Annotated in this window: 121 protein-coding genes, 1 pseudogene and 1 riboswitch (1 of these 123 only partly in view); of the genes and pseudogenes, 72 read left to right on the forward strand and 50 right to left on the reverse strand. The window is 67.1% G+C overall.

The window, feature by feature from the left end:
- Positions 1–54: 54 nt before the first annotated feature.
- Positions 55–1,395 carry a HAMP domain-containing sensor histidine kinase gene (locus RMCB_RS03210; protein WP_062827595.1) on the forward strand — a complete coding sequence of 447 codons (1,341 nt, stop codon included), beginning with the start codon at positions 55–57 and terminating at the stop codon, positions 1,393–1,395.
- 99 nt (positions 1,396–1,494) lie between these two features.
- Here RMCB_RS03210 and RMCB_RS03215 read toward each other — a convergent pair whose 3' ends face one another.
- Complete coding sequence (locus tag RMCB_RS03215) at positions 1,495–1,857, reverse strand: FKBP-type peptidyl-prolyl cis-trans isomerase (RefSeq protein ID WP_062827596.1); 363 nt, start codon at positions 1,855–1,857, stop codon at positions 1,495–1,497.
- 31 nt (positions 1,858–1,888) lie between these two features.
- On the opposite strand from RMCB_RS03215, the gene RMCB_RS03220 reads away from it, so the two are divergent.
- Complete coding sequence (locus RMCB_RS03220; protein ID WP_029369696.1) at positions 1,889–2,137, forward strand: DUF2630 family protein; 249 nt, start codon at positions 1,889–1,891, stop codon at positions 2,135–2,137.
- Between the two features lie 13 nt (positions 2,138–2,150).
- Positions 2,151–3,707 carry a phytoene desaturase family protein gene (locus tag RMCB_RS03225; protein ID WP_062827597.1) on the forward strand — a complete coding sequence of 519 codons (1,557 nt, stop codon included), beginning with the start codon at positions 2,151–2,153 and terminating at the stop codon, positions 3,705–3,707.
- Positions 3,708–4,130: 423 nt separating this feature from the next.
- Here the strand turns inward: RMCB_RS03225 and RMCB_RS03230 are convergent, their stop codons facing one another.
- Entirely contained in the window at positions 4,131–4,706 is a 576-nt protein-coding gene (locus RMCB_RS03230; RefSeq protein ID WP_062827598.1) for a GrpB family protein, read from the reverse strand.
- Between the two features lie 168 nt (positions 4,707–4,874).
- Here RMCB_RS03230 and RMCB_RS35775 point away from each other — a divergent pair, with 168 nt between their 5' ends.
- Together RMCB_RS35775 and RMCB_RS03235 are read left to right on the forward strand one after the other, a co-directional pair.
- Positions 4,875–5,087, forward strand: a complete 213-nt coding sequence (locus RMCB_RS35775; RefSeq protein WP_131805480.1) for a hypothetical protein — start codon at positions 4,875–4,877, stop codon at positions 5,085–5,087.
- Between the two features lie 2 nt (positions 5,088–5,089).
- Positions 5,090–5,299 (forward strand): hypothetical protein, encoded by a 210-nt coding sequence (locus RMCB_RS03235; RefSeq protein ID WP_062827599.1) that lies wholly within the window; start codon positions 5,090–5,092, stop codon positions 5,297–5,299.
- Here the strand turns inward: RMCB_RS03235 and RMCB_RS35965 are convergent.
- The 7 genes from RMCB_RS35965 to RMCB_RS03265 all read right to left on the reverse strand — a co-directional run bounded on the left by RMCB_RS35965 (position 5,296) and on the right by RMCB_RS03265 (position 10,677).
- Positions 5,296–5,445 (reverse strand): hypothetical protein, encoded by a 150-nt coding sequence (locus tag RMCB_RS35965; protein WP_165606245.1) that lies wholly within the window; start codon positions 5,443–5,445, stop codon positions 5,296–5,298. The genes RMCB_RS03235 and RMCB_RS35965 overlap by 4 nt on opposite strands.
- A 408-nt stretch (positions 5,446–5,853) precedes the next feature.
- On the reverse strand, positions 5,854–6,324 hold the full coding sequence (locus RMCB_RS03240) for a MarR family winged helix-turn-helix transcriptional regulator (RefSeq protein WP_063979573.1): 471 nt from the start codon (positions 6,322–6,324) through the stop codon (positions 5,854–5,856).
- 128 nt (positions 6,325–6,452) lie between these two features.
- Positions 6,453–7,337 carry an LLM class F420-dependent oxidoreductase gene (locus RMCB_RS03245; RefSeq protein WP_072278399.1) on the reverse strand — a complete coding sequence of 295 codons (885 nt, stop codon included), beginning with the start codon at positions 7,335–7,337 and terminating at the stop codon, positions 6,453–6,455.
- A gap of 266 nt (positions 7,338–7,603) precedes the next feature.
- Positions 7,604–8,260, reverse strand: a complete 657-nt coding sequence (locus tag RMCB_RS03250; protein WP_062827601.1) for an NADPH-dependent F420 reductase — start codon at positions 8,258–8,260, stop codon at positions 7,604–7,606.
- Positions 8,261–8,328: 68 nt separating this feature from the next.
- Positions 8,329–8,976, reverse strand: a complete 648-nt coding sequence (locus RMCB_RS03255; RefSeq protein WP_062827602.1) for an FMN-dependent NADH-azoreductase — start codon at positions 8,974–8,976, stop codon at positions 8,329–8,331.
- Positions 8,977–9,155: 179 nt separating this feature from the next.
- On the reverse strand, positions 9,156–10,037 hold the full coding sequence (locus RMCB_RS03260) for an alpha/beta fold hydrolase (protein WP_062827736.1): 882 nt from the start codon (positions 10,035–10,037) through the stop codon (positions 9,156–9,158).
- A gap of 148 nt (positions 10,038–10,185) precedes the next feature.
- Positions 10,186–10,677, reverse strand: a complete 492-nt coding sequence (locus RMCB_RS03265; protein ID WP_063979567.1) for a MarR family winged helix-turn-helix transcriptional regulator — start codon at positions 10,675–10,677, stop codon at positions 10,186–10,188.
- Positions 10,678–10,840: 163 nt separating this feature from the next.
- On the opposite strand from RMCB_RS03265, the gene RMCB_RS03270 reads away from it, so the two are divergent.
- From RMCB_RS03270 to RMCB_RS03280, 3 genes are read left to right on the forward strand one after another with little or no spacing between them, the layout of a single operon-like run.
- Positions 10,841–11,557, forward strand: a complete 717-nt coding sequence (locus tag RMCB_RS03270) for a cutinase family protein (RefSeq protein WP_084388349.1) — start codon at positions 10,841–10,843, stop codon at positions 11,555–11,557.
- The gene (locus tag RMCB_RS36945) at positions 11,455–12,201 is read left to right on the forward strand and encodes an NADPH-dependent F420 reductase (protein ID WP_072278400.1); all 747 of its coding nucleotides are present in this window, start codon (positions 11,455–11,457) and stop codon (positions 12,199–12,201) included. The genes RMCB_RS03270 and RMCB_RS36945 overlap by 103 nt, the downstream gene beginning before the upstream one ends.
- A complete protein-coding gene (locus RMCB_RS03280) occupies positions 12,153–13,640 on the forward strand; it encodes an APC family permease (RefSeq protein WP_062827605.1) in 1,488 nt (495 codons plus the stop codon). Before RMCB_RS36945 ends, RMCB_RS03280 begins: the two co-directional genes overlap by 49 nt.
- On the opposite strand, the gene RMCB_RS03285 is transcribed toward RMCB_RS03280, so the two are convergent.
- Positions 13,637–14,374: a FadR/GntR family transcriptional regulator gene (locus RMCB_RS03285; RefSeq protein WP_062827606.1), complete on the reverse strand. Its 738-nt coding sequence runs from the start codon at positions 14,372–14,374 to the stop codon at positions 13,637–13,639. The genes RMCB_RS03280 and RMCB_RS03285 overlap by 4 nt on opposite strands.
- A 67-nt stretch (positions 14,375–14,441) precedes the next feature.
- Between RMCB_RS03285 and RMCB_RS03290 the strand changes: the two genes are divergently transcribed.
- The 6 genes from RMCB_RS03290 to RMCB_RS03315 all read left to right on the forward strand — a co-directional run bounded on the left by RMCB_RS03290 (position 14,442) and on the right by RMCB_RS03315 (position 20,297).
- Positions 14,442–15,221, forward strand: a complete 780-nt coding sequence (locus RMCB_RS03290; protein WP_063979568.1) for a gamma-glutamyl-gamma-aminobutyrate hydrolase family protein — start codon at positions 14,442–14,444, stop codon at positions 15,219–15,221.
- Positions 15,205–15,975 (forward strand): SDR family NAD(P)-dependent oxidoreductase, encoded by a 771-nt coding sequence (locus RMCB_RS03295; protein WP_062827607.1) that lies wholly within the window; start codon positions 15,205–15,207, stop codon positions 15,973–15,975. The genes RMCB_RS03290 and RMCB_RS03295 overlap by 17 nt, the downstream gene beginning before the upstream one ends.
- A complete protein-coding gene (locus RMCB_RS03300; RefSeq protein WP_234791977.1) occupies positions 15,960–17,327 on the forward strand; it encodes a glutamine synthetase family protein in 1,368 nt (455 codons plus the stop codon). The genes RMCB_RS03295 and RMCB_RS03300 overlap by 16 nt, the downstream gene beginning before the upstream one ends.
- Before the next feature lie 73 nt (positions 17,328–17,400).
- Entirely contained in the window at positions 17,401–18,885 is a 1,485-nt protein-coding gene (locus tag RMCB_RS03305) for an aldehyde dehydrogenase family protein (RefSeq protein WP_063979569.1), read from the forward strand.
- A 70-nt stretch (positions 18,886–18,955) separates the two neighbouring features.
- Complete coding sequence (locus RMCB_RS03310; protein ID WP_062827610.1) at positions 18,956–20,026, forward strand: Leu/Phe/Val dehydrogenase; 1,071 nt, start codon at positions 18,956–18,958, stop codon at positions 20,024–20,026.
- A 1-nt stretch (position 20,027) separates the two neighbouring features.
- Positions 20,028–20,297 (forward strand): hypothetical protein, encoded by a 270-nt coding sequence (locus tag RMCB_RS03315; RefSeq protein WP_062827611.1) that lies wholly within the window; start codon positions 20,028–20,030, stop codon positions 20,295–20,297.
- Here the strand turns inward: RMCB_RS03315 and RMCB_RS03320 are convergent.
- Together RMCB_RS03320 and RMCB_RS03325 are read right to left on the reverse strand one after the other, a co-directional pair.
- On the reverse strand, positions 20,284–20,727 hold the full coding sequence (locus RMCB_RS03320) for a MarR family winged helix-turn-helix transcriptional regulator (RefSeq protein WP_109784158.1): 444 nt from the start codon (positions 20,725–20,727) through the stop codon (positions 20,284–20,286). The two genes, RMCB_RS03315 and RMCB_RS03320, sit on opposite strands and share 14 nt — an antisense overlap.
- On the reverse strand, positions 20,717–22,186 hold the full coding sequence (locus RMCB_RS03325) for an MFS transporter (protein ID WP_062827612.1): 1,470 nt from the start codon (positions 22,184–22,186) through the stop codon (positions 20,717–20,719). The genes RMCB_RS03320 and RMCB_RS03325 overlap by 11 nt, the downstream gene beginning before the upstream one ends.
- 62 nt (positions 22,187–22,248) lie before the next feature.
- Between RMCB_RS03325 and RMCB_RS03330 the strand changes: the two genes are divergently transcribed.
- A complete protein-coding gene (locus RMCB_RS03330; protein WP_201028223.1) occupies positions 22,249–22,713 on the forward strand; it encodes a YbaK/EbsC family protein in 465 nt (154 codons plus the stop codon).
- Between the two features lie 105 nt (positions 22,714–22,818).
- Here the strand turns inward: RMCB_RS03330 and RMCB_RS03335 are convergent, their stop codons facing one another.
- The 4 genes from RMCB_RS03335 to pdxH all read right to left on the reverse strand — a co-directional run bounded on the left by RMCB_RS03335 (position 22,819) and on the right by pdxH (position 26,880).
- Complete coding sequence (locus RMCB_RS03335; protein WP_062827614.1) at positions 22,819–24,123, reverse strand: citrate synthase; 1,305 nt, start codon at positions 24,121–24,123, stop codon at positions 22,819–22,821.
- A 105-nt stretch (positions 24,124–24,228) separates the two neighbouring features.
- Entirely contained in the window at positions 24,229–24,876 is a 648-nt protein-coding gene (locus tag RMCB_RS03340) for a TetR family transcriptional regulator (RefSeq protein ID WP_407662102.1), read from the reverse strand.
- A 64-nt stretch (positions 24,877–24,940) separates the two neighbouring features.
- Positions 24,941–26,245: an MFS transporter gene (locus RMCB_RS03345; RefSeq protein WP_062827616.1), complete on the reverse strand. Its 1,305-nt coding sequence runs from the start codon at positions 26,243–26,245 to the stop codon at positions 24,941–24,943.
- Positions 26,245–26,880, reverse strand: coding sequence for a pyridoxamine 5'-phosphate oxidase (pdxH, locus tag RMCB_RS03350; protein ID WP_062827740.1), 636 nt, complete (start codon positions 26,878–26,880; stop codon positions 26,245–26,247). The genes RMCB_RS03345 and pdxH overlap by 1 nt, the downstream gene beginning before the upstream one ends.
- A 110-nt stretch (positions 26,881–26,990) precedes the next feature.
- Between pdxH and RMCB_RS03355 the strand changes: the two genes are divergently transcribed.
- The 5 genes from RMCB_RS03355 to RMCB_RS03375 all read left to right on the forward strand — a co-directional run bounded on the left by RMCB_RS03355 (position 26,991) and on the right by RMCB_RS03375 (position 31,068).
- Entirely contained in the window at positions 26,991–28,124 is a 1,134-nt protein-coding gene (locus RMCB_RS03355; protein ID WP_062827617.1) for a citrate synthase 2, read from the forward strand.
- Entirely contained in the window at positions 28,121–28,729 is a 609-nt protein-coding gene (locus tag RMCB_RS03360; protein WP_062827618.1) for a maleylpyruvate isomerase N-terminal domain-containing protein, read from the forward strand. The genes RMCB_RS03355 and RMCB_RS03360 overlap by 4 nt, the downstream gene beginning before the upstream one ends.
- Before the next feature lie 101 nt (positions 28,730–28,830).
- Positions 28,831–29,283, forward strand: coding sequence for a VOC family protein (locus RMCB_RS03365; RefSeq protein ID WP_062827619.1), 453 nt, complete (start codon positions 28,831–28,833; stop codon positions 29,281–29,283).
- A gap of 76 nt (positions 29,284–29,359) precedes the next feature.
- The gene (gene pnuC, locus RMCB_RS03370; protein ID WP_062827620.1) at positions 29,360–29,983 is read left to right on the forward strand and encodes a nicotinamide riboside transporter PnuC; all 624 of its coding nucleotides are present in this window, start codon (positions 29,360–29,362) and stop codon (positions 29,981–29,983) included.
- The gene (locus RMCB_RS03375) at positions 29,980–31,068 is read left to right on the forward strand and encodes an AAA family ATPase (protein WP_062827621.1); all 1,089 of its coding nucleotides are present in this window, start codon (positions 29,980–29,982) and stop codon (positions 31,066–31,068) included. Before pnuC ends, RMCB_RS03375 begins: the two co-directional genes overlap by 4 nt.
- A gap of 14 nt (positions 31,069–31,082) precedes the next feature.
- Here RMCB_RS03375 and RMCB_RS03380 read toward each other — a convergent pair whose 3' ends face one another.
- Positions 31,083–32,747 carry a 4Fe-4S binding protein gene (locus RMCB_RS03380; protein WP_062827622.1) on the reverse strand — a complete coding sequence of 555 codons (1,665 nt, stop codon included), beginning with the start codon at positions 32,745–32,747 and terminating at the stop codon, positions 31,083–31,085.
- An 18-nt stretch (positions 32,748–32,765) separates the two neighbouring features.
- Positions 32,766–33,782 (reverse strand): AurF N-oxygenase family protein, encoded by a 1,017-nt coding sequence (locus tag RMCB_RS03385; RefSeq protein WP_062827623.1) that lies wholly within the window; start codon positions 33,780–33,782, stop codon positions 32,766–32,768.
- 120 nt (positions 33,783–33,902) lie between these two features.
- Between RMCB_RS03385 and map the strand changes: the two genes are divergently transcribed.
- From map to RMCB_RS03410, 5 genes are all read left to right on the forward strand, one after another.
- On the forward strand, positions 33,903–34,667 hold the full coding sequence (gene map, locus RMCB_RS03390; protein ID WP_029369720.1) for a type I methionyl aminopeptidase: 765 nt from the start codon (positions 33,903–33,905) through the stop codon (positions 34,665–34,667).
- A 9-nt stretch (positions 34,668–34,676) separates the two neighbouring features.
- Positions 34,677–35,783, forward strand: a complete 1,107-nt coding sequence (serC, locus tag RMCB_RS03395) for a phosphoserine transaminase (protein WP_062827624.1) — start codon at positions 34,677–34,679, stop codon at positions 35,781–35,783.
- A 67-nt stretch (positions 35,784–35,850) separates the two neighbouring features.
- Positions 35,851–36,645, forward strand: coding sequence for a septation protein SepH (sepH, locus tag RMCB_RS03400; protein ID WP_029369722.1), 795 nt, complete (start codon positions 35,851–35,853; stop codon positions 36,643–36,645).
- Positions 36,646–36,684: 39 nt separating this feature from the next.
- Positions 36,685–37,476: a TIGR03620 family F420-dependent LLM class oxidoreductase gene (locus RMCB_RS03405; RefSeq protein WP_062827625.1), complete on the forward strand. Its 792-nt coding sequence runs from the start codon at positions 36,685–36,687 to the stop codon at positions 37,474–37,476.
- A 44-nt stretch (positions 37,477–37,520) separates the two neighbouring features.
- Complete coding sequence (locus tag RMCB_RS03410; RefSeq protein ID WP_062827626.1) at positions 37,521–38,438, forward strand: class I SAM-dependent methyltransferase; 918 nt, start codon at positions 37,521–37,523, stop codon at positions 38,436–38,438.
- A gap of 4 nt (positions 38,439–38,442) precedes the next feature.
- Here the strand turns inward: RMCB_RS03410 and RMCB_RS03415 are convergent, their stop codons facing one another.
- Genes RMCB_RS03415 through RMCB_RS03425 form a run of 3 tightly spaced genes read right to left on the reverse strand, consistent with a single transcriptional unit; the run spans position 38,443 to position 39,983 of the window.
- A complete protein-coding gene (locus tag RMCB_RS03415) occupies positions 38,443–38,718 on the reverse strand; it encodes a DUF2537 domain-containing protein (protein ID WP_062827627.1) in 276 nt (91 codons plus the stop codon).
- A gap of 9 nt (positions 38,719–38,727) precedes the next feature.
- On the reverse strand, positions 38,728–39,555 hold the full coding sequence (locus RMCB_RS03420; RefSeq protein WP_029369726.1) for a TrmH family RNA methyltransferase: 828 nt from the start codon (positions 39,553–39,555) through the stop codon (positions 38,728–38,730).
- On the reverse strand, positions 39,552–39,983 hold the full coding sequence (locus RMCB_RS03425; protein ID WP_062827628.1) for an Rv0880 family HTH-type transcriptional regulator: 432 nt from the start codon (positions 39,981–39,983) through the stop codon (positions 39,552–39,554). The genes RMCB_RS03420 and RMCB_RS03425 overlap by 4 nt, the downstream gene beginning before the upstream one ends.
- 55 nt (positions 39,984–40,038) lie before the next feature.
- Here RMCB_RS03425 and RMCB_RS03430 point away from each other — a divergent pair, with 55 nt between their 5' ends.
- A complete protein-coding gene (locus tag RMCB_RS03430) occupies positions 40,039–40,284 on the forward strand; it encodes a DUF2530 domain-containing protein (RefSeq protein ID WP_029369728.1) in 246 nt (81 codons plus the stop codon).
- Positions 40,285–40,292: 8 nt separating this feature from the next.
- Entirely contained in the window at positions 40,293–40,745 is a 453-nt protein-coding gene (locus RMCB_RS03435) for an SRPBCC family protein (protein WP_062827629.1), read from the forward strand.
- Here the strand turns inward: RMCB_RS03435 and RMCB_RS03440 are convergent.
- Positions 40,742–41,443 carry a DUF3027 domain-containing protein gene (locus RMCB_RS03440; RefSeq protein WP_109784164.1) on the reverse strand — a complete coding sequence of 234 codons (702 nt, stop codon included), beginning with the start codon at positions 41,441–41,443 and terminating at the stop codon, positions 40,742–40,744. The genes RMCB_RS03435 and RMCB_RS03440 overlap by 4 nt on opposite strands.
- A gap of 328 nt (positions 41,444–41,771) precedes the next feature.
- Here RMCB_RS03440 and RMCB_RS03445 point away from each other — a divergent pair, with 328 nt between their 5' ends.
- Both RMCB_RS03445 and RMCB_RS03450 read left to right on the forward strand, forming a co-directional pair.
- Positions 41,772–43,358, forward strand: a complete 1,587-nt coding sequence (locus RMCB_RS03445) for an MFS transporter (RefSeq protein WP_109784163.1) — start codon at positions 41,772–41,774, stop codon at positions 43,356–43,358.
- Positions 43,355–43,861 carry a DUF2771 domain-containing protein gene (locus RMCB_RS03450; protein ID WP_062827631.1) on the forward strand — a complete coding sequence of 169 codons (507 nt, stop codon included), beginning with the start codon at positions 43,355–43,357 and terminating at the stop codon, positions 43,859–43,861. Before RMCB_RS03445 ends, RMCB_RS03450 begins: the two co-directional genes overlap by 4 nt.
- Here RMCB_RS03450 and RMCB_RS03455 read toward each other — a convergent pair.
- Positions 43,846–44,883, reverse strand: coding sequence for a glutathione S-transferase family protein (locus RMCB_RS03455; RefSeq protein WP_062827632.1), 1,038 nt, complete (start codon positions 44,881–44,883; stop codon positions 43,846–43,848). The two genes, RMCB_RS03450 and RMCB_RS03455, sit on opposite strands and share 16 nt — an antisense overlap.
- Positions 44,884–44,910: 27 nt before the next feature.
- The gene (locus tag RMCB_RS03460; RefSeq protein WP_029369734.1) at positions 44,911–45,321 is read right to left on the reverse strand and encodes a cold-shock protein; all 411 of its coding nucleotides are present in this window, start codon (positions 45,319–45,321) and stop codon (positions 44,911–44,913) included.
- Positions 45,322–45,483: 162 nt separating this feature from the next.
- Between RMCB_RS03460 and RMCB_RS03465 the strand changes: the two genes are divergently transcribed.
- The 4 genes from RMCB_RS03465 to RMCB_RS03480 all read left to right on the forward strand — a co-directional run bounded on the left by RMCB_RS03465 (position 45,484) and on the right by RMCB_RS03480 (position 48,369).
- Complete coding sequence (locus RMCB_RS03465; RefSeq protein WP_029369735.1) at positions 45,484–45,876, forward strand: YccF domain-containing protein; 393 nt, start codon at positions 45,484–45,486, stop codon at positions 45,874–45,876.
- Complete coding sequence (moaA, locus tag RMCB_RS03470) at positions 45,873–46,946, forward strand: GTP 3',8-cyclase MoaA (RefSeq protein ID WP_062827633.1); 1,074 nt, start codon at positions 45,873–45,875, stop codon at positions 46,944–46,946. The genes RMCB_RS03465 and moaA overlap by 4 nt, the downstream gene beginning before the upstream one ends.
- A 2-nt stretch (positions 46,947–46,948) precedes the next feature.
- Positions 46,949–47,209 carry a MoaD/ThiS family protein gene (locus RMCB_RS03475; RefSeq protein WP_062827634.1) on the forward strand — a complete coding sequence of 87 codons (261 nt, stop codon included), beginning with the start codon at positions 46,949–46,951 and terminating at the stop codon, positions 47,207–47,209.
- A gap of 248 nt (positions 47,210–47,457) precedes the next feature.
- Positions 47,458–47,641: riboswitch (cyclic di-AMP (ydaO/yuaA leader) on the forward strand.
- An 8-nt stretch (positions 47,642–47,649) separates the two neighbouring features.
- Positions 47,650–48,369: a transglycosylase family protein gene (locus RMCB_RS03480; RefSeq protein WP_062827635.1), complete on the forward strand. Its 720-nt coding sequence runs from the start codon at positions 47,650–47,652 to the stop codon at positions 48,367–48,369.
- Positions 48,370–48,375: 6 nt separating this feature from the next.
- On the opposite strand, the gene RMCB_RS03485 is transcribed toward RMCB_RS03480, so the two are convergent.
- From RMCB_RS03485 to RMCB_RS03500, 4 genes are read right to left on the reverse strand one after another with little or no spacing between them, the layout of a single operon-like run.
- Positions 48,376–48,804 carry a molybdenum cofactor biosynthesis protein MoaE gene (locus RMCB_RS03485; RefSeq protein ID WP_062827742.1) on the reverse strand — a complete coding sequence of 143 codons (429 nt, stop codon included), beginning with the start codon at positions 48,802–48,804 and terminating at the stop codon, positions 48,376–48,378.
- 24 nt (positions 48,805–48,828) lie between these two features.
- A complete protein-coding gene (locus RMCB_RS03490) occupies positions 48,829–49,332 on the reverse strand; it encodes a MogA/MoaB family molybdenum cofactor biosynthesis protein (RefSeq protein ID WP_062827636.1) in 504 nt (167 codons plus the stop codon).
- Positions 49,305–49,784 (reverse strand): cyclic pyranopterin monophosphate synthase MoaC, encoded by a 480-nt coding sequence (gene moaC / locus RMCB_RS03495; protein WP_062827637.1) that lies wholly within the window; start codon positions 49,782–49,784, stop codon positions 49,305–49,307. Before moaC ends, RMCB_RS03490 begins: the two co-directional genes overlap by 28 nt.
- Before the next feature lie 2 nt (positions 49,785–49,786).
- On the reverse strand, positions 49,787–49,984 hold the full coding sequence (locus RMCB_RS03500) for a hypothetical protein (protein ID WP_029369742.1): 198 nt from the start codon (positions 49,982–49,984) through the stop codon (positions 49,787–49,789).
- A gap of 69 nt (positions 49,985–50,053) precedes the next feature.
- Between RMCB_RS03500 and RMCB_RS03505 the strand changes: the two genes are divergently transcribed.
- The 4 genes from RMCB_RS03505 (at position 50,054) to RMCB_RS03520 (ending at position 56,155) form a co-directional block, all read left to right on the forward strand.
- Positions 50,054–52,345: a helicase-associated domain-containing protein gene (locus RMCB_RS03505; protein ID WP_062827638.1), complete on the forward strand. Its 2,292-nt coding sequence runs from the start codon at positions 50,054–50,056 to the stop codon at positions 52,343–52,345.
- Positions 52,346–52,393: 48 nt separating this feature from the next.
- Positions 52,394–53,842, forward strand: a complete 1,449-nt coding sequence (locus RMCB_RS03510; RefSeq protein WP_234791979.1) for an alpha/beta hydrolase — start codon at positions 52,394–52,396, stop codon at positions 53,840–53,842.
- Between the two features lie 170 nt (positions 53,843–54,012).
- Positions 54,013–55,662, forward strand: coding sequence for a DNA repair helicase XPB (locus RMCB_RS03515; RefSeq protein WP_029369745.1), 1,650 nt, complete (start codon positions 54,013–54,015; stop codon positions 55,660–55,662).
- A 25-nt stretch (positions 55,663–55,687) separates the two neighbouring features.
- A complete protein-coding gene (locus tag RMCB_RS03520) occupies positions 55,688–56,155 on the forward strand; it encodes a GNAT family N-acetyltransferase (protein ID WP_234791980.1) in 468 nt (155 codons plus the stop codon).
- On the opposite strand, the gene RMCB_RS03525 is transcribed toward RMCB_RS03520, so the two are convergent.
- The 3 genes from RMCB_RS03525 to RMCB_RS03535 all read right to left on the reverse strand — a co-directional run bounded on the left by RMCB_RS03525 (position 56,133) and on the right by RMCB_RS03535 (position 58,560).
- Positions 56,133–57,656 (reverse strand): cytochrome P450, encoded by a 1,524-nt coding sequence (locus RMCB_RS03525; protein ID WP_084388352.1) that lies wholly within the window; start codon positions 57,654–57,656, stop codon positions 56,133–56,135. The two genes, RMCB_RS03520 and RMCB_RS03525, sit on opposite strands and share 23 nt — an antisense overlap.
- Before the next feature lie 88 nt (positions 57,657–57,744).
- Positions 57,745–58,089 carry a cupin domain-containing protein gene (locus RMCB_RS03530; protein WP_029369748.1) on the reverse strand — a complete coding sequence of 115 codons (345 nt, stop codon included), beginning with the start codon at positions 58,087–58,089 and terminating at the stop codon, positions 57,745–57,747.
- Between the two features lie 147 nt (positions 58,090–58,236).
- Positions 58,237–58,560: a hypothetical protein gene (locus tag RMCB_RS03535; RefSeq protein WP_131805481.1), complete on the reverse strand. Its 324-nt coding sequence runs from the start codon at positions 58,558–58,560 to the stop codon at positions 58,237–58,239.
- A 221-nt stretch (positions 58,561–58,781) separates the two neighbouring features.
- Here RMCB_RS03535 and RMCB_RS03540 point away from each other — a divergent pair, with 221 nt between their 5' ends.
- Positions 58,782–59,060 carry a hypothetical protein gene (locus tag RMCB_RS03540; RefSeq protein ID WP_029369750.1) on the forward strand — a complete coding sequence of 93 codons (279 nt, stop codon included), beginning with the start codon at positions 58,782–58,784 and terminating at the stop codon, positions 59,058–59,060.
- Positions 59,057–59,425: a hypothetical protein gene (locus RMCB_RS03545; protein WP_062827641.1), complete on the forward strand. Its 369-nt coding sequence runs from the start codon at positions 59,057–59,059 to the stop codon at positions 59,423–59,425. The genes RMCB_RS03540 and RMCB_RS03545 overlap by 4 nt, the downstream gene beginning before the upstream one ends.
- Positions 59,426–59,432: 7 nt before the next feature.
- On the opposite strand, the gene RMCB_RS03550 is transcribed toward RMCB_RS03545, so the two are convergent.
- Positions 59,433–60,236 (reverse strand): helix-turn-helix domain-containing protein, encoded by an 804-nt coding sequence (locus RMCB_RS03550; protein WP_062827642.1) that lies wholly within the window; start codon positions 60,234–60,236, stop codon positions 59,433–59,435.
- 1 nt (position 60,237) lies between these two features.
- Positions 60,238–60,531, reverse strand: a complete 294-nt coding sequence (locus RMCB_RS03555) for a CDGP domain-containing protein (protein WP_029369753.1) — start codon at positions 60,529–60,531, stop codon at positions 60,238–60,240.
- A 169-nt stretch (positions 60,532–60,700) separates the two neighbouring features.
- On the opposite strand from RMCB_RS03555, the gene RMCB_RS03560 reads away from it, so the two are divergent.
- The 6 genes from RMCB_RS03560 to RMCB_RS03585 are packed head-to-tail and all read left to right on the forward strand — an operon-like array spanning position 60,701 to position 65,864.
- Entirely contained in the window at positions 60,701–61,606 is a 906-nt protein-coding gene (locus RMCB_RS03560) for an alpha/beta hydrolase (protein ID WP_062827643.1), read from the forward strand.
- An 11-nt stretch (positions 61,607–61,617) separates the two neighbouring features.
- Positions 61,618–62,457, forward strand: coding sequence for an MBL fold metallo-hydrolase (locus RMCB_RS03565; RefSeq protein WP_062827644.1), 840 nt, complete (start codon positions 61,618–61,620; stop codon positions 62,455–62,457).
- Positions 62,458–62,469: 12 nt separating this feature from the next.
- Positions 62,470–63,192 (forward strand): flavin reductase family protein, encoded by a 723-nt coding sequence (locus tag RMCB_RS03570; RefSeq protein WP_029369756.1) that lies wholly within the window; start codon positions 62,470–62,472, stop codon positions 63,190–63,192.
- Complete coding sequence (locus tag RMCB_RS36420) at positions 63,189–64,283, forward strand: alpha/beta fold hydrolase (RefSeq protein ID WP_234791981.1); 1,095 nt, start codon at positions 63,189–63,191, stop codon at positions 64,281–64,283. The genes RMCB_RS03570 and RMCB_RS36420 overlap by 4 nt, the downstream gene beginning before the upstream one ends.
- Positions 64,280–65,143 (forward strand): MBL fold metallo-hydrolase, encoded by an 864-nt coding sequence (locus tag RMCB_RS03580; protein WP_062827645.1) that lies wholly within the window; start codon positions 64,280–64,282, stop codon positions 65,141–65,143. The genes RMCB_RS36420 and RMCB_RS03580 overlap by 4 nt, the downstream gene beginning before the upstream one ends.
- Position 65,144: 1 nt before the next feature.
- Positions 65,145–65,864: a hypothetical protein gene (locus tag RMCB_RS03585; protein WP_062827646.1), complete on the forward strand. Its 720-nt coding sequence runs from the start codon at positions 65,145–65,147 to the stop codon at positions 65,862–65,864.
- 3 nt (positions 65,865–65,867) lie between these two features.
- On the opposite strand, the gene RMCB_RS03590 is transcribed toward RMCB_RS03585, so the two are convergent.
- Positions 65,868–67,106 carry a thiolase family protein gene (locus tag RMCB_RS03590; protein ID WP_062827647.1) on the reverse strand — a complete coding sequence of 413 codons (1,239 nt, stop codon included), beginning with the start codon at positions 67,104–67,106 and terminating at the stop codon, positions 65,868–65,870.
- A gap of 176 nt (positions 67,107–67,282) precedes the next feature.
- Between RMCB_RS03590 and RMCB_RS03595 the strand changes: the two genes are divergently transcribed.
- From RMCB_RS03595 to RMCB_RS03615, 5 genes and pseudogenes are all read left to right on the forward strand, one after another.
- Positions 67,283–67,894 carry a muconolactone Delta-isomerase family protein gene (locus RMCB_RS03595; protein WP_062827648.1) on the forward strand — a complete coding sequence of 204 codons (612 nt, stop codon included), beginning with the start codon at positions 67,283–67,285 and terminating at the stop codon, positions 67,892–67,894.
- The gene (locus tag RMCB_RS03600; protein ID WP_062827649.1) at positions 67,891–69,267 is read left to right on the forward strand and encodes an MmgE/PrpD family protein; all 1,377 of its coding nucleotides are present in this window, start codon (positions 67,891–67,893) and stop codon (positions 69,265–69,267) included. The genes RMCB_RS03595 and RMCB_RS03600 overlap by 4 nt, the downstream gene beginning before the upstream one ends.
- Positions 69,264–70,286, forward strand: coding sequence for an NAD(P)H-dependent flavin oxidoreductase (locus RMCB_RS03605; RefSeq protein ID WP_062827650.1), 1,023 nt, complete (start codon positions 69,264–69,266; stop codon positions 70,284–70,286). Before RMCB_RS03600 ends, RMCB_RS03605 begins: the two co-directional genes overlap by 4 nt.
- 159 nt (positions 70,287–70,445) lie before the next feature.
- On the forward strand, positions 70,446–71,459 hold the full coding sequence (locus tag RMCB_RS03610) for an alcohol dehydrogenase catalytic domain-containing protein (protein WP_062827651.1): 1,014 nt from the start codon (positions 70,446–70,448) through the stop codon (positions 71,457–71,459).
- Positions 71,460–71,538: 79 nt separating this feature from the next.
- Positions 71,539–72,576, forward strand: a pseudogene (locus RMCB_RS03615) (YbfB/YjiJ family MFS transporter); the annotation flags it as partial.
- Here the strand turns inward: RMCB_RS03615 and RMCB_RS36795 are convergent.
- Positions 72,562–73,551 carry a LysR family transcriptional regulator gene (locus RMCB_RS36795; RefSeq protein WP_305802435.1) on the reverse strand — a complete coding sequence of 330 codons (990 nt, stop codon included), beginning with the start codon at positions 73,549–73,551 and terminating at the stop codon, positions 72,562–72,564. The pseudogene RMCB_RS03615 and the gene RMCB_RS36795 sit on opposite strands and share 15 nt — an antisense overlap.
- Positions 73,552–73,669: 118 nt before the next feature.
- Between RMCB_RS36795 and RMCB_RS03625 the strand changes: the two genes are divergently transcribed.
- Together RMCB_RS03625 and RMCB_RS03630 are read left to right on the forward strand one after the other, a co-directional pair.
- The gene (locus RMCB_RS03625) at positions 73,670–74,383 is read left to right on the forward strand and encodes an SDR family NAD(P)-dependent oxidoreductase (RefSeq protein ID WP_062827652.1); all 714 of its coding nucleotides are present in this window, start codon (positions 73,670–73,672) and stop codon (positions 74,381–74,383) included.
- The gene (locus RMCB_RS03630) at positions 74,370–74,735 is read left to right on the forward strand and encodes a YybH family protein (RefSeq protein ID WP_062827653.1); all 366 of its coding nucleotides are present in this window, start codon (positions 74,370–74,372) and stop codon (positions 74,733–74,735) included. The genes RMCB_RS03625 and RMCB_RS03630 overlap by 14 nt, the downstream gene beginning before the upstream one ends.
- On the opposite strand, the gene RMCB_RS03635 is transcribed toward RMCB_RS03630, so the two are convergent.
- From RMCB_RS03635 to RMCB_RS03650, 4 genes are read right to left on the reverse strand one after another with little or no spacing between them, the layout of a single operon-like run.
- Positions 74,716–75,705 (reverse strand): LLM class F420-dependent oxidoreductase, encoded by a 990-nt coding sequence (locus tag RMCB_RS03635; RefSeq protein WP_062827654.1) that lies wholly within the window; start codon positions 75,703–75,705, stop codon positions 74,716–74,718. The genes RMCB_RS03630 and RMCB_RS03635 overlap by 20 nt on opposite strands.
- A 59-nt stretch (positions 75,706–75,764) precedes the next feature.
- Entirely contained in the window at positions 75,765–76,046 is a 282-nt protein-coding gene (locus RMCB_RS03640; RefSeq protein ID WP_062827655.1) for a non-oxidative hydroxyarylic acid decarboxylases subunit D, read from the reverse strand.
- An 11-nt stretch (positions 76,047–76,057) separates the two neighbouring features.
- Positions 76,058–77,482, reverse strand: coding sequence for a non-oxidative hydroxyarylic acid decarboxylases subunit C (locus tag RMCB_RS03645; RefSeq protein WP_062827656.1), 1,425 nt, complete (start codon positions 77,480–77,482; stop codon positions 76,058–76,060).
- Positions 77,483–77,502: 20 nt separating this feature from the next.
- A complete protein-coding gene (locus RMCB_RS03650; protein WP_062827657.1) occupies positions 77,503–78,093 on the reverse strand; it encodes a non-oxidative hydroxyarylic acid decarboxylases subunit B in 591 nt (196 codons plus the stop codon).
- Between the two features lie 114 nt (positions 78,094–78,207).
- On the opposite strand from RMCB_RS03650, the gene RMCB_RS03655 reads away from it, so the two are divergent.
- The 9 genes from RMCB_RS03655 (at position 78,208) to RMCB_RS03695 (ending at position 86,323) form a co-directional block, all read left to right on the forward strand.
- Positions 78,208–79,062, forward strand: coding sequence for a helix-turn-helix transcriptional regulator (locus RMCB_RS03655; RefSeq protein ID WP_201028225.1), 855 nt, complete (start codon positions 78,208–78,210; stop codon positions 79,060–79,062).
- A 48-nt stretch (positions 79,063–79,110) separates the two neighbouring features.
- The gene (locus RMCB_RS03660; RefSeq protein ID WP_062827658.1) at positions 79,111–79,536 is read left to right on the forward strand and encodes a pyridoxamine 5'-phosphate oxidase family protein; all 426 of its coding nucleotides are present in this window, start codon (positions 79,111–79,113) and stop codon (positions 79,534–79,536) included.
- A 101-nt stretch (positions 79,537–79,637) separates the two neighbouring features.
- A complete protein-coding gene (locus RMCB_RS03665; RefSeq protein WP_062827659.1) occupies positions 79,638–80,471 on the forward strand; it encodes a type VII secretion target in 834 nt (277 codons plus the stop codon).
- Between the two features lie 308 nt (positions 80,472–80,779).
- Positions 80,780–81,265: a hypothetical protein gene (locus RMCB_RS03670; RefSeq protein WP_062827660.1), complete on the forward strand. Its 486-nt coding sequence runs from the start codon at positions 80,780–80,782 to the stop codon at positions 81,263–81,265.
- A gap of 13 nt (positions 81,266–81,278) precedes the next feature.
- Complete coding sequence (locus RMCB_RS03675) at positions 81,279–82,490, forward strand: WXG100 family type VII secretion target (RefSeq protein ID WP_062827661.1); 1,212 nt, start codon at positions 81,279–81,281, stop codon at positions 82,488–82,490.
- A 44-nt stretch (positions 82,491–82,534) separates the two neighbouring features.
- Entirely contained in the window at positions 82,535–83,131 is a 597-nt protein-coding gene (locus RMCB_RS03680) for a class I SAM-dependent methyltransferase (protein WP_062827662.1), read from the forward strand.
- Between the two features lie 23 nt (positions 83,132–83,154).
- The gene (locus tag RMCB_RS03685; RefSeq protein ID WP_062827663.1) at positions 83,155–83,913 is read left to right on the forward strand and encodes a hypothetical protein; all 759 of its coding nucleotides are present in this window, start codon (positions 83,155–83,157) and stop codon (positions 83,911–83,913) included.
- Positions 83,914–84,240: 327 nt separating this feature from the next.
- Complete coding sequence (locus RMCB_RS03690) at positions 84,241–85,539, forward strand: HNH endonuclease signature motif containing protein (RefSeq protein WP_062827664.1); 1,299 nt, start codon at positions 84,241–84,243, stop codon at positions 85,537–85,539.
- 361 nt (positions 85,540–85,900) lie between these two features.
- The gene (locus tag RMCB_RS03695) at positions 85,901–86,323 is read left to right on the forward strand and encodes a PPOX class F420-dependent oxidoreductase (protein ID WP_062827665.1); all 423 of its coding nucleotides are present in this window, start codon (positions 85,901–85,903) and stop codon (positions 86,321–86,323) included.
- 98 nt (positions 86,324–86,421) lie between these two features.
- Here the strand turns inward: RMCB_RS03695 and RMCB_RS03700 are convergent, their stop codons facing one another.
- The 3 genes from RMCB_RS03700 to RMCB_RS03710 form a co-directional block, all read right to left on the reverse strand.
- Positions 86,422–88,245: a S9 family peptidase gene (locus RMCB_RS03700; RefSeq protein WP_062827666.1), complete on the reverse strand. Its 1,824-nt coding sequence runs from the start codon at positions 88,243–88,245 to the stop codon at positions 86,422–86,424.
- A 119-nt stretch (positions 88,246–88,364) separates the two neighbouring features.
- Positions 88,365–90,512, reverse strand: coding sequence for a 3-hydroxyacyl-CoA dehydrogenase NAD-binding domain-containing protein (locus RMCB_RS03705; RefSeq protein WP_062827667.1), 2,148 nt, complete (start codon positions 90,510–90,512; stop codon positions 88,365–88,367).
- 15 nt (positions 90,513–90,527) lie between these two features.
- Positions 90,528–91,739 (reverse strand): acetyl-CoA C-acetyltransferase, encoded by a 1,212-nt coding sequence (locus RMCB_RS03710; protein ID WP_029369774.1) that lies wholly within the window; start codon positions 91,737–91,739, stop codon positions 90,528–90,530.
- Positions 91,740–92,034: 295 nt separating this feature from the next.
- Here RMCB_RS03710 and RMCB_RS03715 point away from each other — a divergent pair, with 295 nt between their 5' ends.
- Positions 92,035–92,487, forward strand: coding sequence for a DUF1931 family protein (locus RMCB_RS03715; protein WP_063979572.1), 453 nt, complete (start codon positions 92,035–92,037; stop codon positions 92,485–92,487).
- A 16-nt stretch (positions 92,488–92,503) separates the two neighbouring features.
- Here the strand turns inward: RMCB_RS03715 and RMCB_RS03720 are convergent, their stop codons facing one another.
- Complete coding sequence (locus RMCB_RS03720; RefSeq protein WP_062827669.1) at positions 92,504–94,186, reverse strand: PucR family transcriptional regulator; 1,683 nt, start codon at positions 94,184–94,186, stop codon at positions 92,504–92,506.
- A 455-nt stretch (positions 94,187–94,641) separates the two neighbouring features.
- On the opposite strand from RMCB_RS03720, the gene dnaK reads away from it, so the two are divergent.
- The 9 genes from dnaK (at position 94,642) to RMCB_RS03765 (ending at position 104,422) form a co-directional block, all read left to right on the forward strand.
- Positions 94,642–96,525 (forward strand): molecular chaperone DnaK, encoded by a 1,884-nt coding sequence (gene dnaK / locus RMCB_RS03725; protein ID WP_062827670.1) that lies wholly within the window; start codon positions 94,642–94,644, stop codon positions 96,523–96,525.
- A 6-nt stretch (positions 96,526–96,531) separates the two neighbouring features.
- Positions 96,532–97,056 carry a nucleotide exchange factor GrpE gene (locus RMCB_RS03730; RefSeq protein ID WP_062827671.1) on the forward strand — a complete coding sequence of 175 codons (525 nt, stop codon included), beginning with the start codon at positions 96,532–96,534 and terminating at the stop codon, positions 97,054–97,056.
- A 6-nt stretch (positions 97,057–97,062) separates the two neighbouring features.
- A complete protein-coding gene (locus tag RMCB_RS03735; protein ID WP_062827672.1) occupies positions 97,063–97,977 on the forward strand; it encodes a DnaJ C-terminal domain-containing protein in 915 nt (304 codons plus the stop codon).
- Positions 97,974–98,291 (forward strand): chaperone modulator CbpM, encoded by a 318-nt coding sequence (locus RMCB_RS03740; RefSeq protein ID WP_062827673.1) that lies wholly within the window; start codon positions 97,974–97,976, stop codon positions 98,289–98,291. Before RMCB_RS03735 ends, RMCB_RS03740 begins: the two co-directional genes overlap by 4 nt.
- Positions 98,273–100,897 carry an ATP-dependent chaperone ClpB gene (gene clpB, locus RMCB_RS03745; RefSeq protein WP_062827674.1) on the forward strand — a complete coding sequence of 875 codons (2,625 nt, stop codon included), beginning with the start codon at positions 98,273–98,275 and terminating at the stop codon, positions 100,895–100,897. Before RMCB_RS03740 ends, clpB begins: the two co-directional genes overlap by 19 nt.
- A 13-nt stretch (positions 100,898–100,910) precedes the next feature.
- Positions 100,911–101,363 carry a thioredoxin gene (gene trxA / locus RMCB_RS03750; protein ID WP_062827675.1) on the forward strand — a complete coding sequence of 151 codons (453 nt, stop codon included), beginning with the start codon at positions 100,911–100,913 and terminating at the stop codon, positions 101,361–101,363.
- Entirely contained in the window at positions 101,360–101,623 is a 264-nt protein-coding gene (locus RMCB_RS03755; RefSeq protein WP_062827676.1) for a UBP-type zinc finger domain-containing protein, read from the forward strand. Before trxA ends, RMCB_RS03755 begins: the two co-directional genes overlap by 4 nt.
- Positions 101,616–103,304, forward strand: coding sequence for an FAD-dependent oxidoreductase (locus RMCB_RS03760; protein WP_062827677.1), 1,689 nt, complete (start codon positions 101,616–101,618; stop codon positions 103,302–103,304). The genes RMCB_RS03755 and RMCB_RS03760 overlap by 8 nt, the downstream gene beginning before the upstream one ends.
- Before the next feature lie 89 nt (positions 103,305–103,393).
- Positions 103,394–104,422, forward strand: coding sequence for a hypothetical protein (locus RMCB_RS03765; protein ID WP_062827678.1), 1,029 nt, complete (start codon positions 103,394–103,396; stop codon positions 104,420–104,422).
- 86 nt (positions 104,423–104,508) lie between these two features.
- Here the strand turns inward: RMCB_RS03765 and RMCB_RS03770 are convergent, their stop codons facing one another.
- Positions 104,509–105,612 (reverse strand): alkene reductase, encoded by a 1,104-nt coding sequence (locus RMCB_RS03770; protein WP_062827679.1) that lies wholly within the window; start codon positions 105,610–105,612, stop codon positions 104,509–104,511.
- 55 nt (positions 105,613–105,667) lie between these two features.
- On the opposite strand from RMCB_RS03770, the gene RMCB_RS03775 reads away from it, so the two are divergent.
- The gene (locus tag RMCB_RS03775; protein ID WP_062827680.1) at positions 105,668–106,837 is read left to right on the forward strand and encodes a pyridoxal phosphate-dependent aminotransferase; all 1,170 of its coding nucleotides are present in this window, start codon (positions 105,668–105,670) and stop codon (positions 106,835–106,837) included.
- Between the two features lie 7 nt (positions 106,838–106,844).
- On the opposite strand, the gene RMCB_RS03780 is transcribed toward RMCB_RS03775, so the two are convergent.
- From RMCB_RS03780 to RMCB_RS03805, 6 genes are all read right to left on the reverse strand, one after another.
- Positions 106,845–107,186: a WhiB family transcriptional regulator gene (locus RMCB_RS03780; RefSeq protein ID WP_234791982.1), complete on the reverse strand. Its 342-nt coding sequence runs from the start codon at positions 107,184–107,186 to the stop codon at positions 106,845–106,847.
- A gap of 165 nt (positions 107,187–107,351) precedes the next feature.
- Positions 107,352–108,266, reverse strand: a complete 915-nt coding sequence (locus RMCB_RS03785) for an LLM class F420-dependent oxidoreductase (RefSeq protein WP_062827682.1) — start codon at positions 108,264–108,266, stop codon at positions 107,352–107,354.
- Between the two features lie 39 nt (positions 108,267–108,305).
- Positions 108,306–108,749 carry an SRPBCC family protein gene (locus RMCB_RS03790; RefSeq protein ID WP_062827747.1) on the reverse strand — a complete coding sequence of 148 codons (444 nt, stop codon included), beginning with the start codon at positions 108,747–108,749 and terminating at the stop codon, positions 108,306–108,308.
- Positions 108,750–108,763: 14 nt separating this feature from the next.
- Positions 108,764–109,672: a universal stress protein gene (locus RMCB_RS03795; RefSeq protein ID WP_029369780.1), complete on the reverse strand. Its 909-nt coding sequence runs from the start codon at positions 109,670–109,672 to the stop codon at positions 108,764–108,766.
- Positions 109,673–109,697: 25 nt separating this feature from the next.
- Positions 109,698–110,588, reverse strand: a complete 891-nt coding sequence (locus RMCB_RS03800) for a universal stress protein (RefSeq protein WP_062827683.1) — start codon at positions 110,586–110,588, stop codon at positions 109,698–109,700.
- A gap of 57 nt (positions 110,589–110,645) precedes the next feature.
- A protein-coding gene (locus RMCB_RS03805; RefSeq protein ID WP_062827684.1) for a CaiB/BaiF CoA transferase family protein crosses the window boundary here: on the reverse strand, positions 110,646–110,746 show its 3' portion. 982 nt of this gene lie beyond the right edge of the window; 101 of the gene's 1,083 nt are visible here — the last part of the coding sequence; its start codon lies off the right edge, out of view; the stop codon is at positions 110,646–110,648.

The following is a 110,746-nucleotide window of genomic DNA, read 5'->3' on the forward strand; positions in this document are numbered from 1 at the left end:
TTGCGCGAGGAATCAACGACACATGACGAGCGCTTGCGCGAGGAATCGATAGCCATGAGCGTGCTCACCCGGATCTTCCGCCGCACCCCGTCGCTGCGGACCCGGGTGGCGTTCGCGACGGCCATCGGCGCGGCCATCGTCGTCATCATCGTCGGCACCATCGTGTGGGTCGGCATCACCAACGACCGCAAGGAGCGGCTGGACCGCCGCCTCGATGAGGCAGCCGGATTCGCCATTCCGTTCCTCCCGCGCGGCCTGCACGAAATCCCGCGCTCCCCCAGCGAACAGGACGCCGTCATCACGGTCCGGCAGGCCGGCGACGTCACCTCTAATTCGACGGTCATCCTGCCCGAGCTGCCTGCGGGCTACGCCGACACCGACATCGACGGGGTGCGCTGGCGCGTGCGCACGGTGCAGATCCCCGCGCCCGGGCCCATGTGGGTCGCGGTCGGAGCGACGTATGACGCCACCATCGCCGACACCAACAACCTGCACCGGCGGGTCATCGTGATCTGCGTGTTCGCCATCAGCGCGGCGACCGTACTGGGTTGGGTGCTGGCCGCATTCGCGGTGCGCCCGCTCAAACGGCTGGCCCAGCAGACCCGGCAGATCGACGCAGGTGACGAGGCACCCGACGTCGAAGTCCGAGGAGCCACCGAAGCCGTCGAGATCGCCGACGCCGTCAACGGCATGCTGCAGCGCATCTGGTCCGAGCAGGACCGCACCAAGGCCGCGCTGGCCTCGGCACGCGACTTCGCGGCTGTGTCGGCACATGAGTTGCGCACGCCGCTCACCGCAATGCGCACCAATCTCGAAGTGCTGGCCACCCTCGACCTGCCCGACGAACAGCGCAAAGAAGTGGTCAACGACGTCATCCGCACCCAGTCGCGGATCGAGGCGACGCTGGGCGCACTGGAACGGTTGGCGCAGGGCGAGCTCACCACCACCGACGACCACGTCACGGTCGACATCACCGAGCTGCTCGACAGGGCCGCCCACGACGCCAGGCGCGTGTATCCGGATCTCGATGTGTCCCAAGCCCCCACACCGACCGTGATCATCGTGGGCCTGCCGACCGGTCTGCGGCTCGCCGTGGACAACGCCATCGCCAACGCGGTCAAACACGGCGGGGCGACCCGGGTGCAGCTCTCCGCCGTCAGCTCACGCGCCGGAGTGGAGATCGCCGTCGACGACGACGGGGTCGGGGTGCCCGAGGAAGAGCGGACCGTGGTGTTCGACCGGTTCTCGCGAGGTTCGACGGCGTCGCGCTCCGGCTCAGGCCTCGGCCTGGCGCTCGTGGCTCAGCAGGCTGAACTGCACGGCGGGACAGCGGCTTTGGAGTCGAGCCCGCTGGGCGGCGCCCGGCTGGTGCTGCGACTGCCCGGGCCGCATTAGCCCGGCGCGACGGAGTCCCGGTATCGAGATTCGCGTCAGGGACACTTCCGTCGCCGGATGTGTCCCTGACGCGAATGTCGGTGGAAAGTTGGCGGGGCGTCAGCGAACGGCGAGCAGATCGATGACGAAGATCAGTGTCTTGCCCGAGAGCCGGTGGCCAGAGCCGGCCGGGCCGTATGCCTGCGCAGGCGGGATCACCAGCTTGCGACGTCCGCCGACCCGCATGCCCGGGATGCCGTCCTGCCAGCCCTGGATCAGCCCGCGCAGCGGGAACTCGATGGACTCCCCCCGATTCCACGAGCTGTCGAATTCGTCGCCGGTGTCGTACTCGACGCCGACGTAGTGCACCTCGACGTTTCCGCCGGGCACGGCCTCGGCCCCGTCGCCGACCACCAAGTCGGTGATCTCAAGTTCGGCGGGGGCCGGGCCGTCCGGAAATTCGATCTCAGGTTTTGTACTCACCGGACCAACCGTAGTCGGGCAGACTGGCCAGGTGGCCAAAGATCAAGACATCCTCGCCGAAGTTCACCGACTCGTCGCCGAGGAGCAGGAGCTGCGGGGAAAACTGCAGCGCAGGGAGATCGACGAGACCGAAGAGCGCCAGCGCCTGCAGTCGCTGGAGGTAGCCCTCGACCAGTGCTGGGATCTGCTGCGGCAGCGCAGGGCGTTGCGGGAGACTGGGCAGGACCCGCGGGAGGCCAGAGTGCGTCCGGCCGACGAGGTCGAAGGCTACCGAGGCTGACAAGGCGAGGGCGATGAGTGAGAAACGGTTCGACGTAGTCGTCGTCGGCGGTGGGCACAACGGCTTGGTGGCCGCAGCGTATCTGGCCCGTGCCGGACGCCGTGTCCAGGTGCTCGAACGCCTCGACCATGTGGGCGGCGCGGCGGTGTCCGCACACGCCTTCGACGGGGTCGACGCCCGGTTGTCGCGGTATTCGTATCTGGTCAGCCTGTTGCCGCAGCGCATCATCGACGATCTGGGCGCCCGCATCCGGCTGGCCCGGCGCAGTTACTCGTCGTACACCCCCGATCCGGCCACCGGCGGTCGCACAGGCCTGCTCATCGGTCCCAACTCGACCTTCGCCGCGGTCGGCGCCCAGGCCGACGCCGCAGGCTTCGACGACTTCTACCGCCGCGCATCACTCATCACCAAGCGGATCTGGCCGACCCTGCTGCAGCCCCTGTGCACCCGGACCGAGCTGCGCAGCCAGGTGCTGGCCGGCCAGGACGGCGACGCCGCGGCGGCCTGGGAGGCACTGGTCGACCGGCCGATCGGCGCCGCCATCACCGACGCCGTCGACAACGATCTGGTGCGCGGGGTGCTGGCCACCGACGCTCTGATCGGCACGTTCGCCGACGTGGACGATCCGTCTCTCATCCAGAACATCTGCTTCCTCTACCACCTGGTCGGCGGCGGCACCGGCGACTGGGACGTGCCGATCGGTGGCATGGGTGCGGTGACCGGGGCGCTGGCTGCCGCCGCGGCCGGATTCGGCGCCGAGATCATCACCGGCGCAGACGTTTACGCGGTCAACCCGGATGGCGAGGTGCGCTACCGCAAAGACGGGGCCGCGCAGCGGGTAGAGGGCGATGTGGTGCTGGCGAACGTGACGCCCACCGTGCTGGCGGGCCTACTCGGCGAACCGGCGCCCGAGACCGCGCCGGGAGCTCAGGTGAAGGTGAACCTGATGCTGCACCGACTGCCCCGGCTGCGCGACGAGAGCGTGACGCCGCAGCAGGCGTTCGGCGGCACCTTCCACATCAACGAGACCTACAGCCAGCTGGGCAACGCGTACAAGACGGCGGCCGACGGCTCGGTGCCCGATCCCCTGCCGTGTGAGATCTACTGTCATTCGCTGACCGACCCCACGATCCTGTCCGAGCAGCTGCGTGCGGCCGGTGCTCAGACGTTGACTGTATTCGGCCTGCACACCCCGCACGCGCTGGCCTCCGGTGATCCCGACCGGATGCGGGACAGGCTCACCTCCGCTGTCTTGAATTCACTGAATTCCGTTCTGGCCGAACCGATTCAGGATGTCCTGATGGAGGACTCCGCGGGCCGGTTGTGCATCGAGGCCAAGACCACGGCGGATCTGGACGCGGCGCTGGGCATGACGGCGGGCAACATCTTCCACGGCGCATTGCGCTGGCCGTTCGCCGAGGACGACGAGCCGTTGGACACCCCGGCACGGCGCTGGGGCGTGGCCACCGCCCACGATCGAATCCTGCTGTGCGGCTCCGGATCCCACCGCGGCGGCGCGGTATCGGGCATCGGCGGGCACAACGCGGCGATGGCGGTGCTGGAGGCCTGACGCGGCAGCGTCGGTCCGACCCCTGACGCGGCACGGCGGTCGCGCTGCCGTGCGACTTTGCTGTGCGCATCAGCCGGTCGGGCCGCGATCGGAAAGATCTGTGTCCGATCTCGTTAAATGTTGCAGTCAGGCCTGGTGTCGTTGTCGAGTTTGCAAGGCCTTTCGGGACATTCCGCCGCGGTCTTTCCCGAAGTACTTTGCATTTTCGCTGTGAGCGACGGTCGTTTCTCTGTGCGCGGATGCTGAACCGCCGCGGCATGTCCGGAGTCACGTTGTTCAGTGATTGTCTGCGGCCACGTGGCGTCGCAGTCAGAGATCTGCACGACCATATTCACCACAATCGCCTGGATACGTGCGTGACAGCTGTTGTCTCGCTTCTAAAGATTCGAGAATGATCAGTTCCTGTTTCGGACATTGTTTCGGTCAAACGGTCCATCCTGAGCGCGCCGCCCATTTCTCCGCCCGGGCTGTGATTTCGGTGATAAGTGGACTCTTGGCGGCGGCGTAGGCGTTCATGTCGGGCCAGTCCCGCTGCGCGAGCTGCGTTTTGAGTGAGTTGTACGTTGCGCGATCGGATTCGTCGTAGCGCAGCCCGTCACGAAAGAGTAGCTGGCGGCGTTCCCAATCGCTGCCCGCGGTACAGACGTGTACGTGCACCCCTAAATCTGGCGTGCGCACCATGCGATGCCCAGGCTCGCGGACCCTGAGCTGGTAGCCGGCCGTGATGAGGTCAGTCAGGTAGTCCTCTTCGCGGTCGACATCTCCAACACTCAGGGCAATGTCGATAATGGGTTTCGCGGCAAGTCCAGGTACGGAGGTGGAGCCGATGTGATCCACCCGCACGGCCTTGACCCCGAGAGCGGTCGCGATCGTTTCACGCTCGACTGCGAACTTGGCGGACCATGCCGGATCTGGCGGTACCACCTTGATGACGCGTTTCTCCACCCCGCCGATCAGTTCAACGGGTTCTGAAGGTTCAGTCTGACTGATATCACCCACGCTCGGGTTACACCATCGGGATCGCGTCGTCTCGTTTCTAGAGAATCTAGATCGATCACTGTCACGTGATCGTGCAGCAGACAGGAGCTTGTCGGTGGTGCATGTTGGACTTACTTCCGAAACCGACTGCGGACTGGCCGCGCCGGGGCTGAAGCAAGGAGACGCCAGATGAGTAGTTCCGGGAAGTTCGTCCCCAACAAGGCAGGCATGGCCAAGCTGCAACGTGACCTCGAGAAGCAATTCTCGGCGGGGATCCAGATCCCCTTGGGCGGCACCGAGTCGGACGCCATCGACGAGGTCAAGAAGCAGATGAAGGGCATGGGAATCACGCCCAACGACGCCGAGGTCCGCAAGCTCGTTCAGAAGCACCGAGGCAGCTGACGGTGGGCAACGCCGACCCGGTTCAGCTGGGTATCGAGACAGCAGAAGCGCTGCAACAGGCACTCGCTGAGCTTCTCTCCGACGCGATGAACGTGCAGATAGCCGCGATCAACGCGAGTCCCGATCAGTTTGAGGTCCTCGGGCTCCGCGCCGACGTGCCCGATGGGTCCACGGTGCGGCGATCCCGAATCGTGATTCCCTGCAGGCGTTAGCCTCCGCTAATCGTCGAGTAGGCCGTGAGGCCAACCTGGTCGGCGCCCTGCTGCCAGCTGTCGCCCTGGTTGTGGATGTCGTCGTTGGTGTGCACCGCCATGTTGGGGTCACGCTGAGCTTTCCGGACGTTCGCTTCGGACGACATCTCGGTGGCGGCATCGAAACCGAAGCCTGGCCAGAAGCCTCTCGGGCGCCGACCCGGAAAGCAACGCCGCAAGCGTCGCCGTTAGTGATGCAGCGCCGCGGTCCGGGCATCGCAGCGCAGCCTTTGGCGGATATCTACAAGGCGCTTGACCGTCTCGTATGTAGAGAAACGAGGCGACTCAGATCCTGTCTCATGGACTGGCGACCTTGCAGGCCGAAGTGCGATCGGCGGCGTGCCGAGACGAGCGAGGCGACGCGAACAATCAGCGCGCCGCGCTGTTTCGATTCTAGAGATCCGGGAAATCATCAGCTCTGGCCTCACGAGGAATGGGAGTGGGAGCGGCCCAAGGCTTTCCCGTGGGGCTTGGGTGTAGCCGGCGACGTGGACGCGCCGCTGGCTGCTCACGGCTCAACGAGGAGAGAGTTGGGGGCCGTTGGCGAGGTTGGTCATAGCTTTGGTGAGCAGGGCGTGCAGGGTGTGGAGTTCGGCGGGGTCGAGGCCGAGCATGCGGTGTTCGAGGTCGGCGGCGACTTGTTCGATGTCGGCGAGGCGGCGGCGTCCGGCTTTGGTGATGAGCACGTTGTGTTTGCGGCGGTCTTCGGAGGATCGGCGGCGTTCGATGAGCCCTTCGTCTTCGAGGCCGTTGAGCAGGGCCACCACGCCGGTGGCGTCGATGCCGAGCGCTTGAGGGAGTTCGGATTGGGGTTGTTCGCCCAGGTCGCGGAGCAGGGTGAGGACGACGGCGTGACGCGTCTTCATGCCATGCGGCAGCAGGTCGCCGTCTGCTTCGGCCTGCATGCGCCGCAGGATGTAGTTCATCATCACGCCCACCATGTTTTCCGGTGATTTCAAGTCGTTGCCGTCACCTGAACCGCTCATGCGGTCGAGAGTACCGGCGCGATTCGACAATCCCATCCCTCCTTCGATTCGCGTTGTGCAAATCGTTGTACGGCTGCTCCGGCGGTCGGCGGCAGCGGCGCGTTGACCGCCGCCGCCCCCCAGTGCGGTTATACGGTCGGTGTGTCAGCCGGCGTGGTCAGCCCGAGCGGGCCGGCGAGAGCGGTGAGGGCGGGCACCAGGCCCTCGGGCTCGGTCAGGACCTGGATGGCGACGTGGTTGGCGCCGGCGGTGATGTGTTCATTGAGTCGTGCGGCGATCTGTTCGGTGGTGCCGTAGGCGATCATCGCGTCGACGAGGGCGTCGCTGCCGGGTGCGTCCATGTCGGCCTCGGTGAACCCGAGCCGAGTCCAGGTGGCGCGGTAGTTGGCCAGCGGCAGATAGACGGCCAACGCGTCGCGTCCCAGGGCGCGGGCCTGCTCGACGTCGGTGGTCATGATGACCTTGTGCTCGGGGGCCAGGCCCGCGTCGGGGCCGATCAATTCACGGGCGTCGGCGGTGTGCTGCGGGGTGGTCAGGTACGGAAGCGCTCCCCCGGTGCGATCGGCGGAGAGCTTGAGCACCCGCGGACCCAGGGCGGCCAGGACGCGGCGTTCGCGGGGAACGCCTTGGCGGTCGAGTTCGTCGAGGTAGTCGTTGAGCGCGTCGTAGGGCTTGCGGTAGGCGCTGATGGCCTCGGGGTGCCCGGCCCCGATACCCAGGACGAACCGGCCGGGATAGGCGTCGGCGATGCGGTGGTAGGACCGGGCCACCTCGGTGGCGTCGGCGGTCCAGATGTTCACGATGCCGGTACCCACGTGCAGGGTGTCGGTGGCGGCCAGGATCGGGTCGACCCAGGACAAGTCGGCCGGCGGTGGGCCGCCGGCCCACAGGCCGATGTAGCCCAGCGCCTCGATCTCGCGCCACTTCTGCGGCCCGAGATCGCGGAACATCTCGTAACTGCCGAACACGCCGTAGCCGGCTTGGTGGTTCTTGGTCTCAGCTGTATCACTCACGAAATCAGATTACGGGCTGTTTGTTACGATGTACAACAAAATAATAGTTTGTATCGTGCAAATGATATGTGGGCGGCATGGCCACCGGCGATGTTGCCGTCCGTCCGCCCGCCCACAGATGGGTGAGGTCGGCCGCGTTGGTCGCGCTTCCGGCGCGGCGGCGTTGGACGTGTTACCGGCTGGGGTTGCGGAGCCCGAATGCCCGTCAACCACCACCGGTTTGATGCCGGTGGTGGCTGACGGGGAACCTGCGGTGGGGTCTGTTGTTACTTGGCTGCGGCGGGTTCGACGAAGACGCGGCCGGCTAGCGCGCCGGGGGATTCGTGCAGCACGCCGCCGGTGACGAGGCCGCCGAGGTTGATCGCCACGTAGCCGACGTCTTCGATGAGTTGTGCGGCGACGGCGTGGGCGTCGTCGTGGTCACTGGAGTGGAACAGCACCTTGGGGGCGCCGTCGACGGTGGGGCCTTCGTCGTAGCTGGTGGACAGCATGTGGTTGAACGCCTTGACGACCTTCGCGCCCGGCGCCAGGTCTTCGATGACCTCGCTGGAGGTTTTGCCGCCGGTGTCGGCGCGGGTAAAGCCGGGCATGATGATCGGGTTGTTGGTGTCGACGAGGATCTTGCCCGACAGATCCACCCCAGCCAGTGCGGCGGGGATGTCGCGCCAGGCGACGGCGACGAAGACGACGTCGCGGGCCGCGGCCTCGGCGGGGGTGCCGACGCTGATGCCGAGCGGTTCGAATGTCTCGGTGAGGGTTTCGGGGTCGCGGCTGTTGCTGATCAGGACGTCGTGGCCGGCCTTGGCCAACTGGGTGCTGACGGCTTTGCCGATCATGCCGGCGCCGATGAAGCCGATGTTCATGGTGGTCTCCTTCTGTGTGTGCTGCCCGATCCACCCGGCGCCGATGAGGCCGATCTTCACGGTGGTCTCCTCTGTACGCGCGGGTCGCGGGCGGAATGTCGTTGTCTCGGGCGGTGTGGGGGTGGTGGTTAGGCGGTGGCTTCGGTTGCCGGCCAGAGGGTGTCGATCTCGGCCAGGGCGGCGGCGTAGCTCTTTTCGTGCAGCGGGATTAGGTCGGCCATGGCGGGGTTGACCGGGGCCATGGTGAGTTCGGCCGTGATGACGCGCGGCGCCAGTCCGGTCGGGGACACGCCGGACACGATCCACTTGCCGGCGTGGTCCCAGCCCGCACGCGGGGTGCCTTCGCCGTAGCCGCCGCCCTGGCTTTCCAGCACGATGAACTCGGTGTCGCCGAGCAGGCCGGCGCCGGTGGTCGGGTCGAAGGACAGTCCGGCGGCGATGAGGTGGTCCACCCAGGCCTTCACGATGCTGGGGGCGCCGTAGTTGTAGAGCGGCAGGCCCAGGATCACGGTGTCGGCAGCCTTGATCTCGTCGATCAGACGCTGGGACAGGGCGAAGGACTCGGCTTGGGCGGGGGTGTGCTGCTCGGCGGGGATGTTTCGGGCCAGGCCGCTGGCGGCGTCGAAGTGGGGGATCGGCTCGGCGGCCAGGTCGCGGTAGGTCACCGTGCCGCCGGGATGGGCTTGCGCCCAGCGTTGGGCGGCGTGGGCGCTGAGTTTGCGGCTGATGGACGCGTCGCCCTGGATGGAGGAGTCGATGTGCAGGAGGTGGCTCACGGGTCGTGCCTTCCAGTCGATGGATCAAGAAGAATTCGTTTGTGTCATGCAAACTATAACAATCATATGCATCGTCAAGAAATTCCCGTCGTCATTGGTTTGCAAGGTAGCGACCCGGTGAACAGATGGCGACAGGCGCCGACCCGAGGTGGGTCGACGCCTGCCGCTCAGTTCTCGAGTCAAGGTCGGGTGGTCTGCAGACGCCCCAGGAAGGTGCGGATGAGACCGCTGATCTCCTCGCCGTGTGTTTCCAGGGCGAAGTGGCCGGCGTCGAGGAGGTGGAATTCGCCGTGAGGTAGGTCGCGCCTGAATGCCTCGGCGCCTGCGGCGCCGAAGATTTCGTCGTTCCTGCCCCAGGTCACCAGCAGCGGTGGTTGGTGGCTGCGGAAGTACTCCTGGAATGTGGGGTAGCCGTCCAGGTTGAACTGGTAGTCCCAGAACAGTTGCAGTTGGGTCGCCGCGTTGCCCTCGCGGTCCAACCCGGCTTGGTCGAGCAGCCAGGTTTCGGGGGCGATCCGGTCGAGCCGGTCGGCCGGCACACCGTGGGTGTACTGCCAGTGGGTTTTCTCGGCGGTGAGGTATTCGCGCACTGCTCCTTCGTTGGCGGCCCGGTCTTTGGCGTGGGCGAACAGGATGTCCCAGAACGGTGTGAAGCCCTCCAGGTAGGCGTTTCCGCTCTGGGTGATGATCGCGGTGATCCGTTCGGGGCGGGCGCTGGCGATGCGCAGGCCGATGGGTGCGCCGTAGTCGTGGATGTAGATCGCGAACCGGTCCAATCCCAGGTGGGTGATGAGCTTTTCGGTGATGTCGGTCAGCCGGTCGAAGCTGTATGTGAACTCGTCGACCGTGGGCATCGACGACCGCCCGAATCCGATATGGTCGGGCGCGATCAGGTGGAAGCTGTCCGACAGGGAGTCGATCAGGTTGCGGAACATGTGCGAGCTGGACGGGAAGCCGTGCAGCAGAAGCAGGGTGGGGTTCGCTCTGTCCCCGGCCTCGCGATAGAAGACGTCGAGCCCGTCGATCGTCACGGTGTGGTAGCGGGTGCTGAAGGCAGCCACGAGGAGCCTCTCTTCCTTGTTGTGGTGGGTGATCCAACTTCGATGCGGAAAAGCGGCTTTCAACCAGAACGATTGCCGCACACAGTGATCGCCGATGGCGATCGACTGACCTGACGCCCGACCGTCGAGCGCCAGAAGAACCGAACTGTTAGTTCGGTGTCCCCGCCAGCGGGGTGACCATGGGGGCCTGCGGTCCGTCCGCCGCGCCTGCGGCGCACTGCACCGACAGTGCGCGCAGCTGGCTGCGCTGCCCGGTGTCGATGTCGAACATCCGACACTCCAGGGACGCGACGATCGCCTCGCAGTCCTGCAGCCGCCGCTCCGCGGCGGTGATCACCACGGTGTGGCGGCGCCGATCCTGCGGGGAGTGGCGACGCTCGACCAACCGGAGCGATTCCAGATCGTTGAGCAGCGCCACGGTGGTCGTCGCGTCCACGCCCAGGGCGTGCCCGAGATCGGACTGTCCGCGTTCCCCGAACTCCCGCAGCACCGTCAACGCGATCATGTGCCGCGCCTTCAACCCCAGCGGCATCAGCTCGGCCTCCAGCTCGGCACGCAGCCGACGAGCCAGGTAATCCAACAGCGGACCCACCACCTCCACCGACGCTCCCAAGTCAAGAACCTCTGGACGATCGTTCATTCCAACAATAATACAGGAATAACTAGACGATATCACTCGTATTGATAGTTTGCATTCTACAAATGAATAGTTGGAACATAGGACCGAGGAAGGGCCCGCCATGACACACACCCCGCTTTCCACCCCGCCGGTCCGACGTTCGGACCCCAGCCTGATTCGCACGATGCTGTACTTGCTGGCGTTGGGCGCGGTGGTCGCCGGCCTGCTGATGACGGTGATGCCGGGCACCGCGCACGCCGAACCGCAGGCCCGAACCAATGCCGTTCCGGCCGCCGTCACCGCCACCGGGTGCGCCGACGTCGAGGTCCTCTTCGCCCGCGGCACCTTCGAGGGCCCCGGCGTCGGCAAGGTCGGCCAACCCTTCGTCGACGCTTTGCAACAGCGCCTGCCCGGTCGCACCGTCAACGTCTACGCGGTGAACTACCCCGCCTCCCTGGACTTCGCCCGCGCCGCTGACGGCGTCCTCGACGCCGCCACCCACATCCGCGACATCGCCGCCGCCTGCCCCAGCACCGACATCGTGGTCGGCGGATACTCCCAGGGAGCCGCGGTCAGCGGCTACGTCACCAGCGACACCGTGCCCGCCAACTACCCACTGCCCGAAGGGCTTACCGCAGCCCTGGCCCCAGCCGTCGCCGATCACGTCGCCGCGGTCGCTCTGTTCGGCAAGCCCTCGGCCGGCATCCTGAATCTGCTGCAGCACGACGCCCCGCCCATCACCATCGGCACAGCCTTCGCCGGCAAGACCATCGACCTGTGCGCCGACCAGGACCCCGTATGCGCCGGCGGACTCAACCGCTCCGCCCACAGCGCCTACACCACCAACGGCATGCCCGCCCAAGCCGCCGACTTCGTGATCACCCGCCTGCACAATCGCTAACCACTCACCGGCCGAATCACGCGGCCACCGGACGGCCCCAGGGCGGCCCACCCCGCCGACGCGCCGAACCCCCACCAGGCGGCCGTCGCCGGGCCGCCCTGGAGGCCCCCCACCCACTACAACGACTCGAGGAGCACCCCCTGAAGATCGGATTCATCGGCGCAGGAGATCTCGCCCAGGCCATCGGCGGCCAACTCGCCGCCGCCGGCCACGACGTCACCCTGTCCAACAGCCGCGGCCCCCACACCCTCACCACCGTCGCCGCCGACCTGGGTGTCACCGCCGACACCGTCGCCCAGGCCGCCGCCCACACCGTGGTCTTCCTCGCCGTGAACTGGACCGCCAACCCCGCCGCCCTCGCCGCGGCCGGCGACCTCACCGGACGCGTCCTCATCGACACCACCAACCCCATCGAAGTCCCGCACTTCCCCAAATACGACCTCGGTGGCCGCACCTCCAGCGAGATCGTCGGCGACCTGGCCCCCAGCCTTCACCCGTACGCGACAATTTGCGATTCACCCCGCCAACCGCTCGCAATGCTCCTATTCTGCAATGGCCCTACCTTAGAACCATGCAGCGTAGAACGGAGTGACCAGTGGCATTACCAGGCAACCAGCGCCCGGACGAAGTCGGCAGCCAGCTGAAGACGGGAGCGATGGGCGTCCGCTCGATTGTGTTCATGGTGGTCGCGACAGCAGCACCGCTGACCGCCATGGCCAGTGCGTTCCCGCTCGCCGTGGCCCTGGGAAACGGTCTCGGCGCACCGGGGACCTACGTCGTCGTGGCCCTCATCCTTGCGCTCTTTGCCGTCGGCTACGCAGCGATGAGCCGGCACGTGACCAACGCGGGAGCGTTCTTCGCCTACGTCACTGTGGGGCTGGGGCGCCGCCTCGGCATGGCCGCCGGGTTCGTCGCCGTCTTGGCGTACAACGTCCTCGTGCTCTATGTCGTCGGGCTGGTCGGCTACTTCGCCGACAACATCTTTGCGACGGAACTCGGGATTCACGTTCCGTGGCAGGTGTTTTCCTTCGGACTGCTGGCGGTGGCGCTGGTGGTCGGAATTCGCGGGGTCGAGGTGAACGCCCGCGTGCTGGGTGTGCTGCTGATTCTCGAGACCGGACTGCTATTGCTCGTCGATATCGCGACGCTGGTCGTGAAAGGACCCGCCGCATATCCCATCAGCTCGCTGAGTCCCACCGAAATCTTCAGCGGCGCAGTCGGAATCGGGTTCATGTTCGTCTTCATCTCGTTCATCGGCTTTGAGGCGACCGCCATTTTCGGCGAAGAAGCGCGCGACCCTCGACGCACCGTGCCGCGTGCGACGAAGCTCGCGATCGCGTTCATCGGCATCGTGTACCTCCTGTCGTCGTGGTCGCTGATCGCGGCGTCCGGTGGCAGCGAAGCACCCGCGGCGGCCGCCGCAGACCCCGGGAACTTCGTGTTCAACGCCGCCCATGCCGTGCTGGGTGGCTGGTCGACGCACGTGATGAGCTGGCTGCTGCTGACCAGCCTGATCGCCGTTCTGTTCGCCTTACACGGCATGGCCACCAGGTACCTGATGGCGTTCGGCCGCGAAGGGGTGCTGCCGCGCCCGCTGGGCCGCACGCATCCCCGTTATCGCACACCGCATATCGCCGCATGCACGCAGGCGCTGGTCGTCGCAATCGCGGTCGTCGGTTACTCACTGGCCGGGGCCGACCCCTACCTCGACCTCGGCAACCAAACCGCCGGGCTCGGTGCGCTCGGGGTGATCGCTCTGATGGGGACAACCTCGATTGCCGTTATCGGTTTCTTCCTGCGGCGATCCGATCGGCATTGGTGGACGCATCTCGTCGCGCCGGCGCTGGCCGCCGGGGGCCTGTTCTGCGGGTGCTACCTGATCATCGACAACTACCCCCTGCTGACCGGCAGTGATTCGGCCATCGTCAATTCGATGCCGTGGCTGCTGGTGGCCGTCGCGCTCATCGGCTACATCGTCGGCGCTGTGCGGCCGCTGCGCACCAACCTCGACGTCTTCGGCACAGGCACGATCAGCGAAGCGCCACAGGAGAACCGCGTCTCGCCATCGCTGGGCGACAGCTAATCGGCACTCGGCAGTGGATGCGGCCCGACCGCATCCACTGCGTTCTTGCCGAAGATCAGCAGCTCCAACTCCTCGCGCGTCTGCTCGAGGTGGTCCTCCATGGCGCGACGAGCCCGATCGGCATCCCCGTCGCGGACGGCCTCGTATACCGCGAGATGACCGGCCCGGCTCGATTCGACGACCTCGGTGTAGACCAGCGCGTCCAGCGGCGCGAACATCTCCCCGCGGGCACTGGCGATGGCCGATTCCAGCCGCGGATTACGAGCGGCCTGGGCCAGGGCCGCATGAAAACGGGCATCGCTGTTGCGGAACGACACTCGCGAATCCGATGTCGACATCTCCTCGATCGCCGCTGCCATCGCCTCGAGTTCCGCGTCGGTGCGTCGAGTGGCCGCAAGCTTTGCCGCCTGGCCTTCCAGACCGATCCGCAAGTCCAGGATGTCCGTGACGTCACCCACGCCGCTGCGTATCTCGCTGAGCCAGTTCCGGTACGGCAGATCGAGTTGCGTCACGAAGGTGCCGCCGGTGGCACCCCGGCGCACCTCGACATAGCCTCCCGCCTGCAGCAGGCGAAGGGCTTCCCGAACGCTGACCCGGCCGACGCCCATCTGCTTGGCGAGATCGCGCTCCGCAGGCAACCGGTCGCCGGGGCTGAGTTCACCCGCGCGGATGCGTGCGCGCAGCCGCCGAGCGATGTCAGTGGTGACGGTCGGGGCTCCGAGGTCAAGGTCCATAGGTATCAAGTTAGAACGTTAGGCGGCGGCATTGACGAAACACGCCAATGGTTCTAACCTCAGTCCAATGACCCATCGAGATGTGGATCACTACCCGCGTCGCCCAGTGATCGGCATTACCGGACGCAGACAGCCCGCAGGCCCACTGGCGGTGCCGGTAGTCCGGGATGCATTGGTCGAGACGTTCTTCGTCGACTATTCGACCGCAGTATCCGCCGCAGGAGGTCTGCCGGTGCTGCTCACCATGGAATGCGATCCCGTCGAGGTGACCGCACGGATCGATGGCCTGGTGCTCTCCGGCGGGGCCGACATCGATCCGCGCCGCTACGGCGCCACCCCCGGTGCACACGCCACGCCGGCTGAGCCCTTGCGCGACGAGTTCGAACACGCCGTGCTCGGCGCCGCATGGCTGCGCGGCATCCCGGTTCTCGGGATCTGCCGCGGCAACCAGGTGATCAATGTCCACCGCGGTGGCACACTCGTCGCGCATCTGCCCGCGGATTCCGGTGAGGCCCATAGCTTCTTGGGCTACCCGCGCAACCATCGCTCGCACCTCGTCGAATTCGTGGACGACTCAGTGCCACACAGCCTCTATGGCAGGCGACTCCGGGTCAACAGCCTGCACCACCAGGCAGTGGACGAGGTGGGCACCGGGTTGGCCGTCACCGGGCGCGCCCCCGACGGTGTCGTCGAATCGATCGAAGCTCTCGACGCACCCGTCGTCGGGGTCCAGTGGCATCCCGAGATGCTCGACGGGACAGACCCGCTGTTCGACTGGTTGGTCGACAGCGCCAGACAGCACAGCACCACCAACAGAAAGCAGGAGGAAGATGTCGTCATCGCATGAGAACCGCGTCGCGCTGGTGACCGGTGCCGGATCCGGTATCGGTAGGGCCATCGCCGAGCGGCTCGCAGGCCACGGCGTAAAGGTTGCGTGTGTCGACGTCGACCACGTCCGAGCGAAGGAAACCGCCGACAGCATCGCCGAATCCGGCGGCCAATCCCTGGCCTTGGCCGCCGACGTGCGCGACCGCGAGGCGATCGCTGCCGCGTTCGAAGCCACCGCCACCGAGTGGCAACGCTTCGACTACCTCGTCAACAACGCCGGGCTGATCACCATGTCGTCGCTGGAGGACCTCACCGACGACGAGTGGGATCTGGTGCTCGACGTCAACCTCAAGGGCGTGTACATCACCACCCAGTTGGCGGTACCGTACTTCCGCAAGGCCAATCGCGGTGCCGTGGTGAATCTTTCGACAGTCGAGGCCGACGTGGTGGTGTCTTCACAGGGGTTCGCCCAAGTGCATTACAACGCCTCCAAAGGCGGTGTGAAGATGCTGACCAAGGCCCTGGCGGTAGAGCTGTCGCGTTATAACGTCCGGGTGAACGCCATCGCCCCGGGCCCCGTACCCACCAATTTCCTGCCCGGCGTGGACTTGAACAGCCCCGAGGTGCTGGCCGTGATGGAGTCCCGGCTGCTGGTCAAGCGCCTCGGCAGGCCCGATGACATGGCCGCGGCGGTGTCCTTCCTGCTCTCCGATGACGCCTCGTACATCAGCGGCGTGCAACTTCCCGTCGACGGCGGGTGGCTGACCCGATGACCGGGCTGCTCGACATCACGGACCTGCGCGGCCAGGGCATCGACACCGTGATCGTCGCCGGCGTCGACATGTACGGGCGGCTCTTCGGAAAACGCCTGCCCGTCCGGTCTTTTCAGCGCGTTCTCGGCGAGGGCCTGCACGTCTGCACGTGCGTGTACGCCTGGGACGTCAACCAGGACATGGACACCCTGAAAGTGGAATTCGCCGGCGCGCACACCGGGTGGCACGACTTCCGGCTGCTACCGGACCTGACCACACTGCGCCGGGCGGCCTGGCTGGAGGGCACGGCGATCTGCCTGGCCGATTCGGTGGACGAGGAGTCCGGCGAGCCATTGCCGGTGGCGCCGCGGAGCATCCTGCGGCGTCAGGTACAGGCCCTTGCCGACCAGCAGCTCACTGCTTATACCGCAACCGAACTCGAGTTCCACCTGTACCGCGGCACACCAGACGAACTGCGACGCAACGGATACCGTGACCTCGACCCGACCACGCTGACCCGATCGGACTACGCGATCGGCGCGGGCAACGCCATGGAGCCGTTCTTCCGCCAGGTCCGCAGCGCCTTGGAGGACAGCGGTGTCCCGGTCGAGGTCGCCCAAGCGGAGTACGGGCTCGGGCAGTGGGAGATCAACCTCGAATACGCCGAGGCGATCGAGACCGCCGACCGCCATGTGCTGTTCAAATGTGCGGTCGCCGATCTGGCCCGGGCACACGGCATGACCGCCACCTTCATGCCGCGACCGTTGACCGACGGCATGGGCTCGTCCTGCCACATCCATGCCTCGGTACGCGGATCGGATGGCAGCAGGCCGTTCTACGACGCCGAAGCCGACCGGACCGCGAGCGCACCGCTTCGGCACGCGGTCGCCGGGGTGCTCGACCGTGCCTGCGACCTCATGCTGTTCTATGCGCCGACAGTGAACTCGATGCGCCGCATCATCAGCCACGACTTCGCAGGCAACGGGTTGACGTGGGGATTCGACAACCGCACAACCACATGTCGGTTGATCACCGGCGGGCCGGACGCCAACCGGCTGGAGTTGCGGTTACCGGGCGCCGACGTCAACCCGTATCTGGCATCCGCGGCGATACTCGGGAGCATGCGCGACGGCATGGCCCGACAGATCGATCCCGGCCCTCCGTGCACGGGTGACGGATACGCCGAAGCGCACGGCGAGCTGCCCCTCACGCTCGATGAAGCAGCCCAGCACCTGGAGCAAAGCCTGTTCGCCGCAACCACATTCGACAAGGAAGTGGTCGGCCACTACGCCACCGTGGCCCGCCACGAGTGGCTGCAGTTCCTCCGCGCGGTCAGCGACTGGGACCGCGACCGGTACTTCGAAACCATCTGATCCGCCCGTATGCGGGTGGCCGAGCCAGCGCCACCGCGTACCGGGCTGCCCGGCTCACGAAAGGTGACCGTACATGACTGGAAATGCCGTGGCCGCACCGGAACTCGCGCCGCAACGCGACTTCGTCTGCGGTAGCTGGTCGATGCCCACACACGACCTCGGCGCCGACCTTGTTGACCCCAATACCGCTGCCGTTCTCCAGCGTCAGCTGCAGACCGATACAGGCGAGGTCGACCGGGCTATTGCCGCGGCCGATGCCCTGCACGTCGCAGGTACCTGGCGGCGCACCCCGGCGACTGAGCGCGCCGCACTACTGCGCCGCACGGCAGACCTGCTGGCCGACCTGTCCGGTGATATCGCCCGCTGCGACGCCATCAACACCGGTGTCGTGGTGTCAGTGACCGAGATGTTCGCCCAAGGCCTTTCGGATGCGTTGTGCGCGGCCGCCGACCACCTTGAGGCAGACCCCGGCACGAACGACCCGGCTGCCGCAGGGCGGCCCGTACAGCTGCGGTACCTACCGTGGGGCCCGGTGGCGGTGATCGCGCCATGGAATGCACCGAGTTTCATCGTCGCCAAGAAGACTGCGTTCGCTCTCGCTGCCGGGGCACCGGTGATCGCGAAGCCGTCGAACTGGGCCCCGGCCAGTTCGGCACTGGTGGCCCAAGCCATCGAGCAGGCCCTCACCGAGGCCGGCCTGCCCCTGGAGATCTTCCAGTTGGTGCACGGCGGCCCTGACGTGGGGCGGCAACTGGCCGCTGACCGTCGTATCCGCGCGTTGTCGTTCACCGGTGGCCGGGCTGCGGGGGTGGCGGTGGCCCAGGACGCCGCCCCGGACTGCAAAGCGCTGCAACTCGAACTCGGCAGCAACAACCCGGCGATCGTGCGCACGGATGCCGACATCGACGCCACCGCCGACGCACTGGTCAGCGGGTTCACCAAACTCAACGGTCAGTGGTGCGAGAGCCCGGGCAGTGTGGCAGTGGTGGGTTCCCGGTGCGACGCGCTGCTCGATGCGCTGCTCGACCGGCTGCGCACCGTGCGCATGGGGCACAGCCTCGACCCGGCCGCCGAGATGGGACCGCAGGCGCATGCCAGCCAGTATCAACAGGTTTCGGCTGCGGTGGCCAGGCTGGTCGCCGCAGGCGGGGTGGCGCACGGTGTCACACCGGTGCCGGATGCGGGCGGCTTCTTCCACGCCCCCGTCGTCGTCGACCACGCGCCTGCCGCGATGACGAAGGACGAGATCTTCGGGCCGGTGCTCACCCTGCATCGGGTGAGCGACGACGCCGCCGCTCTTGCGCTGGCCAACTCCCGCAGCACCGGCCTGGCCGGCTATGTGTTCAGCAGCGATGTCGAGCAGGCAATGGCGCTCGGTGCCGAATTGGACTGCGGGGAGGTCAAGATCAACGGCACCAGCGTCTTGGATCTGGTTCCGGAGTCCACCCAGGGCTTCTGGGGCGCCAGCGGTGTCGGAGCCCACGGTGACGCCGAGCTTCTCCGTTTCTTCCGCGGCGCCCGCATCGTCGGAGTCGAGCGACCCGGGTTGCCGATATGAAACCGGCGCAACGAGTTTCGACGTCCCCCTTCCGACCTGCCCCGGCGGATCACAGCCGAGAGGATTGACCATGCAGACCAGCAGCCATGTCTTCGATCGACCCGATTTTTCCGACGATGTCTCACACGAGCAGGTGATCTTCTGCCGCGACGAGCGCAGCGGCCTGAAGGCCATCATCGCGATCCATTCCACCGCTCTCGGTCCGTCGCTGGGCGGCACCCGGTTCTACCCCTATCCCGACGAGAGCACCGCATTGACCGACGTGCTGCGGCTGTCGCGGGGTATGACCTACAAAGCCGCGATCGCGGGTCTCGGCCTCGGCGGTGGCAAGTCCGTCATCATCGGAGACCCCAAGCGGATCAAGACTCCCGAATTGCTGGAAGCACATGGACGATTCGTCGACAGCCTCGGCGGCCGCTACATCACCGCAGGCGACGTGGGAACCACGTCCGAGGACATGGACATCATCGGCCGCTGCACCCGCCATGTCGCGGCACGAACCACCGCGCACGGCGGGTCGGGTGACAGTGCGCCGCTGACCGCGCTCGGCGTATTCCACTCGATCCTGGCTGCCGCCGAATCCGTTTGGGGCAGCAGCGATCTGAGCGGGCGCCGGGTCGGCGTGGAGGGAACGGGCAAGGTCGGCTACCACCTGGTGCGGCTGCTCACCGGGGCCGGCGCGGACGTGTCGGTCTGCGACGTCGACAGCGCGGCACTGGACCGGATCCGTTCTGAGTTCGATGGCGTTACGGTGCTGGACCGGGTCATCGACGCACCGGTCGACATCTACGCGCCGTGCGCATTGGGGGCAACGCTGAACGATGCGTCCGTGCCGGACCTTTCGGCGCGCATCGTGTGCGGAGCGGCCAACAATCAACTCGCGCATGACGGTATCGAACAACTACTGAACAACCGCGGAATCACCTGGGTGCCGGACTATGTCGCCAACGGCGGCGGTCTCATTCAGGTCGCAGGTGAGATCCGGCGGGTCACCAGAGAACAGGCGGCGGCCCAGGTTGTCGCGATCGGAGACACCGTTCGGGAGATCCTCGGCCGCACTCGTCAGCTCAACATGTCCGCAGGCCAGGCGGCCCGCGACATCGTGCAGGAACGGATGCGCGCGGCCGGGTCCGGGATGTGACATGGAACGTTGTGAGGCACACGCGTTGACCGTGGAGTTCGACTCGAGCGATCACACGCAAACCTTGCTGCGGTTCGCCGCGGATCTGCATCGGCGCCGGATCACCATCACGGCGTTGTCGTTCACTGTGCCCGCCGCCGAGCGCGTGCGGATCGATGCCGAGTTCACCGCGACGGGCCGCCAGGCCCGGACTGCTCAACGCACACTGCAGGGCCGGATCGGCGTGCTGCGCACCGCGTTGCGGGGTGTCGGTCTGATCAGCTCGGCGTGATCTTCGCCAGGATCGTCAGCAGCGCGTCGAGATCGTCGGCACCCAGGCCCGCCAGCACGTCCGGTGCCGGGTCCTCGACCGCGTCGATCTGCTCCAGCACGGCGCGGCCCGCATCGGTCAGCGACACCGTCTTACAGCGCCGGTTGGCCGGGTCGACGGTACGGATCACCAGGCCGCGTTCCTCGAGATCGTTGACCGCCACGGTCGCGGCAGGCGCGTCGACCGTTGCGGCGTGGGCGACCTGCTTGACCGTCATCGGCTGCCGGGCCAACCGGCGCAGGATCCGGATGCGGCTGAACGGCAGGCCGCTGCGCTCGATCACCGCCCGCTTCCAACTGTCGCGGTTGTCGAACACTAGGGTCGTCAGCGCCCGCCACACCTCATCGGCAGCGGTCTGCGTGCCAGGCATCGGCATCTGTTCAGCCGACATGGGCCACCTCCGACGGACGGTGATGTTCACCGATCAGCGGGGCCAGTTTCTCCGCTGACCGCAGCGCCCACGGCGTGGTGGACACGATGCCGAGGCCCACGATCACCAAACCCAGTGCGGCACAGACGAACCACAGCGGCCGGGCGGCGACCGCGAAATCGGCCCCGGTCTTGAGAGATCCAGCCAGTGCCGTTCCCGCCACCGACCCGCACAGCGCCACACCGATGCTGACACCCACCTGGCGGCTGGTGGACGCCACCGCGGATGCCGCGCCGGCCCGGTCCAGCGGCATACCGCTCACGGCGGCGGTGGTGATCGGCGCGTTGACGGTCGCAAAGCCGATCCCGAAGACCGCGAAGATAACCAGCAGCTGCCACACCGGGGTGTGCGCCGTCAGCCGGGTCAGCATGAGCGTCGCCGCGGTGATCATCGTGCCTGCCACCAACAACGACGGCCGGCTGCCGAACCGGCCCACGAGGCGCCCCGACAGCGGCGAAAAGATCAGTGCGCCAACGGCGACCGGTAGATAGATCAGACCGGTGTGCATGGCCGAATAGCCCCGTTCGCCCTGCAGGTACAGCGACATCATGAACAGGAACGCACCGTACGCGGCGAACGCGCACACCGCGACCACTGTGGCTGATGCGAACGGGACACTGCGGAAAAACCGAAGATCGATGAACGGGTCGCGACGGCGGGCCTCGTAGCGCAGGAAGGCTGCGAAGGCGATCAGTGCGACAGCGCCGACACCGAGCGTGCGGGGATCGGTCCAGCCATAGCCCGGGCCCTCGATCAACACGAAGACGACACCGAACAGAAACGCCACGCCCAGAGCCTGGCCGATCGGATCGACGTCGCGCATCGTCGAGGATTTCGACTCCGGCACGAAGATGGCGGTCAGCAGGACGGCCAGCGCGCAGATGGGCAGGTTGATCCAGAACACCGAGCGCCAGTTGACATATTCGATGAGCGCGCCGCCGACGATGGGGCCCAGCGCCATCGAGATGCCGACCACGCCGCCCCACACGCCGACGGCTCGGGCCCGTTCGACGCGGCCGGTGAACACCTGCGTGATGATCGACATGGCGACGGGGTTGAGCATCGAGCCGCCGATGGCCTGCAGGAACCGGGCCGCGATGAGCAATTCGATATTGGGTGCCAGGCTGCACAGCAGGGAGGCCAGCGCGAAGACGGTCAGACCCAACTGGAAGGTGCGCCGACGGCCGAACCGGTCAGCCGTCGCGCCGGACAGCAGCAGCAGCGAGGCGAGCACCAGGGTGTACACGTCGATCACCCATTGCAGCTGTGAAGGCGATGCGTCGAAATCGGACCGGATGCTCGGGATGGCGACGTTGACGATGGTGGCGTCCATCGACACGATCAGCAGACTCAGGCAGCAGGAGACCAGGATGATGGCCTTGCGCCGCGGGCTCAGCGACCGGACGACAGTTTCATTCACACAACTATTGTGAAACTACAACTCTGTCGCGGGCAAGATCGTCGTCAGAGAGAATCGTCACCGTGAACGAACGGAATACCCGGGTTGCCGCGGCCGTCGCCGCCGCGGGCATCGAACCAGCCATCCGAATCCTGGCCGCCGCCGCGAAGACCGCCGCCGCCGCGGCCGAGCAGCTGGGCTGCGAGGTCGGCGCGATCGCCAACAGCCTGGTGTTCGACTGCGACGGCGAGCCGCTGCTGGTCATGGCCAGCGGGGCGGCCCGGGTGGACACCGATGTGCTGGCCCGCCACCTCGGCGCCACGACCATCAGCAAGGCGAACCCGAAGCTGGTGCTGACGGCGACCGGTCAGGTGATCGGCGGCGTCGCGCCCACCGGCCATCCGATGCAGCTGCGGACCGTGGTCGACGAAACACTGGCCGGCTACCCGATGGTGTGGACCGCCGCGGGCACCGCCGACTCGGTGATGCCGCTGACCTATCCGCAGTTGCTGGCGCTCACCGGAGGCGTCGCGCTGCCAGTGCGCTAGCCGCCGTTGCGCGAGCAGACGCCAAGGTCCCCCAAAACCGGCGTTTTGGGGGACCTTGGCTGGGGGCACCTCCCGCTTGCGGGGGACTGGTCGGCGAAAGAAATGTCAGCGGGTGCCGATGTCGAGGTAGTCGCGCTCGGTGTAGCCCGTGTAGACCTGCCGCGGACGGCCGATCTTGCCCGGCTCCGAATGCATCTCCCGCCAGTGCGCGATCCAGCCCGGCAGTCGGCCCAGCGCGAACAGCACGGTGAACATCCGCGTCGGGAAACCCATCGCCCGGTAGATCACGCCGGTGTAGAAGTCGACGTTCGGGTACAGCTTGCGCTCGACGAAGAAATCGTCGGTCAGCGCGACCTCTTCGAGCGACTTGGCGATGGCCAGCAGTTCGTCGTCGCCACCGAGCTTGCCGAGGATCTTGTCGGCCTGCTCCTTGACGATGCGCGCCCGCGGATCGTAGTTCTTGTACACGCGGTGCCCGAAGCCCATCAGCTTCACGCCATCCTCGCGGTTCTTGACCTTCTTGACGAAGTCACGGACGTCGCCGTGCTCCTTGCGGATCTTCTCCAGCATCTCCAACACGGCCTGGTTGGCGCCGCCGTGCAGCGGGCCCCACAGCGCGTTGATGCCACCGGAGATCGACGTGAACAGGTTGGCCTGCGACGAGCCGACCAGGCGCACAGTCGATGTCGAGCAGTTCTGCTCGTGATCGGCATGCAGGATCAACAGCATGTCCAGAGCGCGGACGATCTCGGGATCCACCTCATACGGCTCGGCGGGGAAGCCGAACGTCATCCGCAGGAAGTTCTCCACCAGGCTCAGCGAGTTGTCCGGGTACAGGAACGGCTGCCCCTCGGACTTCTTGTACGCGTAGGCGGCAATGGTCGGCAGCTTCGCCAGCAGCCGGATCGTGGAAAGCTCGACCTGCTTCTTGTCGAGCGGATCCAACGAATCCTGGTAGTAGGCACTCAGCGCGTTGACCGCGCTGGACAGCACCGGCATGGGGTGCGCGTTGCGCGGGAACCCGTCGAAGAACCTCTTGAGATCCTCGTGCAGCAGCGTGTGCCGCTGGATCCGGTTGGTGAACTGCTCCAACTCCTCGGCGGTCGGCAGCTCGCCGTAGATCAACAGATAGCTGACCTCGATGAAGTTGGACTTCTCCGCCAACTGCTCGATGGGGATACCCCGGTACCGCAGGATGCCGGCGTCACCGTCGATGTAGGTGATGGCCGATTTGGTGGAGGCGGTATTGACGAAGCCGCCGTCGAAGGTGGTGTACCCAGTCTTCGACAGCAAAGGCCCCAACGCGATGCCATCCGAGCCCTCGGTGGCCTTGACGATTTCCAGATCAAGCTCGCCACCGGGGTACTTGAGGGTGGCGTGCTCCTGCCCACTCGACGGGTTTTCGGCCACGGGATTCCCTTCGTCCTCGTTTGGGAAGTCGTTGCGAACCTACGACTGCTCTACCAAAAGGTAGTCGCATTCGGTCGGCGTTGCCCGCGGGGGGCTACCAACCAGTCACGCCGGGCGCTGCACGCCCGCCGTCACCTCAAGAAACTCGGCGTACGTGGAATGCACAGCCGCGATCACGTCATCGACCGTCACAGTGTCCCAATCGACCGTCGCACCGAGCCGTGCCAGCCCGGACATGATGATCGACGTCCACACGGCCGCGGTCAGCATCAACCGCTGGTCGTCGCGCGGCACACCCATGCGCCTGGCCAGCTCCGCGTTGACCGCGTCGAACCGGAACTGGGATGCGGCGTGCATCAGCGCAGCCGACGACGTGAGGATGCGCGCCGAGGCGAGCAACCGATCGGCCGTCAGCCGGTTCGGCGGCGCAGACTTGGTGTCCGCGAACGCCTTCACGTGCGCCCGGTACAGCGCCTCGATGTCGCTGATGCCGTCCGGTTGCCGGGCCAGTTCGATCGCGATCATCTCGACCACCTCGTCGATGAACGCCAGCATCACGGCGTCCTTGGTCGAGAAGTACCGACTGAACGTCCGCGGCGACACCTCGGCCGCGGCAGCGATCTGGTCGACGGTGGTCGCCTCGAACCCCTGCCGGTTACACAACTCGATTGCCGCGTCGATCAATGTCGCCCGGGTGCGCTGTTTCTTACGTTCACGTAAACCGACATAGGCCGTCCCGACCAGTTCCGCCACGTCCGGCATGCTATCGCCCCGAAGTCGATGATTTCGCAAATAAATGACAACCGCTGCCGACTGTTCACACCTTGTCGGGATCTCGCAGGTCGTCGGGCGCCCAGACGGGTGCCACCCGGTACCGCACGAACGCGGGCACCGCTAAGGCAGCGACGACGACGCCGACGACGACGAGTGCTCCGCCGCCCGCCGCGGCCACCGTGGTGCCGACCATCGCCGCGACCCCACCGTGCGCCGCGTCGGCGAGCCGCGGGCCGCCCGCGACGACGACCGTGAAGACGCCCTGCAACCGTCCCCGCACATCGTCGGACGCGGCCTGTTGCAGGATCGTCGATCGGAACGCCGCCGACACCATGTCGGCCGCCCCGCCAATCGCCAAGAACGCCAACGCAATCCACAACAGCATCCCGGCGTGGCCGTGGGCCATCCCACCTGCGACGCCGAAACCGACCATCGCCAGGCCCCAGGCCACGATCGACCACACGACGGCCAGGCCCTGCCTGCGGATCCGCGGCAGCCAGCCCGAGAACACGCCGCCGAGCACCGCGCCTGCGGACATCGCGGCGGCAAGCAGCGCCATGACCGTTCCGCCCTCCACCGGGCCGCCGAAGCTCTCGTGTGCCATCTGAGGGAACAGCGCCCGCGGCATGCCGAAGATCATGGCGATGAGGTCGACGACGAACGACATCAGCACGACCCGGTTGCCCGCCAGATACCGCAAGCCGTCCAGCACGGCAGCGAATCCCCAGCGCGCCGAACCCTGCTCGGTGTTGGTGGCCGGTATCGGTGCGAGCCGGAACGTGGCCCAGATCGGCGCCAGGCACGTCAGCGCGTCGATGAGGTACAGCGTGGACAGGTCCACCCAACTCAGCAGCAGCCCGGCCAGCAGCGGGCCGACGATGGCACCGAACTGGAAGACCGTCATGTTCAGTGAGTTCGCGGCGGGCAGTTGTTCGCCGGGCAGCATCCGCGGGATCGCCGCCGAGCGGGTCGGGCTGTTGATCGCGAAGAACGCCTGCTGCACCGACAGCAGGCCGAGCACCACCCACACGTTGTTCATGGCCAGCGCGGCCTGCACCCACAACAGCACGGATGCGACGGCCAGTCCGACCGAAGCGATGATGAGCAGCAGCCTGCGGTCCATCGCGTCGGCCCACGCGCCGCCCCACAGCCCGAACACCACCAGGGGCACCAGGGCGAACAACCCGGCCAGTCCGACGTAGGCCGAGTTCTGGGTGAGCACGTAGAGCTGCACCGGCACCGCGAAGATCGTCAGATTGGCGCCGATGACGGTCGGTATGCCTGCCACCCACAAGCGCCGGAAGTCGGGGTTGCGCAGCGGGGTGGTGTCGGCGAAGAACTTTCGCACTACGGCTGGAGGCGTTGCGCGCGGCCGTCCTGGACGCGAATCCGGTTGTGTACCCGGTTCTCCCGGCCCTGCCAGAACTCGACCACCTCCGGGCTGATCAGGTAGCCGCCCCAATTCGGCGGGACCGGGACCTGGTCGAGTTCGGCGAACCGCTCGGTGACCTCGGCCAGTTGGTCCATGAGCTCGGCGCGCGATCCGATGGGAAAGGACTGGTGCGACGCCCATGCGCCGAGCTGCGATCCACGGGGTCGCTTGGACCAGTATTCGGCGGTCGCGTCGGCCGACACCTTGCTCACCGGACCGCGGACGTGCACCTGCCTGCCCAGGCCGAACCACGGGAAGGTGGCCGACGCATACGGGTTGGCGGCCAACTGCTCGCCTTTGGCGGAGTCGTAATTGGTGAAGAAGGTGATGCCGGATTCGTCCACGCCCTTGCACAACACCGTGCGGGTCACGGGCCTTCCCTGCGCGTCGACCGTGCCGACCACCATGGCGTTGGGCTCGGCCAGCCCGGCCCGCTGGGCATCGCCGAGCCAGGTACGCAGAAGCGTCAGCCAGCCTGTCGCGGGATCGTCGCCGAGCCAATCAGCGTCGAGGTCGCCGCAGCCGTCCTTCTCCACATACTCGACCCGCATCGCCGCCAGATCATGATTGTCCGGAGTTGCCACCGCGCCCACGCTACGCCCGCCCGGGGTGCGAGAATCGGGCCCATGAGCGTCAGCGAGGAGCCGAAGGCGGATCGCGCATGAATCCCGTACCGGAAGAGTTCGTCGCCGGCCTCGAAGGCGTTGTCGCCTTCACCACCGAGATCGCCGAACCGGACAAGGACGGTGGCGCGCTGCGCTACCGCGGTGTGGACATCGAAGAACTCGTCAGCCGACACGTCACCTTCGGCGACGTGTGGGGACTGCTGGTCGACGGCCGCTTCGGCACCGGCCTGCCGCCCGCCGAGCCGTTCCCCCTGCCCATCCACAGCGGCGACGTGCGGGTCGATGTCCAGGCCGGGCTGGCGATGCTGGCCCCGATCTGGGGCTACGCGCCGCTGCTCGATATCGACGACCAGACCGCGCGCGATCAGCTGGCCCGCGCATCGGTGATGGCCCTCTCCTACGTCGCGCAATCCGCCAGGGGCATCTACCAACCCGCGGTGCCCCAGCGCCAGATCGATGAATGCACCACTGTCACAGCACGTTTCATGACCCGCTGGCAGGGCGAGCCGGATCCCCGGCACGTCGAGGCCATCGACGCCTACTGGGTGACCGCGGCCGAGCACGGGATGAACGCCTCGACGTTCACCGCCCGGGTGATCGCGTCAACCGGGGCCGACGTGGCCGCGGCGTTGTCCGGCGCGGTCGGCGCGATGAGCGGTCCGCTGCACGGTGGCGCACCTGCTCGCGTGCTGCCGATGATCGAGGAGGTCGAGCGCACCGGCGACGCCCGCGCGGTGGTCAAGTCGATCCTGGACAGCGGCGGCAAACTGATGGGCTTCGGCCACCGGGTGTACCGCGCCGAGGACCCCCGGGCCCGGGTGCTGCGGGCCACCGCCAAACGGCTGGAAGCACCTCGCTTCGAGGTGGCCGCCGCACTGGAACAGGCCGCGCTCGCCGAGTTGCGTGAACGCAGGCCAGATCGGGCCATCGAGACCAATGTCGAGTTCTGGGCCGCGGTCATCCTGGACTTCGCCCGAGTGCCGGCGAAGATGATGCCCGCGATGTTCACCTGCGGCCGTACCGCCGGCTGGTGTGCGCACATCCTCGAACAGAAACGCCTCGGCAAGCTGGTGCGGCCCGCGGCCATCTACGTCGGCCCCGATCCGCGCAGCGTGCAGGACGTCCCCGGCTGGGACGAGCTGGCCGTGGCGCGAGCGGCCTCGGTGTGACGGCCGACGTATTCGCTTCGGCGGCACAGGCTTTCACGCGGCTGGTGCAGTCGCTCCCCGCCGCGGCATGGGACGGGCCCGGCCTGGGCGAGTGGGACATGCGCGCCCTGATCGGCCATACCTCACGGTCGTTCGTCACGGTCAGCACGTATCTGCGCACCCCCGCCACCCACGAGGACGTGTCCAGTGCGGTCGAGTACTACGTGAAGATCCGCGACTACATGTCCAGCAGTGGCGCCGCGGCCATCGTGGAGCGCGGCAGGCAGGCGGGCCGGGATCTGGGTGACAACCCCGTCGCCGCCATCGAGCAGCTGTCGGCACGGGCCCTCGCCGACGTCGACGACGCGGGCGACCCCTTGATCGCGGTGATCGGCGGTCTGGGCATCCGGTTGAGCGCCTACCTGCAGACCCGCATCTTCGAGCTGACCGTGCACAGCCTCGACATCGCCGCGGCAGCGGGCGTGACGGCAGACCTGCCGTCCGAGGCGCTGGAGGCGGCAGCGGTGTTGGCCACCCGCATCTCGGTAGCGCTGGGCGAGGGCGACACCGTGCTGCGGGCGTTGACCGGCCGGACCCCGTTGCCGCAGCCCTTCTCCGTCACCTGAATGTCAGACTCCCGTGCTTGCATGGGGAGAGCCGCGATGAGATCCGTCCGCCCGGCGGGTCTGCATTGGGGTCCGCCCACAATGAGACAGGAGTCCACCCTATGGCCATCGAAGTAACCCCCGCAGTGTTGCCGCATCTGGTCGTCGACGACGCCGCAGCCGCCATCGACTTCTACGTCAAGGCATTCGGTGCCACCGAGCTCGGCCGGGTACCCGGTCCCGACGGCAAGCTCATCCACGCCGCACTCACCATCAACGGCTCCACCGTGATGCTCAACGACGATTTCCCCGAGTTCAACGGCGGCAAGTCGACGACGCCGAAGGCCCTCGGCGGCACACCCGTCACCATCCATCTGACCGTCACCGACGTCGAGTCCAAGTTCGCGCAGGCGGTCGAGGCTGGCGCCGAGGTCGTCATGCCGCTGGAGGACCAGTTCTGGGGCGACCGCTACGGCATGGTGCGTGATCCGTTCGGACATCAGTGGTCGCTGGGTCAGCCGGTGCGCGAGGTGAGCCCCGAGGAGATCGCCGCGGCCATGCAGAACCAGCAGTAGGACACTCCGGCCTCACCAGTATCGGCCGTCCCAGCAAGCCCGGTTAGTCTCGACGCGAGAACCGGGGGGAGGGTCGATGCTGGACTGGCTGGCGCAGTTGGTGCAGCCGCTCAATGCCACGCTGTTCGTATTGGGCGGTGACGCCGTGAGTTGGGCCGAGCTGCTGGGTTTCGTCACCGGCGGGGCGTGTGTGGCGCTGACCGTGCGCCGCCACATCGCCAACTTCCCGGTCGGCATCGCCAATTGCGTGTTCTTCCTGGTGCTGTTCGCCTCGGCCCGGCTGTGGGCCGACGCCGGGCTGCAGGTGCTCTACATCGCCCTGGGATTCGCCGGGTGGTGGCAGTGGCGGTACGGCAACGCGGGCCGCACCCCCTTGGTGGTCACCCGGGCCCGCCCGGACCAAATCGGTTGGTGCATAGGCGTTGTCGTGGCCGCGACGGCGGCGCTGACGGTCATCCTGCGGGCGGCGCACGATTCTGCCCCGTTTCTCGACGCGCTCACCACGTCCCTGTCGTTGGTGGCGCAGTGGCTGCTGAACGGCAAGTACCTGCAGACCTGGTACTTCTGGATCGCCGCGGACTGCATCTACGTGCCGCTCTACCTGAGCCGCGATCTCAACCTGACCGCGGCGATCTACGTGGTGTTCCTGGCACTGTGCCTGTCCGGGTTGCAGTCCTGGCGCAAGGTGCGGGTGGCGTGAGCGAGTTCGGGCACGGCCTGTTCATCGGCAAGTTCTATCCGCCGCACCGCGGGCACCACGCCGTGATCGAGGCCGCCGCCGCCCGTTGTGACCGGGTGAGTGTGCTGGTGATGGCGGCCGCGCCGGAAACCATACCGCTGGCCGACCGCGTGGCCTGGCTCCGTGACACCCACAGCGCCCAGAGCAACGTCACCGTTGCCGGGATCCCGTGCGACGCACCGCTGGACGTCACCGATCAACGCGTGTGGGCCGCTCAGGTGGCGGCCATGCGGGCCGGATTGCGGGCCGCGGGCTGCCCTCCCGAGGTCGACGCAGTGTTCTGCGGCGACGACTACGGCGACGAGCTGGCGCGCTGGTTCGACGCCGCGTGCGTGCGGATCACCCGCAGCCCGGTCAGCGCCTCGGCCGTCCGCCGCGACCTCGCGGGACGGTGGCTCGAGCTGGCCCCGGCCACCCGTGCGGGGCTCACCACGCGCGTCGTCGTGCTCGGCGCCGAGTCGACCGGGACGACGACTGTCGCCACCAGGCTGCAGCAGCACTACTGCGCGCGCGGCGGTGTCTGGGCCACGACCCGCGCCGTCGAGGAATACGGCCGGGAACACACCGCGGTGGTGTGGCAGCGCCAGCCCGACCGTGCGGTTACCGAATTGACCTGGGGCCACGCAGATTTCGATGCCATCGGGACCGAACAGAGTCGCCGGGAGGAGGCCGCGGCCCGCGCCGGTTCACCGATCCTGTTGTGCGACACCGACGCATTCGCCACCTCGGTGTGGGAGCGTCGTTACCTCGGGCCGGCCGCACGCAGCGATCAGCCGTGGACGCGGGTACCGCGGCGCGCGGTCTATCTGCTCACCGACCACGCCGACGTGCCGTGGCACGACGACGGGATGCGCGAGGGCGACCTGGAGATCCGGGCGGCCATGACCGGCTGGTTCGCCGATGCGCTCACGGCCGCCGGACACTCGTGGGTGCTGTTGACGGGATCGTTGCCCGAGCGGGTTGAACTCGCCGTGCGTACCGTAGACCCGCTGTTGAGTCTGGCGATGCGCTTCGGCGAACCGCTGCACGGCCCGGGCTTCGAGTGAGGATCGCCCGAAGCTCAGTGCGCCTGCAGGCTCGCGGCAAGACGTTGGCGCACAGTCGGTTTCGGCGCCGTCGCCGCCACGGCCAGCATGGCCTCGACGGTGGTGAACTTGTCGCGGGGACGCTCGTCGCCGCCGCGCGCGATCTCCGCCTCGTCGATGGCGTGCCATCCCGCGGCGTCCACCACATCGGGCTGACGGCTACGCACGAGCTTCTCGAGCTCCCCCGGCTTGCGCACCGGAGCTGCCAGCACCCCGTTGTTGTAGTCGGCGACGAGGTTGTGCACGGTCTCCGACGCACACGACTTGTTGGTGCCGATGAAACCGGTGGGCCCGCGCTTGATCCAGCCCGCCACATACGCACCGGTGGCGCCACGGACCCGGCCGCCGTCGTTCGGGACGACGGCGGCGTCGTCGTCGAACGGCAACGCGTCAATGGCCTTGCCGCGGTAGCCGATCGAGGTGAGCACGAGCCCGGCCTCGATGGTGCACGTCTGATCCGTCCCGGTGAGCCCGAACTCGACTCCGGTCGTGCGGGTTTCACCCAGCACCCGCTGAGGCGTCAGCTGGTAGGCCAACCGGATCCGCGGCGTGGTGATCGGAGCCGAGGCATCGCCCAGCTTGGCGAGGATCTCCAGCTTGCCGCGGGTCAAGGGGTCTGTCGCCGCAGCGAGGTCGCGCAGCACCAGCTCGTGATCGGCCGCGCTGAGCACCACCTGGCAGGTGGAGGTCAGCCCGATCAGCTCGGGCAGGGTGAATGCCGAGAACGCCGGGCCGCGGCGCGCGGCAATCACGACTTCCTGCACCCGCGAGCCCCGCAGAGTGGCCAGCGCGTGATCAGAAATATCGGTGCGGGCCAACACATCCGGATCAGTCGTCAGGATCCGGGCCACGTCGAACGCAACGTTGCCGTTGCCGATGATCACGACCCGTTCGTGCGTGAGGTCCACGGGCAGATCGGTGAACTCGGGGTGCCCGTTGATCCAGGCCACCATCTCGGTGGCCGTTCCGGTGCCCGGGCGGTCCATGCCCTCGATGTCCAGGCGCCGGTCGTTGGGTGCCCCGACGGCGTACAGCACGGCGTGATGGTGTTCGAGCAGCTCGGCGTGGGTCAGGTGCTTGCCGACCTCGACGTTGAGGAAGAACCGGAAGTTGCGCTGCTTGCCGATGGTGTCGAACAGCTTGGTCACCCGCTTGGTGCTCTGATGGTCGGGCGCAACACCGGCCCGCACCAAGCCGTAGGGCGTCGGCAGCTTCTCGAAGACGTTGACGCGCACGCCTTTTTGCGTCAGCAGTTCGTCGGCGGCGTACATCGCAGCCGGCCCTGAACCCACGATGGCCACGGTCAGCGGGCCACCTGGGCGGCGGTCGATCTTCGGCGCCTCGAGAACCGGCGCGAGTTTGGACGTCGGCGGCAGCTTGCCTTCCCGCTTGGGATAGAACGCGGCATTGAGTTCGATGAACGGCAGCTGCTTCTCGGTCAGCCGGGTGTCCGCCGCGATGGCGCCGACCGGACACGCGCTGACGCACGCACCGCAGTCGACGCACGCATCGGGATCGATGTAGAGCATCTCGGCGGTCGCGAAGCCCGGCTCATCCGGTGATGGATGAATGCAGTTGACCGGGCACGCGTAGACACAGGATCCGTCGCTGCAACACGACTGGGTGATCACATGGGGCACAGTGGCGGCTCTCGTCGACTATGCGACGGCGACGAGGTGCTCGCGCTGCGGTTCACTGCGGTAGCGGCTCGGCGGTCCGTCGATCTTGCAGATCTTCCACATGAGCTTGGCGATCGGGTTCATCAGCCCGGTGTCGGTGCACAGCATCCGCACGTCACCGAACATGTCGCGGAGCATCTTGCGGGACTCCGGCGCATCGAAGAACAGGTCCTTGCGGACCGAGCGCGGGATGTCGAATTCCTTCCAGAACGCACGCGGCGGCACGATGATGGCCGAGCACAGGATGCGCATGGTCAGTGGCACGAACAGCGACAGCATCCACCGCTGACGGCGGCGCAGATGCGGCACCCGCTTGTGCAGGTACTGGTGTGCGAACGAGATATGCCGGGCCTCCTCGGCCACGTGGATGGCCATCACCCGCTCCATGATCGGGTGCAGTTCCTTGCCCTCGCGCAGCACGTTCTTCTGGGTGTGGTCGATGGGCTCCTCGCCGGCCAGCACGCCGAAGAAGAACGGGATGGGCAGCGGACCCGCGGCGAGCGGGATCAGCGGCTGCAGCCACTTGAGCAGCCGCGGCATGCCCGGCACGTCCTTGCCGATGCGGTTGACCATCTCCTGGAACATCAGGGTGTGGTTGCACTCCTCGACGGATTCGTGCAGGCAGTACCGGTACTCCGGTGAGCCGTTGGGCACCCAGAACGAGTACTCCATGAGGCCGCGGATCAGGATGTTCTCGAAGTGCAGACCGACCTTGGCGACGTTGGCCTGACGCCACATGCCGATCTCGATCTGCCGCTCGAGCGGCTGCGCCTGGTACCACGGGTGGCCACCGATCGGATCGGTCGCGGGCAGCACCCAGCGGGGATCGTTGGGCGTCACAGCAAACTCCGGCGAGTCCCACTCGATGTCGACGTATGGGTTGAAGTTGCGCCGCACCGACCCCTCGGACAGTGTGGTGAGCATGTCGACGTACTCGGTGTCGTCGGTGACGTCCATGTTCTTGCGCCAGCGCCTGATCATCTTGGTCCGAGCCATGTTGCAGACCTCTCCCTCTCCTATGAGGTTTACATCTACCTGCCTTGTGTATAACGGTACCGCAGGTATCGACTAAATGTCTACGCCGGATTTCAAAAGTTTGCCGAGAGGGTGGATGACGTGGTCGAACTGAAGACAGAATCCGAGATAGCGGCCATGGCAGCTGCGGGATCTGTCGTCGCAGAGGCATTGCGGGCGGTGGTGGCCCAGGCCGCTCCGGGGCGCACGACAGCCGATCTGGACCGCGTTGCCGCCGATGTACTGGCCGCCCATGGGGCCACCTCCCCCTTCCTCAACTACCACCCCCGCTGGGCCCCCAGCCCGTTCCCCGCGGTGCTGTGCGTGAGCGTCAACGACGCCGTCGTGCACGGCGTGCCCAACGACACCGTGCTCGCCGACGGTGACCTGGTCTCGGTGGACTTCGGGGCAATCTTGAACGGCTGGTGCGGCGACGCCGCCCGCAGTTTCGTCGTCGGCACACCCCGGCCGGGCGACCCCGAGCTGATCAAGGCCACCGACGCCGCGCTCGCGGCCGGTATCGCCGCGGCCCGGCCCGGCAACACCCTCGGTGATGTCGGCCACGCCATCTCGGCCGTGGCCCGTCAGGCCGGATACGGCCTGCTCGCCGATCACGGTGGTCACGGCATCGGCCGCACGATGCACGAGGCGCCGCACGTCCCCAACGAGGGCGTGCGCGGCAAGGGCCTCAAACTGCGGGCCGGCCTGGTGATCGCCATCGAGCCGATGCTGATCGCCGACGGGACCGACGACTACGTGCACGACTCCGACGGCTGGACCCTGCGCACCGCGACCGGCGCACGCGCCGCCCACAGTGAGCACACCATCGCCGTCACCCCCGATGGGGCGCAGATTCTGACACTTTAAGCTGGTCCCATGGCTGAACTGACGATCCCCGCCGACCTCAAGCCGAAAGACGGACGCTTCGGCTGCGGACCCTCCAAGGTGCGCCCCGAGCAGCTGACGGCACTGGCCGCGGCCGGGGACCTGTTCGGCACCAGCCACCGGCAGGCCCCGGTGAAGAACCTCGTCGGCCGGGTGCGCGACGGGCTGCGTCAGCTGTTCTCATTGCCCGACGGCTACGAGGTGGTTCTGGGCAACGGCGGCTCGACGGCGTTCTGGGACGCCGCCGCGTTCGGCCTGGTCGACAAGCGCTCGCTGCACCTGACCTACGGCGAGTTCAGCAGCAAGTTCGCCTCGTGCGTCGCCAAGAACCCGTTCGTCGGCGACCCGATCATCCTCAAGGCCGATCCGGGCAGCGCGCCCGAACCAACCTCGGATCCGTCGGTCGACGTCGTCGCGTGGGCACACAACGAGACCTCGACGGGTGTCGCGGTGCCGGTCCAGCGTCCCGACGGCGACGCGCTCGTCCTCATCGACGCCACGTCGGCTGCCGGCGGGCTGCCGGTCGACATCACCGACGTCGACGCCTACTACTTCGCCCCGCAGAAGAACTTCGCCAGCGACGGCGGCCTCTGGATCGCGGTGCTCTCCCCCGCCGCCCTGGCCCGCATCGAGGCCATCGCCGCCACCGACCGCTGGGTGCCCGACTTCCTGTCCCTGCCGATCGCGGTGGACAACAGCGTCAAGAACCAGACCTACAACACCCCGGCCATCGCCACCCTCGTGCTGCTGGCCGAGCAGATCGATTGGCTCAACGGCAACGGTGGCCTGGACTGGGCCGTCAAGCGCACCGCGGATTCGTCGCAGCGGCTGTACTCGTGGGCGGAGGGCACCTCGTTCGCCACCCCGTTCGTCACCGATCCGGCGCTGCGCTCACAGGTGGTCGGCACCATCGACTTCGATGACTCCGTGGATGCCGCCGCCGTGGCAAAGACGTTGCGCGCCAACGGCATTGTCGACACCGAGCCGTACCGCAAGCTGGGCCGCAACCAGTTGCGCATCGGCATGTTCCCGGCGGTCGACCCGGACGATGTCAGCGCGCTCACCCGCTGCGTGGACTGGGTCGTCGAACGCCTCTGACGCCGCTACCGCGTGTCAGCACGGTTACGGGCTGATAACGCAGTATGGTGCGCCAAGGAGGTCGGTAATGCGAGAACTAAAAGTCGTCGGGCTCGATGTCGACGGCAAGCGCATCATCTGCGAAACCGACGACTCCTCGGAGTTGTTCAGTGTGCGCGTAGATGACCGGCTGCGCGCCGCGGCGCGTGGTGACCGAGTCGCCTCGAATCAAACCCAGATGGATCTAGAGGTGCACAGCGTGCTGCGTCCCAAGGAGATTCAAGCCAAGATCCGCGCAGGCGCCTCGGTGGAGCAGCTGGCAGCTGCCGCCGGCGTACCGATCGAGCGCGTGGAACGGTTCGCTCACCCGGTGCTCTTGGAGCGTGCCCGGGCAGCAGAACTGGCCACCGCCGCGCATCCCGTGCTCGCCGACGGGCCCGCGGTGCTGACCCTGCTCGAGACGGTGACCACGGCCCTGGTCGCTCGCGGGCTCGACCCGGACGCCACCACCTGGGACGCGTGGCGCAACGAGGACAGCCGGTGGACCGTGCAGCTGTCGTGGAAGGCAGGGCGCTCCGACAACGTCGCGCACTTCCGGTTCACCCCCGGCGCGCACGGCGGAACCGTCACCGCATCCGACGACACCGCCCACGAGTTGATCAATCCGGACTTCAACCGGCCGCTGCGTCCTGTGGCGTCGCTGCCGCAGCTCGACTTCGATGCGCCCGCCCCGGTCCCCGAGCCGGTCGCCCGGCCCGTACAGGAACCCGAGCCCGTCGCCGCGGAGCCCCCGAAGCCCGCACGGTCACGTAAGGCGCGGCCCGCCGTGCCGGCCTGGGAGGACGTGCTGCTGGGTGTGCGCTCGTCAGGCGGCCAGCGCTGAGGTTGACCTGAACCATTCTTGAGGTCATAGCGTCGATGCATGACCTCGATCGGCTTGGCGACCAGCAATCCGTTCACCGATGATCCGGCCCTGGTGGCCGACGAGGCGCAGCACGCCGAGAGCCTCGGCTATGCCACAGTCTGGCGTTCCGGAAACCTGCCGATGGTCTCGGTCGCGGTGCGCGCGACCCGCACGATCGCGGTCGCCACGGGCATCATCCCGGTGGTGCGGGTGCCTGCCGCCGACGTCATCGCCACCCACACCGAGCTCGAAGACACCGACCCCGGCCGCTTCGTCGTCGGGCTGGGCGGCGCACACGGGCCCCGCCCGATCGCCACGCTCAACGCCTACCTCGACCAGCTGGACGTGGTCGGTATCGGCAACCGCGTGCTGGCCGCGCTGGGACCGAACATGCTGGCGCTCGCGCGCGATCGGTCCCGCGGCGCCTACCCGTTCCTGGTGACACCCGCCTATGTCGCCGACGCCCGGGCGCTGCTGGGTCCCGACCGGACGCTGGCGGTCCTGCTGATGACGATCCCGGTGACCGACCGCGAGACGGCTCGCCGGGCGGCCGCCGGGCCGCTGGAGTTTCTGACGGCGCAGGGCGGCTACCGTCGCAACCTGCTGCGGCAAGGGTTCACCGCGGCCGATATCGACACCGTCAGCGACGGGTTGCTCGACGGCATCGCGGCGTGGGGTTCGCCCGGGCGGATCGCGCAGCGCATCGCCGAGTATCACGCCGCCGGGGCGGATCAGGTGGTCTTGCGGATTCTGGGCGTCGACGACGTGGTGGTGTGGCGCACGCGACTCGCCGCAACCCTCCTCAGTTAGTTATAGTGACTAATAACTAGTCTAGCTATACATCTGGAGGAGCCATGCCGCGCACCGAGAACGACACCTGGGACCTGGCCAGCGGCGTCGGCGCCACCGCCACCGGTGTCGCGGCATCGCGGGCGCTGGCGTCGCGCGTGCCCGATCCGCTGATCTCCGACCCGTTCGCACAGCCGCTGGTGAACGCCGTCGGGGTGGACTACTACGTGAGGCTGGCCGAGGGTCGCCTCGACACCGATGACGCCGACGCGCTCGATCCGCAGGTGATCGCCGACGGCATGGCGATCCGCACCCGGTACTTCGACGACTTCCTGCTCACCGCGGTCGATGCGGGTATCCGGCAGGCCGTCATCCTGGCCTCGGGACTCGATGCGCGCGCCTACCGACTGTCGTGGCCGGACGGCATGACGGTGTTCGAGCTCGACCAACCTGCCGTCGTCGAGTTCAAAACGCGTACCTTGGCCGATCTGGGTGCGACGCCGACCGCCGACCTGCACACCATCGGCGTCGACCTGCGGCGCGACTGGCCCGCAGCACTGCGCGCCCGAGGCTTCGACCCGCAGGCGCCGACCGCCTGGATCGCCGAAGGGCTGCTCGGCTACCTGCCGCCCGACGCCCAGGACCGGCTCTTCGACAACATCACCGCACTGAGCGCACCCGGCAGCCGCATCGCCACCGACTGGGTCGCCGAGCAGGCACAGCTCGACAACGACCGGGTGCGGGCGCTGGCCGATCACCAAAGGGATCAGGGCATGGAACTCGACGATCTGTCGGACCTGATCTTCACCGGTGAGCGCAACGCCGTCGCGCAGTACCTCACGGACAGCGGCTGGCTACCCGAAACCACCACGGCCGAGCGGATGTTCGCAATCCACGGTGTCCCGTTCCGCCGCGACGACGCGGTGGCCGGGCTGGTCGATGCCAACTACACCGCCGCGACGCTGACCGTCGCGCCGGCGTGACACCTCACTGCGACGACAGGACCGCTGCCAGCAGGGCTATCCAACCGACGGCCACGCCCAGTCCGGCGCCGAGGACGAACCAGCGCCACACGGGCCGGTTCCGCCAACCCCACACGGTCGGTGCGAGACCGCCGACCGCGACCATGTTCAGGCCGATCGCCAGGAGTGGGTGCACCCGGGTGAGGCCGAGGCCGAGGACCACAATGGCCGCCGCAAGCACCGCGGCCACGAATCCGGCAACGGTCAGCCCGGTCCCCCACGGTGTCGAATCGTCGGTCACGGATTCAATCTACGTCGGCTCCGAGAGCCTGGCCCGTTCATAGAACGCCAAGGCCGCGGCAGTCGCGACATTGAGCGAATCGGTGCCGCGCGACATCGGGATCCGCACGCGCACATCGCTGGTCCGCATGGTGTGCTCGGTGAGGCCCGGCCCCTCGGCGCCGACCAGGATGGCCACACGCTCGGACCGCAGATCCGCCATCGCCTCGGGCAGCGTCGCCGCGGCCGCATCCGGTGTCATGGCGAGGACACGAAACCCGTTGTCCTGCAATATCTTCAGATCCGCCGGCCAGGACTGGGCGCGAGCAAACGGCACCAGCAGGGCATGGCCCATCGACACCCGCACCGCGCGGCGGTATAGCGGGTCGGCACATCCCGCGCCGAACACCACCGCGTCCACCGCGAGCCCCGCCGCGTTGCGGAAGATCGACCCGAGGTTCTCGTGGTCGTTGACGCCCTCGAGCGCCACCACGGTCCGCGCATCGGCGATCACGTCGGCCACCGACAGTTCCGGCGGCCGTGACGCCGAGGCCAGCACGCCCCGGTTGAGGTGGAAGCCGATGGCGGTGGCCATCACCTCCGCGCTGGCCCGGTAGAACGGCACCGGTACGCCGGCGAGGTCGTCGGCCAGCTCGCCGAGCCGCCGGTCGGTGCCCAGCAGTGCACGCGGCACGAACCGCGAGGCCAGCATGCGCTGCACCACCAGCACGCCCTCGGCGATGACCAGGCCCTTGCCGCTGGGCAGATCCGGCCGCCGATCGACGCTGTTGAGATCGCGGAAATCGTCGATACGCGGGTCGGCGGGATCCTCGATGTCGATGACCTGTTGTGCGCTCACGCGCCGTCGTCGACCATCGCCGAGATCAGATCGGCCGCCGCAACCAGTGTTTCGCGTTCGTCGGGGTCCAGCCGAGCCAATCGCTCCTTGAGCCAGTCCTGCGTGGCCCGACGTTCGGCCTCGATCAGGCTGACGCCCGCAGGCAGGGCCGAAACCATGACCTGGCGTCCGTCGAGGGGATGCGCGGTGCGCTCCACCAGGCCCTGCTCGGCCAGCGCGGCGATCACCCTGGTCATCGACGGCGGGCGCACCTGCTCCCGAACAGCTAATTCTCCCGGTGTCATGGAACCCTCTTTGGCCAATGTCGACAGGGCCGAGAGCTGCGTCAGCGAGACCGCCGAGTCCGAGCGCCGGACCCGCAGTTGCCGGGTGAACCGCATGACGGCCAGGGCCAGGTCACTCGCCAGCCGAGCATTCGGGTCTTTCACACGGCAAATAGTACTGAGTGCCTGGCTCACCGGTCTTCGAGTACGTTTGTCAGCGATGACCGACGAGCCCCAGCCGCCGCCGTTGCCCGCCTCGCTCCTTGAGCCGTGGCCGGTGATCGTGGTGATCGCGGCAGGATGGCTGATCACGACTGTCCTGGCCTTCACCGTGCCCGCCCTGCACAGCTGGCGCCCACTGTCGCTGGCGGGGCTGGCCATCGGAGTCCTGGGCACGTCGATCTTCCTGTGGCAACGACACGCCGTACGCCGCGGGGCGCGCGGTGCCCAACGCGGACTGACCTGAGGAGAAACATGGCTGCGCCACTGCTGCAGGCCCAGATCGACATCGACGCCCCGGTCGATACGGTGTGGGCACTGATCTCGGATCTGAACCGGATGCCGGAATGGAGCCCGCAATGCCGCGTGATGAAGCTGCTCGGGCCGCTGCGCCCCGGCGCCCGCACGGTCAATCTCAACAAGCGCAAGTTCACCTACTGGCCCACGACCAGCACCATCGTCGAGGTCATCCCGCAGCAGAAGCTGGCGTTCAAGGTCGACATCAACAACACCATCTGGTCCTATGAGCTGCAGCCCACCGAATCGGGCACTCGGCTCGTCGAGAGCCGCCACGCCGAGAATGGCGTGAAACCGATCTCCAATGCCCTGGTCAGTGCGTTCATGGGCGGCGTCCCGAGCTTCGAGGACGAACTCGTCGACGGCATGAACGCCTCGCTGGCCCGCATCAAGGCGGCCGCCGAGCGCTAGTCCGCGAGGTCGAGCACCCCGTCGTCGTACGGCTCGTACAGCGGGGAACCCGTCCCCGGCGGCTGCGGGGTGTCCGAGTGCGCACCGCAACCGTAGCTGGCCTCGACGACATGGCCGTCGGCGGAGAGTTCGTTGGCGCACACGCCGAACATCAGGCCGAGCGAGCCGCCCAGCGGAAGGTAGAAGGCACAGTCGCGACACGCCCTGCGGGTCGACCGGGCCATTGCCGAACCCGGACCGTAGTCGCCGTCGTGCCAGCGTTGCGCCGCCTCGGCGCGACCGAAGGGGCTGAGCACCTGGCGACGGCCGAGTCCCAGCTCCACCGCGGTGTCGTCGATCAGGGCGTCGCCCGTCGCCATGAAACCGGGGGTCAAGCGTGGATCCTCGGGCGGCGGAGCCAGCAGGTCACCAGGCCCGAGGTCGCCCGGCCGGACCCGCTCCTGCCACGGCACCCATTGCGGCGCCAGCAGTGCCGTCGGCCCCGGCACCAGAACCAGTTCACTGATGGTGGCGTGGTCGGCACCCGGGTAGGCCGCCATCACGACAGCCCACTGCCAGCCGCGGTAGCCCGTCAGGTTCGCCAGGAAGCGATGGGTCGCCGAGCTGGGATCCTCGAACGTGGCACCGAGGTACTCCCCGACCGTCTCCGCGCCGCTGAACTCGGCCAACGCCGCGCGCGCCTGATCCACAGTACCCATCAGCAACGCCTCAAGGCCCGGCGCAGGCACAGCATCCGTCGCCGCCTCGGCCTGCGGGGCCTGCTCAGCCTCGGGTGCCTGCTCGGATTCCACGGCCTGCTCAGGGGTTTCGGCCTGCTCAGCAACCTCAGCCGGCTCGGAAACGCGCTCGGCGGATTGCTCGACAGGTTCGCTCACGCTTTCCATCGCCATCCATAGTGCCTGACCGGTTCGGTCGAAAGCCACACCGGTCGCCGGTGCGCCCCGCGGGGCCCGGATAAGCGAGAATCGATGGGTGACCTACTACCCGCCGCGGCCGCCGGCCGATCGTGGCGCGGAGCATCCCGGCATGGCCAATTACCCCAGCGACGAGACGCCCCGGCGCCCCCACCGGCCATCGGGCCCGAGTTCGAACCGCTGGTTGCCGCCGCTGGACGACGAGCGGGCCGGCAGCTATCGCTCCGACCGCTCCGATCCGCAGCCGCGCGTCGGGTCCGCGGCCGGTGAAAAGGTGACGGTGACCCGTGCCGCGGCCGCGCGCAGCCGCGAGATGGGCTCGCGGATGTATGGGTTCGTGCACCGCGCGGCCACCGCCGACGGTGCGGACAAGTCCGGGCTGACCGCGCTGACCTGGCCGGTGGTGGCCAACTTCGCCGTCGACGCGGCCATGGCCGTCGCCCTGGCCAACACGTTGTTCTTCGCCGCCGCCAGCGGTGAATCCAAGAGCAAGGTGGCGCTGTACCTGCTGATCACCATCGCGCCGTTCGCCGTGATCGCACCGCTGATCGGGCCCGCCCTCGACCGGTTGCAGCACGGCCGCAGGGTGGCGCTGGCGGCGTCGTTCGCCCTGCGCACAGTGCTGGTCGTGGTGCTGATCGCCAACTACGACGGCGATTCGGGCAGTTACCCGTCGTGGGTGCTGTACCCGTGCGCGCTGGGGATGATGGTGCTCTCCAAGTCGTTCTCGGTGCTGCGCAGCGCCGTCACACCCCGCGTGCTGCCGCCGAGCATCGACCTCGTACGGGTCAACTCCCGGCTGACCACCTTCGGTCTGCTCGGCGGAACCGTGGTCGGCGGCGGTATCGCCGCGGGCGCCGAGTATCTGCTCAACGTCGTGCACCTGCCCGGTGCGCTATACGTCGTCGCCGTCGTCTCCGCGGCCGGTGCGGTGCTGGCCATGCGGATCCCGAAGTGGGTCGAGGTCACCGAGGGCGAGGTGCCGACGACGCTGAGTTATCACGGCGGCCCGGGTGACCTGCGGCGTCCGGGCAAGACCAAGCCCGCGCGCCAGCCCATGGGCCGCAACACCATCACCGCGCTGTGGGGCAACTGCACCATCAAGGTGATGGTCGGGTTCCTGTTCCTCTATCCCGCCTTCGTGGCCAAATCGCACGACGCAACCGGCTGGCAGCAGCTGCTGATGCTCGGTCTGATCGGAGCGGCCGCGGGCATCGGCAACTTCGGGGGCAACATCGCCGCCGCCCGGCTCAAGCTCGGCCACCCCGCTCAGCTCGTCGTACGCGCGTCCGTCGCCGTCACCGCCGTCGCGCTGGCCACCGCACTGACCGGCAACCTTCTGGTCGCGGCGGGCGCCACGCTGGTGACCTCGGCGGCCAGCGCGATCGCCAAGGCATCGCTGGACGCGTCGCTGCAAGACGATCTGCCCGAGGAGTCGCGCGCCTCGGCCTTCGGCCGCTCCGAATCGGTTCTACAGCTGGCCTGGGTGGCCGGCGGCGCGACGGGGGTGCTGATCTACACGGACCTCACCGTCGGGTTCACTACCATCACCGCCGTGCTGATACTCGGTCTCGCGCAGACCATCGTGAGCTACCGCGGCGAGTCACTGATCCCCGGCCTCGGCGGTAACCGCCCGGTGCTGGCCCAACAGGAAGGCGGAGGGCCCGCGATGGCGAGCACGACGGACATGCCGCGATGAGGCGATTCCTGGCCATCCTCGCGGTGATCGTCGTGGTGGCTGCTGCGGGTACGGCAGTGGCGGTGGCGCAGCTGAGCCGCGGACACGACGAACTGCCGAAGATCAGCGCCTACAGCAACGGGCATCTGACCCGGGTGGGGCCGTTCCGGTACTGCCCGGTGCTCAACCTCAACGACTGCACGCAGTCGGGCAACCAGGGCGAACTGCGGGTCAACAAGGAGCACCCCGTGCAGCTGTCGGTGCCCGCCGAAATCGCCCGTGCGCCGTGGCGGCTGCTCCGGGTCTACGAGAACCCGGTCGACACGACGCTGTCGCTCTACCGCCCGAATACCACTCTGGCCGTGACGATTCCGACGGTCGACCCGCAGCGCGGGCGGCTCACCGGCATCGCCGTGCAGCTGCTCACGCTGGTGCAGGATCAGAACGGCGACGTGTTCGACCTGCCCCACGCCGAATGGTCGGTACGCACCAATTGGCCCGACAAGGCTCAGCCGGCGCCCTGAACTGCGCCATGCGTGCGCGGTACCCGTTCGGACTCGCGCGGCGGCCCGGGCGGTGTGCCATCGCCGAACGGCCTGCCGCCCAACGACTCCCGGCCGTGTGGCGTGAGCCAGTCGGCCAGCTCGGGCCCTTTCGGCACGATCCGCGTCGGGTTGATGTCGGCATGCACGATGTAGTAGTGCTGCTTGATCTGCACGAAATCGATGGTGTCGCCGAACCCCGGGGTCTGGAACAGATCACGGGCATAGGCCCACAGCACCGGCATCTCGCTGAGCTTTGACCGGTTGCACTTGAAATGGCCGTGGTACACGGGGTCGAACCGCGCCAGCGTGGTGAACAGCCGCACGTCGGCCTCGGTGATGGTGTCGCCCACCAGGTATCGCTGGGTGGCCAACCGCTCGGAAAGCCAATCGAGTGCGGTGAACAACCGGTCGTAGGCAGCGTCGTACGCCTCTTGCGAACCGGCGAAACCGCAGCGGTACACGCCGTTGTTGACCTCGTTGTAGATGCGCCTGGCGACCGAGTCGATCTCGTCGCGCAACGCTTCGGGGTACAGCTGCGGAGCACCGTCACGGTGGAACTCGGTCCACTCGGTGGAGAAGTCCAGCGTCATCTGGGCGAAGTCGTTGGTCACCACCGCACCCGTCGGCACGTCGACGATGGCGGGCACGGTAATGCCCTTGGGATAGTTCGGATCTCGCGCGAAATAGGCGTCCTGCAGCCGCGGGATCTTCAGCACCGGGTCCAGCCCGCCGGGGTCGAGGTCGAAGGTCCAGCTGCGCGCGTCATGCGTGGGGCCGCAGAAGCCGATGGACAGTGCGTCCTCCAGCCCCAGCAGCCTGCGCACGATGATCGCCCGGTTGGCCCACGGACACGCCCGCGCCACCACCAGCCGGTAGCGGCCGGCCTCGACGGGATAGCCGTCGCTGCCGTGCCGGTCGATCCGGGTGGTGATGTAGCTGGTGTCGCGGTTGAATTCGCCTCCGGACGATGACTTGTCGGCGACGTACGAGCCCTGGGTCATACCCCCAGTCTGCCCCGTCGCACCGCGTCAGGCGTCGAGCTCCCGGGCGACGGCCTTGACCACCTCGGACACCCGCCGGGCGACCTTGCGATCGGGATAGCGGCCCTTGCGCAGCTCGGGCTGCACCGTGTCCTCCAGCAGCGTGATCATGTCCGAAACCATGCCGTGCAGCTCATCTGGCGTGTGCTTGTGCTCGGGACGCTCAGCTTCCCGGCGAGCCTTGCTCAGGCTCGGCGGCGGGTCAATGAGCTTGAGGCTCAATGCCTGAGGACCACGACGACCTGCGGCCACCCCGAATTCGACGCGCTGACCGGCCTTGAGCGCCTCGATGCCCGAAGGCAACGCCGAAGACCGGACGTAGACGTCCTCGCCCTCCTCCTGGGACAAAAACCCGAAGCCCTTTTCGGCGTCGTACCACTTAACCCTGCCGGTCGGCACTGGACTCACCTGCTCGTCGTTGGTAGCTCTACTGGAGACACACAAAGTTCGCGTTCCGGTGTGCGCCGGAACGCGATGTGCAGATCCTACTCGGCCCGCATGGCGTCCTTCATCCCCATTACTCGGTAGGCTTGGACCACCGCTGGAGGAGATGCGCCCTATATGCGAGTGATACTGAATGTCATCTGGTTGATCTTCGGCGGCCTGTACCTGGCGCTGGGATACCTGCTGGCGGCGCTGATCTGCTTCATCCTGATCATCACCATCCCCTTCGGGTTCGCCTCGCTGCGCATCGCGTCCTACGCGCTGTGGCCGTTCGGCCGGACCATCGTCGACAAACCGGGCACCCGGCCGGGCGCGCTGATCGGCAACATCATCTGGATTCTGCTGTGCGGCATCTGGCTGGCCATCGGCCACCTGGTCAGTGCGGTCGCGATGGCGATCACCATCGTCGGCATCCCGCTGGCGCTGGCCAACCTCAAACTGATCCCGGTGTCGCTGATGCCGCTCGGTAAGGAGATCGTGCCGGTGGATTCGGTGAGGACGCCCGCATGACCGTCACCGCACTCGGATTGCCCACCGTGAAGCCGGCTGGGGCGGCCGTTGGTCCCGCCCCGGCCAGCGGGCCGCTGGTCGACACCTACGGACGGGTCGCGACCGACCTGCGCGTGTCGCTCACCGACCGGTGCAACCTGCGCTGCACGTACTGCATGCCCGCCGAAGGCCTGGACTGGCTGCCGGGCGAGGCGCTGCTCGGCGCGGATGAACTCGCGCGCCTGCTGCGCATCGCGGTGACCCGGCTTGGCATCACCAGCGTGCGCTTCACCGGCGGCGAACCACTCGTGACCCGTCATCTGGAGGACGTGGTGGCCTCGGCCGCGGCGTTGACGCCCCGCCCGGAGATCACGCTGACCACCAACGGCATCGGGCTGCACCGCCGCGCCGCGGGGCTGCGCAGAGCGGGGCTGGACCGCATCAACGTCTCGCTGGACAGCGTCGACGCCGCGCATTTCGCCCGGATCACGCGCCGCGACCGGCTGGCCGACGTGCTCGCAGGCCTGGCGGCGGCCAAGGCCGCCGGGCTGCAACCGGTGAAGGTCAACGCCGTGCTCGACCCCGTGTCCGGGCTTCAGGACGCGGTGGAGCTGCTGCGGTATTGCCTGCAGCACGGCTACCAACTGCGCATCATCGAGCAGATGCCGTTGGATGCCGGGCACAGCTGGAAACGCGACGAGGTGATCGACGCCGACCGCATCCTGCAGACCCTGCGCCGGCACTTCGACTTGCAGCCCGATCCCCGGCCGCGTGGCTCGGCGCCTGCCGAGCTGTGGCAGGTCGCGCCGGGACCGACCCATCCGGGCGGCACGGTAGGGGTGATCGCCTCGGTGTCGCACGCCTTCTGTTCGGCCTGCGACCGCACACGACTGACCGCCGACGGCCAGATCCGCAGCTGCCTGTTCTCCACCGAGGAGACCGATCTGCGGGGTCTGCTGCGCTCCGGTGCGGACGACGCTGCGATCGAGGCCGCGTGGCGCAGCGCCATGTGGGCCAAGCCGGCCGGCCACGGCATCAACGATCCGAGCTTCGTGCAACCGGCGCGGCCGATGAGCGCGATCGGGGGTTGATGATGACAGCCACCGTCGAGGTGACGGTCCGGTATTTCGCCGCCGCGGCGGCCGCTGCGGGCGTCGAGACCGAAACGTTAGGTCTCAAATCGGGAACGACCATCGAGGAACTCGTCGGACGGCTCGGCGAAGGCAAGCCAGAACTCGCACGAGTACTGAAACGGTGCTCCTACCTGTGCGATGGCGTCGCGGTGCGCGACACATCGAGCGCGGTGACAACGCCGCAGACCCTTGATGTGTTACCCCCGTTCGCCGGCGGATAACGTGATTTGCATCACATAACGAAATGGTCACGAGCTGGCTACGAGCGGGTGGATCGAACCTGCGACCTGCGGAAACGCTTCAGCAACCTGCACCTTTAATGATCTTTTAAGTTTTGCCGAGCGGGAAAACGCCCGAAGCGACAAAAGATGACGAGGCCGCGACGAGCCGTTACCTTCATTCCCAAGTCAACTGACCCCGTATCGGATGACCTACCACCCCGATTGCGCCGAGCTCCATCCATCGGGCGAGTGGTTACACGACGAACACAACTTGGATGGAGGCGGGGGACCCACCGGTCCACCGAGCTACAAGGACCAGGAGCCGCTTGCGGCCCCTTGGGGTGAAGCCGTCGCCGTTTCGACGTCGCCGGCCGGGCTACCTCTCCAGCCCGAACCCGACAGCTGACCTCGTGGGCGCATACGAGAGGACCTGCACGCTCATGAGTGGACGGCATCGCAAGCCCACTACTTCTTCATCTGCCAAGAACGTCGCCAAGTTCGCCGTAACCGGCGTTGCGCTCGCCGGCGGCAGCCTCGCCCTGGCAAGCCAGGCGTCGGCCGCTACCGACGGCGAATGGGACACCGTGGCTCGTTGTGAGTCAGGCGGCAACTGGGCCATCAACACCGGCAACGGCTACCAGGGCGGGCTGCAGTTCTCGCCGAGCACCTGGTCGGCCCACGGTGGCGGCCAGTTCGCCCCGGCCGCGAACATGGCCACCAAGGATCAGCAGATCGCCGTCGCCGAGCGCGTTCTGGCGAGCCAGGGCAAGGGCGCCTGGCCTGTCTGCGGCCACGGCCTGTCGGGCGCGACCCCGCGCAACGTGGTCAATCAGCCGCAGCCGCTGGACAACCCGGCCGTCAATGCTCCCGACGCACCCGCCGTCGAGCCCGCCGCGTTCGATCCCTCCGCCGCCCCGGCTCCCGACGCTCCCCCGCCCGCTCCGCAGGACCTGCCCCCGGCTCCCGAGGCTCCGGCCCCGGCTGACGTGCCGCCGCCCGCCGCAGCGCCCGTCACCGACGCCGCGCTGCAGGCTCCGGCCCCCGAAGCTCCCCCGGCCGAGGCGCCCGCTCCTGTGGACGCTCAGCCCGTCTCCTACTCGGAGCAGATCCAGCAGGCCATCGAGAAGCAAGGCCTGCACGGCAACGTGCTCATCGGCTGAGTTCGCTCAGGCCGAGTTGACCCACTCGTCGGTACCGTCGGCGAAGTGCTGGTGCTTCCACACCGGTAGACGTTCTTTGACGGTGTCGACGAGCCGGGCACAGGTTTCGAACGCCGCCCTGCGATGGTCCGCTGCCACAGCGGCCACCAGGGCGGCGTCGCCTATTTTCAGGGCTCCGATGCGGTGACTGACCGCGATGGCCCGCACTCCGGCGCTGTCCGCGGCGATTTCGGCCGCAACCGCCTGCAACGTCTGCAGGGCGGTCGGGTGGGCGGAGTACTCCAGCCGCGCCACCGACCGGCCGCCGTCATGGTCGCGGACCACCCCGGAGAATCCGACGACGGCGCCTGCGGCCTCATGTGCCACCAGCGCCTCGTGTTCGGACAAGTCGATGGGGTCCTCGGTGACCGCCACCCGGGCGACGACAGCGCTCATCTTCGACATCTCCTCTTCACGCGCTCATCGAGTGTGGTCCCGGCCGCTCAGCTGATCCAGCGCATGCTCCAACACGTGATCGAGCACGCCGAGGCCATCTTTCACGCCGCCCGGAGAACCCGGCAGGTTCACGATCAGGGTGCGCCCGGAGACGCCGCACACGCCCCGCGACAGCACCGACGTGGGGACTTTGTGGCCGCCTGAGCGCCGGATGGCGTCGGCCAGACCGACCACCTGATAGTCCAGCACCGCCATGGTGGCTTCGGGGGTGCGGTCGGTCGGCGAGATGCCGGTACCGCCGGAGGTGATGATCACGTCGATGTGTTCGGCCAGCGCGGAGCGCAGCGCAGCGGCGACCGCGGCGCCGTCGGCCACGACCACCTGCTCGGTCACGTCGTAGCCGCGGTCCGCGAGCCACCCGACGATCATGGGGCCGGTGCGGTCGTCGTATATCCCGGCTGCCGCCCGCGTCGACGCGATAACCACGCGGGCCGAACGGGTTACGCCGGTGGAGTGTCTGGAGTCCATAGACCCGTTTTACCGCCCTCTTTGCGCAGTACCCGGATCTGGTCGAGGCGAGCCGCCGGATCGACGGCCTTGATCATGTCGTAGAGCGTCAGCCCGGCCACGCTGACGGCGGTCAGCGCCTCCATCTCGACGCCCGTGCGGTCGGTGCTGCGCACGGTCGCGGTGATGTCCACCCTGTCGGTACCGATGCCGAAGTCGACGTCGACACCGGTGAGTGCCAACTGATGACACAGCGGGATCAGGTCGGAGGTGCGCTTGGCCGCCAGGATGCCGGCGACGCGGGCGGTCGCGAGCGCATCACCCTTGGGCAGCCCGCCCGAGGCGATCAGCGCGACCACTTCGGCGGTGGTCAGCAGGCAGCCCGCTGCCACGGCGGTGCGCTTGGTGACGTTCTTGGCGGTGACGTCGACCATGTGCGCCGCCCCGGTCTCGTCGAGGTGCGACAGGCCCACCGTTACCGGTTGACGACGGTGACCGACTGAATGAACGGCAGGGTTTCTGCCGGCACGGGGAAGGTCACGTCCCCGAACGGAGACAGGGCGCCGGTGCGGTCGGTCGCCAGTTCGCTGACGGCGTGATCGTCGCCGTCGCTCAGTACCGGCCAGCCGTTGTCGACGTACTGATTCTTCTTATTGTCAGCCACGCCCCACATTGTGGCAGGCCAGACATCCGGAGGCGAGACCGGCATGTCACCTGTGCGCTGCTTTACGCTGGTCAGGATATGACCGCGAAGACTCCTTCGGAGGACAGGAGCGCCGCGACCCGGCCGAGCGCCGGGATCCCGCTGGGCGCCTGGCTGGCCGAGCTCCCCGACGAGGGACTCCTGCGGATTCTGCAGCTGCGCGCGGACCTGACGCAGCCGCCTCCCGCCAGCCTGGCGGCGCTGGCCGCGAGGGCCCTGTCCCGGCAGTCGGTCAAGGCGGCCACCGACGGCCTCGACTTCCTGCACCTGGCGGTGCTCGATGCGTTGCTGGTGTTGCACGCCGACTCAGCGGCGGTGGCGGTCGCCGAGGTGATCGAGCTGCTGGGCGAGCGCGGCGATGCCGACGCGATCCGCGCCGCGATCGACGATCTGCGCGAGCGGGCGCTCGTCTGGGGCGCGGAGGAGGTGCGGGTGGCCCCCGAGGTGACGGGGTCGCTGCCGTGGTACCCGGGCCAGGCCACGTTGGAGGCGGCTGACCGCAGTGCCGACGAGATCGCCGAGCAGCTGGCCGATCTCGACGATCCCCAGAAAGAACTGCTGGCGCGCCTGGTGGAGGGTTCGCCGGTGGGGCGCACCCGCGATGCCGCTCCCGACACCCCTGCCGACCGGCCGGTGCCAAGGCTTTTGGCAGCCGGTCTGCTGCGCCGGATCGACGACGAGACCGTGATCCTGCCGCGGCTCGTCGCCCAGTCACTGCGGGGTGAGGTCCCGGGCCCCATGCAGTTGGCGGTGCCAACGCTGCAGTCGACCACCACGACCGCCGCCGACGTGGACGCCGTCGCCGCCGGGGCCGCCATCGACCTGCTGCGTGAGATCGAGGTGGTGATCGAAACCCTCAGCGCCGCACCGGTTCCCGAGCTGCGCAACGGTGGGCTCGGGGTGCGCGACGTGAAACGGCTGGCCAAGGCCACCGGGATCGACGAGCCGCGGCTCGGACTCATCCTGGAGTTGGCGGCGACGGCCGGGCTCATCGCCGTCGGCATGCCCGATCCGGACCCGGGCGAGGGCACGGGGCCGTACTGGGCGCCGACGGTGACCGCGGATCGTTTCGTGGAATCGCCGACGGCGGCGCGCTGGCAGCTGATCGCCTCGACCTGGCTGGACCTGCAGGCCCGTCCCGCGTTGATCGGCTCCCGCGGACCTGACGGCAAACCCTTTGCCGCACTGTCGGATTCGCTGTTCTCCACTGCGGCACCGTTGGATCGCCGACTCCTGCTCACGGTGCTCGCCGAGCTGCCACCGGGCACCGGTGTCGACGCGGCCGAGGCATCGCGGGCCATGATCTGGCATCGGCCCCGCTGGTCGGCCCGCCTGCAGCCGTCCACCGTCGGCAACCTGCTGGACGAGGCGCACGCGGTGGGTCTGGCCGGACGCGGAGCCATCAGCACGCCCGGACGCGGGCTGCTGGCCGACGATCCGGACGACGACGTGCTGGCGACGATGGCCAAGGTGCTGCCGAAGCCACTCGATCACTTCCTGCTGCAGGCGGACCTCACCGTGATCGTGCCGGGGCCGCTGGAACGTGAACTGGCCGAGAAGTTGGCGACGGTGGCGACCGTCGAATCGGCAGGCGCTGCCATGGTGTACCGCATCACCGAGGCCTCGGTGCGGCACGCGCTGGATGCTGGGCGCACTGCGGGCGAACTGCACAGCCTCTTCGAGAAACACTCCAAAACCCCTGTCCCGCAAGGCTTGACGTATCTCATCGACGACGTCGCCCGCAGGCACGGGCAGCTGCGGGTCGGGATGGCGTCGTCGTTCGTGCGGTGTGAGGACGCCGCACTGCTGGCGCAGGCGGTGGCATCGTCGGCCACTGAGCGCCTCGAGCTGCGCCTGCTCGCCCCGACCGTCGCGGTGTCACAGGCCCCGATCTCCGACGTCCTGGCCGGGCTGCGCGACGCCGGGTTCGCCCCGGCGGCCGAGGATTCGTCGGGCGCCATCGTCGACATCCAGGCGCTCGGCTACCGCGTCGCCGCCCCCACGCGGCGCCGGGTGCACCGGCCCTCGACACCTCCGACCACGCAGACGCTCTCGGCCATCATCGCGGTGCTGCGCAAGGTGTCCAGCGGGCCGTTCGCCAACGTACGGCTGGATCCCGCGGTGGCCATCACCCAACTGCAGGACGCCGCGATCGCCCAGACTTCGGTGCTCATCGGGTACGTCGACCCCGCGGGCGTCGCCACCCAGCGCGTGGTGGCCCCGATCAACATCCGGGGCGGCCAGTTGACCGCTTACGATCCCGCCGCGGGGCGGGTGCGGGAATTCGCGATTCACCGAGTCACTTCCGTGGTGTCGGCCGACGACGACTAACCCGGCGAACAGCTTGGGCACAGCTCATCCACAGAACCGTTCACGACCATGTCCCTCGTGACAACCCTGTTGAGCGAGGCTGCCGTGGCTCCGGCACGACGTGGCGTGTCGCTGTTGCACGGCTGGCTGCCACCGACGGTGTGGGCAGTGGCCGCGATCGTGCTGGTGCTGGCGATCGGTTGGCGCAACCGGCGGTGGCGGCTGATCTGGCTGCCGGTGGCGATCGTCGTCGGCCTGATCCTCGCGGGGTGGACCCACTGGTACATCGACTCGCAGGGCCTGGCCGGCGATCCGGCCCCGGACTCGCTGTGGATCTGGGTCGGCCTGACCGGGCTGGCTCTGGCGGTCGCCGTGTTCGGCTGGCGTGGCAACCGCTGGTGGCGTCGCGGCGTGTCGGTGCTCGCGGTGCCGTTGTGCCTGCTCAGCGCGGGCCTTGCCCTCAACCTCTGGGTCGGCTATTTCCCGACGGTCCCGGCCGCCTGGAACGAGCTGACGGCCGGGCCGCTGCCCGACGAGACCGACCTCGCCACGGTCCAGGGAATGCGCGGCAAGGGCGCACCCGCGCACGGGGCGCTGGTTCCGGTGGACATCCCGCAGGATGCCTCGGGGTTCAAGCACCGCACCGAGCTCGTCTATCTGCCGCCGGCCTGGTTCGCCGCCGGTGCGCCGAAGCTGCCGGTGGTCATGATGATCGCCGGCGAGTTCAACACCCCGTCGGACTGGCCGCGCACGGGCAACGCCATCGCCACGATCGACAACTTCGCCGCCGCGCACGGCGGCTCTGCCCCGGTGTTCGTGTTCGCCGACGTCGGCGGGTCGTTCAACAACGACACCGAATGCGTCAACGGTCCGCGCGGCAACGTGGCCGATCACCTCACCAAGGACGTTCCGCCGTACGTCGCCGACACGTTCGACGTCCAGCAGGCCAACTGGGGTGTCGTGGGCTGGTCTATGGGTGGCACCTGCGCGGTCGACCTGACGGTGATGCACCCCGAACTGTTCAGCGCGTTCGTCGACATCGCCGGGGACAACGGACCCAACGCAGGCACCAAGGATCAGACCATCGCCCGGATCTACGGCGGCGACGCCTCGCAGTGGCCGGTCTACGACCCCACCACTGTGATGGACAAGCACGGCCCGTACCAGGGTGTCTCGGGTTGGTTCGCGATCTCCTCGGATGCCCCGCAGCAGCACAAGGGCGGGTACGGAAATCCGAACGCGGTCGGCCTCGGCGGACAGGACGCCGCAGGCAACCCGGGTGATCAGACCGACGCCGCGAACTCCCTGTGCGCGCTCGGCCGGACCCACGGCATCACCTGCGCTGTCGTCGCCAGCCCGGGCAAGCACGACTGGCCGTTCGCGATGGACGTGTTCAAAGCGTCGCTGCCCTGGCTGGCCGGCCAGGTCGGCACGCCGGGCGTCGCGAAGGTGCCGCTGCCCGGGAACGGGCAGGGCCGCGCGCCGGCCGGCGTCCCGTTGCAGGCCGCCACCCACTGAGCCACCCACTGAGCCACCCCACCCACTGAGCCACCTCGCGGCACCCCACCTCGCGAGCGTGCGGGTCTGCGGGCCGACACGCCGCATTTCAGCAGCAGTTCACGCACGCTCACGGCCCGGCCACGCCCGCAAAACGCGCCGCTGTCGCCGCACTCTGGATAATGGGACAAATGACCGACGGCCCGCTGATCGTGCAGTCCGACAAGACGGTGCTGCTGGAGATCGACCACGAACAGGCCGGCGCGGCACGTGCGGCCATCGCCCCGTTCGCCGAGCTGGAGCGCGCGCCCGAGCATGTACACACCTACCGCATCACGCCGCTGGCGTTGTGGAACGCCCGCGCGGCCGGCCACGACGCCGAGCAGGTGGTCGACGCCCTGGTCTCCTTCTCCCGCTACGCCGTGCCGCAGCCGCTGCTGGTCGACATCGTCGACACCATGGCCCGCTACGGCCGCCTGCAGCTGGTCAAGCATCCGGCGCACGGCTTGACCCTGGTCAGCTTCGACCGGGCCGTGCTCGAAGAAGTGCTGCGCAACAAGAAGATCGCGCCGATGCTGGGGGCTCGCATCGACGACGACACCGTGATCGTGCACGCGAGTGAGCGCGGCCGGGTCAAGCAGATGCTGCTCAAGATCGGCTGGCCTGCCGAGGACCTGGCCGGCTACGTCGACGGCGAGGCCCACCCGATCGAACTGGCGCAGGACGGCTGGCAGCTGCGGGACTACCAGGAGATGGCGGCCGACTCGTTCTGGGCCGGCGGTTCGGGCGTGGTGGTGCTGCCGTGTGGCGCCGGGAAGACGCTCGTCGGGGCGGCGGCGATGGCCAAGGCCGGTGCGACGACGCTGATCCTGGTCACCAACACCGTGGCGGGTCGGCAGTGGAAGCGCGAACTGGTCGCCCGCACCTCGCTGACCGAGGACGAGATCGGCGAATACTCCGGGGAGAAAAAGGAGATCCGCCCCGTCACCATCGCGACCTACCAGGTGATCACCCGACGCACCAAGGGCGAGTACAAGCATCTGGAGCTGTTCGACAGCCGCGACTGGGGGCTGATCATCTACGACGAGGTGCACCTGCTGCCGGCACCCGTGTTCCGGATGACCGCCGATCTTCAGTCCCGACGCCGGCTGGGGCTGACCGCGACCCTGATCCGTGAGGACGGCCGCGAGGGCGACGTGTTCTCGCTGATCGGGCCGAAGCGCTACGACGCACCGTGGAAGGACATCGAGGCCCAGGGGTGGATCGCCCCGGCCGAGTGCATCGAGGTCCGGGTGACCATGACCGACAACGAGCGGATGATCTACGCGACCTCCGAGCCCGACGAGCGCTACAAGCTCTGTTCGACGGTGCACAGCAAGATCGCGGTGGTCCGCTCGATCCTGGAGCGCCACCCCAACGAGCAGACGCTGGTGATCGGCGCCTACCTGGATCAGCTGGAGGAACTCGGGCAGGAACTCGACGCCCCGGTGATCCAAGGCTCGACGAAAAACTCCGAACGCGAGGAACTGTTCGACGCGTTCCGCCGCGGCGACATCTCGACGCTGGTCGTCAGCAAGGTGGCGAACTTCTCCATCGATCTGCCGGAAGCATCTGTGGCCGTTCAGGTTTCGGGCACCTTCGGGTCCCGGCAGGAAGAAGCGCAGCGGCTGGGCCGGCTGCTGCGGCCCAAACACGACGGCGGCGGCGCGGTGTTCTACTCGGTGGTCTCGCGCGATTCGCTGGATGCGGAGTACGCCGCACACCGGCAGCGGTTCCTCGCCGAGCAGGGGTATGGCTACATCATCAAAGACGCCGACGACCTGCTGGGCCCGGCGATTTGACGGTGTCGATGACACCGTGCACAAGTTGAGCGACAAGCAGTGGCGAGTGCGGCGATTCTGTCGCGCCGACTGGGATTGGTACCGCTCATGGTTCGACGATCCCGAGCTCAACCGGCGCTTGGGCCCGCTGGACCATGAGTGGCTTGAGCACGTGCTGGCCGAAACCGACGGCGCGCAACTGGTCGTCGAGCAGGACGGCACTCCGACGGCAGTCGTGGGATGTGTCTGGGGCGCGCCAGGATTCGACCATGGGATCACAGACCTTGCCGTCGACCCCGCCCGCCGCCGCGAAGGGCTGGGTGCCGTCGCCGTCGACGCCGCGATCGCCTGGCCCGGCCATAGGGCCGGATGCGGCTGGCTGGCCTTCGTCGAAGAAGACAACGCGGCCGCGCACGCGTTCTTCACGTCTCTGGGCTGGAGCTATCTCGGCATCGACGATGACCGGATGCACGCGTTTCGGCGCGCGCCCGTCAGCGTCTCCGCACCGTCATGAGCATCTTGCCGTCCGGGCCGCCGGTGAACGTCAGTTCGCGCCGCAACCGCTGACCGGGCACCAGGTCGAGTTCGAAGCGCTGCGCCAAGCGGGCAACGATGAGAGTGGCCTCTTGATTGGCGAAACCCGATGCGATGCACATCCTTTTGCCTGCGCCGAACGGGATGTGGGCGCGCCGCTGCGGGCCGTCGAGATTCTCTTTCAGGAACCGCGACGGGTCGAAGTCGTAGGCGTTCTCCCAGACCCGCCGGTTGTGGTGCACGCTGTGCATCAGGACGGCAATGCTGGTGCCCGCCTTGATCGGATAGTCCCCCAGCACGTCGTCAGCCTTGGCGGTGCGGGCCACCCCCATGATCGGCGGGAACACCCGCATGGCCTCGGCCACCACCGCCTGCGTCCACGGCAGGTCGTCGAGGTCGGCGGCGGTGGGCTCGCGGCCGCCGAGCACCTCGTCGAGTTCCTGGCCGAGTCGCCGGCGGGCCTGCGGGTGTTGCGACAACAGGAACCACGTCCACGCCAGCGCGGCCGCCGTCGTCTCGAATCCTGCGCCCAGGAAGGTCAGCACCTCGTCGCGGATCTCCAGATCGCTGTAGCGGTAACCCGTTTCGGGATCTTCGGCGGACATCAACAGGGCCAGCAGGTTGTCGGTGCCGGCGATCTTGCCGCTGCGGTGATCCGCGATCATCTCGTCGATGAACCGTTCGATGCGGCCGAGCCCGCGTCGTGCCCGCGGCGCGATCACCCATGCACCGCGCCGCAGCTCGTTGATGGCCATGCGGGGTGCACGCGCCGCCAGCCACCGCGGGCCGCGCTTGGACAACTGATCGGCGCGCCACCGCAGCGGCCGGGCCACGCCGAGCAGGAATCCGTAGCCGAAAAGGGTTAGCAGGCGCGCGAAATCGGTGCGCATCTGCTCGGCGAGGCGACCGTCGAGTTCGATGCCGAACATGGTGCGGGCGATGATGTCCAGCGTCACGTAATTCATCTCGGCGGCGATGTCGACGGGCCCGCCGTGCCGCTCCCACCGGTCGGCTGCCGCGCTCGCGGCGGCCACCATCTGCGGCGCGAAGGAATCCACGTGACGTTTGGCGAAGATCGGCTGAACCAGCCGCCGATTACGTTGCCACAGTTCGTCGTTGAGGTCGGTCACCAGGCCTCGGCCGAACGCGACCGCAAGCAGGTCGTACTCGGCGTTCTTGGTGTAGTTGTCCTGGTTGGTCACGAGGATGTGGCGGGCGATGTCGGGGTTGCGCACCACGACGAACTTCGCCAGCGGGGCACGGGCGACGACGATGTCGTCCTGTCCGGGAAGTTCTGTCGCGTACTCATAGATGGTGTGCCGGTAGCCGGCGCGGATGGCCTTGAGCGCCAACCACCATGACGCGAGATATCCGATGTCGGTGTGCTGCCAGCGAATCGGGGTCGGGGCCCATCGCGGGGGATGCAGGGTGTCATGGACCGGACAGGTGCGGACGGCGTCCTTCGTGGCGGGCTGGGACATCTGGCCACCTCCCGGTCGGAGCATCGTGCACCCAAGGTCGGACTCTCGGTATACAGTACCGACGGTACCGGGTTTTGACCAGGTAGCGCTACGCGTGCGGCCCCACCGCCTTGACCACCGTCAACAGCACGACGGAGTCTTGCAGCGCACGCAGGCTGTGCCTACTGCGCGGGACCACGATGTGATCGCCGGGAGATCCTTCCCAGCTGGCTTCCGAATTCCCCAACGACACCCTGCCCTCGATCACCTGCAGGGTGGCCTCGCCCGGGCTCTCGTGCTCGTCGAGCGCGCTGCCGGCCGTAAGCGCGATGAGGGTCTGCCGCAGCGCGTGTTCATGCCCGCCGTAGACGGTGTGTGCGCTCCGGCCGCTGCTGGACGACCGGGCAGTGGTCAGCTGCTGACGAGCAAGGGCAGTGAGCGAGATCTTCTCCATAACCGGATCGTGCCACTCGGGTTCGACGTATTCCGGCGGTCGGCCCGGAACAGTGCAAGAAACGTCGAAATCGTGACCGATAACGGTGTCCGCCGGCCGGCCGGCAAATCGCGCGGTGCGCGACCACGGGGCGGCCGCGGATTCCGATCAGGCCGAGCGGATCTCGTTTCCGGGGAACCTGCCCCGCAACGCGGCGAGCATGCGCTCGACCTCGGCAACGCGGGCGTGCACGCGAAGGACGGCCTCAGGCAGCCGGCTGGGGGCCGCGGTATGCCGCCCCGACCGATCGCGCCAGGCACGTTCGGCGAGGGCCGCGAGCGCATGAAGCTCCGCGATCTCAGCCTGCATCATCTCTTCGAACAGGCGCGATTGCGCCACATCGGCAGGGTGGGGAGGCCTGGACCACGTGTCGACATGTGGCGCCCGGGACGGCACCTCATTCGCCTTGGACTCGCGTCGCTGTGACAGCACGGACATATAGTGTCGCAAGTTGCTTCCCTCAGCGACTCCACAGGTTCATCGCGTATTCACGTTTTCGCCATCTTCTGGCACCGGCGATGTCCACCAGCAAAGACTCGCCGCCGGCCGACGCGCCGCCACATTGTTGGGATCGGTAGTCCGGCGACGCGCGTGTACTTACGCCATCGCGACGCCGACGAGATGGCGCCGCACGACACGCGAGGAATACAGACATGAAGATCGTGCCCACCAACATCGAGCAACAGATCAGCCGCGTCGATCGTCAGCGCAGCCTGCTCATCGGGATCAGCTGTGGCCTGCTGGCGTTCTGGTCGATCTACCGGGTCATCTGGTCGATCTACCTCGCACTGGCCTATGACTTCTTGTTCGGATCGCTGATCTTTCCGATCGTCCTGTGGGGCGTGATCGGCGCCGCCGCGGCGATCGCGGCCACCGCATTCCTGACCCACTACGCCAAGGGCAGCGCGACCGATCACACGGACCAGCGATGAGCTTGAAGCGCACCGTCGCCGGCGCGTTGTTGTCGGGGGTCGTGACGATCGTCGGCGTGGGGCTCACGACTGGCGTGGCCCACGCCAACGGCGGTCCGTACACGTGGTGCCCGGGCCAGTCGATGGAGGACCCGAGCGGACCGAACAGGTATGGCAATCAATATGTTTGGGACATGAGCCGGTGCCACACCTGGTACCGGGTGTCGTACGGGTTCGGCAACGTTCCCCGTGACATCAACGGGCAGCAAACCCTGCAGGGCTCGAGTGCGTGGGACGGGGACGACCCACCTGTGCCGGAACCGGTGAACTGCGGCCTGTTCTGGTGCCCGATCCCACCGCACCCGGATCCGAATTTCCACGGTTGACGAGCGGCTACCTGCTGCGAAGCGCGTCCAGCGCGGCGGCCGAATCGCTCCCCGGCTCGGCGCGGAAGATGATCAGATGCTGGCCACCTGAGTGCGGCACGTGCAACCGGTTGCGTTGCAGGTACAGCTCGCCGACCCTGGGATGCCGCACGTGGGTGATACCGGGCCGATAGCCGACGTCGGCCCGCGCCCACAGTTCCCGGAAACGTTCGCTCGCCGAGGACAATTCGTCGATCATCCGGCGTAGCCGAGGATCGTCGGGCGTGCTTCCCGCGACTTCGCGCAACCCGCTCACGGCGATGTCGGTGGCCTCGTCCCAGTCGACGAAGAACTCCTTGGCCGCCGGATCCAGCAGCCGCCACCGCAGGAAGTTCTCACCCGGGCGGAACGCCGGGGCCAGCGCCTGCGCGATGGCGTTGGCCGCCAGCACATCCTGATACCTGTTGGCCACGATGGCAGGCATCGGGAACTGGTCGATCAGTTCATCGAGGCCGTCGGCCACTTCTTCGAGATCGCCTTGTTCCCAACGGGTTCCGGTCTGCCCCGCCAACTGGTGCAGGTACTCGGTGCCCTTGATGTCCAGCTGCAGCGCCCGGGCCAGGGCGTCGAGCACCTGCGCGGACGGATTCTTGTCCCGGCCCTGCTCCAGCCGCAGGTAGTAGTCGGAGCTGATCCCGGCCAGCAGCGCCAGCTCCTCGCGGCGCAGTCCGGCGACCCGTCGCCGGGAGCCGGCGACCAGGCCGACGTCGTCGGGACGGACCTGCTCGCGCCGCGACCGCAGGTATTCCCCGAGCGCGTTCCCCTTCGCCACGTCAGTCGTCGATATGCGTCGGCGGATCGGTGAATGCGAAGTCGAATGGATAGTCGTGGCCGGGGCCCATCACGTCGCAACGCTTGACCGGCACCAGGTGGGAACTCAGGCCGCTGGGCACGTAGTTGTACACCGCGGTGCACCGTTGCCAGGTGCCGTCCGGCTGGATTGGCCCGTCGCACTTGCTGATGACGGGTCCGCCGTAGAGACAGCCGGCGCTGGCCGGCGGCGCCGAGACGATCAGACCTGCAGCCGTCAGCGCGACGGCCAGTGCACCGAAGATGCAGAGCTTCATGGGTTCTCCCATCACCACCGAATGACGCTACCGCAGCGCACCCATGTGGCGAGCCGCGACCGCGAAAGCCTGGAGAACAGATATGCCGAGTTCGGCCGATCCTGTCCCCGCCAATACCAGGATCAGCGCGGCGTTCCCACCGCTGCTTCGGGAGGCCGACCGTAGAGGCATGGTTGAACGACACGACATCGAGTTCCCCGCCCAAGACGGAGTGCGGCTGCGGGGCTGGTTGTTCCAGCCCGACGGTGCCGGCCCGCATCCGGCGATCACCATGGCGCACGGTTTCGCCGGGGTGAAGGAGCATGGCCTGGAGCGGTTCGCCCGGCTTTTCGCCGACGCCGGGTTCGTGGTCCTGGTGCACGATCACCGGGGCTTCGGCGCCAGCGACGGCTCGCCGCGGTTCGACGTCGAGCCGTGGGCGCAGATCGCCGACTGGCGCCGCGCGATCTCGTTCCTGGAGAGTCACCCGCACGTCGATGCCGACCGGATCGGGCTGTGGGGTAGCAGCTATGCGGGCGGACACGCGATCGTGTTGGGCGCCACCGACCGCCGGTTGCGCGCGGTGGTCGCTCAGGTGCCGACCATCAGCGGCTACCAGCAGAGTCTGCGGCGCGTGGCCCCGGACCAGGTGGCGGCCCTGGAGGCCGCGTTCGCCGCCGACGAGCGGGCTCAGTTCCGCGGCGAGCCACCGGCCACGCAGGCGGTGGTGAGCAGCGATCCAGCGGTGCCGGCCGCCTACCGCTCCCCGGACGCCGTCGCGTTCTACACCCAACCCGCACCGGAAGGTGCGTGGCAGAACACCATGACGGTGCGCTCGTCGCGCGCGGCCCGCATGTACGAGCCGGGCATCTGGATCGACCGGGTGTCCCCCACCCCGTTGTTGATGATCGTCAGCCTCCACGACACCGTCACGGTCACCGATCTGGCACTGAGCGCCTACGAGCGCGCGCTGGAACCCAAGCAACTGGTGACGGTCAACGGCGGGCATTTCGACCCGTACCTCGGCCAGTTCGACATCGCCGGGGGCGCCGCGCGGGACTGGTTCATCAAGCACCTCACCAAAACCGAACTGTAAAGGGAAACATCATGCCCAAACTGCGCTACGAGGTGATGGTCCACGACGGCCTGCGCCGCAACCGCGAACAGCGGCTGCCCGACGGAAGCCCGATCGTGTCCTCACCCGTGTCATCCACGCTGATCCTCGGTGACCGTGACGCCGCACTGGTCGACCCGCCTTTCACTTACGACCAGGTGCAGCGCGTCGGCGACTGGATCGAAAACACCGGCCGCACACTCACATACATCTACGCCACCCACGGCCACGGTGATCACTGGTTCGGCACCGACCAACTGCTGCAACGATTCCCGGGCGCAGTTGCCTACGCCACCGAAGGCACCATCGCGAAGATGCACGAGCAGGCCGTCGAAGGCCGCGCCCAGATGTGGGACGTCGACTTCCCCGGCCAGATCCCTCCGAGTCCCGTTGTCTACCAACTCATTCCCGAAGATGGGTTGGTGCTGGACGGAGAACGGCTGGTCGCCGTCGAGGTCGGCCACACCGACACCGACGACACCACCGTGTTGCACGTGCCATCGATCGGGTTGGTGGTCGCCGGCGACGTCGCCTACAACGGCGTGCACCAGTACCTCCTGGAAAGCGCTGACGGCGGGATCAAGTCCTGGCTGCAGGCACTCAACAAGGTCGCCGCACTGCAGCCCCGTGCGGTCGTGGCCGGGCACAAGAACAAGGACCTCCCCGACGATCCGGCGATCCTCACCGAGACCCGCGACTACCTCCTCGACGCGCAGCGGCTGTTGGCGGGAAAGCCAAGTCCCCGCGAGTTTTTCGACTACATGATCCAGCTCTACCCCGACCGGCTCAACGTCGGCCCGGTCTGGTACAGCGCCGTGGCGCTGCTGTCTTGAAAGGAACGTGAAATGATCATCGATGCAGACGATCTCGACGCCACGTCGAGCTACAAACTTCTCATCGGCAGTGTGCTGCCGCGCGCCATCGCCTGGATCAGCACCGCCTCGACGACCGGGGTCGGCAACATCGCGCCGGTGTCGTTCTTCACCGTGGTGGGACGCATTCCCCCGATCCTGTCGGTGTCCCTGCAACCCCGCTCCGACGGTGTCACGCTCAAGGACACGTTCGTCAACATCCGCGACACCGGCGAGTTCGTCGTCAACATCGCCTCGATCGCCCAGGCCGATGCCGTGCACCGGTCGGCATTCGAATTCGACTCCGGGGTCGACGAATTCGAGGCCCTCGGCCTGACCAAGGCCGCGTCGGAGACCATCGCGGCGCCGCGGATCGCGGAGGCTCCGATCTCATTCGAATGCGTGGTGGACCGCATCATCCCGATGCCGCCACTGCCCGACCACGTGGTCTGGGGCCGGGTCAAGCGCATCCACGTCCGCGACGACCTGTACCTGTCCCGGGGCCGCATCGACGTCGGCGCGCTCAACGCGTTCGGGCGCCTGGCCGCCGAGTACACGCTCGTCAACAACATCTTCACCACCCCGCTGCCCGACGGCCTGGCCGAGCAATTCGCCGCCCAGCGCGCCCAACGCCTGGACGGCAAGGCCTCTGACTATTCACCCATCGACACCACAGACTGGTCGCCCTCCGGCGCCACCAAGGAGACTGCGAAGTGAGCACGCTGCTACTCATCCACGGCTTCCTCGACGACGTCAAGGTCTGGGACGACGTCGTGTCCGCACCGCCGGACGACGTCGACATCGTCCGCTATCAGCTGCCGGGCTTCGGGGCCCGAACCGAGGACACGACACCCGAGCTGACACTGGCGGCCTTCGCTGCCGAAGCCGGGCAACTCCTCGACGGCGTCGTAGGCGACACCATCGTGGTCGGGCAGAGTCTCGGGTCACAGATCGCCGAACTGGTCGCCGCCCGTCACGCCGGGAAAGTCACCGGCCTGGTGCTGATCACCCCGGTTCCGCTGGGCGGCACCCGGCTTCCCGCAGAGGCCCTTGCCCCGTTCCGCGCGTTGGGTGGCGATCCCGCCGCGCAGCGTGCCGCCCGGGCCGCCCTGTCCCCGGCCCTCACCGACGAACAACTCGACCGTTTGACGCGGGCCGGTGAATCTGCACGGCCGGACGTCGTCAGCCGCTACGTGGACGTGTGGAACGACGGTGTGCCCGACGCACCGCCGGTCAGCAGCTTCACCGGGCCGGTGCTGATCATCCGCGGCGGCGCCGACCCGTTCGTCACCGACGAATTGGCCGCCGCGGTCACGCCGCGCTTCCCGCAGGCCCACGTGCAGGTCATCGATGGGGGCGGACATTGGGTTCACGTCGAGTACGCCGGCCAGGTCGCGGCGTCCATCACCGCATTCGTGCGTGAGACGGGCGCGGCCGCGGGCTGGCGTCGTGGCTTCGCCGAGCAGTCCCGAGACACGTTCGCCGCGAACTTCGCAGGCGATGTCGTGCTCGACGCCACCACGCTGCCCGAACCGGTGGCGGGCCGGGACCGGGTGGCCGCGACGCTGGCGACCGCGAGCTCGATCTACGAATCGCTGGAGTTCACCGCCGAGGCCCACAGCGGCGCAACCAGCTATTTGCAGTGGCGCGCAACGGCCTTCGACGGCTTGGCACTGCGCGGCGTGACCATTCTGGACCGCGGGCCCGACGGTCTGATCACCGGGATCGCCATTCACCACCGACCTTTGGGTGCGGTTCTGCGGTTCGCATCGGAAATCCGCGATCGCATGGAAGGCGCGCAATCATGACCGCCCAGTTGCAACACCAAATTCATGTCACCGGTCAGCTCGCACAGTCGGGGCGCGGCCCGCTTCCCGACGGCAGCCGGCGGATGTGGTCGCCGATCACCTCGACGCTGATCACGGGTTCCCGCGACGCGGTGCTGGTCGACCCGCCGCTGACCACCGCGCAGGCCGTCGATGTGGGCGACTGGGTCGCGGAATCTGGCCGGCGACTGACCGCGATCTACATCACCCACGGTCACGGCGACCACTGGTTCGGCGCGATGCCGCTGCTGCAACGGTTCCCGGATGCGGTGGTTTTCGCCACCGCGGGCACAGCGCAGCACATGGCGGTCCAGAACTCACCAGAGTTCCGAGCCTCCTTCTGGGACAAGGTGTTTCCCGGCGCTCTGCCGACCGGCGAGATTGCGGTCACCATCGTCGGTGAGGATGGTTTCGAACTCGAAGGTCAGCGATTACAGCCGGTCGAGGTGGGCCACACCGATACCGATGCGACGACCATGCTCCACGTTCCCGGCAGCGGTCTGCTGGTCGCGGGCGATGTCGTCTACAACAGCGTGCATCTGTATCTCACCGAATCCGGTGGCGTATCCGGACTCGACGAGTGGCTGGCCGCACTGGACATCGCCGAGAGCCTGCAACCCGTCACCGTGATCGCCGGTCACAAGAATCCCGCCGCGTCCGACGACCCGTCACAACTCGAGGCCACCCGGCGCTACCTCACCGACGCCCGCAGCCTGCTCGAATCGGCCGGCAACGCAGAAGATTTCTACGCTGGCATGCTCGCCAGGCACCCTGACCGCATCAATCCCGGTGCACTGTGGGGCGCGGCGATTACCCTGTTTCCACCTGACGGACGAGGTTGAAATGACCGACTTGATAGCGGAAGTCCTCGCGGCCCACGGCGGCGTGTCGCGGTGGAACGAGTTCTCCCGCGTCGAGGCGACGATCGTGACCGGAGGCAAACTCTGGCCCATCAAAGGGCAGCCGCAGGATGCCACACCTCGCCGGATGACCGTCGAAATACACCGTCAATGGGCCTCGGTGCAGCCGTTCGGCGGCCCCGACCAGAAGACCGACTTCACCACCGACCGCGTCGCCATCGAGAAGCTCGACGGTCGCGTCGTCGCCGAGTTGCACAATCCGCGTGAGTCATTCACCGGCCATGAACTCCACACTCCGTGGAATCCGTTGCAGCGCGCGTACTTCAACGGCTACGCACTGTGGAACTATCTGACCGCTCCGTTTCTGATGTCGTTACCGGGCGTCTCCGTCGAGGAGATCGACCCCGTCACCGAACGCGGCGAAACGTGGCGTGGCCTGCGCCTGCGATATCCGCCGAACTTCGCCAGTCACAGTGCGGTGGAGGAGTTCTACGTCGACTCCGAGCATCTGATCCGTCGCCATGATTACCGAGTGGACGTGGCCGGGGGCTTCCCGGCGATCCACTACATCGACAACCTCGTCGAATTCGACGGCATCAAGGTTCCGACGAAACGCCGCGCGTACCGCTGCGATGCGTCGGGACAGATGCTGCCCGACGAGCTGATGGTCGCCATCGACCTGAGCGACGTCCGGTTCTCCTGAGCGTCAGCGCGCGGCGGGGTTTTCCAGGACCACGGCGACGCCCTGACCCGAACCGACGCACACCCCGATCGCGCCGTACCGAGCACCGCGCTCCCGTAGTTCGGTGGCCAACGTCAGCACGTAGCGGGCCCCGGTCGCGCCGAACGGATGTCCGATGGCAACGGCACCCCCGTTGGGTGTGAGCTTCTCGTCGGGAATGACGAACCCGCCCAACTGGTTCGGAAGCTCACGCAGCACACCGAGGGCCTGCGCGCTGAACGCCTCGTGCACCTCCCACACGTCGATCTGTTCGGGAGTCAAGCCCGCCCGGCGGATGGCCATCGGCAGAGCCCACGCCGGGGCGAGGCCCATGACCAACGGATCGATGCCATATACCGCCGATGACACCACGCGGGCCAACGGCTCGATACCCAGCTCGGCCGCCCGCTCTCCCGATGCCAGCACCAGTGCGCTGGCGCCGTCGGTCAGCGGTGTCGAGTTCGCCGCGGTCATCTGAGTTGTTCCCGGTTGCGGCTTGAGCTTCGCCAATTGTTCTGCGGTGGTGTCGTCGCGGATGAACTCGTCGTGCTCAAAGGTGCGGGCCGGTGTCGTCTTCGTCGCCGCGATCTCGACCGGCATGATCTCCTTGGCCAGCCGACCGGAGTCGCGGGCGGCCTTGGCATTTCGCTGGGTGCGTAGCGCGAACGCGTCGATTTCCTCCCGTGTCAGCCCGTACCGATCGGCGACGTTCTGCGCGGTCTCGATCATGCCGATATAGGCGTTGCGGGCCAGCAAGGCCGGGTTGGGCGGGCCACCGGCACCCGCCCACATGGTGTCGAGCAGGATGACCGGCCCGCGCGGGGAGAACGGTGCATCGCCCTTCATGTACGCCCAGCCCGACCGCGACATCGATTCGACGCCGCAGGCCATCCCGACACCGAGATCCCCGGCCCGGATGGCATGCGCGACACTGATTGTCGCGCTGAGCGACGACGCACAGAAGCGGTTGATCGTCACCCCCGGCACACTGTCCGGGAATCCGGCGGCCAACGCGGCCCACCGAGCCAGGTCTCCCATGCCTTCGTGGGCGGGGTTGACGCACCCGGCGACAATGTCCTCGATCTGATCGAGCTCGACCCCGACCCGTGCGCACGCGCCTTTCATGGTCATTCCGAGCAGGTCGTCGACACGGATGTGCGACAACGAACTGCCGTAGCGGGCGAACGGAGTGCGGACACCGCCGAGCACATACGCATCTGTCATTACCGGCTCCCTCGGTCGTCGAGAGGGTATCGCGCCTGTCCCGGTGCCGACAGGCGTTCAAACCAGTGGTAGGAGGAAGCGCCTCTCAGCAACGACAAATCCGGTCATAGTCGGCTGGAGCATCTGCGCGCCACGATTGTTGGACAGGTCGTACTGATCGTCCGAAAGGTTCCGCCATGGAATTTCTGGTAGACATGACTACTCACGTCCCGCCCGGGACCACCCCGCAGCATGTCGACGACGTCCGTGCCCGCGAGGCGGCGCGCGCTCGTGAGCTGGTGGCCGAGGGACATCTGCTGCGGCTGTGGCGCCCGCCGCTGGCGCCCGGCGAATGGCGCACCTTCGGGTTGTTCGCCGCCGACGACGCCGACCAACTCGAGCAGAAACTCGCGTCGATGCCGTTGCGCATCTGGCGCACCGACGTCGTGACGCCGCTGCCGGCCCATCCCAACGATCCAGGCGGCGGATCGGCATCGCCGGAGCTCACGGAATTCCTGACGACGCTGACCATCGCTGTACCGCCGGGCATCAGCGCCGACGAGGTCGTCGACCGCACCGCCGGCGAAGCGGTCCGCGCAGCTGAACTCGCCCGTCAGGGCCGCCTGGTGCGGCTGTGGCGGCTGACGGCCGAACCCGGGCAGCGGCGCACGCTGGGCTTATGGGCCGGAGCCGACGAGGCCGACCTGACCTCGACTCTGCAATCACTGCCGCTGTACGAGTGGATGTCTGCCGAAATCACACCGCTGTCGGTGCACCCGAGCGATCCGGCACGCAGGGCCGCCGCATGACCGCGCTCCTCGTCGAAGATCTGGCCGAGTTCGTGCTGGCCGCTCGCTTCTCCGATATCACGGACACAAAGTTGTTGCGCCGCAACGTTCTCGATAGCATCGCCTGCGCCGTAGCCGCGCTCGACGGCGACACGGTCCGGTCGGTCAGGGCCCAGGTGGCAGCGGTCGGCGGCGCGGCTCAAGCCTCGTTGATCGGCGGCGGCACCACCAGTGTCGACCAGGCAGCCCTGTTCAACTCGGTGGCGGTCCGCTACGTCGACCTCCTGGACACATACCTGACGCCCGGCGGCCTGTGTCATCCTGCGGACAACTTCGGGGCGATCCTCGCGGCTGCCGAGAGCGTCGGAGCAGGCGGAGAGGACTTCCTACTGGCACTGGCGGTGGCCTACGAAGTGCAGAGCCGTTTTTCGGCCTCGGTTCCGGTGATGGCCCGCGGCTTGAATCATGCTTTGCAACTGGCCATTTCCGTCGCCGCCGGCAGCGCCAAACTGCTGGGCCTGACCAAGGGCCAGACTGCCGATGCCATGGCTGCCGCCGCGGCCGACAACGTGTCGCTGGCCGCTGTGCACTCCGAACCGGTGTCGAATTGGAAGGGCATCTCGCCCGGCATCACTGCGCAGCGCGCGGTGTACGTCACCCAGCTGGCGCAGCGCGGTATCACCGGACCGCGGGGAATCTTCGAGGGCCCCAACGGGCTTCACCAACTTTTCGGCCAACGGATCGACCTGCGACTCGATGACCGCAGCCTCGGCGTGGTCGAGCAGACCTACCTGAAGAAGTACTGCTCACTGATCCACGGACAGGCGCCGATCGAAACCGTGTTGACCCTGGCCGCCGAACACGGCATCGACCACCGCGAGGTCGCAGCCCTCGATGTGGCGGTGTTCCAGACGGCCTACGACATCGCCGGTGGCGGCGCCTTCGGCGCCAAGGGAGCACCCGAGACCAAGGAGCAGGCCGACTACAACTTGAAGTATCTGCTCGCCGCCGCCCTGATCGACGGCGAGGTCGGACCGGACCAACTGCAGACCGAGCGCATCCGTCGACCCGATGTCCGAGAGTTGCTGCAGCGCATCACCGTTCATCCTGACGACGAATTGACGTCGCGGTACCCGCACGCCACGCCGGTGCGGATCACTGCCACATTGCGCGACGGCCGGCGCGTCACGCGCGCCCAGGACGACTTCGAGGGAGCGCCCAGCCGGCCGTTCAGCTGGGACCGCACCGTCGAGAAGTTGCACTGGCTGGCCGCCGGCCACGCCGACGCGGCGCTGTGCGACTCGATTGTCGACACCGTCGACCGGCTCGATACGGTCGACGTGCCGGAACTGACCGCACTACTGTCCACAGTGGATTCCAGGAGGCAATCATGAGCTCACCGATAGCGGATCTCGGTCTGAGGATCCCGGTGATCGCTGCGCCCATGGCAGGCGGCCCCACCACCCCGGCCATGGTGATCGCCGCGCACAGCGCAGGCAGCTTCGGTTTCCTGGCCGCGGGCTACAAGACTCCCGAGGCCGTCGAGGCCGAGCTGCGCACCGTGCATGACGCGGGAATACCGTTCGGCGTCAACGTCTTCGCTCCCAACCCGGTACCGATCTCGCCCGAACGGTACGCCGAGTACGCGCAGGCCATGCAGCGCGAGGCCGACCGATTCGGGCTCACCCTGCCCACCGCCCCGAACGACAGCGACGATCACTTCGCCGCCAAGGTGGACCTGCTGCGCGCCACCCCGGTCCCGGTGGTGAGCTTCACGTTCGGCATACCTCCACAAGACGTGATCCGGAGCCTCCAGCAGGTGGGCAGCGCCGTGGTGCAGACGGTGACCTCGCGTGCCGAAGCGGAGGCCGCCGCAGCGGCGGGCGTCGACGCCCTGGCGGTACAGGCCAGCGTCGCCGGCGGACACTCGGGCACGCTCACCCCGGACAATCCGCCGCCTGCTCTGCCCATCGGTGAGCTGGTCGGGCAGATCGCCTCGACGGTCGGACTCCCTGTCATCGCCGCCGGCGGCATCGGCACCGCGGAAGATGTCGCCGGGGTGCTCAAGGCAGGCGCCGAGGCAGCGGCCGTCGGCACCGTGCTGCTGCTCGCCGACGAGAGCGGCGCGTCGGCGACCCATCAAGCGGCACTTGAGGATCCCGACCGCACCGAAACCGTTGTCACCAAGGCGTTCACCGGCCGGCCGGCCCGAGGGCTGCGCAACCGGTTCATAGACACTTATGAGGCCTCGGCACCGCTGGGCTATCCAGCGATCCACTTCCTGACCAGCCCGCTGCGCAAGGCCGCCGCGGCCGCCGGTGAACCCGAACTCGTGCACCTGTGGGCCGGCACCGGATACCGGCATGCCCGCCGCGAGCCCACCGCCCAGATCCTGGCCGGCCTGGTTCCCTGACCCAGGCCAGAAGACCTACGACGCGACCGGCTGCCGCTTCCGCGAGTGTGAATCATGTGCGAAAAGTCGCGCGAAAATTCGCAGACGGTTCACATTCGCGGCGGCCTCCCTGCCAGAGTGGACATATTCCTCAGGTCCGCCGACGACAGGAGCCCCACCATGGCCACGCACCGCGCAGTCCACGTCGACACCGCAGGCGCCCCGCTGCGGCTGACCGATGTCGACACCACTGCCCCACCGCCGGGCCATGTCCGCATCGACGTCCGGGCCTGTGGTGTGTGCGGCACCGACCGCGAATTCGTCAGTGGCCACTTCCCCGCCATGACCTGGCCGCTGACGCCCGGGCACGAGATTGCCGGCACCATCGCCGAACTGGGTAGCGGCGTCGAGGAATTCGGTGTCGGCGACTCGGTCGCCGTCGGCTGGTTCGGTGGCAACTGCAATCACTGCGCGCAATGCCGCAAGGGCCAGTTCATGCACTGCATCAACGGTCAGATTCCCAGTTGGCAGTACCCGGGCGGCTACGCCCAGTCGGTGACCGTACCCGCCACCGCGCTCGCCCGGATCCCCGCCGGGTTGTCGTTCAGCGAAGCCGCACCGATGGGCTGCGCGGGCGTGACCACGTTCCAGGCGTTGCGGGCCAGTGTGGCCGTGGCCGGTGACCGGGTGGCCGTGCTGGGTGTGGGCGGGCTCGGCCATCTCGGCATCCAGTTCTCCCGGGCCATGGGATTCGAGACGGTCGCCATCGCGCGTGGTGCGGACAAGGCCGCGGACGCCGAACGGTTCGGCGCACACCATTACATCGACTCCACGGCCGGGGACGTCAGCGAGTCGCTCCAGAAGCTGGGGGGCGTGTCCGTGGTGCTGGCGACGGCCGCGAACTCCGATGCGATCGGCCAGACGATCGGCGGCCTGGCGCCGCGCGGTGAGCTCATCGTGATCGGGGTGTCCGCTGATCCCCTGCCGATCAGTCCGCTGCACCTGATCACCCCGGCGCTCAGTGTCACGGGCCACCCGTCGGGCACGGCATCGCAAATCGAAGACACCATGCGGTTCGCGTTGCTCAACAACGTCCGGGCGCAGATCCAGGAGTTCCCGCTGGAAAACGCGGCGGACGCCTACGCTGCCATGGCGGAGGGACGGGCCCGCTACCGCGGCGTTCTCACCATGTGAGCGCCGTATGAGGCTTTGCCTTTCAGCTGCAAGATAATCGGACGTGGTGTGCTGGGCCGCCGGCACACACCATGGGGCAATGCCGAAACACCCCTGGGCGCAGATCGTCCGAACTGCCGCCGTGCTGGGCGCGGCGATGGGCATCGGGCGCTTCGCCTACACCCCGATCCTGCCGCTGATGACCGCACATGCTCAGTTGTCCCCGCAAGCGGCCGGGCAGTTGGCCACCGCCAATTACGTCGGCTATCTGCTCGGGGCGCTCGCCGGGACGTTCTCGCCACGGCTGGCCCGGTCGGTGTCGGCGTGCCGCGGGTCACTGCTGGTGCTGGTGGCGAGTCTGGTGGCAATGGCGTTGACCACCAACGTCATTGCGTGGGCGGCGCTGCGCACGGTGGCCGGTTTCGCCAGTGCCTTGGTGTTCGTCATCGCCGTCAACACCCTGCTGGACCGGTTGCACGATCATCCGGCACACTTGGCGGGCTGGGCCTTCGGTGGCGTCGGCGCCGGTATCGCCGCCTCGGCGGTTCTGGTGTTCGCACTACCCGCCTGGGCGGACTGGCGGGCCGCCTGGTGGGCGGCAGCGGTGTTGGCGGCACTGTTGAGTGTCGCGGCCTGGTACCTGCCCGCAGGCCCCGCGACACCTGCGGTGGCGAAGGCTCCTGAACAGCAACACCCGAAGCGGCACAAGCCTTTTGCACTGCTACTCGTCAGCTACACCCTGGAAGGGGTGGGTTACATCATCGCGGGCACGTTCCTGGTCGCGGCCGTCGCGCAGCATTCGCCGGGACGGCTCGGCAACGGGGCATGGTTACTGGTCGGACTCGCGGTGATCCCGTCGGCGGTGCTGTGGGCACGGTTGAGCTCACGCTATTCGCACCCCGTGCTGCTCACCGCGGCGCTCATGCTGCAGGCAGCGGGAATTGCGTTGGCCTGCACCGGTTCCGGCGGCGGTGCACTCATCGGGGCGATCCTGTTCGGCGGCACGTTCATCGGTGTCAGTGTCCTGGCGCTGGCGGCCGGGCGGCTGCTGCAGTTCCCCGGCGCCGTCGCGTTGCTGACGGTGGGCTATTCGGTCGGCCAGATTGTCGGACCCGTCGCGGTGTCACCCCTGCTGCACAGTGGGTTTCAGCTGGCGCTGGTCGCCGGATCTGTCATCGTCGTGCTGTCCGCTCTGACCGCCACCGCGATGGGGATCGTCGGGCGGCAGCCACACACCGTCGCCGTGAACGCCTAAATCGCCGACATCACAGGTGAATACGTCGATCAGCGCGCGTACCGCGGTGTTGTCCTCGCCGCGGCGCCACACCAGCGACCAGGTCCACAGCGGAGCCGGGTCGACGATCGGGCGGCGCACCAGATCACGCGGCAGCTGGGCATCCTGCCCCTTGGGGTTGTTGAGCACCGGACGGCCCAGCCGACGGACGTGCTCGAAGAACGTCGGTCCGGTGACACCCCCGTCGTCGGTGCGCATCAACCGTGCCCCGGTCGCCCTGGAGAACTCCTCGGCGTAGCGATTCCAGGACGACCAGCTGGCCACGTCGGCATCGACCAGCACCACCACGTCCTTCGCCGCGACCGGGCTGTCGTCGGTACCGACACACAGCGCGTACAGCCGGTCCACTCCGATGAGGTGGGCCTGCAGCGACAGCTCGGCCAGGTCGTCGGTGGGCACCCAGCAGATCGCGAGGTCCAGGCTGCCGTCGGCGACCCTCGCGGCCTGCGTGTGCGACGGCATCACCCAGGTGTCCACCCGTAGCTGCGCGACCCCGGCCGCCCGATCGGCCAGATCCGGGGGCCGCCAGTTGACGTAGCCGATCCGAACGGGATCGGATACCGCCAATCCTGTGGCCCGTCTGCGGAATTCGTCGGCGTGCCGGACCAGTGCGCGGGCGTCGGGCAGCAGCGCCGCGCCGGCCGGGGTGAGGGCCACCGACCGCCGGTCGCGGTCGAAGAGGCTGACCTTGAGGTCGCGCTCGAGCGCCTTGATCTGCTGAGACAGTGACGGGCCCGCGATGTGCAGCCGCTCTGCGGCGCGGCCGAAGTTCAACTCCTCGGCGACCACCACGAAGTACCGCAACTGGCGCAGTTCCACTGTTGCAGACTAGTAGGCGCTGCCTCCCAGCAAGGAGCAAACCCGTCGTGACCTGCGGGACTCGACGGCGCCGAGGCTCTGTTGTAGCCGGCGACGGACCACAGAAAGGACCACGCTCATGAGCAACACACCAAAGGTAGCCATCATCACCGGGGCATCCCAGGGCATCGGCGAGGCGCTGGTCGCCGGCTACCGCAAGCTGGGCTACGCGGTCGTCGCCAACTCCCGCAGCATCGCGGCGAGCGATGACCCGATGCTGCTGGCGGTTGCCGGCGACATCGGACAGCCGGGCGTCGGGCAGCGCCTCGTCGATGCCGCCATCGAGCGGTTCGGCCGCGTCGACACCATCGTCAACAACGCAGGCATCTTCATCGCCAAAGCGTTCACCGACTACACCGACGAGGACTACGCCGCCGTCACCGGGGTGAACCTGCGCGGCTTCTTCGAGGTGACCCGAGCCGGGATCGCCGCAATCGAGGCGCACGGCGAGGGCGGCCACGTCGTCACCATCTCGACCAGTCTGGTGGATCACGCCAACTCTCAGGTGCCCTCTGCGTTGGCGTCGCTGACCAAGGGTGGGCTGAACGCCGCCACGAAGGCGCTGGCCATCGAGTACGCATCTCGCGGAATCTGTTCCAACGCAGTGGCTTTGGGAATCATCCGGACACCGATGCACGATCCGTCCACCCACGAGTTCCTCGACAAGCTGCACCCGGTCGGCCACATGGGTGATATCGACGACGTGGTCGAGGCCGTGCTGTACTTGGAGAACGCCACGTTCGTCACCGGCGAGATCCTGCACGTCGACGGAGGCCAGAGTGCCGGACACTGAGACGATCCTTCGTACCCTCCTCGACGAGTGGAAGGCCGGTATCGACGGTCATGATCCCCACCGGGTGGCCGCGGTGTTCACCGAGGACGCGATCTTCCAGGGGCTGCGCCCGTTCAGCGTGGGACGGCAGGGCGTGTACGCCTACTACGAGTCACAGCCGGTCGGGCTGACGGTGGACTACCGGTTCCACGAAACCCGCAGGCCCGCCGATGGCGTGGCGCTGGGTTACCTGCGCGCGGATTTCACCGGGCCCGACGGCACTGCGATCCCGCTGAACCTCAGCGTGCTGGCGACGCTGGGCGCCGGAGGCTGGAAGATCACCTTCTACCAGGTCAGCCCAGTGCCGGGATGACCTCGCGCTCGAACAGTTCGATACCGGAGCGGTCGTACGCGGCCTCGGGAAAGTACATGATCGCGTACTCACACCCGAGGTCGCGAAGCCGTCTGAGTCGTTCGACGACCTGTTCGGGGGTGCCGGTCGCGGAGTCCGGCGAGGACAGATTGGTCAGCATGGCGTCGACGGCGGGCTCGCCGGCGACCGGAACCTGGCGGGCCCGGACGCGCTCGAGCCGCTCGGCGACGTCGGATTCCGACGTGCCGATGACGGCGTTGAAGTTGGCCGACCGCACGATCGCGTCGTAGTCGGTGCCGACGGCTTTGCAGTGCTCGGCGAGGATCTGCGACTTGTGGGCGAATCCGTCCGGCTCGGACGTGAAGTTCGTGTACTGCGCATGCTCGGCCGCGATCCGCAATGTCACCTTCTCGCCGCCTCCGGCGATCCAGAGCGGAATACCGTTCTGCTGCAATGGTTTTGGCGCCACGATCGCGCCGTCAACCTGATAGTGCTTGCCGTCGAGGCTGACCCGGCCGTCGCGCCACGCGTCGCGCATGATCTGCACACCCTCATCGAGCCGGCCGAGCCTTACCCCCGCGGACGGGAAGCCGTACCCGTAGGCCCGCCACTCGTGCTCGTACCAACCGCCGCCGATACCCATCTGCACCCGGCCACCCGAGATCACGTCGACCGTCGCCGCGACCTTCGCCAGATACACCGGATTGCGGTAACTCATGGCCGTGCACATCTGCCCCAGTTTGATGCGTGAGGTGGTGGCGGCATAGGCAGCCATCAGCGTCCACGCCTCGTGGGTGGCCTCGTCGGTGGGCACCGGCACGGTGTGGAAATGGTCGTACACCCACAGCGAATCCCATTTGCCCGCGTCGGCGTACGTTGCCAGATCACGCATGACGGGCCAATGTTCTTCAGTGGGAATGCCTACCAGGTCCAGTCGCCAGCCTTGCGGAATGAAGAGTCCAAAGCGCATGGCTTCTATTCTGTCGCCGAGTGGCCGGTTATTGCACGCATTTTCGTGAGAGGCGTCCTCTAGCTGGCCATTCGGCGTGGATCAGGCGCCGGTTTCGACGTGCCAGGCCGCACGCTACCGCTGATCAACGGTGGAACGGCCGGAACCTCGGGGGCATTGACGATGTCGTCGACCGTCATCTTGAAGCTGTCCGGGTAGGCGTCGCGCCTGGTGCGCCGCGCCGGCTCACTGGTACGCCAGCAGTAGAGGCACTGCTGGCACTGCAGCACGTCCCATGCCCCCGGAACCGGTGAGGTGTAGAGCTTTTCGATGCTCTCGAACGCACATCGCGGACACATCATGGGTGCTCTCCTTAACGGTTGGCTTGCAGCTGTTGAAGTTTGGTGAGCCACTGCCCCATCTCGGGCAGGTCGCGCACCTGGTTGCCATAGTTGCCCCGCCGATCCGCGGCCACCGGTGTGGTGGCGTCGATGATGAGCTTGTCCACCACGCCAGGGGTATTGGCCTGCGGCGCGAGTTCGAGGATCGGCAGGTTGGGCACCTGCACGAGGTCACCGGCCGGGTTCATCTTCGTCGACAACGCCCACATGACCTGCGGCAGGTTGAACGGGTCGACGTCCTCGTCGACCATGATGACCGTCGCCGCGTAGCCGAGTCCGTGCGGTGCGGTGAGCACCCGCATCCCGACCGCTTTGGCGAAGCCCCCGTAACGCTTCTTGGTGGACACGATCACCACCAGGCCGTGGGTGTACATGGCATTGACGGCCTGCACCTCGGGAAAGTCCTTCTTGAGCTGTTCGTACAACGGCACGCAGGTGTTGGCAGCCATGAGGTAGTCGATCTCGGTCCACGGCATGCCCAGGTACAGGTGCTCGAACACGGGGTTGTCCCGGTAGGAGATGCGATCGATGCGGATGACGGTCATGTTGCGGCCACCCGAGTAGTGCCCGGTGAATTCGCCGAAGGGTCCTTCGATTTCACGCTTACGCCCTTCGATGACGCCCTCGATGACCACCTCGGAGCCCCACGGGACCGGTAGCCCGTGCAGCGGCGAGCGAGCGATGGGCGCCGGAGCGCCACGCAGTGCCCCGGCCAGTTCGTACTCGTTCTGGTCGTATTCCATCGGCGTGGCCGCGACGATGGAGATCACGGGGTCGTTGCCCAGCGTGATGGCGATGGGCAGATCCTCGCCGACCTGCTCGGCCTTGTGCAGGTGCTGGGCAATGTCGTGCATCGGCACCGGCTGCAGCGCCAGCTTGCGGCGTCCCTTGACCTCGATTCGGTAGATCCCGACGTTCTGCTTACCCGAATTCTCCGGGTCCTCAGGATCTTTCGACACCACCGCGGCCTTGTCGAGATAGAAGCCGCCGTCACCGTCGTTGAGCCGGATCAGGGGCAGCACCTCGAAAATATTGATGTCGTCGCCGGTCTGGGTGTTCTGCGCCCACGGCGGGTTTTCGCACCATTCGGGAGCGACGGGAAACTCGGCCCACCGCGCGATGAACTCCTCCACCTGCGCCTTGACTCCGGTATCTTTCGGCAGACCCAATGCCAGTGCGTGATTCGCCCACGAGCCGTGCACGTTCATCGCGATGCGGGCGTTGGTGAAGCCGGTGACGTTGTCGAAGTACAGTGCGGGCGCGTTGTCGCCGAGCCGGGGCGCGGCGTTGGCCGCCGCGGCGATGTCCGGTTCGGGCATCACCTCGTCGGTGATGCGCAGCAGTTGCCCCTGCTCGTCAAGGGTCTGCAAAAAGCTGCGCAGGTCGTCGTAGGCCATATCGATGTCCTCTCGGGTTGTCAGGCGACGGAATGCATTTCGCGGGCGGCGCGGATACCGTCCCAGCGTTTGGCGGCCGGGGCAGGCAGGTCGAACTGGTCGAGGATGCGAGCGACGACGTGGTCGACCATGTCATCCAGCGTTTGCGGGTGGTTGTAGAACGCAGGCATGGGCGGCACTATCTGCACGCCTTTGCGAGCCAGATCGAGCATGTTCTCCAAGTGAATCTCGCTGAGCGGGGTCTCGCGCGGCACCAACACCAACTTGCGGCGTTCCTTGAGCACGACGTCGGCGGCACGGCCCACCAGCCCGTCGGCATACCCGGCGCGGATGCCTGCCAGCGTCTTCATCGAGCACGGCACGATCACCATGCCGTCGGTGCGGAACGAGCCCGATGAGATCGTCGCGCCCTGGTCCTCGGGGTGATGCACGACGTCAGCGAGCTGCCCCACCTGCGCGGTGGACATTCCTGTTTCGAGCTCGATGGTGGTGCGAGCCCAGCGGCTGAGCACCAGGTGGGTTTCCACCTCCGGCAGTTGCGCGAGGTTCTCCAGCAGCCGGATCCCGAAGACCGCCCCGGTTGCCCCGGTCATCCCGACAATCAAACGCATGATGGACTCTTTCGGTCGACTCTGTGTGCTGAAAACCGACGTTACGGCGCATACACTGGAGCGCACTACGTCTCTGGCGGACACCATATGGTGAGAATCGGACAACCTGAGGTGATGGAAATGCTGCCGACCGAGGTGCCGTTCCACGACTCGGCCGCCACCCCCGGCGTCGAAGTGCTCACCTTCGCCGAACTGGAGCGGCGAGCACGCGGTCACGGTCTCGACCCGTTCACCCCGATGCGCCCGGCGTTCCACCATCTCGTCACGGTCACGGGCCCACCCATGCACTGTGCCGTTGACTTCACCGAATACGAACTGGCCCAAAATGATTGGCTGTGGGTGCGGCCGCGCCAGGTGCTGCAGTGGCGGCCCGACCTCGCCGATTCCGAGGGCACCATCGTGCTGTTTCCGTCAGGATTCCTCGACGAGACCACGGTTGCGGCAGCAGACGTCGACAGCCCGCCTGCGACACCGACGCCGATCCGATCTCCCGCAGCCGATCGAACCGCCCGACTCCTCGTCGACGCGCACCGGGACCACGCGGGTGCGCCTCAGGCGATCCGTATCGAGATCGTGCGCCACCTGCTGTCGGCGCTGCTGCTGCACCTGGCAACCAGCGCCGAGAGTGCCTCGACGGATTCCGCGAACACCGTGTTCCGCGACTTCCGGCTGGCCGTCGAGCGGGACTACGCGCACCGGCACCGTGTCGAGGACTACGCCTCCGAGCTCGGGTACAGCGTGCGCACGCTGACGCGGGCGTGCCGACTGGCGACGGGCCACGGCGCCAAGGGAGTCATCGACAACCGGGTACTGCTGGAGGCCAAGCGACTGCTGGTACACACCGACCTGACGGGCACCGCGATCGGCGCCCGCGTCGGCATTCCCGATCCGACGATGTTCACCAAGTTCTTCCGCACCCGTACCGGTGAAACCCCCGCGACGTTTCGTTCTCGCGTCCGCGGAATCTGAATACAGCTGCTTCACAGCGTTTTTCAAAAGTCGTTCTAGGCTGTCAGGATGGCCCTCTCCAAGGACGAACGCGAACAGTTTCTATCCGAACCGCACATCGCCGCCCTGTCGGTCTTTGCAGGCGACAAGCGCGGACCACTGACCGTACCGATCTGGTACCAGTACACGCCGGGCGGCGAACCCTGGCTGCTGACCGGCAACGGGTCGCGCAAGCACCGGCTCATCGAATCGGCCGGGCACTTGTCGCTGATGGTCGAGCGGCTCGAGCCGAGCGTGCGCTACGTGGCCGTCGACGGAGCGGTGAGCCGCATCGAGCCCGGCACCGACGAGCAGCTCGTCGAGATGGCCAAGCGCTATCTGGCCCCGGAAAAGGTCGAACCGTATCTGGAGTTCGCCCGTAGCGACCACGGCGACAGCGTTGCGGTCTACCTGAAGCCCGAGCACTGGCTTTCCGCGGACCTCGGCAGCCTCTGACACCGAGACCGTTCACAGCATCCTGCCAGCAGGTTCACAGACCCACTGGCACAACGGAATTGGCGCGCAGACGGAGTCTGCGCCACGGTTAGGCTCCGTGGGTGGCTCCGAAACTGCGCGTCGATCCCGGTGTCTTGCGGTCAGCAGCGGACGGGTTCAACCAGATCGGAGCCGCGCTGTCCGGCGCGAACATCGGCCAGGGGCTCTCGGGCCTGACCGCGAGCCTGCCAGGCCTCGTGACCGGCGGCGCAGCCGAGCAGGCCGCCGCGCTCGTCGACAACGCTGTCCGGCACGTGGGCAACGAACTGTCGCAGCTGTCCACCAACCTCGGTCAGGCGGCTGACAAGTACGAAAAGACCGATGCCGAGCTGGGCAAAAAGCTCGACAAGACTGTCGATGATCCCAACAAGAAAGACGACGGCGGCACGAAGAAGGGCGAACCCGGCCCCGCGCCGGCCCCGGGGGCGGGTCCGCAAGCCATCCCCGTCGACCAGGTGACCTACGACAACGGGAACTGGCCCTCAGGCGCCGACGCCACCCGGACCGCCATCAATCAGGCCTTGGACCAACGCGGCGTCACCGACCCGGCTGCACGGCAACGCTGGATCGACGCGTACATGACTCTCACTGAGCACGAATCGTCGTACAACCCCATGGCGGTCAACAACTGGGACATCAACGCCAAGCCGCCCAACTCGACGTACAAAGTGTCCGATGGCTCGGGCAACGGCTGTTCGCGTGGTCTGGCGCAGTGCGTGCCAGGGACTTTCGCGCGGTACCACCAACCCGGCACGTCGAATGACATATACGACCCGGTCGCCAACATCGCCGCATCGATGAACTACCTTGTCGGCAACTACGGCGTCGCACCCGACGGTTCAAACATTCTCGCCAAGATCCCGCAAGCCAATCCTGGCGTCCACCAGGGTTATTGAGATTGAACAGGAGTTCGATGACAGCCCGGCGCGCGTTGGTACTCGTTGTCACGACAGTCATTGCAGCCGCTGCCATGTCGGCTTGCGGCACTACGACGGCGGGCGCACCCCAGGCTGAACCGACCACCCACACAAGCTCTGCACCGCCGAAGCCGGCCGCGACTGCTCAGACAGCGAGCGCTTCCCCATCGCCAAGCGCGAAGCCGCAAGCGGCGGTGCCTGTACCGGCTGCGGCCTGGATCAGCGCCGATCGGATTCCGCAAAACTCCGACCAACCGTGGCCTAATCTCGCTGACCGCGCAGAACCCTTGGGAACCAGCACGTTCCGCCTCTACGGACTGTGCGGGGCAACGCCATCACCGATTGCCGATGGGGACAACGCCCGAGCCGTTGTCGACAACGGTGACGGCCACTGGTCGGCTGAACAAGTCATCGTGCACTATCCCGGTGACCCGTGGACCATGGGCCAGACAGTGAGCCTCGACGCCTCCAACTTGCAGAATGTTCTGAACCAGTGCACCTCCACCGCACCGGGCACAACACTGCAGTTCACCACCCCCGTAGACGCCAGATGCCCCAGCGTCTCTCGCGGCGGATGCCACCAGGTTGCCGCCGAAATACGTTCTGCCGACGGGAAATCCACGGCCCACGTGTACCTCGCCAACGTCGGCAGCACCATCACCGAGCTGACAGTCTGGACCACTGGCAGCCCCAGCACACCATGGGCAGGCGCCGCTGATGAAGATGTGTTCGCAGCCATGAACCCTCAGCTGTGCACCGTTTGGGAATGCTGACAGGGCCCCGCCGATGACAGTCACGATTTCTTCGGTCACGGGTTCGCAACCCGAGCAGGTCATGGCAGCCGCAGTCCATGCCGGAGATTCAGCCACCACCGCCAGTCAGCAGCTCGACGCCGGTAAGCAGAACCTCGACCGGCTGAGAAGCGGTTGGGAGGGAACAGCTTCCGAGGCAGCAATCGCGACGGCGCAACGCACGCTCGTCGAGCAGCAAAAGATCGCCGATACCCTCGGTCAGCTGTACTCGGCGCTGTCCGACGGCGGATCCCAGTTGTCCGCCATCCGCACCGTCGTCGTCGATGCAGTGGAAACGCTCACCCAGCAGGGCTGGCAAGTCGCCGATGACGGCACGGTGTCGGTGCGGCCGGGAAGTCTGCTCGATCAACTGGCCACGTTGAGCCCCGTCACGGAGATGGAAGTCCGGCAGATCGCTGCCATCAGTTCGGTCAAGCTCAAGACCCTGCTCGCCCAATTCGACAGCGCCGACCGAGCGCTGGCCGACGCACTGCGCAAGGCAACCGCCGGCCTCGGCAGTCCCGCTGATCACGCCGGCCCGCCGAATCGGTCAGACAATCCGTCGCCCGGCGAACCGAAACCCAAGGACGGCAACACCACCGCGCCAGCCCCTGGACCCGGCGCCAAGCCGAGCGGCCCCGGCTCTCCCGCAAAGCCGGGTTCGACGGTCGACAGTCCAGGCCAGACCATGCCCACTGGCCCGTCGACCCCGACGGCCCCCGGCAGTGCACCAAGCGCCCCGCGCACACCTGCCCAACCTCCGTCCGCACCGACACCGCGGCCCACCACAGGCACGACGCCGACTCCGTCAAGCCCGGTGAACCCCGGTCGCACTGCCGGTGCAGCGCCGACGCGACCGGCTTCGACAAACGCGGGATCTGCGCCCGTCCATGCCAACACCCAGGAACCGACCGCGCGCTCAGGGCCCCCGACAGGTGCGGGCGCCCCACCCGTCAGCACGGGCGGACCGGCCAGTGCCACCGCGCCGATGCCCGCGACGGCTGCGCCAAGCAGGTTTGACACAAGCAACACCGCTGGTGGCACTGCATCCGCCGCCAACAGCGGTGGCGAGCGCGTGTTGAGCGCATTCGACGGGGGCGCGGGAAATGTGCCGACCGGGTGGAAAGCCGAAGTCGACGACGATGGATTTACTCATCGCATCTGGGTCGACGAAGGCGAGGAAATCGAACACGACGACTGGGCTTGACACCCCGCCTTGGCAGGCATCGCCTGACGGGGCAGGGTGGGGGTATGGCTTCCCGACAGCGGCTGTTCCGAGTGTTCTACCGGCTCGGGTTCACGCCGTGGGACGGGCACCCGCTCGCGCAGGGCCTTTTGCAGCTCATCGAAGGCGACGATCCGCTACCGCCGGGCAAGGCGCTGGACGTCGGATGCGGCACAGGCGACAACTCGATCTATCTGGCTGAGCAGGGCTGGCAGGTGACCGGCGTGGACTTCGTCGCGACCGCCGTCGACAAGGCGCGGGCGAAGGCCGCGAAACGGGGTGTCGACGTGCGGTTTCTCCAAGCCGACGCGACCCGGCTGAGCACCGCGGCGGTCGACCACGACTACACGCTGATCGTCGACAGCGGGTGTCTGCACGGGATGAGCGCCGATGACCGCGACGCGTACGTTCGGGAGATCACGGCGGTCGCGGCGCCCGATGCGGTGTTGTCCATCGTGGCGTTCGTTCCCGGCACGTCATTCGGTGTGCCCGGCATCGCCGAAGCGGAGGTCAAGCACCGGTTCTCGGAGCACTGGTCCCTGGTGTCCAGCGGCAGCGAACCCGCGATGGACCACAACGGCAAGGATCCGGCCCGGCATTACGTGTTCGCGCGGCGAAGCTGACTCGATACCGCGGAGGAGTTCGGATGCATGTCAGGTATGCGAGCGCGCTCGTCCTCGCAACGGTCGTGGGCTCCGTGGCCCTGGCGGCGTGCGACACCGTCACCGCAGGAGCGCCGCAGCCCGAGCCCGACGCAGGCACCAGCACATCGCAACCCGCGGCGGCACCGACCCCCACCCCGTTGCCGACCCGGGCGTCGCAGGCACCGGTATCGGTCCCTGCCTTAGCGTGGATCAGCGCCGACCGCATTCCGCAGAACGCCGACCAACCGTGGCCGGATCTCGCCGGCCGTGCAGAACCACTGGGAAGAAACACGTTCTTGCTCTACGCACTCTGCGGCGCAACACCGTCCCCCCTTGCCGGCGGGGACCATGCCCGCGCCGTTGTGGACAACGGCGACGGCTACTGGTCGGCCCAACAGGTCATCGTCCACTACCCCGGGGACCCGTGGACCATGGGACAAACGGCGGGTGCCGACTTCTCCAACCTGCAGGACATCCTCACCCACTGCACCGATACCCCACCCGAAATCACCCTGCAGTCGACCACCCCTGCGGGCTCCCCGTGCCCGAGCACGCCGCGCGGTGGATGCCATCAGGTCGCCGCCGAAATCCGTTCCCCCAAAGGTTCCCTCGGACATATCTACCTGGCCAACGTCGGCAGCACCGTCACCGAGCTGACCGTGTGGGCCACCGGAACGCCCGTTAAGCCATGGGCTGGCACTCCCGACGAGGATGTGTTCGCGGCGATGAACCCACAACTGTGCACCGTCTGGGAATGCTGAGGACACCTCACCACCCGGGGCCATGCTCAGCTGACCACCATCGGATTGACGGTCGACTGACAGTTGACCGAGCCGGAACGGCTGCTGCTGCTGCTGAAGATGATCGACGTCAGCGAGCAGGCGGCTTGGAGCCAGTTTCTGTAATGCTCAGCGGCCGGCAACTGCGCCTCCCCCGTCGGCACTCTGACTCTGCGACCACGGCGCAAAAGCATGAGAAACCAACGCCCTCACCGCAGGGTCAACGGCGGGACGTGTCGCTCGATCAGGTTGCGCGCGAACGGTTTCAGGCCGAGGAAACTTGTCGTACCCCGCTGCAATAATGGGGCCATGCCTTCGGACGCAACACCTTTCGATGCTGACGGGGTGAGTCCTGCGCAGCGGGTGGAGGTGTTGTTCGAAGAGTTGTCGGAGTTGGCCGGGCAGCGCAATGCGATCGACGGGCGCATGGTCGACATCGTCGCCGAACTGGAGCGCGACGGGTTGTGGGGCGCCACCGGGGCCCGGTCGATCACCTCGTTGGTGGCCTGGAAGACCGGGATCACCCCCAACAATGCCGAGACGGTGGTGGCGGTGGCGCGGCGAGCCGAGGACTTCCCGCTCTGCGTGGAGGGCCTGCGGGAGGGCCGGTTGTCGCTCGATCAGGTGGGGGTGATCGCTGAGCGCGCCGCCGACGGTTCCGATGCGCACTACGCGGAGTTGGCCGCGGTGGCGACCGTGGCCCAGCTGCGCACCGCGGTGAAACTGGAACCCAAACCCGAACCGCCGGCCGACCCCGACCCGGAAGCGGAAGCCGAGCCGGTGGTGCCGGAGCCCAAACGCTCGTTCACCAAAGTCGAGCATGACGATTGCACGACGTATCAGATCACCCTGCCGCGGTTGGCGGCGGCGAAACTCGATGCCGGGATGCGCTCGCATCAGGAGGCGCTGATCGCGGCGTGGAAACGTGACCACGAGAATGCCGACCACGTCTCGGAGCAGGCACCACCCTTCCCGACCACCGTGGATGCCTTCATGAGTCTGGTCGAGGCGGGGTGGGATGCTGATGTGGCGGCCCGCCCGCACGGGCAACACACCACCGTCGTGGTGCATGTTGATCTCGACCGCGATGGCGAGAAACCCGTTGCTGCCCTGCATCTGGGCCCGGTGCTGTCTGAGGATGAGCGGCGTTACCTGACATGTGATGCGACGTGTGAGGTGTGGTTCGAACGCCACGGACAACCGATCGGGGCGGGGCGTCGCGCCCGCACCGTCAACCGCCGGCTGCGCCGCGCCTTGGAGTATCGCGATCGGTGCTGCGCGGTGCCCGGCTGTGGAGCCACCCGCGGATTGCATGCCCACCACATCGCCCACTGGGAGGATGGCGGCCCCACCGAACTGTGCAACCTCGTGCTGCTCTGCGCTTTTCATCATCGGTTGCATCACCGTGGGGGCATCACCATCACCGGTCCCGCCGAACGGCTCAGGGTCACCGACGCCACCGGCCGAGAATTACATGGCGGTTCGTTGGCGCGGCCACCGACCACCCCGCCACCGAATGTCCCGCCCTATCGCGGACCGACCGGCGAACGCGCCGACTGGTGGTGGTACACCCCCTTCCAACCCGAGCCACCACCATCGCCCAACTAGGCAGATTGGCCGTGGGTCGGCACAAGCGGTCTGTCTTCACCGCGTCACGCTGAAAGCACTTGTGCCGCGATCAGATCAGCATGATCAGTTGTGAGGCATCGTCTTCTGACGCTTACGCTGACAACCAGCCGAGAAGATAACACGATCGTGGTTTGACCAAAGTCACTGCAGCGCAAAGTGATTGTCGGTGCGGCACCGTCGGCGCGAGTTGTTCGAGCACCTCCTGGCCAGAGGTTACGACGTTCGGAAGGGCGTCAAATATCTTGACGGGCGGCACAATCGGGTTGCACCGAGATGTTCAGGCTGAGCCATGACGACGGTGTGGCCGCGGCGGCAGGGTGTTCGGGCGTAGCGTGGCCGCATGACCGAACTTTCCGACGATGTGATCGCATTCCTGTCCGAGGGCACACGAACCGCAGTTCTCGGCTGGGTGGCAGCGGACGGCCGCCCCTTGGCAGCGCCCGTGTGGTTTGTGGTCGACGACGGCGCGTTGGTGTTCAACACGGGCAAGGACACCGCGAAAGGTCGAGCGCTGGTCCGCGACCCGCGAGTAGTGCTGTGCGTCGACGACGCCAACCCGCCGTATGCGTTCGTCCAAGTCCAAGGCGTGGCGTCGATCAGCGAAGATCCCGATGAGCTTCTCGATATCGCGACCCGCACCGGCGGCCCGTACATGGGCGCTGACCGCGCTGAGGAATTCGGCAGGCGCAACGGCGTTCCAGGCGAACTCGTGGTTCGCGTCAAACCGACAAAAGTCCACGCCGCGTTCGATGTGGCGGATTGAGCGTATGGCTGAAACGCCGCACTACTGAGATTGCGCGCAGGGTCGTGAATCCTCGAATTCCACGGCCCTGAGCGCAATTTCAACGCCGCGGAGCTATCTCACTCGGCGCGGCCACCGAGGTGCTTGGCCAGGAAGCGGTCAGCGCGGTGAAAGAAGTCCAGCCGATTCTCCGGCTTGGCAAAGCCGTGACCTTCGTTCTCGTACATCACGTATTCGTGGTCGATGCCGTGCTCGGCCATCGCCGCGACGATCTGCTCGGATTCGGCGCGCTTGACCCTGGGGTCGTTCTCGCCCTGACCGATCAGGATCGGAATCTTGATCGCGTCCACCCGCGACAGCGGTGAACGCGACCACAGGAAGTCGGGGTCCTCTCCAACTCGCTTGTGCCACAACTGGATCATCGGCTTCCAGTACTCCGGGAACGACGCGATCAGGGTGTTCAAGTTGGAGGGGCCGACAATCGAGACTGCGCAGGTGAACACGTCCGGCGTGAACGTCGCACCGACCAGCGCCGCGTAGCCCCCGTAGGAACCGCCGTAGATGGCGACCCGCTTGGCGTCGATGTAGCCCTTGCCCATCAGATAGTCGACGGCGTCGAGCAGGTCGTCGTGCATCTTGGCGCCCCATTCGCGGTTGCCCGCGTTGAGGAACTCCTTGCCATATCCGCTGGAGCCGCGGAAGTTCACGTCGACACAGACGTAGCCGCGGTTGGCCAGCCACTGCTGTTCCAGACCCAGGCCCCAACCGACCCGCGCCCACGGCCCGCCGTGCACGTTGAGCACGGCCGGCAGCCCGGAGCGCTCCACCCCGGGTGGGAACGACAGATAGCCGTGGACGGTCAGCCCGTCGCGCGCGGTGAAACTGAACGGCTCCATCGGCACCAGCGGGTAGTCGTTGAGCTCCGGGCGATGATCGAACAGGAACGTCGCGGTCTGCGAGGCGCGATCCCAGAGGTAGTACTTCACCGGGCCGGCGTCGTTGTCGAACGCGACCAGCCAGGTGCCGTCATCGGCGCTGCGGTCGTTGATCATCAGCTCACCCGGGCTCAACTGCTCCAGCGCGTCGATGTCGCCGCGAATCCGGTCGTCGAAAATGCGGTACTGCACCCGATCCGCATACACCGTGACACCCTGGATCTCCCGCGTGTCCGGGTCGATGATGGTCCCGCTGACGTCATAGACCGGGTCCTCGGCGATCACTTCGACTGCGCCGCCGGCGATGTCCATCTTCACCAGCCGGGTGGTGTTCGAGTCCACCGAGGACAGCAGATACATCGCGCTGCCGTCCAGGCTGAAGCTGACCGGGCCCGTCGTCTCGGCATCCTCCGGCCCGACTTCGAGCAGCACCCGCCAGTCCGCGTCCTCGTCGTCGCGCACCATGATCGTCATGCCGCCCTCGGGTGTGGGAGCGAACGCGCCACGCACCCGCAGCTCGGTGTCGACCACCCAGCCGAGGTAACCCGGGTTGTCCAGGATCTTGCGCAGCTCACCGGTTTTCAGATCCAGGTGGTAGACGTCGTGCAGCTGCGGGTTGTCCTTGTTGATACCGAGCAGCACCTCATTCGGAAATCTCTTGCGGTGCGCGATCACTCGGCACTGGACGCCATCCATCGGGGTAAGGTCGCGCTCGACGCCGGTGCTGGGATCCACGTCATAAAGGCGGAAGTTCTCGCTGCCGTCCTTGTCCATGACGTACATCAGGTGCCGGTTGTCCCAGGTCCAAAAGTAGTTCTGGATCCCCCGGTCGGTGTCGTGGGTGACCGGTTGAGCGGTACCGGCCCCGATCTCCCCGACGAACACGTTGAGCACGCCGTCGAGGGGCGCCAGGTAGGACAGCCGCGTCCCGTCGGGCGATATTTGCGCGCCCACGCGCTCCGGATTGCCGAACAGTACTTCGAGTGGGATCAACGTCGCGTCCGCCATCGGGGCCCCCTTGTTGTCGGTATGACGACGTCAGTATGCCGAGACCCACTGGCGAGCAGACGGGAAAGTCCCTGACACGCGGCGTGTCAGGGACTTTCACGTCTTGTCGCGCTGAGGAGTTAGCTCTCCAGCGAGGCCGGCGGCAGGAAGCGGTCGCCGTACTTGGCGGCCAGTTCCTTGGCCCGGGCGACGAACGCCGCCTTGCCGACACCACCGGGGCCCTCGTAGCCGACGATGAACTGCGCCGAACCACCGGTGTAGGGCGGGTAGCCGATGCCGAAGATCGAGCCGATGTTCGCGTCAGCGGTCGAGGTGAGCACGCCCTCGTCGATGCACTTCTGGGTCTCCAGCGCCTCGGCGAACAGCATCCGGTCGATCATGTCCTGCAGCGGCGGCTGCGAGGATCCGGAGTTGAACGTCTCGCGCAGGCCCGGCCACAGCTGCGTGCGCTTGCCGTCGGCGTACTCGTAGAAACCGGCGCCCTTCAGGCGCGACGGGCGACCGAGCTCGATCATCTTCTCCACGACCGCCTCGGCCGGGTGCGGCACGTAGGTGCCACCCTCGTCCTCGACGCCCTTGCGGGACGCGACGGCGATCTTGTGCATCAGCTCCAGGTTGAGCTCATCGGAGAGCTGCAGCGGCGCAGCCGGGTAACCGGCCTGCGATCCGGCTTGCTCGATGGACGCCGGCTCGACGCCCTCGCCCAGCATGGCCAGCGCCTCGTTGACGAAGGTGCCGATCACGCGGCTGGTGAAGAAGCCACGGCTGTCGTTGACCACGATCGGGGTCTTCTTGATGGCCAGCGTGTAGTCGAACACCCGGGCCAGCGCCTCGTCAGAGGTCTTCTCGCCCTTGATGATCTCCACCAGCGGCATCTTGTCGACGGGGCTGAAGAAGTGGATGCCGATGAAGTCCTCCTGGCGCTTCACCCCGGTCGCCAGACCGGTGATGGGCAGCGTGGAGGTGTTCGAGCCGAGCAGCGCGTTGGGCTCGACGATGTCCTCGATCTCCTGGAACACCTTGTGCTTGAGTTCCTGGTTCTCGAACACGGCCTCGATCACGAAGTCGACACCCTTGAAATCGTTGGGGTCGGCGGTCGGGGTGATCTTCGCAAGGAGCGCGGCACTCTTCTCTTCGGTGGTCTTGCCACGCTTGAGCGCCTTGGCCTCCAAGCTCTCCGAGTAGGCCTTGCCCTTGTCGGCAGCTTCCTGCGTGACGTCCTTGAGCACGACGTCGTAACCGGCCTTGGCCGACACGTAGGCGATACCGGCACCCATCATGCCTGCGCCCAGCACGCCGATCTTCTTGATGTCCTGCTTGGCGATGCCCTCGGGACGCGACGCGCCGCCGTTGATGGCCTGCAGGTCCAGAAAGAACGCCTGAATCATGTTCTTGGCGGTCTGGCCGGTTACCAGCTGGGTGAAGTAGCGGCTCTCGATGCGGCTCGCGGTGTCGAAGTCGACCTGCGCACCCTCGACAGCGGCGTCGAGGATGGCGCGCGGTGCGGGCATCGGCGCACCCTTGAGCTGCTTGCGCAGCAGCGCCGGGAACGACGGCAGGATCGCGGCAAGCGCAGGCGACGACGGGGTGCCGCCGGGCATCTTGTAGCCCTTTACATCCCACGGCTGGGTGTGCGCCTCGGGGTTGGCCTTGATCCAAGCCTTGGCAGCGGGGACCAGCTCATCGACGGAGCCGACCAACTCGTCGACCAGGCCGGTCTCCTTGGCCTTGGTCGGGTTGAAGCGGGTGCCCTGACTCAGCACCTCCATGAACGCCTTCTGGATGCCGAACATCCGCACGGTGCGGGTGACACCGCCACCGCCGGGCAGCAGGCCCAGGGTAACCTCGGGCAGGCCGATCTGGCTGCCCTTCACGTCGGCGGCGATGCGGTGGTTACACGCCAGCGCGATCTCCAGGCCGCCGCCGAGCGCAGCGCCGTTGATGGCGGCGACGACGGGCTTCTGCAGGGTCTCCAGCTGGCGCAGGTCGGCCTTGATGTCCTCGACCATCTTGAACGCCTCGGCGGCGTCGTCGGGCCCGATGCTCATCATGCCCTTGAGGTCGCCACCGGCGAAGAAGGTCTTCTTCGCGCTGGTGATCACCACGCCGGTGATCGAATCAGCTTCGGCCACAAGGCGTTCCACTGCGGTATGCATGGATTCCTTGTAGTGCTCGTTCATCACGTTGGCCGAACCGGTCGGGTCGTCCAATGTCAGGGTGACGATGCCGTCGGCATCCTTGTCCCACTGAATGGTGTTCTCAGCCATTGTTGTTCAGCCCTCTCAGACGCGCTCGATGATGGTGGCCACGCCCATGCCGCCGCCGATGCACAGCGTGATCAGGGCACGCCGAGCACCACGACGCTCGAGCTCGTCGACCATGGTTCCGGTGATCATGGCGCCGGTGGCGCCCAGCGGGTGACCCATCGCGATGGCGCCACCGTTGACGTTGAGCTTCTCGTCCGGGATCTTCAGGTCCTTCTGGAACTTCAGCACCACCGAGGCGAACGCTTCGTTGAGCTCGAACAGGTCGATGTCGTCGACGGTCAGGCCGGCGCGGTCCAGCACCTTCTTGGTGGCCGGGGTCGGGCCGGTGAGCATGATGACCGGGTCGGCGCCGCTGGTGGCGGTGGCCACGATGCGGGCGCGCGGGGTCAGGCCCTGGCTCTGGCCGGCCTTCTCAGACCCGATCAGCAGCAGGCCTGCGCCGTCGACGATGCCCGAGCTGTTGCCGCCGGTGTGAACGTGGTTGATCTTCTCGACGTAGTGGTACTTCTGCAGCGCCACATCGTCGAAGCCGCCCATGGCACCCAGGCCCTCGAAGGCGGACTTGAGCTTGCCCAGGCTCTCCACGGTGGTGCCGGGCCGCATGTGCTCGTCGTGGTCGAGCACGACGAGGCCGTTCTGGTCCTTGACCGGCACGACGGACTTGGCGAAGTAGCCACCCGACCATGCGGCGGCGGCGCGCTCCTGCGAACGCGCGGCGTAGGCGTCGACGTCCTCGCGGGAGAAGCCCTCGATGGTGGCGATCAGGTCAGCGCCGATGCCCTGCGGCACGAAGCCGATGCGGTAGTTGGTCTCGGGGTCACCGGCCCAGGCGCCGCCGTCCGAACCCATCGGGACGCGGCTCATGGACTCGACGCCACCGGCCAGCACCAGGTCGTCCCAACCGGAACGGACCTTCTGGGCGGCCAGGTTGACGGCTTCCAGACCCGAGGCGCAGAAGCGGTTGAGCTGGAAACCACCGGTGGTCTCCGGCAGCTTGGCGACCAGGCCCGCGGTGCGCGCGATGTCGCCGCCCTGATCACCGACCGGGGACACCACACCGAGGATGACGTCGCTGATCAGCGTCTCGTCGAGGTCGGGGTAGCGGCTGCGGATCTCCTCGATCAGCCCAACCACGAGGTTGACGGGCTTGATCTCGTTGAGAGCGCCATTGCGCTGTTTGCCACGCGGCGTACGGATCGCCTCGTAGATGAACGCTTCTTCTGACATGTGTCTGCTCCCTGCCTCTTTGCAGTCCAGGTTCAGGTATTGGGTTTGCGGAACCGCTGACAGCAGTCCTCTACCGGAGAGTAACAGGATCGCAAACCAACCTGTTGGTTGGGAGACTTACGCCACACAAAATCGACGCTGACCGCAGCCTCCCCGGGGTGCCTCCTGACCTGTGAAGCCGAACCGGCCCGGCGAGATTGCACCTGCGGGTCCGGTTCGGGGTCACCGACAACAGTGCCAATGTTGTGTGTTGGCCTGCTCGGGTCAGTCGGGAACTGTGTAACGGAGGTATCGAGTGACTCATCCGTCAGGTATTCCGGTGTTCGAACGGTTCTTCCGCTCGGTCGCAAGCATCAACATCGACAAGAACGACGTACGTCGCTTCCGGGAGTTCGTCGACGAGCAGATCGATGAGGTTGCTATCGCGGGGCGAAACTCGGCCAAGTGGAACGGGCGCGACGTGATTGTGGCGCAGGATCTTCCGATCACCAAGGGCCTGCAGGAGCGAATGCGTGAGTTCGACAAGCTCGAGGAAGCCGAGGAGATCCGGGAGCTGCTGCGCCAGGTGGTGCGGCAACCACCTGGGGACGTTACGTTCGCCGAGGACACCGAGCATCTGCTGCCAGAGCTGTTCGGCGGGCTGAGTATCGCGCTGGCCCGTTCGTTTCGCGTGGTAGACGCGACGGTGTCTCACCCGTCGACTGAGCATTGGAACAGGGTGTTCACAATATTCCGGCTGATGTTCTGATGCCGACCCCGTCCGGTCAGCCATCAGGATTCAGGAACCGCCACGCCCGAGTCGCGGCGTGCAGGTTGAACCGGGTATCGACCTTGCGGAGGTCGTGACCGGTGAGTTCAGCGATGCGCGCCAGCCGGTAGCGCAGCGTGCTGCGATGGATGTGCAATGCAGCTGCCGATTCGTCATAGTTTCCACCGCATTCCAGGTAATCGCTCAGGGTCATCACTAGGTCGGAGTTCTTGCTTTCGTCGTAATCCAGTAGTGCGCCCAGCCATTCGCGCACGAAACTCTCGACCTCGCCGCCGCCATGGGCGGCGTCGATGAGGCGATAGAAGCCGAGTTCGTCGAACGCCGCTGCGCCTTCGGGGTTGACTGAGCGCAGCCGGATGTTCATGGCGCGACGCGCTTCGATGAAGGACTGCGGAAAATCCTCGGGCACGACGCATCGAGAGCCGATACCGATCACGCTGGTCGTCATGCCAAGGATTCCACTGATTGCGTCGTGAAACGCCCGCGGGTCCGGGCGGCCGTCGGTAAGTAGAACAACCAGACCTGCATGGCGCCCGAGCAGATAGTTCAGGCCCAACGCCGTCGCGGCCCGTCCGGCGGCACTTGGCGGCGCGCTCTCAGCGCCACCGGCACTTTGCATCACCACCACATGGTGGGGACGTCGTAGGTCATGTCCCAGAGCGTCGGCACGAGCGTAGGCACCGTCTCGGTCGGTGCCGGCCAACAGATCATCGACAAGATCGCGACGCAAACTGACTTCGATCTCAGCGACGGTTCGCTGGTGAGAAAGCTCCAGCGCCAAGACAATGGCGCCATAGCGCAGGGCAAACAAGTCGTCCGCCGTCACCGTGTCGTCCGGGTCGTTCAACGCGAGGACTCCGAGGATCTCGGTCCGGGGCTGGACAAGTGTGAGTACTCGTCCGCCGATTCGCGCCTGACCCGTTTGTGCGGCCAACTCGTGAAGCAGGAGTTCGCGCTCATCCGCGAGCTGTTTGGGATAGGGGTGGGGCTGTCCGGAACCAGACCAGCAGCGCAGATTGCCGAACCGATCCTCGACACCCACCGAATGCCCCGTCAGGTCATTCAGCGCATCCGCGATACCCTGCTCACCCATTCCCGCGGCCACTGCCGCGCTCAGCATTTCGTGCACATTCGTCTGTCGCCGTAGCCGCGTCACCATGGTGCCGAGTGCGCGGTTCGCGGCCTTCAGATCGGCATTTGATTTTGTCAGCTTCGCGGTGTCCCTAGTGTCGCGGTCATGCCGGGCGGCATGTGCCAGAGCGGCCCCGGCCTGCTGGGCAAAGATGATCAGCAGCTGGATCTGATTGTCCGACGGTGCGCTGGCAGCACTGACCACCAAACACCCGTGGACGATGCTTCGGTGACTCAGCGGGAACGCCCACCCCCACCGGCCGTCTCTTGTGTCCACGTGGCCGTCCCAGCCGGACTCGCGGTGCCGTTTTATGTCGGGGTGCGCTGGCACGGACGGTGGAAAGCGAACGAATCCACCGTTCACCGACCGGTAGCTGGCCTCGACCTGGCAGGATGCGAGTCGGCCGCAGGCGGCGTTAGCTTCGCGAAAGATCTCGCCGACGTCGGAGTCATCGAAAGTGAGCCGCGACAGGGCAGCCAGACCCGCTGATAAGGCCTGTTCGTCAGGCCGAGTGCCCTCTGCCGGGCTGCGCGATTCATCGTTCATGTTGGGCGGCGAAGCTCGGCTCCCTCCTCTCTGAGCCGCCGTGGCCGGAGGGGTCGCCGAGGCGTCACCGAGGAACGGCATACCCACAGTTGGCACTGAAAGAAACGCCTTTACGGGTCCGAAAGTGCCCAACCTGCGTCCGCTCATCAGACCCTTCGCCGCTGTGGTGCTGACAGGGCGAATCAGAGTCCCGATTTTCGGCTCACCGGGAGCACGCGACAGTCGCTACGGATTGCCAGACTCGTTGTCTGGGGAGCGATTGCGAGCCTCACAACTCAGTAGGAGTCATGGCTTTGATGCGGATGGCCTACCGGTGTAGGGGCAGTGATCGCTAAGCGTTCGACGGTTGCGAGATGGGCGGACTGCGGCCCCAGTATGACGACGTCGTCGCCGACGCTGACATGGCCGCCCGTGCACTGCAACTCCTCACCAGCGACAACCGAAGGGAATAGACGATGGCGACAGCGGTAGGCATCGATCTCGGGACGACGAACTCGGTGATCGCCGCCTGGCAGGCCGGGGAGCCCGTTGTGATTCCCAACGCCGAGGGCGCGCGAACCACGCCGTCGGTGGTGGCCTTCACGGAAAACGGCGAGCGTCTGGTCGGGCAACTGGCCAGGCGGCAGTCGATCATGAACCCGAAGGGCACGATCTACTCGGCAAAACGATTCATCGGGCGCCGCTTCGATGAAATATCGGAGGAAGCCAAGGCGGTCAGCTTCGACGTTGTAGAGGGCGACGGTGGCGCTGCACGCTTCGACGTGCGGGGTAAGCAGTACTCGCCCGAAGAGATCAGCGCGCAAGTGCTGCGCAAACTCGTCGATGACGCAGGCAAGTTCCTCGGCGAACGGGTCAAGGAAGCGGTGATCACCGTTCCGGCGTATTTCAACGACGCGCAACGCAACGCCACCAAGGATGCCGGCCGGATCGCCGGGTTGGATGTGCTGCGCATCGTCAACGAGCCCACGGCAGCGGCGCTGGCCTACGGGCTGGACAAGAAGGGTCACGAGACAGTGCTGGTCTTCGACCTCGGCGGCGGCACATTCGATGTCAGCCTTCTTGACGTCGGTGACGGGGTGGTCGAGGTTCGCTCCACCGCAGGTGATTCCCATCTGGGTGGCGACGACTTCGACCGCCGGCTCGTGGACTATCTGGCCGATGAATTCCAGCGTGAGAACAACATTGATCTGCGCAAAGATTCGCAGGCGCTGCAGCGGCTGTTCGAGGCGGCCGAGAAAGCGAAGGTGGAACTGTCGTCGGTAACGCAGACACAGGTGAACCTGCCGTTTGTCACTGCAGACGCCAACGGCCCCAAGCACCTCACCATGACCATCAATCGATCGAAATTCGACGAACTCACACACGATCTGGTCGAGCGCTGCATGGGTCCTGTCAAGCAGGCAATGGACGACGCCAAAGTCACGGCCAACGACATCGACGAGGTCATCCTGGTCGGCGGGTCGACCCGCATCCCCGCCGTCCACGCCCTGGTCCGCCGGCTCACCGGGGGCAAGGACCCGAACATGACCGTCAACCCGGACGAGGTGGTCGCGCTCGGCGCCGCGATCCAGGCGGGCGTGCTCAAGGGCGAGGTCTCCGATGTCTTGCTGCTCGACGTCACCCCATTGTCGCTGGGGGTGGAGACCGCCGGCGGCGTGATGACCAAGATCATCGAGCGCAACACCACCATCCCCGCCCGGCGCAGCGAGGTGTTCAGCACCGCCGCAGACAACCAGCCGGCTGTGGATATCGTTGTGCTGCAGGGCGAACGCGAGATGGCCAAGGACAACCGCGTACTCGGCAGGTTCAAGCTGGAGAACATCCGACCCGCCCCGCGCGGTGAGCCACAGATCGAGGTCACCTTCGACATCGATGCCAATGGGATCCTGCATGTCACCGCCCGCGACAAGGACACCGGCGCCGAGCAGAGCATCACCATCAGCGAACAGTCGAACCTCGATCAGAACGAGGTAGACCGGATGCTCGCCGAGGCCGAGGCACACCGACGCGAGGACGAACAGCTGCGCAAGCTGGTCGATGCGCGCAATGAACTCGATTCGGTGGCTTACCAAGTCGAGCGCCGGCTCGCCGAGCTGGGCGACTCCGCGGCGCCGCATGACCGGGCGCGGGCCGAGATGCTGGTCGCCGACGCTCGGCAAGCGGTCAAGGACGAGGCTCCGCTGGAACGGGTGCAATCGCTGACATCCGAACTGCAGCAGGTACTTTACGGGCTACAACCCATATCGTCCGGCGCCGGAAACGGGCAACCATCCGGCGACGGCCGGCGCCCTCCAGTCGGTGACGACGATGTGGTCGACGCCGAGTTCGACCGGGGCTGAGCCGCCATGGTCAGTTCGACAGAACATTCCAAGACCGACGAAAACGATGATCGGGTAGCCGAAAGTCCGCCAGAAGCGGTTGCATCCCAACCTTCTTCGGACACCGAGCTGGCCAAGCTCGAAGACCGCTGGCGCCGCGCCGTCGCCGATCTCGACAACCTGCGCAAGCGGCATGCCCGCGAATTGGACCGCGAACGAACAACCGAACGGTCCAGGGTGGCAGGCGCGTGGCTGCCCGTCGTGGACAACCTGGAGCGGGCGATTGCCCACGCGGGTCACCAGTCCGACGCGGTCGTCGAAGGCGTGCGGAGCATTTGGGACCAAGCATTACAGGTTCTCGAGCAGCTCGGCTATCTGCGCGATGCGGAGACAGGGGTGCCCTTCGACCCGGAGCGTCACGAGGTGGTTGGTGTGGTGGACCACCCGGACAGCGCGCCCGGGACGGTCGTCGAAGTACTTCGACCGGGCTACGGCGACGGATCAAGGCAACTGCGGCCGGCGGCCGTGGTGGTCAGCCGACACGAGGAGTGAGATCGGGTGGCCCGCGACTACTACGAAGTCCTCGGGGTGTCGCGCGACGCGACCACCGATCAGATCCAGCAGGCGTTCCGCACACTAGCCCGCAAGCATCACCCCGACGTCAACAAGGATCCAGCGGCCGAAGAACGCTTCAAGGAGATCAACGAGGCCTATCACGTGCTGTCGGACCCCGAAACCCGCAAGCGCTACAACCGGTTCGGCGAAGACTTCCGGAAGGTGCCCGAGGACTGGGAAGAGCGGGTGGGCGCCGGTACCGGTGGCTTCGGCAGCGCAGGGCCCTCCGGCCCGCGGGTGCGATACGGCCAGGGCTTCGCCGGCGCCGATGGCATCAACATCGAGGACCTTTTCGGCGACATGTTCGGCGGCGGTGGCGGATTCGGGCCGATTCCGGGTGCCGACCAGGAAGCGCTGCTGGACCTGACCGTCGAGGAGGCCTACCGGGGCGGCAAACGGCAGATCTCACTGGATGGCCGCAATTACGGGGTGAGCATTCCTGCCGGTGTGATCGACGGTCAGCGGATACGGCTGGCGGGTGAGGGTGGCAGAGGTAGCGGCGATGGACCGGCCGGAGATTTGTACCTGCGCGTGCGCATCAAGCCGCATCCCCGATTCCGGCTCGACGGACGCGACGTGACCGTCGATCTGCCGGTATCGCCGTGGGAGGCGGCGCTCGGGACCACTGTCGTCATGAGAACTCCCGGCGGCGAAGCGAAAGTTAAGGTGCCGCAAGGGTCGTCGACCGGCCGACGGTTGCGGCTGCGCGGCGAAGGCATGCCCAACCCGCGCGGTGCCGCGGGCGACCTCTACGCAGAGATCAAGGTGATGGTTCCACCGACACCCACGACACGAGAACGCGAGCTGTTCGGGCAACTGGCGGCGGAGTCCACGTTCGACCCCAGGAGAGGACCATGACCACACCACGCTATGTCCTGGCGCGGCGGCCCGGAATGCAGCTCGACGACTTTGCAAAACGCTGCGCGTTGCATCCCGACATGGTGCGCCGACTGGTGGCGCTCGGCCTTGTCGCTTGCCAACAGGATGCCCGCGGCGATCTCCGGTTCGAACCGTCTGCGTTACTGACAGTCGGCCGTATCCAGCGGTTGAGGACCGGTCTGGGACTGAACTACGCGGCGATCGGGCTGGTGCTCGATCTGCTGGACCACATCGAAGAGCTGGAATCCGATTCTCGCCGGAGGAGGGCGTCACGGTGGACATCAACAAGCTGACGCAGAAGTCACAGGAAGCGTTGGCCGAAGCGCAGAGCATCGCAACCCGGATGGGTCATATCGAGGTCGATGGTGAGCATCTGTTGATGGCATTGATCGACCAGCCCGAGGGTCTGGTACCGCGGCTGCTTGATCAGACGGGTGCCGACACCCCGGCACTGCGCGCCGACCTGGATCGCGAGCTGAACCGACGTCCGAAGGTCAGCGGCCCCGGTGCCGCGCCGGGCCAGGTCTCTGTCACCAGGCGCCTGGCGAACCTGCTGGAGGCGGCCGAGCGGGAAGCCAAGCGGCTCAAGGACGAATACGTATCGGTGGAGCATCTTGTCATCGCCCTCGCAGAAGAGGGTTCAGCGAGTGCCGCCGGACGGATTCTCGCCTCCCACGACGTGACTCGAGACTCGTTCCTTACTGCGCTGGCGAAGGTCCGGGGCAACCAGCGGGTCACCTCGGCGACCCCGGAGGGGGCCTACGAGGCGCTGGAGAAATACCTGTCTCTTCTCGTCGCCGAAGGCCGCGCCGGCAAGCTGGACCCGGTGATCGGACGCGACGCCGAGATCCGCAGGGTGATCCAGATTCTCAGCCGCAAGACGAAGAACAATCCGGTGCTCATCGGTGACCCCGGTGTCGGCAAGACGGCGATCGTGGAGGGGTTGGCCCAGCGGATCGTGCGCGCCGATGTCCCAGAAGGCCTGCGAGACAAGACAATATTCTCCCTCGACATGGGCTCACTGGTGGCAGGGGCCAAGTACCGCGGCGAATTCGAGGAACGGCTGCAGGCGGTGCTGTCAGAGGTGAAGGCCGGCGAGGGTCGGATCCTGTTGTTCGTCGACGAGTTACATACCGTGGTCGGCGCCGGGGCGACGGAAGGATCCCTGGACGCCGGCAACATGCTCAAGCCGATGCTCGCCCGCGGTGAGCTGCACATGATCGGCGCCACCACCCTCGACGAATACCGCAAACACATCGAAAAGGACGCCGCACTGGAGCGCCGGTTCCAGACTGTGCTGGTCGACGAACCTGATGTCGAGGACACCGTTTCGATTCTGCGTGGGCTGCGCGAACGCCTCGAGGTGTTTCACGGGGTGAAGATCCAGGATGCCGCACTGGTAGCGGCGGCAACCCTGTCGCACCGCTACATCACCGACCGCTTCCTGCCCGATAAGGCGATCGACCTGGTGGACGAGGCATGCGCGCGGCTGCGCACCGAAATCGACTCGATGCCGGCGGAGTTGGATGAGATCACCCGTCGCGTCACCCGACTCGAGATCGAGGAGGCGGCGCTGGCCAAGGAGACCGACGCGGCCAGCAAATCCCGGCTGGAGGAACTTCGCAAAGAACTGGCCGACCTGAGGGCCGACGCCGACGCCCGGCACGCGCAATGGGACGCTGAACGACAGGCGATCCGTCGGGTACAGGAACTGCGCGGGCAACTCGAGCGGCTCCGGCACGAGGCCGAAGAAGCCGAACGCAACTATGACCTCAACCGGGCGGCTGAGTTGCGCTACGGCCAGATCAACGAACTGGAACGCAAACTGCAGGCGGCCGAGGCACAGCTGGCGTCCAAGCAGGGGGAAAAACGACTGCTGCGCGAGGTCGTCACCGAGGACGAGATCGCCGAAATCGTGGCCGCATGGACCGGGATACCGGTCGCGCGATTGCAGGAGGGCGAACGGGAAAAGCTGCTGCGGCTCGACGAAATCCTGCATGAGCGGGTGATCGGCCAGGACGAGGCGGTCCAGCTCGTCGCCGATGCGGTGATTCGGGCCCGCTCCGGAATCCGGGATCCGCGCCGCCCGATCGGCTCGTTCATCTTCCTCGGACCCACCGGGGTCGGTAAGACCGAGCTCGCGAAGACGCTGGCCGCCGCGTTGTTCGACAGCGAGGACAACACGGTCCGGCTTGACATGAGCGAATACCAGGAGCGGCACACGGTGAGCCGATTGGTCGGTGCGCCACCGGGATACGTCGGCTACGAGGAGGGCGGCCAGCTCACCGAAGCGGTGCGTCGCAAGCCCTACTCAGTGGTACTGCTCGATGAGATCGAGAAGGCGCACGCCGATGTGTTCAACACCCTGCTGCAGGTGCTCGACGACGGCCGGCTCACCGATGCACAGGGACGTCAGGTCGACTTCCGCAACACGGTGGTCATCATGACCTCCAACATCGGATCGCACTACCTGCTCGACGGCGTCACCGCGCACGGCGAGATCAAGCCCGACGCGCGCGACCGGGTGATGGCCGAACTGCGCGGACACTTCCGGCCCGAGTTCCTCAACCGCGTCGACGACATCGTGTTGTTCACCCCGCTGTCGATGCCGCAGCTCGAACAGATCGTCCAACTGCAGCTGACCGAACTGCGGGATCGGTTGGCGGAAAGGCAAATCGAGGTCGACATCACCCCGGAGGCTCGTCGAATGATCGCCGAACACGGCTACGATCCGGTGTACGGGGCGCGGCCGCTGCGCCGCTACATCGCCCACGAGGTGGAGACCAAGATCGGCCGGGCACTGCTGCGTGGCGACATCGCAGGCGGTGGCAAGATCCGCGTCGCCGTGGAGAACGGCGAACTCGCCGTGGCCTATTCGGAACCGGCCCTGGTGGCGTGACGGAGGAGGCGCCATGGAAACAGACATCCTGACCTGCGCGCACTGCGGGAAACGCAACCGGGTACCCGCGGCGGCCGCGGGTAAGCCCCGATGCGCGAACTGTCACCAATGGTTGCCGTGGATCACTGCGGCGGGCGATGCGGACTTCGCTGATATTGCCGAAAAGTCCTCGGTTCCAGTACTCGTCGACCTGTGGGCGACCTGGTGTGGACCGTGCCGCATGGTGAGTCCGGCACTCGAACAGCTCGCCACCGAACGTGCAGGACAACTCAAACTGGTCAAGGTCGACGTGGATAAGGCACCGGCGATTTCGCAGCGGTTCACGGTGCAGGCGGTGCCGACGCTGCTGCTCCTCGACCGCGGGAAACTACTGGCGCGGCAATCCGGTGCCGCTCCGGTTGCGGCGCTGCGCAATTGGTTGGACAACGCACTGTCGGCCGACAGCACGAAGGAGGCACGGTCATGACATCTGTAGGTGCAGATCCACACGTGGCGACGATTCGCCAGGTGAGCCCCCGCACGAACGGCTGCGAGGAATGTCTGCGGCTCGGCACGCCGTGGGTGCATCTGCGGCTGTGCCTGACGTGCGGGCACGTCGGGTGCTGCGACTCGTCACCGATGCGGCACGCGCGTGCGCATGCGCACACTGTGGGCCACCCGATCGTGCAGTCCTTCGAACCCGGCGAAGATTGGCGCTGGTGCTACGTCCACGAGAACTATGTCTGAGGCCGCCGCCGACCAGCGCGCATCGACTTCGCTGGCAGAAACCCCCGACATCTACGGCGCGTACCCGCGACTCTCCGGCGATCAGATCGCCACCCTCGAGGCAGGGGGCGTCCGGCGCGCTGTCGACACGGGCGAAACGCTTGTGCGCGAAGGTGAGCGCTCCGACTACTTGTTCATCATTCTGTCCGGCAAGGTCGCCATCACCACTACCGACGAAGCGGGCAATCGGCACGTTTTCCGGGTACACGGCCCCGGGCGGTTCCTCGGGGAGCTCGGCGACCTCGAAGGCCAAGCCGCGTTCTACACCGCCGAAGTGGTGGAACCCGGCGAAGTACTCGTGGTGCCGACCGAGCGGGTGCGTGACCTGGTCGCCCACGATCCGGTGCTCAGCGATCTCTTCCTGCGCGCATACCTGTTACGCCGCTCGCTGCTGATTCAGGAAGGAACCGGGTTCAGGATCATCGGCTCCTGTTATGACCCCGACACCTTGCGACTGCGAGAATTCGCAGCGCGAAACCGGTTACCGCACAGATGGATTGACCTGGAACGTGACAAGCATGCCGAGCGGCTGCTGCAGCGGTTCGGAGTATCGCCGCAAGACACTCCCGTGGTGATCTGGGGCGGTGAGGTGCTGCGCAACCCGACCAACACCGAGCTGGCCCGCCGGGTCGGGCTGCCGGTGCCCGACACACTGGCCGACGAATCCGACGTCGTCGTAGTCGGCGCTGGTCCGGCCGGGCTGGGCGCGGCGGTTTATGGCTCCTCGGACGGTCTGAACACCGCGGCCATGGAGCGAATCGCAACCGGCGGGCAGGCCGGGACGTCATCGAGAATCGAGAACTATCTCGGATTCCCGGGCGGCATCTCGGGTGCCGACCTGGCCGAACGGGCCGTCCTGCAGGCCGGCAAGTTTGGCGCGCGGATCACCGTCTCGGCGGAGGCTACCCAGCTGGAATCCGACGGCGGACAGCATCTGCTCCGGCTCGCCGACGGCGCGTCGGTGATCGCCCGTGCCGTCGTGCTTGCCACGGGAGCACGGTATCGGAAGCTCGCCGTACCGGGAATCGAAACGTACGAGGGCAACGGCGTCTACTACGCCGCCACCTTCGTCGAGGCGCTGATGTGCGGTACGGGGCCCGTCATCATCGTCGGGGGTGGTAACTCGGCGGGGCAGGCGGCGATCTTCCTCGCTGCGCGGGTTTCGCGGGTGTATGTGGTGATCCGCGGCGATGACCTGAACAAAAGCATGTCCCGATATCTCGTCGACCAGATCCACCAGCACGCCCGCGTGACCGTGCGGTCTTCTACCGAAATCCGTGAGGTGCACGGAGACCGTGTGCTGACAGCGGTGGTGGCCGAGGACAACCGGACCGGCGAGCGTCACACGATCCAGACCCGCGCCGTGTTCGTTTTCATCGGCGCGGATCCCAACACCTCGTGGCTCGCCGGCGCCGTCGCACTCGATGATCACGGCTTCGTGCCGACCGGCCAGGCTGCGCTCTACTCGGACACCGACGGCGAGCAGGGGCGAACGCAACGCCGGCCGATGATGTTGGAGACCAGCCGGCCCGGTGTGTTCGCAGCGGGCGACGTCCGTCTCGGCTCGGTCAAACGGGTGGCCTCCGCGGTCGGCGAGGGATCGATGGCGATCCGCCAAATCCACGAGTACTTCGGCAGCTGATCGCCGACGCTCGCCCCGCCCCGTGACCTGCCCTCACGCACGCCACCAGGCACGTTTGGCGGCGCAGGCTGCGGGGGTATGCCGACCCAATGCCAGGCGCTCCGTCATCAGTCTTACTCATCGCCGATCCCGGTGCTCCGGCGGCGATCGCCGAACGGCTTTCTGATTCGCTCCCGAACGCACTGACCGAGTGGGCTCTCGCAGATGGCAAGTGGGACGTGTCTGTGCGACGCGGCTCCTATCCGGTCGATGAGCATGCCGAGGTCGTAGAAGTGATCCGAACCGTGAACCCGGCTGGCGAGACCGAGGACATCGTCATCTACCTGACCGATCTACCGCGACGCCGCGGGACGACGCCGGTGATGGCTGATATCAGCGTGAATGAGCGGTTCGGACTGATTTCCATCCCGGGAGTGGGCGGGTTGTTCATCGATCGCCGAGTGAGGAATTTGACGCAGACAGTCGTCGCCGAGGTCACGTGCCAGCCGAACAAGCAACATCGATCCGCGAAGCGACTGACTCGGACGCAGGAGGACGATATCGTCCGCTACGTCGCGCCGACAGGACTGTCTCGTCTGCGGCTTCTGATGGGCATGGTCTACGCCAACCGCCCGTGGCGATTGGCTGCTGGTTTGTCCAAGGTGTTGATGGCGGCGTTCGCTGCTGGGGCGGTAAGCCTTGCGTATCCGACGATTTGGCAGTTGTCCGCCACCATGGGCCCCTGGCGGCTGAGCGCGGCCACAATCTTGGCGAGCGCAGCGATGATCGCATGGCTCATCCTCGACCACGAATTATGGGAACGGCCGCAGTCGGCCTGCGAGCGTGAGCGCGCGGTGTTGTACAACGCAGCGACTGTCGTCACCTTGACAATCGGCGTCGCCATTCTCCACATCGGCCTGTTCATCCTGCTGCTCGTGACCGCCTGGTGGACGCTTCCGCCGGAGATGGTCGCTCACAACATCGGCCAGCCCGTCGGCCTCTCAACCCTGTTGCTGATGGCTTGGCTGGTGGCGGCGGTCGCAACGCTCGGCGGTGCCCTGGGATCAGGGATGGAGGACGACAAGGCCGTCAAGGCGGCGGCATACGGGGTTCGGCAACGACAGCGGTTCGACAAATAGAACTGACGAGACAGTGGCAATTCAACACGTCGTTTCGTGTCTCAGCCCTCGCTGCATCTCCCCTGCGTGTGCAGACGGGCGACGAACTATGCCGATCGCGGCTCGGCAACCTCGGCAAGCGTCGGGTAGTCGATGTAGCCGACCGGACCAGGCGCGTAGAACGTCGCGACGTCGGGCTCGTTGAGCTCGGCACCCAGCACCAGCCGGTCGATCAGATCGGGGTTGGCCAGGTAGGTCCGTCCGACCGCGGCCGCGCTGATCGCTCCCCACTCGGCGTATGCCTCGAGCTGGGAGAAGTCGGTGCCGGTGTCGCGGCCGGTGTTGAGCACGAACGTTCCGGACCACAGCGCACGCAGCACGCCGAAGATGTGCGCGCTGGGATCGATGAGGACATGCAGGTAGGCGATGCCCAGCGGGGCGATGCGGTCGAGCAGCGCCTCGTAGACGTTCATGTCGTGCTCCCGCATGTCGCCGGCGTGGTTTCCGGGGGAGATCCGAAGACCGACGCGTCCCGCGCCGATCTCGGCGACGACAGCCTCGACAACCTCGGCGGTCAGCCGGGCCCGGTTCTCCGGTGACCCGCCGTAGGCGTCGGTGCGCTGGTTGACGACGTCGGAGGCGAATTGGTGCAACAGGTAGCCGTTGGCGCCGTGGATCTCCACCCCGTCCATCCCGGCGTCGATGGCGCGCCGCGCGGCAGCCCGGAAGTCGGCGACGATGCCGGGGATCTCCTCGATGTCGAGCGCGCGCGGGATCTCCAGCGGCTTCTTGCCGGTGGGACTGTGGGTGAGCATGTCCGCGGCGATGGCCGACGGCGCGACGGGCCGGACACCGCTGATCTCCGAATGCCCCATGCGGCCGACGTGCCACAGCTGCACGAACATCTTGCCGCCTGTGTCGTGCACGGCCTGCGCGATCTCGGCCCACTTCGCCTGATGAGCATCGGTGTAGATGCCAGGGGTGTTCATATAGGCGCCGTTGGCCGTCCGCGAGACGGCCGTGGCCTCGGAGATGATGAGCCCCGCGGCGGCGCGCTGTGAGTAGTACTCGGCCGCCAGGTCCGACGGCGTGCCGTCTGCGGCGGCCCTCGAACGCGTGAGCGGCGCCATGAACAGACGGTTGGTGGCGTGCGTGTCACCCACCTGGATGGGCTGAAGCAATGCGGAATCGGCGGCGAGTGCGTGGGTCACGCCTGCAGTAAGCGCCCCGCGTGGCCGCTGAATTCCCGCACTAGCCTCTTGAAACATGACTGTCACACGGCTGCGGCCCTACGCCGTCACCATCTTCGCCGAGATGTCGGCGTTGGCCACTGAGCTCGGCGCGGTGAACCTGGGCCAGGGCTTTCCCGACGAGGACGGCCCGGCCGCGATGCTCAAGATCGCGCAGGACGCCATCGCCGAAGGCATCAACCAGTACCCGCCCGGCCTCGGTATCCCCGCGCTGCGGCAAGCGATCGCCGCGCAGCGGCACCGCCACTACGGCACGGTCTACGACCCCGACACCGAGGTGCTGGTGACGGTCGGCGCCACCGAGGCCATCTCCGCCTCGCTCATCGGGCTTGTCGAACCCGGCTCCGAGGTGCTGGTCATCGAGCCGTTCTACGATTCGTACTCCCCCGTGATCGCCATGGCCGGTTGCGTGCGCCGCAATGTCCCGCTGGTCGCCGACGGCAACGGGTTCGCGATCGACCTCGAGGGCCTGCGCGCCGCGATCACGCCGAACACCCGGGCCCTGATCCTCAACTCGCCGCACAACCCGACGGGCGCCGTGGCCTCCGACCCCGAGCTGCATGCCATCGCCGCGCTGGCAGTCGAACACGACCTGTTGGTGATCAGCGACGAGGTGTACGAGCAGCTGGTCTTTGACGGGCACGCACACCGCCCGATCGCCAACTACCCCGGGATGTCCGGGCGGACCATCACCATTTCCAGCGCGGCCAAGATGTTCAACGTAACCGGCTGGAAGATCGGATGGGCCTGCGGCGCACCAGATCTCATCGCCGGCGTGCGCGCGGCCAAGCAGTACCTGACCTATGTGGGCGGGGCACCGTTTCAGCCCGCGGTCGCCCACGGCCTGAACCACGAGGATGCCTGGGTGGCGGATCTGCGCGAGTCGTTCCAGGGCAAGCGCGACCGGTTGAGTGCGGCCCTGACCGAGATCGGGTTCGAGGTGCACGACAGCGCGGGCACGTACTTCCTGTGTGCCGATCCACGGCCGCTGGGCTACGACGACAGCACGGCGTTCTGCGCCGAGCTGCCGCACCGGTCCGGGGTCGCGGCCATTCCGATGGCGGCGTTCTGCGATGCGCAGGCACCGCATGCCGACTTGTGGAATCACTTGGTACGCTTCGCGTTCTGCAAGCGCGACGACACTCTCGACGAAGCGATCCGGCGGCTGCAGGTGCTGAAACTGTGACGGGCTGCTACTCGACGGCCATCTTCGCGGCGCGTTCCCGCGCGGTCATCGCGCCCCAGATGCCGTAGGGCTCGGGGGCCGTCAGAGCGTGGCGCCGGCATCGTTGGAGGACGGGGCAGCTCAGGCAGATCGCCTTGGCCCGCTCCTCACGCTTGTGCAGCGAACGTCCCCGCACCTCGTCGGGAAAGAAGACCTCGGCCGGATGGTCCCGGCAGCTGGCGCGCAGCTGCCAACTCCATTCGTCGAGTGCGGGTGGCGGCAAGTTCTGCGGGCTGCGGTTGAGCGGGATCGCCGGACGGCTGGGCCGAGCCACATCGCCGGTTGACCGGTCAAAGACTGTGAGCGACAACGCAAGAGACCTTTAGCCAGAAGTTGTGTATGGCATGCCATCCTGCCAGTAGCTACGACCCGGCCAGTCCGTCACTGTGTAAGAAATAGACCGACAATTGCTACACAATGCTCGCCGATTCCCATGCGCGATCGGCGTGAGAAGCGTATCGGCAGACCTTCCGCGTCACAGCTCCGCAGTGACCGCCCACAGCGCTTCGAGGTCGGCCTGCTCGGCCCGCAACGGGCTGAGCACGACGTCGGTCGCCCCGGCATCCCGATAGGCCTGCAACTGCGCCCGCACCTGTTCGGCCGGCCCAACCGCGGCCAGCTCGGCGACGTTGGCCAGCCCCTCACGGGCGATGACCTTCTGATACGACGGAATGGTCTGATAGAACTCCAGGCGCTCGGCGGCCAGTTCGCGCGCGCTGGTCGCGTCGTCGGACACGAGCGCAGGCACCATCGCGATGATGCGCGGCTGCGCGCGCCCCGCCGCCTCTGCCGCGGCGTTGATGGTCGGGACGATGAACTCCCCCAGGGTGCGCGGTCCGGCGAGATACGGCATGGTGCCGTCGGCGAGTTCACCGGTGACCTGCAGGGCCGCGGGTCCCATCGCCGCGACATACACCGGAATGCCGCTGCCGCCTCCGACGCGCACCGGCCACTCCGGGGCGGCGCTGAACTGTTCGCCCTGGAAGTCGACGTCACCGTCGTCGAGGATGGCTCGCAACACGGTCAGGTGCTCGCGCAGCCGCTGGACCGGTTTGGGCCAGTCGGTGCCGAACGCCTGCCGCTCGGGATGGTGTGCACCCAGACCGAGGCCGAGGCTGAACCGCCCGCGCGACGCGGCTTGAGCTGTCTGCGCCGCGGAAGCCACGAGCAGCGGGTGGCGAGGGTTGATCGGCACCACCGATGTCCCCACGCCGAGATCGGGGACCGCGGCCCCGATCAGCGCGGACAGCGTGATGGCGTCGATGTCGAATTGCTGGGCCAGCCACACCTGACGAACACCGGCCTCGTGGGCGCGGCGGGCCTGGGCGATCACGTCGTCGACGACGTTGTCAGCATCGGGATTGACCCGGAGAACGATTCCTGTCGGCATGTCCGCAGCAACCGGCCACGCCGCACCGGCTATTCCGTTCTACGCAGGCTGAGCCAATCCCATGACGCGCTGACGCAACCGGTCTAATGCGACGTGCAACACGACCTTCTTGGCCCGCCGCACGATGAACTCGGGAAGCGGCACGGTCACATCGACCGTGATGTCGAACCGCACCCGTGTCTTGTCGATCTCGGGCGTGAGGTTGTACTCGACGTGCTGCCCGCGCTGCTGCAGGTTCTCCTCGGCGTCCCACACCATCCAGGTGTCGCCCCAGTGGTATTCGAGTATCTCCTTGTCGGTGATGCCCAGCAATCGCATGGTCGCACGGACGTGGTGGGGCTTGCCGTCGGGATAGCGATCGACGATCTCGACCTGCCGGTGTACCGATGACCAGGTCGGGAGTGCATCGACATCGGCCAGGACGTCCATGATCGCCTTCGCCGGGGCGTCGAAGACGACCTCTCGCGATGCGCGAACGGCCATACCCACGAATGTAGTTACTGCCGCCCCGGCAAACCGTCGGTTTCCGCCGATCCGCGCGCGACGATCACCGGGACCCGCACTGATTCGACCACCGCAGCACTGACCGAGCCGAGCATCATGCCGACGAATCCGCCCCTGCCCCGGGAACCGACGACCACCAGCTGGGCGCCATCGGACTGCTCCACCAGCTCTCGTGCGGGCCTGCCGCGCATCAGTTCCCGACGCACCACCACATCGGGATAGCGCGCGCACCAGCCCGCCAGCTGCTCGGAGACCATCCGGTCCTCGCGGGGCGTCAGATCGGTCCACTTGACGTCGGGGAACTCGTAGTCGACGTCGTTCCAGGTGTGCACCACGACGAGTTCGGCGCCGCGCCGCGACGCCTCGTCGAAAGCGATCTCGGTGGCCAGTTCCGATGCGGGCGAACCGTCGACGCCGACGACGACCGGTGCGTCATCCGCCGGATGGGATTCATCGTGGATCACCGCGACCGGGCAGTGCGCGTGCCGCACGAGACTGGAGCTGACCGAGCCGAGCACCCGGCGGCTCCACTTGCCCAGGCCCCGGCTGCCGACGACCAGGAGGTCGGCGCGGCGCGAGCGATCGACCAGCGTGCCGACCGTGTTGCCCGATACGACGGCGGCGTCCAGCTGCAGGCGTTCCTGCCCCGCGGTGGCCTTGTTGGCGATGTCGCGCGCCAAAGCCACCACCTCCTGTCCACGCTTTTGCTGCCAGCCCCAGTAATCGTCCGGCAGTCCCATGTCGAGGTATGCGGGCCCGGCGGCCATGGGCAGCACATGCAGGAAGGTCAGCGGCACCCCACGTAGTGCGGCATCCCGGGCAGCCCATGCCACGGCGACATCGGACGACGGCGACCCGTCGACGCCGACCACGATGCCGTGCCGAACCTGCTCCTCAGACATGCGAATCCCCTTTCCGCGCAGCGGTTTACGACTCGGCACTGCGGCAGATGAGCACCGGCACCGGGCTGTGGTGCAGCATGTTGAGGCTCGTCGACCCCAGCAGCGTGCCGACCACGGCGCCCCGGCCCCTGGTTCCCACCACGATCAGTTGAGCACCGGAGGCATGCTTTAGGATCGCTTTTCCCGGGGATTCCAGTTCGACGAAGCATTCCGCCTCGACCGACGGGTGCTTGGTGTTCTCGGCTTCGACGGCCGCGGCCAGTGACACCAGCTCGGCGGCTTCGAGACCTTCCCAGTCGATCAGGAATGGGATCGTGACACCGGCCTCGGGTGGCGGCGTCAACGACAGTGATCGCACCGCCGTGAGGCTCGCGCCGAAGCGCTCCGCGAACGCAAAGGCCGCCGCCTGCGCCGCCGCGGCCGCGGGGCTGTCGTCGACGCCCACCACGACACGTCCATCCCCCGGTGCGACGGCGTCCCCGCGGAATGCGACCACGGGGCACGCGGAACGCGTCGCGACCGCAAGCGACACCGACCCCACCAACACCGCTGCCGCGGGCGTGACCGATTTGCCGCCCAGCACCACCAGCTGTGCTGTTCGGCTGGCCTCGATCAGCGCCTCGTCGGCGGGTTCGTTCACCGAAGCTGTTGTGATCGTGAGTCCTGCTCGCTCCGACCGCACCGCGTCGGCGGCGGCCTTGAGGTACAGATCGGCGCTGTCTTGCTGATACGACATCGTCGCGGCGGTGATCGCGGCGGCGGTCTGGCTCAGGTTGCGGCCGAGGGTCGGCAGCGCATACACGATGTGCAGGGGCGCGCCGAACTTCTCGGCTACACCGCCTGCCCAGCGGGCGGCGTTGATGGCCGAGCCACTGCCGTCGATTCCGACCACTACCGGCTTGTCCGAGGAAGTCATACCTCGATGCTCGTCGGTAATCGGCAGGTTCCACAGGGCCGAAAGTCCCCTGGCCGGTCAGGTCCAGCCGATGTCCTCGATCGCCGTGGTGCCCTTCGGAGGTGTGCCCGGGGTTCCCGCGGGCGTGCGGGAGAACCGCGGTGCGGGTGCGGCCTGGT

This window comes from Mycolicibacterium brisbanense (genome assembly GCF_001570425.1).
Taxonomy (GTDB): Bacteria; Actinomycetota; Actinomycetes; order Mycobacteriales; family Mycobacteriaceae; genus Mycobacterium; species Mycobacterium brisbanense.

Excerpts from the sequence above, each read along its gene's own strand:
- RMCB_RS03210 (WP_062827595.1), top strand. The coding sequence starts at position 55 with ATGAGCGTGCTCACCCGGATCTTCCGCCGCACCCCGTCGCTGCGGACC.
- RMCB_RS03225 (WP_062827597.1), top strand. The coding sequence starts at position 2,151 with ATGAGTGAGAAACGGTTCGACGTAGTCGTCGTCGGCGGTGGGCACAAC.
- RMCB_RS35775 (WP_131805480.1), top strand. The coding sequence starts at position 4,875 with ATGAGTAGTTCCGGGAAGTTCGTCCCCAACAAGGCAGGCATGGCCAAG.
- RMCB_RS35965 (WP_165606245.1), bottom strand. The coding sequence starts at position 5,445 with ATGTCGTCCGAAGCGAACGTCCGGAAAGCTCAGCGTGACCCCAACATG.
- RMCB_RS03240 (WP_063979573.1), bottom strand. The coding sequence starts at position 6,324 with ATGAGCGGTTCAGGTGACGGCAACGACTTGAAATCACCGGAAAACATG.
- RMCB_RS03265 (WP_063979567.1), bottom strand. The coding sequence starts at position 10,677 with ATGAACGATCGTCCAGAGGTTCTTGACTTGGGAGCGTCGGTGGAGGTG.
- RMCB_RS03270 (WP_084388349.1), top strand. The coding sequence starts at position 10,841 with ATGCTGTACTTGCTGGCGTTGGGCGCGGTGGTCGCCGGCCTGCTGATG.
- RMCB_RS36945 (WP_072278400.1), top strand. The coding sequence starts at position 11,455 with ATGCGCCGGCGGACTCAACCGCTCCGCCCACAGCGCCTACACCACCAA.
- RMCB_RS03285 (WP_062827606.1), bottom strand. The coding sequence starts at position 14,374 with ATGGACCTTGACCTCGGAGCCCCGACCGTCACCACTGACATCGCTCGG.
- RMCB_RS03290 (WP_063979568.1), top strand. The coding sequence starts at position 14,442 with ATGACCCATCGAGATGTGGATCACTACCCGCGTCGCCCAGTGATCGGC.
- RMCB_RS03295 (WP_062827607.1), top strand. The coding sequence starts at position 15,205 with ATGTCGTCATCGCATGAGAACCGCGTCGCGCTGGTGACCGGTGCCGGA.
- RMCB_RS03305 (WP_063979569.1), top strand. The coding sequence starts at position 17,401 with ATGACTGGAAATGCCGTGGCCGCACCGGAACTCGCGCCGCAACGCGAC.
- RMCB_RS03310 (WP_062827610.1), top strand. The coding sequence starts at position 18,956 with ATGCAGACCAGCAGCCATGTCTTCGATCGACCCGATTTTTCCGACGAT.
- RMCB_RS03315 (WP_062827611.1), top strand. The coding sequence starts at position 20,028 with ATGGAACGTTGTGAGGCACACGCGTTGACCGTGGAGTTCGACTCGAGC.
- RMCB_RS03320 (WP_109784158.1), bottom strand. The coding sequence starts at position 20,727 with ATGTCGGCTGAACAGATGCCGATGCCTGGCACGCAGACCGCTGCCGAT.
- pdxH (WP_062827740.1), bottom strand. The coding sequence starts at position 26,880 with ATGCGGGTCGAGTATGTGGAGAAGGACGGCTGCGGCGACCTCGACGCT.
- RMCB_RS03355 (WP_062827617.1), top strand. The coding sequence starts at position 26,991 with ATGAATCCCGTACCGGAAGAGTTCGTCGCCGGCCTCGAAGGCGTTGTC.
- RMCB_RS03365 (WP_062827619.1), top strand. The coding sequence starts at position 28,831 with ATGGCCATCGAAGTAACCCCCGCAGTGTTGCCGCATCTGGTCGTCGAC.
- pnuC (WP_062827620.1), top strand. The coding sequence starts at position 29,360 with ATGCTGGACTGGCTGGCGCAGTTGGTGCAGCCGCTCAATGCCACGCTG.
- RMCB_RS03385 (WP_062827623.1), bottom strand. The coding sequence starts at position 33,782 with ATGGCTCGGACCAAGATGATCAGGCGCTGGCGCAAGAACATGGACGTC.
- serC (WP_062827624.1), top strand. The coding sequence starts at position 34,677 with ATGGCTGAACTGACGATCCCCGCCGACCTCAAGCCGAAAGACGGACGC.
- sepH (WP_029369722.1), top strand. The coding sequence starts at position 35,851 with ATGCGAGAACTAAAAGTCGTCGGGCTCGATGTCGACGGCAAGCGCATC.
- RMCB_RS03405 (WP_062827625.1), top strand. The coding sequence starts at position 36,685 with ATGACCTCGATCGGCTTGGCGACCAGCAATCCGTTCACCGATGATCCG.
- RMCB_RS03410 (WP_062827626.1), top strand. The coding sequence starts at position 37,521 with ATGCCGCGCACCGAGAACGACACCTGGGACCTGGCCAGCGGCGTCGGC.
- RMCB_RS03430 (WP_029369728.1), top strand. The coding sequence starts at position 40,039 with ATGACCGACGAGCCCCAGCCGCCGCCGTTGCCCGCCTCGCTCCTTGAG.
- RMCB_RS03435 (WP_062827629.1), top strand. The coding sequence starts at position 40,293 with ATGGCTGCGCCACTGCTGCAGGCCCAGATCGACATCGACGCCCCGGTC.
- RMCB_RS03440 (WP_109784164.1), bottom strand. The coding sequence starts at position 41,443 with ATGGGTACTGTGGATCAGGCGCGCGCGGCGTTGGCCGAGTTCAGCGGC.
- RMCB_RS03445 (WP_109784163.1), top strand. The coding sequence starts at position 41,772 with ATGGCCAATTACCCCAGCGACGAGACGCCCCGGCGCCCCCACCGGCCA.
- RMCB_RS03450 (WP_062827631.1), top strand. The coding sequence starts at position 43,355 with ATGAGGCGATTCCTGGCCATCCTCGCGGTGATCGTCGTGGTGGCTGCT.
- RMCB_RS03455 (WP_062827632.1), bottom strand. The coding sequence starts at position 44,883 with ATGACCCAGGGCTCGTACGTCGCCGACAAGTCATCGTCCGGAGGCGAA.
- RMCB_RS03465 (WP_029369735.1), top strand. The coding sequence starts at position 45,484 with ATGCGAGTGATACTGAATGTCATCTGGTTGATCTTCGGCGGCCTGTAC.
- moaA (WP_062827633.1), top strand. The coding sequence starts at position 45,873 with ATGACCGTCACCGCACTCGGATTGCCCACCGTGAAGCCGGCTGGGGCG.
- RMCB_RS03475 (WP_062827634.1), top strand. The coding sequence starts at position 46,949 with ATGACAGCCACCGTCGAGGTGACGGTCCGGTATTTCGCCGCCGCGGCG.
- RMCB_RS03480 (WP_062827635.1), top strand. The coding sequence starts at position 47,650 with ATGAGTGGACGGCATCGCAAGCCCACTACTTCTTCATCTGCCAAGAAC.
- RMCB_RS03485 (WP_062827742.1), bottom strand. The coding sequence starts at position 48,804 with ATGAGCGCTGTCGTCGCCCGGGTGGCGGTCACCGAGGACCCCATCGAC.
- RMCB_RS03490 (WP_062827636.1), bottom strand. The coding sequence starts at position 49,332 with ATGGACTCCAGACACTCCACCGGCGTAACCCGTTCGGCCCGCGTGGTT.
- RMCB_RS03500 (WP_029369742.1), bottom strand. The coding sequence starts at position 49,984 with ATGTGGGGCGTGGCTGACAATAAGAAGAATCAGTACGTCGACAACGGC.
- RMCB_RS03505 (WP_062827638.1), top strand. The coding sequence starts at position 50,054 with ATGACCGCGAAGACTCCTTCGGAGGACAGGAGCGCCGCGACCCGGCCG.
- RMCB_RS03510 (WP_234791979.1), top strand. The coding sequence starts at position 52,394 with ATGTCCCTCGTGACAACCCTGTTGAGCGAGGCTGCCGTGGCTCCGGCA.
- RMCB_RS03515 (WP_029369745.1), top strand. The coding sequence starts at position 54,013 with ATGACCGACGGCCCGCTGATCGTGCAGTCCGACAAGACGGTGCTGCTG.
- RMCB_RS03525 (WP_084388352.1), bottom strand. The coding sequence starts at position 57,656 with ATGTCCCAGCCCGCCACGAAGGACGCCGTCCGCACCTGTCCGGTCCAT.
- RMCB_RS03530 (WP_029369748.1), bottom strand. The coding sequence starts at position 58,089 with ATGGAGAAGATCTCGCTCACTGCCCTTGCTCGTCAGCAGCTGACCACT.
- RMCB_RS03540 (WP_029369750.1), top strand. The coding sequence starts at position 58,782 with ATGAAGATCGTGCCCACCAACATCGAGCAACAGATCAGCCGCGTCGAT.
- RMCB_RS03545 (WP_062827641.1), top strand. The coding sequence starts at position 59,057 with ATGAGCTTGAAGCGCACCGTCGCCGGCGCGTTGTTGTCGGGGGTCGTG.
- RMCB_RS03555 (WP_029369753.1), bottom strand. The coding sequence starts at position 60,531 with ATGAAGCTCTGCATCTTCGGTGCACTGGCCGTCGCGCTGACGGCTGCA.
- RMCB_RS03560 (WP_062827643.1), top strand. The coding sequence starts at position 60,701 with ATGGTTGAACGACACGACATCGAGTTCCCCGCCCAAGACGGAGTGCGG.
- RMCB_RS03565 (WP_062827644.1), top strand. The coding sequence starts at position 61,618 with ATGCCCAAACTGCGCTACGAGGTGATGGTCCACGACGGCCTGCGCCGC.
- RMCB_RS03570 (WP_029369756.1), top strand. The coding sequence starts at position 62,470 with ATGATCATCGATGCAGACGATCTCGACGCCACGTCGAGCTACAAACTT.
- RMCB_RS03580 (WP_062827645.1), top strand. The coding sequence starts at position 64,280 with ATGACCGCCCAGTTGCAACACCAAATTCATGTCACCGGTCAGCTCGCA.
- RMCB_RS03585 (WP_062827646.1), top strand. The coding sequence starts at position 65,145 with ATGACCGACTTGATAGCGGAAGTCCTCGCGGCCCACGGCGGCGTGTCG.
- RMCB_RS03590 (WP_062827647.1), bottom strand. The coding sequence starts at position 67,106 with ATGACAGATGCGTATGTGCTCGGCGGTGTCCGCACTCCGTTCGCCCGC.
- RMCB_RS03595 (WP_062827648.1), top strand. The coding sequence starts at position 67,283 with ATGGAATTTCTGGTAGACATGACTACTCACGTCCCGCCCGGGACCACC.
- RMCB_RS03600 (WP_062827649.1), top strand. The coding sequence starts at position 67,891 with ATGACCGCGCTCCTCGTCGAAGATCTGGCCGAGTTCGTGCTGGCCGCT.
- RMCB_RS03605 (WP_062827650.1), top strand. The coding sequence starts at position 69,264 with ATGAGCTCACCGATAGCGGATCTCGGTCTGAGGATCCCGGTGATCGCT.
- RMCB_RS03610 (WP_062827651.1), top strand. The coding sequence starts at position 70,446 with ATGGCCACGCACCGCGCAGTCCACGTCGACACCGCAGGCGCCCCGCTG.
- RMCB_RS03625 (WP_062827652.1), top strand. The coding sequence starts at position 73,670 with ATGAGCAACACACCAAAGGTAGCCATCATCACCGGGGCATCCCAGGGC.
- RMCB_RS03635 (WP_062827654.1), bottom strand. The coding sequence starts at position 75,705 with ATGCGCTTTGGACTCTTCATTCCGCAAGGCTGGCGACTGGACCTGGTA.
- RMCB_RS03640 (WP_062827655.1), bottom strand. The coding sequence starts at position 76,046 with ATGATGTGTCCGCGATGTGCGTTCGAGAGCATCGAAAAGCTCTACACC.
- RMCB_RS03645 (WP_062827656.1), bottom strand. The coding sequence starts at position 77,482 with ATGGCCTACGACGACCTGCGCAGCTTTTTGCAGACCCTTGACGAGCAG.
- RMCB_RS03650 (WP_062827657.1), bottom strand. The coding sequence starts at position 78,093 with ATGCGTTTGATTGTCGGGATGACCGGGGCAACCGGGGCGGTCTTCGGG.
- RMCB_RS03655 (WP_201028225.1), top strand. The coding sequence starts at position 78,208 with ATGGAAATGCTGCCGACCGAGGTGCCGTTCCACGACTCGGCCGCCACC.
- RMCB_RS03660 (WP_062827658.1), top strand. The coding sequence starts at position 79,111 with ATGGCCCTCTCCAAGGACGAACGCGAACAGTTTCTATCCGAACCGCAC.
- RMCB_RS03675 (WP_062827661.1), top strand. The coding sequence starts at position 81,279 with ATGACAGTCACGATTTCTTCGGTCACGGGTTCGCAACCCGAGCAGGTC.
- RMCB_RS03680 (WP_062827662.1), top strand. The coding sequence starts at position 82,535 with ATGGCTTCCCGACAGCGGCTGTTCCGAGTGTTCTACCGGCTCGGGTTC.
- RMCB_RS03685 (WP_062827663.1), top strand. The coding sequence starts at position 83,155 with ATGCATGTCAGGTATGCGAGCGCGCTCGTCCTCGCAACGGTCGTGGGC.
- RMCB_RS03690 (WP_062827664.1), top strand. The coding sequence starts at position 84,241 with ATGCCTTCGGACGCAACACCTTTCGATGCTGACGGGGTGAGTCCTGCG.
- RMCB_RS03695 (WP_062827665.1), top strand. The coding sequence starts at position 85,901 with ATGACCGAACTTTCCGACGATGTGATCGCATTCCTGTCCGAGGGCACA.
- RMCB_RS03700 (WP_062827666.1), bottom strand. The coding sequence starts at position 88,245 with ATGGCGGACGCGACGTTGATCCCACTCGAAGTACTGTTCGGCAATCCG.
- RMCB_RS03705 (WP_062827667.1), bottom strand. The coding sequence starts at position 90,512 with ATGGCTGAGAACACCATTCAGTGGGACAAGGATGCCGACGGCATCGTC.
- RMCB_RS03710 (WP_029369774.1), bottom strand. The coding sequence starts at position 91,739 with ATGTCAGAAGAAGCGTTCATCTACGAGGCGATCCGTACGCCGCGTGGC.
- RMCB_RS03720 (WP_062827669.1), bottom strand. The coding sequence starts at position 94,186 with ATGAACGATGAATCGCGCAGCCCGGCAGAGGGCACTCGGCCTGACGAA.
- dnaK (WP_062827670.1), top strand. The coding sequence starts at position 94,642 with ATGGCGACAGCGGTAGGCATCGATCTCGGGACGACGAACTCGGTGATC.
- RMCB_RS03730 (WP_062827671.1), top strand. The coding sequence starts at position 96,532 with ATGGTCAGTTCGACAGAACATTCCAAGACCGACGAAAACGATGATCGG.
- RMCB_RS03740 (WP_062827673.1), top strand. The coding sequence starts at position 97,974 with ATGACCACACCACGCTATGTCCTGGCGCGGCGGCCCGGAATGCAGCTC.
- trxA (WP_062827675.1), top strand. The coding sequence starts at position 100,911 with ATGGAAACAGACATCCTGACCTGCGCGCACTGCGGGAAACGCAACCGG.
- RMCB_RS03755 (WP_062827676.1), top strand. The coding sequence starts at position 101,360 with ATGACATCTGTAGGTGCAGATCCACACGTGGCGACGATTCGCCAGGTG.
- RMCB_RS03760 (WP_062827677.1), top strand. The coding sequence starts at position 101,616 with ATGTCTGAGGCCGCCGCCGACCAGCGCGCATCGACTTCGCTGGCAGAA.
- RMCB_RS03765 (WP_062827678.1), top strand. The coding sequence starts at position 103,394 with ATGCCAGGCGCTCCGTCATCAGTCTTACTCATCGCCGATCCCGGTGCT.
- RMCB_RS03775 (WP_062827680.1), top strand. The coding sequence starts at position 105,668 with ATGACTGTCACACGGCTGCGGCCCTACGCCGTCACCATCTTCGCCGAG.
- RMCB_RS03785 (WP_062827682.1), bottom strand. The coding sequence starts at position 108,266 with ATGCCGACAGGAATCGTTCTCCGGGTCAATCCCGATGCTGACAACGTC.
- RMCB_RS03790 (WP_062827747.1), bottom strand. The coding sequence starts at position 108,749 with ATGGCCGTTCGCGCATCGCGAGAGGTCGTCTTCGACGCCCCGGCGAAG.
- RMCB_RS03795 (WP_029369780.1), bottom strand. The coding sequence starts at position 109,672 with ATGTCTGAGGAGCAGGTTCGGCACGGCATCGTGGTCGGCGTCGACGGG.
- RMCB_RS03800 (WP_062827683.1), bottom strand. The coding sequence starts at position 110,588 with ATGACTTCCTCGGACAAGCCGGTAGTGGTCGGAATCGACGGCAGTGGC.